This is a genomic window from Xanthomonas sp. 4461 (assembly GCF_024806475.1).
GTDB classification, from domain to species: Bacteria; Pseudomonadota; Gammaproteobacteria; order Xanthomonadales; family Xanthomonadaceae; genus Xanthomonas; species Xanthomonas arboricola_F.
Genome location: NZ_JANTYV010000005.1, coordinates 1 through 115343, shown reverse-complemented (window position 1 = coordinate 115343; position 115343 = coordinate 1). Strand labels below are relative to the sequence as shown.

The window sequence follows — 115343 nt, the reverse complement described above, 5'->3', positions numbered from 1 at the left end:
TGGCGCATGCGAGGCGACGACCACCGTCAGCACCAGGCGGTCATGCCCCCCTGGCCCGGCATCGCGATGCCGGGCCAGGGAAACTGGTCCCTCCAATCCACATTGTCCGCAGGAGCGGGGCCTTGTTGTTAATCGCGGGCCAGCCTCGCTTTGCACGACCCTGTTGTTGGCGCGGAGCGCGGTCCAGGCACGCATCGGACAGCGGTGCATCCGGCGCTTGCAAGTTACCCGGCGTACTACGCTCATCGGCGTGCGCACAGACGCCGTTCTAGAAGCCCGGCACGCCTGTTCGGCTCACAAAGACCTGGACAGCGCTACGCACGGCCCGCCGGCGGCGCCAATCCAGCGAAGTTGACGCCCTGTTCCGGAATGCGCAGTCGCTCCCCCCGCAGACAGGGGATTACACTGCCAGACCGAATGAATGCCTCTTCCCTCCATTTGTTGTTCAGCACCTGCCCGGATGCGGACAGCGCCGACCGTATTGCGCACGCCTTGCTCGACGAACGCCTGGCCGCCTGCGTCACCCAGTTGCCGGGCGCGCAATCGCTGTACCGCTGGAACGGGGCGATCGAGCGCAGCACCGAAGTGCAGCTGCTGATCAAGACCTGGGAGGATCGCCTGCCGGACGCCATCGCGCGGCTGCGGGCACTGCATCCCTATGAACTGCCGGAGGCGGTTGCGGTCCAAGCCAGCGCCGGGCTGCCGGCGTATCTCGATTGGGTCCGGGCCGATACCCGCTAAGGAATCCTGACGTCCATGAAGTTTCTGTCCCGCTGGATCGCCCGCTGCGCACGGTTGTCCGCCCCTGTCATCGCCGCCTCGCTCGCACTGGCGGCGCCCGCCGCGCAGGCGGTCAGCGAGGCCGACCTGCTGCCGGTGGACCAGGCCTTCGCGCTCAGCGCCCAGGCCGACAGCCGCGACAGCATCGGCCTGAGCTGGAAAATCGCGCCGGGCTATTACCTGTATCGGCACCGCATCAGCGTCAAATCCGGACAAGGCTTTGCTGCCGGCGAACTGGCGCTGCCGGAAGGCCAGAGCAAGCACGACGAGTTCTTCGGCCAGGTGCAGACCTACCGCAAACAACTGCAGGCCACCCTGGCCGGCAGGGCCGATCCGGCACTGAAAACCGCGGTGCTGCAGGTGCAATACCAGGGCTGCGCCGATGCCGGGGTGTGCTACCCGCCGCAGCGCCGCGAGATCCGGGTGAGCCTGCCCGGCGCACCGACGGCGGCGGCCACCACCGCCACGCCACGCGAAAACCTGGGCGCCCTGGTGCCGCGCGCCGCGCCCGGCCCGCGCCTGTTCGGGGCGCCCGGCCAGGGCGCCGGCGTGGATGCGCTACCGTTGCCGGCCGAGCAGGCCTTCACCTTCGAGGCCATCGTGGGCGATGGCAACAGCCTGCTGCTGCGCTTCACCCCGGCACCGGGCTACTACCTCTACCGCGACCGCACCTCGCTGGCGGTGGAAGGCAGCGGCGGCGTGCGCACCGGGCTGCCGCGCTGGCCGCAGGGCAAGACCCATCGCGACGAACATTTCGGCGATGTGGTGGTGTATTTCGACCAGGCCGAAGTCACCCTGCCGCTGCTGCGCGAGCATCCCGACCCGGCGCGGGTGACCCTGGTGGCCACCTTCCAGGGCTGCCAGACCGACGGCATCTGCTACCCGCCGATGACCCGCCGCGTGGCGCTGGACCTGCCCACCGGCACGGTGTCGCCACAGAACCAGGCACAAGCCGCCCCATTGATGATCTCGCCGCTGGCCGCCGGGCAGGCGCCGCCCGAGCCCGCCCCGGCAACGGCGCCGAACGCCAAGACGCAACCCGCGCCTACAGCGGCAGCCGACAACCCGCAGCGCACCCAGCCGCCACACACCGACAAGGGCCTGCTGGCGATGCTGGCGCTGGCGCTGCTGGGTGGGCTGGTGTTGAACCTGATGCCGTGCGTGCTGCCGATCCTATCGCTGAAGGTGCTGGGCCTGGCCCATAGCGGCGAGAGCCGCAGCCACGCGCGCAGCCATGCCATCTGGTATTCGCTGGGCGTGCTGGTGTCCTTCGCCGCCATCGGCGGGCTGGTGATCGCCCTGCGTGCGGCCGGCCAGGCGGCCGGCTGGGGCTTCCAGCTGCAGCAGCCGTGGTTTGTGGCGGCACTGGCCTATCTGATGTTCGCGGTGGGCCTGAGCCTGTCGGGCGTGTTCACGCTGGGCAGCAACCTGGGTGGCATCGGCCAGTCGCTGGCCGCGCGCAACGGGCCGCTGGGCGACTTTTTCACCGGCGTGCTGGCCTGTGTGGTCGCCAGCCCCTGTATCGCCCCGTTCATGGGCACCGCCCTGGCCTATGCGTTCACCGCACCTGCGCTGCTGGCGATGCTGGTGTTCCTGGCACTGGGCCTGGGCCTGGCGCTGCCGTTCCTGCTGATCGGCTTCATCCCGTCGCTGGCGCGGCGCCTGCCCACGCCCGGCGCCTGGATGGAAACGCTCAAGCAGGTGCTGGCGTTCCCGATGTATCTCACCGCGATCTGGCTGCTGTGGGTGCTGGGCAAGCAGCGCGGCGTGGATGCGCTGGCCCTGATGCTGGTCGGCGCCACCCTGCTGGCGCTGGGCCTGTGGTGTTTCGAGCGCAGCCGCTGGACCAGCAACCGCGCCGGCCTGCGCCTGGCCGCAGCGATGCTGGTGCTGGCCATCGTGCCGGTGGTGGGCGTCACCCGCCTGCGCCTGCCGGCCGCCACCGCCGCCAGCGAAGGCGTGGTCGCGTTCTCGCCGCAGCTGCTGGACCGCCTGCGCGCCGACAACCGCGTGGTGTTCGTCAACATGACCGCCGACTGGTGCGTGACCTGTAAGGCCAACGAAAAGAACGTGCTGGGCAGCGCCGACTTCCGCGACGCGCTGCGCCGTGTCGATGCGGTCTACATGAAGGGCGACTGGACCAATGTCGACCCGGCCATCAGCACCTTCCTCGACCAGCACCAGGCGGTCGGCGTGCCGCTGTACGTGGTCTATGGCCCCGGCGCCCCGCCGGCGATCCTGCCCACGGTGCTGACCAGCGCGATCACCGAGGATGCATTGCTGCGCGCGGCGCGGTGAGCGGCTTCTTCGACGCCCCGATGCATGCGTCTGGCGAGCGCTGCACAAGCGTACAGATTGTGCCCGCAAGGTGATCTGAAGAACCTGCGCGTCTTGCTGTCGCCGGCAGCCTGCCCCGCTCACCGGCGCACGGCCGACGCCGCAAGATGCCGACGACCATCATCCGTCGCGATCGAGCCCGGAAACGATTAACTCGGCCGCATCCGGTTATTTTTATTTTTGTATAAAGTCGCCGCGGCGCGAACGGATGTTTCTCGGCGCGCATTTCTCAACATTACTCACTGCGCGGTCGCAGCGCGAGATTCGACTTTATGCTGTCGCCCCCTTTCGGCGATGGCAACATAATGGCCCCCACGTCCACCTTTTTCGGCGCAGCCTTGTTTCTTGCCGGCATTGCAGGTGTCGATGCAGCACCTGCGACACCCGGCATTGCGGCTACTCCACCCGCTGCGGCCAGCGCAGACCCGTATCTGTGGCTGGAAGATGTCACCGGCACAAGAGCGCTCGACTGGGTAAAGCAACAAGATGCACGCACCGAGAAACAACTGGCCGACACCGCCGAATTCAAGCAGCTGGAAACACGGATTCGTGAAGTCATGGACTCGGATGCGAAGATTCCCGACGTGCAGAAGATCGGTGACAGCTACTACAACTTCTGGCAGGACAGAGAGCACAAGCGCGGCATATGGCGACGGACTTCGCCGGCCGAATATCGCAAGCCCGCACCCAAGTGGGAAACCGTGCTGGATCTGGACGCCCTCAACCAGAGCGAGGGCAAGGATTGGGCATGGCAGCACGAGGACATCGACTGTCTGCGTCCGGCCTATCGCCGCTGCCTGATCACGCTGTCGCGCGGCGGTGCCGATGCCGACGTCACCCGCGAGTTCGACCTGGTCGACAAGCAGTGGGTGCAGGACGGCTTCGTCCGGCCCGAAGCCAAGGGCGAGCTCTCCTGGATCGACCAGGACACCGTCTATGTCAGTACCGATTTCGGTGCTGGCACCACGACCGACTCGGGCTACGCGCGCGTGGTCAAACAATGGAAACGCGGCACCGCCCTGGACACCGCCACGACCGTCTACGAGGGCAGCCCGCAGGATATGCGCGTGAGGGCCTTCCATGACGACACCCCGGGCTTCGAGCGGGACATCGTGATTCGCGAGCTGGGCATCCGCAACAAGCGCTGGTATCTGCGCGACAGTAGCGGACACCTGGCCCAGATCGAGGTGCCGGACTCGGCGACCAAGCAGTTGCATCGCCAATGGCTGACGCTGGAGCTGCGCGAGCCGTGGAGCGTCGGCGGCAAGACCTATGCAGCCGGCACGCTGCTGGCCACCCGTTTCGACGATTTCATGGCGGGCAAGCGCGCCTTCGAGGTGGTCTTCCAGCCCACCGACACCGCCTCGCTCAGCAGTGCCGTCTGGACCCGCTCGCACCTGGTGCTCAACATCCTGGATGACGTCAAAACGCGGCTGAGCGTGCTGACGCCCGGTGCGCAGGGCTGGAAGCGCAGCGCGTTCGTCGGTGCACCCAGTTTCGGCGCCGCAGAGATCAAGGCGTTGGACGACCTCGACAGCGATGCGGTGTGGCTCACCGTCGCCGACGACCTCACTCCGCCCACGCTGTCGCTGGCGCAGATCGGCAAGCAACCGCAGCGCCTGAAAGCGTTGCCGGCGTTCTTCGATGCCAGCCGGTTCCTCATCGAGCAACACTTCGTGACCAGCAAGGACGGCACCCGCGTCCCGTATTTCCTGGTCCGTCCGAAGGCGCTGGCATTCGATGGCAGCGCACCGACCCAACTCTATGGCTATGGCGGTTTCGAGATCCCGATGCTGCCGTACTACTCCGGCGTCATGGGACGAGCGTGGCTGGAGAAGGGCGGGATCTTCGCGCTGTCGAACATGCGTGGCGGCGGCGAGTACGGCCCGCGCTGGCACCAGGCCGCACTCAAGCAAAACCGGCACAAGGCCTACGAGGACATGGCCGCCATCGCGCAGGACCTGATCGCACGCAAGGTCACCTCGGCCAGGCATCTGGCCGTGCGCGGCGGCAGCAACGGCGGATTGATGGCCGGCAACATGCTGACCCAGTATCCGCAGCTGTTCGGGGCGGTAGTGATCGAAGCGCCGCTGCTGGACATGCGCCGCTATAACCACCTGCTGGCCGGCGCGTCATGGATGGACGAGTACGGCAACCCGGACACTGCGGACTGGTCGTTCATCCAGACCTTTTCCCCATATCACCTGTTCGATCCGAACAAGACCTATCCGCCCACGATCTTCCTGACCTCCACCCGCGACGATCGCGTCCACCCTGGGCACGCACGCAAGATGGCCGCCAAGATGCTGGATGCAGGCAAGGACGCGGTGTTCTACGAAAGCATGGAGGGCGGCCACGCCAACCCTGGCGACAATGCCCAGGCTGCGCACCGTGCTGCGCTGATGTACACCTTCCTGTGGCGACACCTCGGAGGCGACACCGCGGCAACCGAGGGCAGGTAGGCCATCGGCGGCGGGGCGCATCGCTGCACCGACGCTTGTCTGCGCGGGCATCCGGGGCGGCAACGGCGCCCATCGTGCGCGGTGGGTGCGCGCGGCCAGCGTGGGTGCCGCTCACTGCGGCAGGCCGCTCCGGCGGCGCAACCTGACCGATGGCGCCTCGCCCCCGCTGGCGGGAACGGCCGAACTTGCTGCCACGGGCACAGAACCACGACGCGCAGCAGTGGAAGATGCGCAGACCGGTCCCTGCGCCGCGCTGCACCACCACCGATGCCGGTGCCGGGGGGGCCACTGGCAGGACTGGTGGGCAGCAGCCGTGACGATGCGGCCTGGCACTGCAGGCTGCCGCAACAGGGCCGCCTGGGTAGATGCCCTCCGCACCTGACTGCGCCGACAATCGCCGCAAGAATTCAAACGATTGTTTAAAACAGCTATAACTTCTGCTATCTGGACAGCATCGCCCACATCGCGCAGACTTCCGGCCTTTCCGCTCCGCTGGATCCCATGGCCCACCTGCTGCTGTTGCACGGCCCCAACCTCAACCTGCTCGGCACCCGCGAGCCGGAGGTCTACGGGCGCACCACGCTGGCGCAGATCGATGCGGCCCTGGTGGATCGCGCGCAGGCAGCCGGGCACACGCTCAGCAGCCTGCAGTCCAATGCCGAGCACGTGCTGGTGGAGCGCATCCACGCCGCCCGCGAGGACGGCACCGCCTACATCCTGATCAACCCGGCGGCCTTCACCCATACCTCGGTGGCGCTGCGCGACGCGCTGCTGGGCGTGGGGCTGCCGTTCGTGGAGATCCACCTGTCCAACCCGCATGCGCGCGAGCCGTTCCGCCATCACAGCTATCTCAGCGACAAGGCCGACGGGGTGATCTGCGGCTTCGGCGCAGACAGCTACCGGCTGGCGCTGGAAGCGGCGATCGCGCGCCTGGAGCGCGACGCATGACAGGTGCCCTCCCCCCATCGGCCACCGCGCCGAGGGTCTGACCCCATTCCGTCGGCATCCGCCGGCACTCTCCACCGATTCACCACAAGAGGCCCTTATGGATCTCCGCAAAATCAAGAAGCTGATCGACCTGCTCGAAGAATCCAATCTCGCCGAAATCGAGATCAAGGAAGGCGAAGAAAGCGTGCGCCTGGCGCGCGTTCCCAAGGGCACCCAGGTGATGAGCGCGCCGGTGCAGCAGTACGCACCGGCCCCCGCCGCCGCGCCGCAAGCGGCCTCCATGCCGATGCAGTCGCCCACCGAGGCTTCCACCGGAGGCGCCAAGCAGGCCGCTGCGTTGCCGGAAGGCCATGTGCTACGCGCGCCGATGGTCGGCACGTTCTACACCTCGCCCTCCCCCGACAAGCCGGCATTCGTCGCCGTGGGCCAGGCGGTCAAGGCCGGCGACACCCTGGCGATCATCGAGGCGATGAAGATGTTCAACCCGATCGAAGCCGACGTTTCCGGCACCATCGTGGCCATCCTCGGCGAAACCGGCCAGCCGGTGGAATTCGATCAGCCATTGTTTGTGATTGGCTGAAGCGCCGGGGAATCGGGAGTGGAGAATCGGGAATCGGCAAAGCGGCCTCATGAACGTCTGGAGGCGTGGCGCGATTCCATGGAGCTTGTGGAAATGATCTATCGGTTCACCGAAATCTTTCCCGAGCAGGAGCGCTACGGCCTGACGGCGCAATTGCGCCGTGCAGCCGTCAGCGTCCCGTCGAACATCGCCGAAGGTGCGGCGCGGCGCTCAACTCCCGATTACGCGCGGTTTCTCTCGATTGCGCGCGGATCGCTCTCCGAACTGGATACACAGGTCCAGATCGCCGTCCGACTGGGCTACAGCAGCACCGAGGACGAAGACATCGTCAGCCAGCAGGTCGACCAGGTCTTCGCCAAGCTCACCGCATTGATGAATGCCTTACGCAGACGTGGAGCCGCACCATGATGCCCGCATCTACCCATTCCCCATTCCCGACTCCCTATTCCCATGCTCGATAAAGTCGTCATCGCCAACCGAGGCGAAATCGCGCTGCGCATCCTGCGCGCGTGTCATACGCTCGGCATCCGCACGGTCGCGGTGCATTCCACGGTCGACCGCAACCTCAAGCACGTGGCCATGGCCGACGAGTCGGTCTGTATCGGCCCGGCCGCCTCCAGCGACAGCTACCTCAATATCCCGGCGTTGATCGCCGCGGCCGAGGTGACCGATGCGCAGGCCATCCATCCCGGCTACGGTTTTCTCTCGGAAAACGCCGACTTCGCCGAGCGGGTGGAAGAATCCGGCTTCATCTTCATCGGCCCCAAGGCCGACACCATCCGCCTGATGGGCGACAAGGTCGAGGCGATCCGCGCAATGAAGGCCGCCGGCGTGCCGTGCGTGCCCGGTTCGGGCGGCCCGCTGGGCGATGACATCGTCGCCAACACCAAGGTGGCGCGCGAGATCGGCTACCCGGTGATCATCAAGGCCGCCGGCGGCGGCGGTGGGCGCGGCATGCGCGTGGTGCATTCGGAAGCGGCGTTGAAGGCTGCGATCGAAACCACCAAGTCCGAAGCCAAGGCCGCTTTCAGCAACGATCAGGTCTACATGGAGAAGTTCCTGGAAAATCCGCGCCACGTGGAAATCCAGGTGCTGGCCGACGGCCAGGGCGGTGCGATCCATCTGGGCGAACGCGATTGCTCGATGCAGCGCCGCCACCAGAAAGTGGTGGAAGAAGCGCCGGCCCCGGGCATCACCGAGGAGTTGCGCAACGAGATCGGCAAGGTCTGCGTGGATGCCTGCATCCGCATCGGCTACCGCGGCGCCGGCACCTTCGAGTTCCTGTTCGAAGGCGGGCGCTTCTACTTCATCGAAATGAACACCCGTATCCAGGTGGAGCACCCGGTGACCGAACGCATCACCGGCATCGACCTGGTGTGCGAACAGTTGCGCATCGCCGCCGGCCACAAGCTCAGCATCAAGCAGAGCGACATCGTGCTGCGCGGGCATGCGATCGAGTGCCGCATCAACGCCGAAGACCCGGAAACCTTCATGCCCAACCCGGGCCTGATCACCGCCTTCCATCCACCGGGCGGCCCGGGCGTGCGGGTGGATACGCACATCTATGCCGGCTACAAGGTGCCGCCGAACTACGACTCGATGATCGGCAAGCTGATCGTGCACGGCCCCGACCGCGAGACCGCGATCGCGCGCATGCGTGTGGCGCTGAGCGAGATGGTGGTGGACGGCATCAAGACCAATATCCCGCTGCAGCAGCGCATCATGCGCGACAAGGGCTTCCAGGCCGGTGGGCAGAACATCCATTACCTGGAAAAGCGCCTGGCCGAGCGCAAGAACAAGTCGATCGCGCTGACCTGATCGCACTGGCCATTGCACCACGCAACAAGCCCGGGAAACCGGGCTTTTTGCGTTGTTTCCCGGTGCATCGCGACGACACCCCCGCACCGGCACCCATGCGGCCAGCCGACCGATGCGTAGGAGCGCACCCGGGCGCGACCACGCCTTATCGGTGGAACCCCGTCGCGCCCAGGTGCGCTCCTACGCGAGCCGGGAGCCTACAGAATTAGGAGTGATCGCACTGGCTATTGCACCATGCGACGAGCACGGGACACCTGGCTTGTCGCATGACTTGCCGGTGCATCGCCTCGGCAGTGCGCCGCGCAGGCCAGGCACGCGGCTGGATCACAGCCGGCACCAGCAAACTATGCGGCCCGCCGACCGATGCGTAGGAGCGCACCCGGGCGCGACCGCGCTTTGTCGGTAGAATCCCGTCGCGCCCGGGTGCGCTCCTACCGGAGCCGGGGTGCTACCGGATCCGCTGCGCAGATCGTCAGTCGTGCGCGCGGATGCGCAGCACACCCGCATCAGGGCGCGATGCGCTGCATCGCTCAACGCCGCGGCGCAGGCGCCTGCTGGCTGCCCGGCACCGGCACGATGCCGCTGGACGAGGCCGGGTCGACCACCATCATGGTTTCGGTGGAGCCGTCCGGCCAGACCACCTGAAACATCGAGCCGGCCGACAAGGTGGAGAACGGCATCGCGCTGCTGGCGCGGTACACCGCGGCCACCTCGCTGGCGCCATGCCGTCGCTGCTGCTCGTCGGCACCGACCGTGGTCGATCTGATCGACAGCGGCTGGTAACGGTGATCGGCGGTATCGATCATCACGATGCCCACCGCCGCGGCCGAATACGCCACGAACAACGCCACCCAGAACCAGAACTTGGCGCCATGCGCCAACCGACGGTAATTCATGACTGCGCTCCCGGATCGGACACCAACCTATCGACCATCTCATCCACGCTGTCTGCTCCCTGCCGCGGCACCGCGGCGTCGAATACGAACGACACAAAATCCTGCGCGCCCTCGCGCGAGCAGATGCCCGCGTTGGCGCAATAACTGGTGACCAGCGTGCTGTCGGCGCTGCAGTCCAGGCCCAGGCGGCACGCCGCCACCTGCCAGGCGAGTTCGGCGAACTGATCGCCGGCCACATACCCGTCCAGACTGTCATCGCCGCTGGCGCGCGCGCCCATCGCCGGCGCCAGGGCCAGGTAAGCCTCCGGGTCGCGCGAAGCCAGCACACGGCGCACCAGCGCGCGCTTGTAAGTGGGCGTTGCCTGCAGCGGTTCGCCCAGGGCCAGCAACGCGGCCTCGGCAGCCAGGCTGCCGCCGCGCGCGGCGCTTAGCCGTTGTTGCGCGACCAGGCGCGGGCCCAGCCCATCGCTGGGGGCAAAGCCGGCGCAGCGCTGCGCCACCCGATCGCGTGCAGCGTGCATCGCCGCCACGCCCGGGGTCTGGTGCGTGGCGATCCACGCGCTGTCGGCGGCATAGCCGGCCGGGCTGGACGCATACGGCGCGCAGTAATCGTAGACCCGGCTCAGGCGCCAGCCAGCCTGCGCATCGCCGGCACGTACCTGCTGCTGCAGTTGCTGCGCATAGCGATACAGATCCTGCTGTGCATCCACCGCATCGCGATAGCTCAGTTGCAGCGCGTTGCCGCGTTCGGAAGATGGGTGCCGCGCTGGTGGTGCCGCAGGCTGGTGCACGGCGCCGATGCTGGCGGGTACGGCAGTGGCGCGCACTGCCGGCTGCGCACGCAGGTGCCACCACGCTGCCGTCGCGAGCGCGACGGGAGCGAGCAACAGCCAGAAATGGCGGGCACGGACAAGCGGCATCACAGCGGCAACCCAGCTGCGGAAGACGCCCGCAGCAACGGCGCGGAGTCTAGCACCCGGCCGTGCACGCGGCGGCCGGCAAGCGAACGCTGCCTTTACGCGCAGCGCGCCTGGGCGATGCCTGCAGTGCCGGCGCAGATCGGGCAATAGGCGACCGCGCGATCAGCAGACAGGCGCGACCTTTGCCGGGAGTGGGCATGTAGCGCGCGAATGCCGCTGGCCAGTGCAGTGCCATCGATCATTGTCGATACGGCGTTCGCCCCCGCCTGGCAATCGCTCGCTACGTCTTTTCAGCGCTGATGTGCGCAGCGCCCTTCGCCTGGGCGCTGCGTGTGCCTGATCGCATCGCATCGCATCGCGGGTGTGGGTGTGGGTGTGGGTGTGGGTGTGGGTGTGGGTGTGGGTGTGGGTGTGGGTGTGGGTGTGGGTGTGGGTGCGGGTGCGGGTGCGGGTGCGGGTGCGGGTGCGGGTGCGGGTGCGGGTGCGGGTGCGGGTGCGGGTGAAGCGTAGCCAGCACATGTGGGGACGTCGCACTGCCGGCAAGCTCGCGGACGTCTGCCTGACAGAAGCAATACACGGCAGTCTGCGCATGAGCACTCTTATCGCAATGCGCCTATCGCTTGTGCGAAAGGCGCCCGGTCGCATCGCGCTCTGGCTCCTGTATCCGGCGTAGGCCTTGCATGTGGAGACAGCGCGATGCCGGAACGCTCGCGGAGCTCTGCCTGACAGACAGAATGGGTGTGCGTCGACGCGCGAGCGCACCAGTGCGAGGCACCTGTTGCGTGCGTGTCTCGTGTGTCCGGCGGCTTCGCGCTCCGCGTCTGGATGCAACGCGCGTCTGTCGCGTAGACGCGTCTGGCGCATCGGCGCGTGATCCCGCCCCGGTATTCCACCGCGCCATGCACCCGGCAGGGCGCAATGCCTCAGCCCGCCGCCGCGAATGGTCTACGATGCACGCCTTGATGATTGCCGACTGCCACGATGCCGTTTCTTGAACTGACCCTGCCCTGCTCCGATACCACCCAGCCCCGCTTCCAGAACGCGCTGGAGGACGTCGGCGCGCTGGCGGTGACCCTGCTCGATGCCGATGCCGATACCAGCAACGAGCGCGCCATTCTGGAGCCTGGCGTGGGCGAAATGCCGTTATGGAATTCGCTGGTGCTGACTGCGCTGTTCGATGGCGAGAGCGACGCGCTGGCAGTGCTTGCGGCGCTGGAAGCGTTCGACCCAGAGCTGGACTGGAGCCAGGTGGCACTGCGCATGGTCGAGGACAGCAACTGGGAACGCGCCTGGATGGATCTGTTCAAGCCGATGCAGTTCGGCGCGCGCACCTTCATCGTGCCGTGGAATCACGACCTGCCCGAAGCGGCCGACACGCCGCAGGCCGCCGTGGTGCGGCTGGATCCGGGCCTGGCGTTCGGGTCGGGAACGCACCAGACCACCGCGCTGTGCCTGCGCTGGCTGGACAGCCTGGCCGGCAGCGGCGAGTTGCAGGGCCGCAGCGTGCTCGACTTCGGCTGCGGCTCGGGCATTCTGGCCGTCGCCGCGCTGAAGCTGGGCGCCGCCAGCGCCGTGGGGGTGGACAACGACCCGCAGGCGCTGCTGGCGACGGCCGACAATGCCGAGCGCAACGCCGTGGGCGCGCAGCTGGCGGTGTATCTGCCGCAGGACGAGCCGGTGCAGACCTATCCGGTGGTGGTCGCCAACATCCTGGCCTCGGCACTGGATGCGTTGGCCGACACCCTGGCCGCACGCGTGGCGCCGGGCGGCCGCATTGCCCTGTCGGGCATCCTGCACGGCCAGGAGGACGAGTTGCTGCAACGCTACGCGCCCTGGTTCGACCAGCTGCGTTGCGAGCGCGACGAAGACTGGATGCGCATCGACGGCGTCCGCCGCAGCTGATCGCCGGCTCGCTCACCGCTGCGGGCGGCTGGCGCGGATCCGCGCGGTGGTCACCGCATCGGCCACGCTGATCGCACGCAGGCGGGTCACCGCCTGCCAGCCGGCACGCTGTAACGCCACACTGCGCCAGCTCCCGGCCTGCCGGGCCGCACCCACACGCAAGCCCAGCTCGGCTAGCAACAGCGCCACCCAGGCGCCCGCCGACCACGCCTGCACGCCGGCCAGCGCCACGCCTGCAGCCAGAACTGCAAGCGTCGCCCCGATCCCCAGCAAGGACCAATGCCGATAGCGCAGCGCCCAGCCGCGCGGCGCCAGCGCGGCTGACCAATGCATGCCCTCGGCAATGGCATCCCACTCCTGATTGCGTCGCCAGACCTGGTAGCAGGGCGCTCCACGAAAGCGCGCGACCGCCGGATCCAGCGGCGAATCGGCCGGCCACGGTGCGTTCGGCGGCGGTGTCTGGCCAGGCCGCTGGCCGGGGTTTGGAGTGACAGGCTCGACCATGAACATCCTCCTTGAGTTCGCTGTGATCACATCCTCGACGCCATTGAGACAGTATCGCAAACATATGTCGATATGAAAGTTATACGAACTATCCCAAAGCGCTGCTAGGGCTATATCTCCCGGCCCTGTCCGCCTCCCGATCCGGTGCCGTGTGAGCAAGCTGTACGAACGAGTACGCGAAGCCCGCAGCTTCACCAAGCTGACCCAGGAAGCCCTGGCCGGCGAGCTGGGCGTCACCCGCAGCGCAGTGGCGCAGTGGGAAATGGCCGAGGGCACCGCGCCGTCGGTGGAGAACCTGATCGGTCTGGCCAAGCGCAGCGGCATGGCGTTCGAATACCTGGCCACTGGCCGCGGCGACCGCGTGTTCGGCCCGCCGGTGTCGACCATTGCCGAGGAACCGGCCCAGTACCGTCGCCTGGACGATCAGCAACGCGTGCTGCTGGCCCGCTTCGACACCCTGGCGCCACGTCAGCGCAGCGGGCTGCTGGATCTGCTGCTGGCCGAGGGCAAGACGCGGCGCAGGCGGTGAGCCCGGGATTCGGGATTCGGGAGTCGGGAGTCGGGAGTCGGGAGTCGGGAGTCGGGAGTCGGGAGTCGGGAGTCGGGAGTCGGGAGTCGAAACAGCGTGTTTGCTGCGGCGTCGTGTGAGCTGCGGTGGTGTTGGCGGTTGTCGTGGGCAAACCGCGACTTTCCGTGCACCTGCTCCTGGTTGGCGTCGCCGTATCGCCGCCAGGGCGCTGGGCCGGCGTGCGCGGGTGGAGCACGTCGCTGTCCCACGACGTTCGCCCATCGCTGTAGCCGTGGTTGAATAGCGGTCTTCCCGCTGCACGCCTGCCGATGTCAGAGACTCCGCCACCGCGCCGCCCCCTGGCCACCTTTCTGCGCGCAACGCCGTCGCCTGCACCGACGTTGATTCAACCGCCCGTGGTGCCGGCCACTGCGCCAGCGGAGCAGGTGGTGCCGATGCCCGCGGCCGGGCTGCCGGCTGCTCCCGTATCGCAACCGGTGCCTGCGCCCGAGGTCGCTGTAGCAGACGTGCCGGTCGTGCGTGCGCCGCTTACCGCGCCGGCACAGACCCCGTCGCCCGCTGATGCAGACGGCAGCGCCCATCCGGGCCACTCCGGGCTGCAGGAAACCGCCGCGCGTGCACGCGTGGCGCCGCAGCTGGCGCTCGAGCAGGACGCGGCAGGCGCGGCGCCAGACGACACCATGACCAGCACCGCGCCCGACGCCGCAGACCGGCAGGAGAGCGAGGCTGTCGATGCGGGCAACCTCGACGCGTCCACCGTCGCGCTCGCAGCCGACGCGCAGCACGACCACGCCGCCGGGCAGGCGCGCGCCCACGCGACGCCAGTGCATCCCTTGCCCGCGCCTGCCGTGGCAGCGCCCACCTTCGCGCGCCGAGGGCTCGGCCGCCCACGGCTGCGTGCCAGCGGGCGGCAGTGGGCGCTGTTGTTTGGCCTGGCCGGGTTGCTGGGCCTGCAGATCGTCATCGCCGACCGCGCGCATCTGGCCGGCGACGCGCGCTGGCGGCCGCTGGTGGCCAGCGCCTGCGCGGTGGTGCGCTGCACGCTGCCGGCGTGGCGCGAGCCGGCCACGCTGACCCTGCTCAATCGCGACGTGCGCCCGCTGCCCGGCGTGTCCGGCGTGCTGGAGATCCAGGCCAGCTTCCGCAACGATGCGCGCTGGGCGCAGGCCTGGCCCTGGTTGCAGCTGTCGCTGTCCGATGCCGATGGGCGGGTGATCGGCACCCGGGTGCTGTCGCCGCAGGAATATCTGGGCAAGGCGCCGGCCGAGCACGACACGCTGGCGCCGGGTCAGGCCGTGCAGGTGGCGTTTCGCGTCCGCGAACCGGCCGCCAGCACCGCCGCCTTCAGTTTCGACTTCCGCTAAGCGGACACAACATCGTCCGATCGCCACATGGGCGTGGCGAGCGATGAGGTCACGCGCTAGACTCACTCCCCCTCGCCGGCCACGCGCCCCGGCCTCGTGACACTGGGAACTTCCTTTGAACGCAGCCCCCTCTCGTCCTGACACCAGTCGTGGCGCCCCGAAGTCGCCGCTGCGCGAACACGTGGCGCAGTCCGTTCGCCGTTACCTGCGCGATCTGGACGGCAGCGACGCGGACGATGTCTACGAGATCGTGCTGCGCGAAATGGAGATCCCGTTGTTCGTCGAAGTGCTCAATCACTGCGAAGGCAACCAGAGCCGCGCTGCGGCGATGCTCGGCATTCACCGCGCCACCTTGCGCAAGAAATTGAAAGAGTACGGGCTGACGTAGGACGGGATTCGGGATTCGGGAATCGGGATTGGGGAATCGTTGGAGCGTGGGTGTGCTGCGGGCTGGTAGTGCGCTGGGCTGGCACGCTTGGTGAGGTGACGCGGCCGTTAGTCGATGCTTGCAGCGCATTGTGGAATGTTCTGCGTGTTGATGCCCGGTAGGGCTGCCTGATGCGCCCCCCGCTGCCACGCCTCTGGGCAGGACCTGCTTAGTCCCCAGCGTGGCCCGCATCGCGGGCCGACCTCATCTGATCGGGCCAACCGCCGCCTAGCCGGCGGTTGGCCGTAGCCTCGATCGGCAATGCCGACCGCCTGGGCGAGTTAATTGCTCAGTTCGGCAATTGCGTTATCGCTGCATGATCCGCTGCGAAGGCCGGGTCGCTGCCATGGTCCAGCACGATGGTGTCGAACGGGTCGTCGAATTTTTCCACCACGTTCCTGTCGTCGTCGACCTGATAGGCGGTGTCGGCCTCGACGCCCTCCTCGCCGGTCTTGGCGATGATGTTGGTATAGCGCTTGCCGTCCCAGCAGCGGAAGATCAGCACCGAGTCTTCGCCACCGGTGAGGGTGGATCCCAGGCTGCCGATCAACCGGCTGTTGGCGCCCGCGGTCAGGATGCTGTTCTTGCCGGCGGTCAACTTGCTGCGGTCGCCCGCCATCAGCGTGCAGTCGTCGCCGGCGGTGAGTTTGCTACGGTCGCCGGCCGTGAGGAAGCTGTTGCGACCTGCCAGCAACTTGCTGCGATCGCCAGCGGTCTGGGTGCTGTCGGCGCCGGCGATCAGCTTGCTGCGGTCGCCCGCTGTCTGGATGCTGCCCATGCCGGCGATCAACGTGCTGCGCGAACCGGCCGTCTGCGAACTGAGCTTGCCGGCAATCAGCATGCTGCGATGGCCGGCGATCTGGGTACTTTCGTGTCCGGCGATCAACGAGCTTCCATAGCTGGCGATCTGGTTGCTGCCGTAGCCGGCGGTCAGATAGCTGCGCACGCCGCTGGTCAGGGTGCTGCCATACCCGGCGATCAGCGAGCTGTCCTGCCCGGCGGTCTCGGTGCTGCCGTAGCCGGCGGTCAACGAGCTATTGTCCTGCGCGGTCAGGGTGCTGCCATAACCTGCCGTCAGCGTACTGTCGCCACCGGCAGTCTGGCTGCTGCCGTAGCCGGCGATCAGCGTGCTGGAAAATCCGGCGATTTCGGTGCTGCCGTAGCCGGCGGTGAGCGAGCTGTTTTCCAGTGCGGTCAGCGTACTGCCGTAGCCGGCGGTCAGGGTGCTTTCGTAACCGGCGGTCTGGGTACTGCCATAACCGGCGATCAGGGTGCTTTCGTAACCGGCGGTGGAATTGCTGCCGTAGCCGGCGGTCAGAATGCTGCCGTGTCCTGCGGTTTGGGTGCTGCCGTAGCCGGTGGTGAGCCAACTGATTTCCTGCGCCGTCTGGGTGCTGCCATAACCGGCCGTCAGGGTGCTTTCGTAGCCGGCGGTCTGCGTGCTGCCATAGCCGGCAATCAACGAACTCTGGAAGCTGGCGGTGGAGGTACTGCCGTAGCCGGTGATCAGCCAGCTGCTGCTTTGCGCGGTCTGGGTACTGCCGTAACCGGCCGTCAGGAAGCTGTCGTAACCGGCCGTCTGAGTGCTGCCATAACCGGCGATCAGCGAGCTGTCCGGGCCGGCCATGGAGGAACTGCCGTAGCCTGCGATCAGCGAGCTTCCCTCTTGCGCGGTCTGGGTGCTGCCATAGCCGGTGGTGAGAATGCTCTTGTAGCCAGCCGTCTGCGTACTGCCGTAACCGGCGATCAGCGAGCTGTCGTGCCCGGCGGTGGAGGTGCTGCCGTAGCCGGTGGTGAGCGTGCTGCGTTCCTGTGCGGTCTGTGTGCTGCCGTAGCCGGCGGTCAGGATGCTCTTGAAGCCGGCCGTCTGCGTACTGCCATAGCCGGCGATCAACGAACTGTCCGAGCCGGCCGTTGAGGAACTGCCGTAGCCGGCCGTGAGCAGGCTGCCCTCTTGCGCGGTCTGGGTACTGCCGTAGCCGGTGGTGAGGATGCTCTTGAAGCCGGCCGTCTGCGTGCTGCCGTAGCCGGCGATCAGCGAACTGTCCGAGCCGGCGGTGGAGGTACTGCCGTAGCCGGCGGTGAGATCGCTGCCTTTGCGCGCCGTCTGCGTGCTGCCGTAACCCGCCGTGAGCGAACTGTCGCCGCCGGAGGTCTGGGTGCTGCCGTAGCCGGCGATCAACGTGCTCTCGGCACCCGCCGTCGACGTGCTGCCATAGCCGGTAGTGAGATCGCTGCCCTTGCGCGCCGTCTGCGTGCTGCCATAGCCCGCCGTCAGCGAACTGTCGCCGCCGGAGGTCTGGGTGCTGCCGTAGCCGGCGATCAACGTGCTATCGGCACCCGCCGTCGAGGTGCTGCCGTAGCCGGTGGTCAGATCGCTGCCCTTGCGCGCGGTCTGCGTGCTGCCATAACCGGCCGTGAGCGAACTCTCTCCACCGGACGTCTGCGTGCTGCCATAGCCGGCGATCAGCGTGCTGTCGGCGCCGGCCGTAGAGGTGCTGCCATAGCCGGTGGTGAGATCGCTGCCTTTGCGTGCGGTCTGCGTACTGCCGTACCCGGCGGTCAGCGAGCTGTCGCCACCGGAGGTCTGCGTGCTGCCATAGCCAGCGATCAAGGTGCTGTCGGCACCGGCGGTGGAGGTACTGCCGTAGCCGGTGGTCAGATCGCTGCCGCTGCGCGCGGTCTGGGTGCTGCCGTAGCCGGCCGTCAACGAACTGGCGTTGCCCGAGGTCTGCGTGCTGCCGTAGCCGGCGATCAGCGTGCTCTCGCCACCGGCGGTCGAGGTGCTGCCGTAGCCGGTGGTCAGGTCGCTGCCGCTGCGTGCGGTCTGCGTGCTGCCATAACCGGCGGTCAGCGAGCTGTCGCCACCGGAGGTCTGCGTACTGCCGTAACCGGCGATCAGGGTGCTGTCGGCACCGGCGGTGGAGGTACTGCCGTAGCCGGTGGTCAGATCGCTGCCGCTGCGTGCAGTCTGCGTGCTGCCATAGCCGGCAGTGAGCGAACTGGCGTTGCCCGACGTCTGCGTACTGCCGTAGCCGGCGATCAATGAACTCTCCGCGCCTGCGGTTGCGGTGCTGCCATAACCAGCGGTCAGATCGCTGCCCTTGCGCGCGGTTTGGGTGCTGCCATAGCCGGCCGTGAGCGAACTGTCGCCTCCGGAGGTCTGCGTGCTGCCATAGCCGGCGATCAAGGTGCTGTCGGCACCGGCGGTGGAGGTACTGCCGTAGCCGGCGGTCAAATCGCTACCGGTGCGCGCGGTTTGCGTGCTGCCATAACCGGCGGTGAGCGAGCTGGCATTGCCCGATGTCTGCGTGCTGCCATAGCCGGCGATCAACGAGCTGTCGGCGCCGGCGGTTCCCGTGCTGCCATAACCGGCGGTCAGGTCACTGCCGTCCTGCGCGGTTTGCGTGCTGCCATAGCCGGCAGTGAGCGAGCTTTCGCCACCGGACGTTTGCGTGCTGCCATAGCCGGCGATCAGCGAGCTGTCCGTGCCCGCGGTGCCGGTGCTGCCGTAACCGGCGGTGAGGTCGCTACCGCCTTGCGCCGTCTGGGTACTGCCGTAACCGGCGGTCAGCGAACTGTCGCCGCCGGACGTCTGGGTGCTGCCATACCCGGCGATCAGCGAGCTGTCAGCCCCGGCGGTTTCGGTACTGCCATAGCCGGCGGTCAGATCGCTGCCGCTGCGCGCGGTCTGCGTGCTGCCGTAACCGGCCGTCAGCGTGCTTCCGCCGCCGGCGGTCTGCGAGCTGCCATAACCGGCCACGATGGTGCTGTCCGATCCGGCCACCCCGGTGCTGCCATAGCCGGCGATCAACTCGCTGCGGTTACCCGCCGTCTCGGTGCTTCCATAGCCTGCAATCAGCTGACTTTGATCGGCACCGGTGAGCGTGCTGCCATAGGTGGCGATCTCTCGCGTGCGCAGCGTGTCGTCTGGATGCGGCGGCATCTGCGCACCGCCGGCGGCGACCAACGGCGGCACGGGTGCGCCGGCATGGCCGCCCTGCTCCACTGCCGGCGCAATGAACTGCGCCTGCGCTGCCTTGGGAATGAATTCCGCGGCAATCATCGTCTCTGCAGGCAGCTCGGGCTGGGGCGGGGCATGCTGCGCGATGCCGGCGGCGATGCACTGCAAGGCGCCGGCACGGCTGCCGGCGTAGACCACCTCGGCCCTGGGGAACTTGATCATTCCCTCTTCGCCCAGCCAGATGATGTCGGCGGTATCCACAATGCAGACGACCCAATGCGCGTCGGCATGCATGTTCAGATGCGCATTGGTGCCCTGTCCCCACAACAGGCCGGTCAAGCCGTTTTCCTGTTTGATGCTGGGTTGCCAATGCCGGCATTCGACGATGCCTGCCTGTGGCCAGATCAGTCCGCAATGATCGGACATGTTGTTCGTGCAGGTGCGTAATGCCAGGACTTTTTCACGATTCATAAGGGTGATCTCATCTGGATATTCCAAACAGCTGCGCAAACCGGCGTGCATGTCCTGGCCGATGGAAAGGGTGCGAGGTCATCCAGCCGTCATGGCGAGACTGATCCACCCGTTGGCAAGGGCAGCGCCGGTAATGCAATGGAGTCATCGACGAACGCATTGAGGCGCACGCGCACTGCGGTGTCTTGCTTGAATCGCAGGGTCATGGACGGCCGTGACTGCAAGACGCAGCTGGCATGGATGGCAAGGCTGGCTCCTGCGCGGCAGCCGTTGCAGCAAGTAGCAACTGGACGCCTCGCCGAGAGCGTCGTTGCTGTTGAATCGGTTGAGCGAACACATCAGCGATGTCCAGATCGTCGGTCAGCCCCGCTGGACAACTTCCCCCGCAGCAGAAGACATGTTCGCATTACCGAAGACCAGGAGCAGGCCATGCATGCGGCTATCGGATTTTTTTATCAATCTGCGACCGGCTACGGATTATGTTCGTCAGTGCACCAGACGAGATTCAAAAATTTTTGCGTGCCCATCAAATACCGCAGCGAAAGAACACCCGGGTAAACGCGAATCGCCATCACCGCATGCAACTAAGACTCCCCCGCCTCTGGCAAGGCCAGGCGAGGATTTATAATGAGAAGTGGGTGATTGAATGTCCGTGATCCGTCGTCGCCTTCAGCTAGTGCACTGTCCGCAGTTTCTAACTTGAGGATCATGGTCCGGAGCAGTAACTGCTGTCCGCCAACCCATGCGGCAGGTCGCAGGCCACTGATCGGCTGCCTGCACCTTGCTGCCAGCAACCAGAACCTCTTGCGACTGACTAACCGGCGACTGTTCCAACGCAGCGTCGAATGAATCGATCGTTGCGACGACTCAGGTGACGCTCCAAGCCCTGGCGGCAGCTCCGCCGACCGTGTCGTCTTTACCAAACCGATGCGCCGCGCCGCTGCCAGCCCTGCGCCGAGGTTCGTCACACGCTTACGCCCAGCCGTAGCGGATCAGGTGGAAGAACACCGGGGCGGCGAAGCACACCGAGTCCAGCCGGTCCAGCACGCCGCCGTGGCCTTCGATCATGTGGCCCCAGTCCTTGATGCCGCGATCGCGCTTGATCGCCGACATCACCAGGCCGCCGAAGAACCCCATCAGGTTGGCCACCAGCGCCAGCCCGAAGGCATGCCATGGCGCGAACGGGGTGATCCACCACAGCGCCATGCCCAGCAGGCTGGCCGACAGCACGCCGCCGACGAAGCCTTCCACCGTTTTGGACGGCGACAGTTTCGGCGCGATCAGATGGCGGCCGGCCAATTTGCCCCAGACGTACTGCAAAACATCCGAGGACTGCACCACGATCACCAGGAAGGCGATCAACAACAGGTTGCGCCCGGCATACCCGGGGATTTCCAGATTCAGCAATGCGGGCACGTGCGAGATGCAGAACACGCTGATCATCAAGCCCCACTGCACCTTGGCAGTGCGCTCCAGATAACGCGTGGTATCGCCGCCGATGGTGGCCAGGATCGGCAACACCAAAAATGCATAGACCGGAATCAGCAGCGTGTACATGCCATACCAGCCGGTCCACACCAGCCCGTATTGCCACGGCAGCACGATGTAGAAGGCGGCCAACAAGGCGTAGTAATCGCCGCGCCGCGTCGGGGCGAGCGTGATGAACTCGCGCAGCGCAAACAACGACACCAAGGCGAACAGGCCGATCACCCCGGCGCGCCCGAACACGAATGCGATGCCGACCACCGCCGCCATCACCCACCAGGCGCGAATGCGCGCCACCAGGTTGTCCAGCACCGTGCTCGGGCGCGCGCGCGCGCGCCAACGCAGCGTTTCGGAAATCAGCGTGGCAATGATCAAGACCAGTGCGATGCCGCTGAACAACCACAACGTCTGCTGATGCATCGAAGACTGCTGCAACTGGCCACTGAAGACATAGGGATTCATGCGCGCGCCTCCAGTTGATCCGGCGACAACGCCAGCAGCGCCTCGCGCGCACGCGCCAGAAACGCGTCCTTGTCTTCGTCGGCATCCAGCCGCAACGGCGCGCCGAAGGTAGTGGTGCACAGCAACGGCAGCGGCAACCACTTGCCCTTGGGCATCACGCGTTTGAGGTTGTCGATCCACACCGGCACGAATTCCAGCTCCGGCCGTTGCCGCGCCAGGTGATACAGCCCGCTCTTGAACGGCAGCACGCCTTCGTCCGGGTTGCGCGTGCCCTCGGGAAACAGGATCAGCGAATCGCCGGCATCGATCGCATCGCACAGGCATTGGATCGGGTCGCGGGTGCGTTGCGCCGGGTTGCGTTCGATCAGCACGCCATTGAACACCGCGTGGATCAGATAGCGCCGCAGCGCGGTGCGTTGCCAGTAATCGGCTGCGGCCACCGGGCGCACTTCGTGTCGCAGGCTGGCCGGCAACGACGACCAGATCAGCACGAAATCGCCGTGGCTGGCGTGGTTGCCGTAATACACGCGGCGCTCGTTGGACGGCGCACAGCCGCGCCACAACGCGCGCGCGCCGGTCAAGGTACGGATGGCGCCGCTGCAGGCACGCGCAATCAAACGGGCAATCATGTCCACTCCAATGTGCGCACGATCATGCGCAGCCGCAGCACCACCGTCAGTAGCGCACCGGCGATCAACACCGCCAGCGCGCCGATCAATACCCATGCCGCGATGCGCGGCTGGCCCACCCACTGCCACGGCATCGCCAGCACGGTCGTCAGCGACAACCAGTGCATGCGCTGCACGCGTGCCATCGGCCCCTGCCGTGGCTCGGCGGTGCCACAGGCCAGGCCGAGCATGCGCACGTAGGCGGTGGCCACGCAGCACAACGCCGCTGCCCAACCCAGTTGCGCGGCCCACGGGATGCTGGCCTGCAGGCCGTAACCCAGCCCGACGCAGACCAGCACGTCCGACAGGCGGTCCGGCGCATCGTTGTAGACCTCGCCGGCGCGCGATACCAGCCGCGCCTGTCGCGCCAGCACGCCATCCAGGCGGTTGCACCACAGCCGCCCCTGCAGGCCGAGCAAGGCCAGCAGCAGCGGCGCGACGCCTTCGCGCGCCGGTGCGCTCAAGGCGATGTAGAACATCACCCCGGCCAGCGCCGCGAAGGCGATGCCGGCCCACGACACGCCGTTGGGCGTGGCGCCGCGTCCGCGCAAGGCGCGTGCCCAGCGCTGGCGTCGTTGCAACAGGGTCTGTCTGGGTTGCATCAGTCGCCTCCTCCACCGCAGCCACCACATCCACCGCCACCGTCTCCGCCGCTATCCCCACCGCCACTGTCGCCGCCACCGCCGCAACTGCTGCCGCTGCTGTCGGTATTGCCGGGCGTGGGCGCGCGCAGCGTGTGATAGCTCACCCATGGCGTGCCCACCAACGCGACGGTGCCGTACAGCGCCACCGCTTCGCCGGGATCGTTGCCGGTGCGCGCCGCGTCGGGCCTGACCGTCGATCTGCGCTCGCGCAGGTGCGCATCGCCGGCCCCGCTGCGGCGTACCGGCACCAGCAAGAATCCCAGCACCAGCATGCTGACCAGCACCATCAAGGCCAGCAGATAGCCCACCGGATAGCCCCCCTGCAGCCCGATCACCAGCTTGCAGGCGCCCAGGCCCCACAGCGCGGCCACGGGAAGGGCGCTCACCCCGCGCACCAGCAGCGCCGTGCGCCGATCCAGCAGCAACCCCTTGTCGATCAGGCGCTGCTGCACCGGTGCGGCCAGCGTGCGCAGCGACTGCCATGCCAGCACCGGATCCTCCCCATCGCGCACGCGTTGCAGTGCCGGCTGCAGCGCCACCGGCACTGCAACGCTGGGATCGCAACGTACCCACTTGCGCGCCTGCGCCTCCTCATCGCGCTGCAGATGCACCGCATCGCAGGCCAGCAAGCGGGCGAACAGCAGATCGGCCACACGCCCGGCGCCACCGCTCAGACAGGCCAGTTCCAACGCATCGACCGCATCCACCGGCCGCAGATGCACGCTGCCGCGCAGGCGGCGCCGCAACCACGCCGATGCCGACCAGGCCAGGCCGATCCCCACCGCAAACAGCGCCAGGAAGCTGCTGCCGCGCCAGTGCAGCGGCGAGGCGACCTCACCGTTGCCGGCAACCACGCCAATCACCAGCGTCGCAACGGCCCAGACCAGCACCGTGCCGATGCGTGCGCCGCGCTGCGCGTGCATCGGCTCGCCGCGCAGGGCACGCAGGCTGGCCTCGGCAGCGTGCTGCTGCGCAGGCGTGGCTGCAGGCTGCGGCGATGGTGCAGGCCAGACCTGCACCGGCGGCGGCCCGAAGTGTGTGCGGTAGCGCTCCAGGGTCTGTCGATACTGCGCCTGGAAACGCGCAGCGTCGTCGCTGCCACCGCGTCCGGGCTGATGATGCAGCGTGGTCTGCAACACCTGTGGGCAGAACTGCTGCCAATACTCGCGGGTGTCGGTGAGATGGGTGTGCCAGACCTGGTCGACCAAGGGGCTGGGCGTCACATCCCGGGTATCGGTGCACGCCAGAAAACAGAAGCGCCGGTATTCGTCTACCGCTTGCTGCGCCTGCCCCACACTGCAGCGGGCCTGCTTGGCGACGCGCCGCACGAAGGCCGGCAACGCATCGGCATCGCCGCCAAAACGATACGCCTGCAAGCGCTGCCACAACGCCTGCTGCGCCGCGGTGGCCTGCATGGGTTCGGGCTGACCGGGGCCATGCGCGTCGCTCATCCGGATACCCGCAGTGCCAGTGCCGCGACCAACCACAGCAGCTGCGCCGCCACGCTCGCCAGTTGCCAGCGCAGCAAGCGGCGCATGCCGGCCCAGCGCGTCGACCAATCGCGTGTAGGCGGTAGCGTGGCGCGCAGGCCAATGGCATGCAGCGCCGTGTCGAGCTGTTGCGCAGCGTGGGTTTCGTCGCTGCCGCGCGCCATCTGCGCAATCACGCCCTCCAGCAGGTCGACATCCAGGCCCACGCGCAATGCCCAATAGCGCTGCATCAGCCCGGCCGCTGCGCTGAGCGCAAAACTCAGTTGTATCAACGGCGGCGCCTCGGCAACACCCAACAAGGCGATGGCGGCCGCCAGCAGCAGCAACGAGAACCGGTCCAGTGGCGCGCCCTGGCGCAACACCGCACGCATGGCTGCCAAGGTCATCGGGGATGTGTTCATTGCAGACTCCGCTCGGCCGCGCTGTCGTTGTCTGGGTGAGTCATGCACGCAGCCACGATGGCGGCGCGATGCTGCGCACCCAGCACGATCCAGGCGCATGCGGTGCGCAGCCGCGCGATGGCCGCGTCCACATCGCTGCTGCGGCCACTGCGCACCAACCAGGTCGCGACGCTGGCGGCGCTGCGCGAGTAGCCCAGTGCGCAGCACACCAGCACCGGGCCGTGCACGCGCGCCGCCTCGATCGCGGCGGCGGCGGCGCGCAGCTGCACAGGCGCAGGTGCCACCAGATCCAGCATCGGCAACGCGCGGTCCTGCGCGCGTGCCGCGTACAGGGACAGCTCCGCACTCACGTCGACCACCGCGGCGAAGGCTGCGCGCTGGCCGGGCAGCGGAATGCGCCCCAACCACACACCATCGCAGACCGCGCGCGGCAACGGGTCGCGCCGCGTCCATAGCCGCGAGTTGCACCAGGCCGCCAGCAGATACGGCGCATACAACCAGCGCGCAGCCAGACTCAGCCCGCCATCGCTGCGCTTCTGGAATCCGGGCGCGCCAAGCGCTGCATAGTTCAGCGCGACCAGCCCCAGCGACAGGCTCACCCACAGCACCCATAACCCGGCGCCGCCACTGCACAGCGCCGCCGCGGCGCTGGCGACTGCGCCGAGCAGATACAACGCGGCCAAACGCCAACGCCGCCGATCGCGCGCCAGTTGCGCCTGCGCAAACGGTGCGGCGATACGCTCCGGCCACAGCCACACGCACAGCCACCCCGCCGCAAGCCCGGTGGGGATATCCAGGAAATGGTGTTGATACGTGGTCAGCACCGACACGCCGATCAAGCCGAACCAACCGTGCAACAGCCAGCGCCACACACCGGACAGATGCTGCCCATAGCGCACCCACAGCACCACCAGCAACACGATATGCAGCGACGGTGCCTGATTGAACGGCTTGTCGAAGCCCAGCAGCACGGCAAACAGCCAGCCGAACACACCCTGCGTGTCCGGGCGCACAAAGCTGTACCGCAACGGCCACAGCACAAAACACGTTACGCAGAGCACTTGCGCGCTGAGCAGGCGTAGCGCATGCGTATCCAGTTCGCGGCGGGTACGGCAGACAAAGAACGAGGCGGCGTAGAACAGGTCGATCGTCCAGTACGGCACGATGGTCCACGGCCAGAACGGCATGCCGTGTTCCCAGCCGAACACCACCGACGGCACCTGCTCCGCGCGCCCGGCCAGCGTATTGGCCAGGCCATAACTGAGGAAGAAAAACGGCCCCAGCAACGCCAGCCAGAGCGCGGCACGACCGGTCGGGCGCGCGCCATGTGTCATGCGTCGATCCGCTGCGCCATCGACACGGTGAAGATGCCGAATGCATCGATCCGCTGCGCCACCTTGCGGAAACCTGCCGCCTCCACCAGCTCATCCATCTCCTGCTGGCTGCGCCTGCGCATCACCCAGGCCACGCCATCGCGGTGACTGGTGAGTGCGCGCGCGATGAATTCCAGCTGCGGATGCCACGGCTGGCCGGTGTAGAGCAGATACCCGCCCGGCTGCACCGCCGCCGCCAGGCCGGCCAGCGAGCGCGCCACCTGGTCGTTGTCGGCAAACAGTTCGTACAAGCCCGACACCACCGCCAGGGTGGGCGCCGGCTGCACCACAGCCAGGGCGGCCGGGTCGAACGCATCGCCTTGCTCGAAACGGGCGATGTCGCCGGCGCCGAGCGTGCGAATCAACTCGCCGCCCTGGGTGACGTTGAGCGGGCTGAAATCGCGCAGCACGATGGCATCGGCGCGTTGCGCACCGCTGCCGAGCGCCTGGAGCACATAACGGCCGTGGCCTGCGGCCACATCGAGCACGCGCACCGGCAGGCCCGCCTGGCGCAAGCGGCCTGCCGCATCGCGCAGCAGCTCGCCCAGATGCGCGCCACGGATGCGGATGCCACGCCAACCGATCGCATCGAGATAATTGCGGTCGATCATGCGCCCCAACGGGCCACGTCCACGCGCCTGATTGCGGTAGATGTAATCCAGCGTGCTGCCGGAATCGAAGCCGGTCTGCAGGCCCAATGCAATGCCTTCGGACAGCTTGCCGCCCAGACGCAAACCGGCACGCACGCCACGCCAGCGCAGGTCCTGCAGACTATTGCGTTGCGGCGGCCAGGCCAGACGTTCGGCTTCTTCAAAGCTGGGGCCGGCGCGATGCGCATCGCGTAATCGGGCGCGCAGCTGGGGCTGTGCGAAGCGCGCCTGGATAAAGGCGCGAATTGGCGCAATGGCCAGTGCGCGGTCGCGCTCGCCCAGGGTGTCGTGAAAAAACCCCGGCAGCCAATGCCGCTGCTTGATCGGCGAGCCCAGGTTCTCGTAGAACCGATCCTGCGGGCCGCGGTGCACCACGAAGTCCGAACCGGACACCAGCAACTGCGTCGGCACGGTGATCGCCTGTGCATCGGCCACCACGCGGTCGGCCGCCGCGTACAGGCCCAGCAGCACGCGGACCGAGATCGGACGGGTGATCAGCGGATCGGTGCGGTAGCTTTCCACGCGCTGCGCATCGTGGGTGAGCCACTGCGGCTTGACATAGCTGTTGACGAAAAAGTTGCCGCGCAGCGCATGCATCAGCGCCAGCCCGGCACGTGCGAACGGCACGTACAACTTGACCTTGAACGCCGGCGAGGCCAGCACCAGCGCGCGTAACGGCGGTGCGTAATCGTGCACCCAGGTAGCTGCAACCACCGCGCCCACGCTCTGCGCGACTAAGGCGATGTCCTGCACCGCGATGCCGTGCGTGGCGCATAGATGCGCGATGAAACTGTCCAGATCGCGCACCAGCGCCTCGAAGCCCGGTGCGTCGCCGCGCGCCCCTGGCGAGCGGCCGTTGCCGCGTGCGTCCCAGGCAAAGAATTGCGCATCGGGCAGGTCCAATTCTTCGGCCAGATGCATGACCCGGCCGGAGTGCTCATGCCCACGGTGCAGCAGCACCACCGCCTTGGGCACGGCGCCTGCCAGCTGCGTCGGCCAATGCCGATAGAACAGCTGCGTGCCATCGAAACTGGCGAATTCCCGCTCTACGACATCACGCATCGGATCATCCTGAAATCAGTGAGAAAATGAGAGGCGCCCAGCGTCCAGCGTCCAGCGTCCAGCGCCCAGCGTCCATGCGACGCGGCAGCGCATGCCGTTGCGCGATGTCGATCAGCGCGCCGCCGCCTTGGCCAGCCCGGCGCGTACCCGCCGCCACACCGTGGCGCCGCAGGCAAGGCTCAGGGCAATGGCGCCCCAGGTCAGCCCGCGCGCACCCAGCAGCCCGCAGGCCAGGCCAACGCCCACCACGCCGATCACGAAGGCGCGGTCGCTCTTGCCCATCGGCCCGTCGTAGCGCCGACCGGCACCGACCATCAGCCCGAGCACGCCGGCGTATTCGGTCAGCGCCGCCAGCAGCGCAAACAGCCACAGCCAGTGCGCGCCCACGCCGGGCACACCGAGCAGGCTCAGGTATAGCGCCGCATCGGCCACCACGTCGCACAGCTCGTTGAGGTAGGCACCCAGGCGCGATTGCTGGCCGAACTCGCGCGCCAACATGCCATCGACCGCATTGAGCGCCATGCGCAGCAGCATCCACACCGGCAGCAACAGATACAGCAGCGGCCAGTTGGCGCCGGCGCGGTAGACCACCGCAGCCACCATCAACGACACCGCTGCGGCGATGAGCGTCACCTGGTTGGCGGTGATGCCGCCGCGGTAGAGCGCGCCAACCATGGGCCGCAGCAGGTCCTGGAAGCGTCCCTTCAGAGCATAAATCGAGGCCATACCAGTGGTTGAGTCCATTCGAGCGCTGGCGCAGCCTACAATATCGGCTGCCCCGCAACGACTGTCCCCTCACTCATGGCCTCCGATTTCCTGCCCGTGCGCCGGGCCCTGCTCTCCGTTTCCGACAAGACCGGCCTGATCGACCTGGCCCGCGCGCTGGTGGCGCGCAAGGTCGAGCTGCTGTCCACCGGCGGCACCGCCAAGGCGATCCGCGACGCCGGCGTGCCGGTCAACGACGTCGCCGACCTGACCGGTTTCCCGGAAATGATGGACGGCCGCGTCAAGACCCTGCACCCGCTGGTGCACGGCGGCCTGCTCGGCCGCGCCGGTGTCGATGAGGCGGTGATGGCCGAACACGGCATCGCGCCGATCGATCTGCTGGTGCTCAACCTGTATCCGTTCGAGTCGGTCACCGTCAAGGCCGATTGCACGCTGGCCGATGCGGTGGAAAACATCGACATCGGTGGGCCGGCAATGCTGCGCAGCGCAGCCAAGAACTTCGCGCGCGTGGCGGTGGCCACCGACCCGTCGCAATACGCCGACCTGCTCGCAGAGCTGGAAGCCAACGACGGCCAGCTGTCGGCCGCCAAGCGCTTTGCGCTGTCGGTGGCTGCGTTCAACCGCGTGGCGCAATACGATGCGGCGATCAGCAACTATCTGTCGGCAGTGGCCGACAGCACGGAAACCGTGCCCACGCGCAGCCCGTTTCCGGCGCAGATCAATTCCAACTTCATCAAGGTCATGGACCTGCGCTACGGCGAGAATCCGCACCAGGCCGGCGCGTTCTACCGCGACCTGTACCCGGTGCCGGGCACCCTGGCCACCTTTCAGCAGCTGCAGGGCAAGGAACTGAGCTACAACAACCTGGCCGATGCCGATGCGGCATGGGAATGCGTGCGTCAGTTCGATGCACCGGCCTGCGTGATCGTCAAGCACGCCAACCCCTGCGGCGTGGCGGTGGGCGCGGCCTGCGGCGATGCCTACGAGCTGGCCTATGCCACCGACCCCACCAGCGCGTTCGGCGGCATCCTGGCCTTCAACAAGACGCTGGATGCGGCCACCGCAAAAGCCATTCTGGATCGCCAGTTCGTCGAGGTATTGATCGCCCCCGACTACGAAGCCGGCGCGCTGGAGTACGCCACCAAGAAGGCCAATGTACGCGTGCTCAAGATTCCGCACGGCAATGGCTTGAACAACTACGACACCAAGCGCATTGGCTCTGGCCTGCTGATGCAGTCGGCCGACAACCGCGGCATGTCGCTGGGCGAATTGAGCGTGGTCACCCAGCGCGCGCCCAGCGACGCGGAACTGGGCGATCTGCTGTTCGCCTGGCGCGTAGCCAAGTACGTCAAATCCAACGCGATTGTCTACGCCAAGGACAGCCGCACCATTGGCGTGGGCGCCGGGCAGATGAGCCGCGTGGTCAGCGCCAAGATCGCCGCGCTCAAGGCCGAAGAAGCCAGGCTCACGGTGGCCGGCTCGGTGATGGCATCGGATGCGTTCTTCCCGTTCCGCGACGGCATCGACGCCGCCGCCGCTGCCGGCATCAAGGCGGTGATCCAGCCGGGCGGCTCGATGCGCGACGGCGAAGTGATCGCCGCCGCCGACGAACACGGTATCGCCATGGTGTTCACCGGCGTGCGGCATTTCCGCCACTGAGCCAAACGACAAGGACAGGTCCATGGACCGATTGCGCCCTCTCGCCGCGATGGTGGCGGCTGCCGGCCTGCTTGGCGGATGCAAGCAGGATCCCGCGCCTGCTGCAGCGTCTGCCGCCGCGGCACCCGCTGCTGCGGCGGCCGTCACCACGCAACTGAGCCGCACCGAGCGCCTGGAGGGTTTCCTGCGCACGCGCTATGGCGCCAAGGCCGGCCTGGCGGCGAAGTGGAGCGGGCAGGCCGACGGCTTCCAGGCCGACAGCCAGGTCTGCGCCGAGCAACCGGTGGTGGTCGGCGAGCAGGTACAGCAGCTGCTGGCGGTGTGCCACAGCCTCAGCGACGGCGGCCACGGCAATCCCGGGCTGATCGACTTTTTCGTGCTGCGCAGCGATGGCGGCAACTTCAAGGTGGTAGCCGAAAAACTGTCCGACACCTTCGGCAGCGATGGCAATCCCGGTAGCGTCGACGTGCTGCGGCTGGGCAGCGATTTTTACGGTTTCATCGTGCACAGCTTCTGGATGGGCCAGGGCCTGATCCTGGAATCGCAGGATCTGGTGGTGCCCGGCCCCAAGGGGCTGGTGGGCGCCGGCTCGCTGCGCGCACATATCGACAACAGCGGCGCGCTGGCCTGCGACGACGAGGCGCGCGAGCCGGATCAAACCCAGGCGCAATGCTTGGCCGAAGCGTTCGATATGGACTTCACCCTGGACGTGGACAGCAGCAACGCCCAGGCGCGCACTTGGCCGCTGCGCGTCCACGAGCACGGCAGCGATTGCGGGCAGACGCTGGACACCACGCATGTGTTCGCACTCGACCCCAAGACCTGGACCTACCCCTTCCCCAACGCTCTGCAGCGCGAAGGCTGCAAGTAGCGCGTCCTTTCCCCCGTCCTAGCGAGCAGCTCTCTTGAAAATCCTTGTCATCGGCTCCGGCGGCCGCGAACACGCCCTGGCCTGGAAGATCGCGCAGTCAGCGCGCGTGAGCGAGGTACTGGTGGCGCCGGGCAATGCCGGCACCGCCAGCGAGGCCAAGTGCCGCAATGTCGCGATCAAGGTCGACGATCTGGACGGCCTGCTTGCGCTGGCGCAGCGCGAAGCCGTTGCGCTGACCGTGGTCGGCCCGGAAGTGCCGCTGGTGCTGGGCGTGGTCGACCGTTTCCACGCGCTGGGCCTGCGCATCTTCGGGCCCACCGCCAAGGCCGCGCAGCTGGAAGGCAGCAAGGCCTTCGCCAAGGATTTTCTCGCGCGTCATGGCATCCCGACCGCGTATTACGCGGTGCACACCGAGGTGGACGCCGCGCTCGCGTATGTGCGCGAGAAAGGCGCGCCGATCGTGGTCAAGGCCGATGGCCTGGCCGCCGGCAAGGGCGTGATCGTGGCGATGACGCTGCATGAGGCCGAAGACGCGGTGCGCGACATGCTCTCGGGTAATGCGTTTGGCGATGCTGGCGCACGCGTGGTGATCGAGGAGTTTCTCGATGGCGAAGAAGCCAGCTTCATCTCGATGGTGGACGGCAAACACGCCTTGCCGATGGCCACCAGCCAGGACCACAAGCGCGTCGGCGATGGCGACACCGGCCCCAATACCGGTGGCATGGGCGCGTACTCGCCGGCCCCGGTGGTGACGCCGGAAGTGCATGCACGCGTCATGCGCGAAGTGGTCGAGCCGACCGTGCAGGGCATGATCGCCGACGGCGTGCCGTTCACCGGATTTCTGTATGCCGGACTGATGATCGACGCGCACGGCGCACCGAAGGTGATCGAGTTCAACGTGCGCTTCGGCGACCCGGAAACCCAGCCGGTGATGCTGCGCCTGCAGTCGGATCTGGTGGATCTGGTCGAAGCGGCCATCGACGGCACGCTGGACCGCGCGCAAGCGCACTGGGACCCGCGCCCGTCGCTGGGTGTGGTGATCGCGGCCAAACCGTATCCGGAGACGCCGGTCACCGGCGAGGTCATCCATGGCCTGGACGCGGTGCCCGCCAGCGCCAAGGTCTTCCACGCCGGGACCGCATTGAATGCCGACGGCCAGGTGCTCAGCGCCGGGGGCCGCGTGCTGTGCGTGGCCGCGCTCGGCGACAGCGTGCAGGACGCACAGCGCGCCGCCTATGCCGGCCTGCAACCGATCCATTGGCCCAACGCCTTTCAGCGCAGCGACATCGGCTGGCGTGCGATTGCGCGCGAACGGCAGGCGCAGGGCTAAGCAGCGTCCTTCCCCCGCTTGCGGGGGAAGGTGCCCGAAGGGCGGATGGGGGCAAGCACGGACATCTGCTGGTTGTCGGCCGAACAGAGCAACAGCTCGCTGGTGGTCGTCGAGAAGGCGGTGTTCAACAGGTTGCAAGGTCACCAAGCGCGGTAAGCGGCCGTGCAGCGGGGCTGTGGCGCAATCGCGCACACCGCTCCAGTGCGCATACCTGCCGGCTACTGACAAAGGACTAGCCCCTGTCCACACCGGCGGCGCGTGCCTGCGGCAATAATGTCCGGGCACGCTTGCCCATCAGAGACCGTGGCCACCACTTCCTTCGAAACCCGCCTCAGCCGCCTGTGGGCCCATGAAAAGGCCAGCTATGGCCTGCGCGTGTTCATCGCGCTGGCGGTGGCGATGGGCGTGTGCTGGCATTGGCAGCAGCTCACCGCGGTGCCGGCGCTGTTCCTGGGCGCGATCGCCAGCGCCATCGCCGAGACCGACGACAACTGGCTGGGCCGCATCAAGTCGGTGCTGCTGTCCTTGCTGTGTTTCGCCGCCGCTGCCGCGTCGGTGGTGGTGCTGTTTCCGTATCCGCTGGCGTTCGTGACCGGCATGGCGGTGGCAACCTTCTCGCTGACCCTGCTCGGCGCGCTGGGCGAGCGCTACGCCTCGATCGCGCAGGCCACCGTGGCCTTGTCGATCTACGCCATGATCGGCATGGACCAGCACGGCAGCCACGATCCGCTGGTGGCCTGGCACGGCGCGGCGTTGCTGCTGATCGGCGCCACCTGGTACGGCGTGCTGTCGATCCTGTGGACCATCCTGTTCGCCAATCGCCCGGTGCGCGAGCGGCTGTCGCGGCTGTTCTTCGAACTGGGCCGCTATCTCAAGCTCAAGGCCGACCTGTTCGAACCGGTACGGCAAAGCGACCTGCATGCGCGCCGGCTGGCGCTGGCCGAACAGAACGCCAAGGTGGTCGGCGCACTCAATGCCGCCAAGACCGCGATCATCAGCCGCTTCGGCCGCTCGGGGCGGCCGGGCGTGCAATCGGGCCTGTATTTCCGGCTGTACTACATGGCGCAGGAATTCCACGAGCGCGCCAGTTCTTCGCACTACCCCTACGAAGCGCTGACCGATGCGTTCTTCCACAGCGATGTGCTGTATCGCTGCCAGCGCCTGCTCGCTTTGCAGGGCAAGGCCTGCGCCGCATTGGGCGAGGCGATCCGGCTGCGCCAGCCGTTCGACTATGGCGACAACAGCCGCCTGGCCACCGAAGACCTGCGCCAGTCGCTGGACTATCTGCACGCGCGTGCCGACCCCGCCCTGGCCCGCCTGCTCGGCGCGCTGGAATTGCTGGTGACCAACCTGCAGAGCATCGAACGCAAGCTGTCGGAAGCCGCGCAATCCGACTCCACCAGCGACAACCTCGACACCCGCCTGCGCGACTCCTCGCCGCACACCTTGCGCGAAATGGCCGCCCGGCTTGGCCAGCAACTCACGCCCGGCTCGGTGCTGTTCCGCCATGGCCTGCGCATGGCCATCGCACTGGTGGCCGGCTACGCCATCATGCAGTCCATCCATGCCGACAACGGCTACTGGATCCTGCTCACTACCGCCTTCGTGTGCCGGCCCAATTACGGCGCCACCCGCCTGCGGCTGGTACAGCGCATCGCCGGCACCTTGATCGGCCTGGTCGCCACCTGGGCGCTGATGCAGCTGTTCCCCGGCACCGAAGTGCAACTGCTGCTGGCGCTGGCCGCTGCGCTGATCTTCTTCATCACCCGCACCGATCGCTACATGCTGGCCACCGCCGGCATCACCGTGATGGCGCTGTTCTGCTTCAACCTGCTCGGCGATGGCTTCGTGCTGATCTGGCCGCGCCTGATCGACACGCTGATCGGTTGCGCGATCGCCGCAGCCGCCTCGTTCCTGATCCTGCCGGACTGGCAGGGTCGCCGCCTCAACCAGGTGATGGCCACGGTGCTGGCCAGCTGCGCGCGCTACCTGACCCAGGTGCTGGAGCAATACGCCAGCGGCATGCGCGACGACCTGCCCTACCGCATCGCGCGCCGCGACATGCATAACGCCGACGCCGCCTTATCGGTGGCGCTATCCAACATGCTGCGCGAACCGGGCCGCTATCGGCGCAACCTGGATGCGGGCTTCCGCTTCCTGGCGCTGTCCAACACCTTGCTCGGCTATCTGTCCGCGCTCGGCGCGCATCGCGCCGCGCTCGATGGCGAACACGATTCCCGCATTGCGCAGGCCGGCGACTATCTGCAGCGCGCGCTGGGCGACCTCGCCGCCGCACTGAGCCAACGTCAGCCACTGCCGGCGCATGAAGAAAGCGAAGAGCTGGCCATGGCCGAGGCGCTGGAGCAGCATGCCGTGCAGCTGCCGCCCAAGCAGCGTCTGGTGCGCGACCAGCTCGCACTCACCCTGCGCCTGCTGCCCAAGCTACGCGCCGCTGCGCTTGCGGTGACCGACGCGCCGGCCGAGAGTGCGGCGCGCCTGGCGGTGGGCACGCGCTAGCAGGCCCTTGCAGGCAGCGCGCCCCTGCCGGTCATCGGCAACGCCGCGCAGCGCGGCCGCGCCGGCTCGCCAGAACCACTGAAACGAGCTTCCGGGCGAAGGCGGCAATGCACAATGCAGCCTGCAACCGCGTCATTCTGTCTCCGCAGCGCTTACTTCCAGGTATGACGCGACACGCTCCACCCCACCCAGCCCAATGCGGCCACCGCCAGCACCGCCCCACCCATCACCACGCCGTTCCAGCCGGCCTGCGCATACGCCGCAGTGCCCAGTGTCGAGCCCACCGCACCACCGATGAAGTAGCAGGTGATGTAGGCCGAGGTAATGCGATTGCGCGCGTTGGGATTGCGCTGATAGATCACGCTCTGGTTGGCGATATGTACGCCTTGCACCGCGATATCCAGCAGCAGCACGCCGACGATCAGCAGCGCGATCGACTGCGGCGCAAATGCCAGCAATCCCCACGACAGCAGCAGCATCGCCAACCCGCCCCAGCTGACCCGATCGCCATGCCCGTGATCGGACCAGTGACCGGAGCGATTGGCCGCCAGCGCGCCGGCCGCACCGATCAGGCCGAACAGCCCGATCACCGCCGTGCCATAGCCATACGCAGGCCCGGACAACAGGAACGCCAGCGTGGTCCAGAACATGCTGAAGCCGGCAAAGATCAGCCCACCCAGCACCGCGCGCGACCGCAGCACCGCATCGTCGCGCATCAGCGTCAGCACCGAGCCCACCAGCTGCGGATACGACAGCTGCGCATTGCCCGGATGCCGCGGCAGCCCGCGCCACAACAGCCAGGCCGTGACCAGCAATAAACCTGATGCGATCCAGTACACCGTATGCCAGCCGCCAACACCGGCCAGCACCCCGGCGGCGGTGCGTGCCAGCAGGATGCCCAGCAGCAAACCGCTCATCACCGTGCCGATCACCCGCCCGCGTTCGTGCGGGGCGGCCAGGGTCGCGGCGAACGGCACCAGGATCTGCGCCGCCACCGAACTGGCGCCAGTGACAATGGTGCCCACCAGCAACACCGCGAAGCTGTGCGAGCTCGCGCTGATCAGCAGGCCCAGCGCGCTGAGCACGAACAGCCCCACGATCAGGCTGCGCCGCTCCAGCCGGTCGCCCAGCGGCACCAGCAACAGCAAACCGGCCGCATAGGCCAGCTGCGCCGCGGTCACCACCGCCCCGGCGCTGCGCACCGGGATCGTGAAGGCCTGCGCCAGCGTTTCCAGCAGGGGCTGGGCATAGTAATTGCTCGCTACCGCCAGCCCGGTGGCGGCCGCCATCAGCAGCACCAGACGGCGCGGCAAGGGCGGGTGGGAGGCGGAGTCGACAGTCATGGCAGGTGCCTGGTCAAGGAAGGGGCGCAGTGTGGCCAACGGCAAGGCATCTTTCCAATGTATTGTTTTCACTGTCGCCATCGTGTTTCGAGATCGCATGCTGACCCTGCGCCAACTGGAATTCGCCGTGGCCGTGGCCGACGAAGGCGGCTTCACCGCCGCCGCCCGTCGCTGCAACACCGTGCAATCGGCGCTCAGCCACCAGGTTGCCAAGATCGAGGAAACCCTCGGTGCGCGCCTGTTCGAACGCGGCACCCGCCGGGTACGGCCTACCGCAGCCGGCGACGTCTTCCTGCACAACGCCCGCCAGACCCTGCGCGCAGCCGAGCGCCTGCACGAGGAAATGGCCCAGGCACTGGGTACCGTGCGCGGCCGGCTCACGCTGGGGCAGATTTCCTCACTGAGCACGGTGCAAGTGCCGACGCTGCTGCGCGCGTTTCGCAGTGCGCATGCGCGGGTGGATGTGCACCTGCGCACCGCCATGAGCGAGGCCTTGCTGCACGACCTGGGCGAAGGCCGCCTGGATGTGGCCCTGGTCGGCGTCGGCCCGCAGGTCGCGCTGCCGGAGCAGCGCCTGCTCCTGCACGAAGAACCGCTCGCCCTGATCGTCGCCCCCGGCCATCGCTTTGCCGCGCGCAAGCGGGTGGCGCTGGCCGAGCTGGACGATGAGCCCATGGCCGGGTTGATTGCCGGTGCCGGGGTGCGCGGCATCGTCGACGCGGCCTTCGACCAGGCCGGGCTGCGACAGCGCCGGCAATACGAAGTCACCCACGCCGATCTGATGCGCGAGCTGGTGGCCGCCGACCTGGGCGTGGGCATCGTGCCGCAGACCATGGCCGCGGCCATGCGCGAGGTGGTGACGGTTGCGCTGAAGGAGCGCTTCGGTTTCTTGACCTACGCGGTATGGCGCCCCGACCCCACCCCGGCCGCACGCGCGTTCGTGGCACTGCTGCGTGCCCAGGCAGCGCAGCGTGCGCCATCGCCTGGCCGGTCGCGCTAGGCGCACGGGCCATCCACCAGCACGCCGTGGAAGCCTGCTAGGCTGCGCGCGTTCGCAAAGGAAACTGCATGTCCGGTCACAGTCAGTTCGCCCTGCTCAGGCAGCGCCGCTTCTTGCCGTTCTTCGCTGTCCAGGCACTGGGCGCGTTCAACGACAACGTCTATCGGCAGGCCATCATCGGCCTGTTGTTCTATCTCGGCATCGATGCGGCGCAGCGCACGCTGTACACCAATCTGGCGCCGGCATTGTTCATCCTGCCGTACTTCCTGTTCTCCGCGCTGGCCGGCCAGATCGCCGAGAAGCTGGAGAAGCAGAAGCTCATCGTGATCACCACCACGATGGAGATCGCCATCATGTCGCTGGCCGCGGTAGGCTTTGTCACCGAAAACATGGCGATCCTGCTGATTGCGCTGTTCTGCACCGGCCTGCAGTCCACGCTGTTCGGGCCGGTGAAGTATTCGATCCTGCCTTCGGTGCTCAAGTCCGAGGAACTCACCGGCGGCAACGGCCTGGTCGAGATGGGTACCTCGATCTCGATCCTGTGCGGCATGATCTTCGGCGGGCTGATCTTCCAGATCGCCGGCAGCCACGGCCCGGAGGCCGCCGCCACCGCGGTCATTGCCATTGCCATCACCGGCAACCTGGTGGCGCGGCTGGTGCCCAGGGTCGATGCCGGCGCACCCGAGCTAAAGATCAACTGGAATCCCATCCCCGAATCGCGCGCCATCATGCGCCTGACCCGGCGCACGCCGGCGGTGCGCAACTCGGTGCTGGGCGTGTCGTGGTTCTGGTTCGTCGGCACCGTGCTCACCGCGCAGCTGCCCACCTACGCGCAGCTCAACCTCGGCGGCCGGCAGGACCTGTACGTGTTCGCGCTGGCGCTGTTTTCGATCGGCACCGGCGTCGGCTCGCTGCTGTGCGAACGGCTGTCCGGACGCACCGTGGAAATCGGCCTGGTGCCGCTGGGCGCGTTCGGCATCAGCGCCTTCCTGCTGGACCTGTATTTCGCCCGCCCCGGTGCCGCGCCGGCGAGCGGCCTGTCGATCGGCCAGTTCGTGCAGCAGGCCGGCAGCCTGCGGCTGATCATCGATCTGGTCGGCATCGGCCTGTTCACCGGTCTGTTCGTGGTGCCGTTGTTCGCGCTGATCCAGAGCCGCACGCCCAAGGCCGAACTCTCGCGCGTCATCGCCGGGCTCAACATCCAGAACTCGCTGTTCATCGTGGCCGCCGCCATCATCGGCATCGCACTGCAGCTGCCGCAGGTGGTGCTGTTCGGGCACCGCATTCCGATGCCGGGGCTGAGCATTCCGCAGGTGTTCCTGGCGCTGGCCATCGCCAACACGTTGGTGGCGCTGTGGATCTTCACCCTGGTGCCCGAGTTTTTGATGCGCTTTCTCAGCTGGGTGCTGGTGAGCGTGCTGTATCGCCTGCGCGCGCGCGATATCGACACCCACGTGCCCGACGACGGCGCCGCGTTGCTGGTGTGCAACCACGTCAGCTACATGGACGCGCTGATCCTGTCGGCAGTGATCCCGCGCCCGGTGCGCTTTGTCATGTACTACAAGATCTTCCGCATCCCGGTGATGCGCTGGATCTTCCGCACCGCCAAGGCGATCCCGATCGCCGGCGCGCGCGAAGACCCGGCACTGATGCAGCAGGCCTTCGACCGCATCGATGCCGCGCTGGCCGATGGCGAGCTGGTCTGCATCTTCCCCGAAGGTGCGTTGACCAAGGATGGCGAGATTGCCGCGTTCAAATCCGGTGTCGAAAAGATCCTGCAGCGGCGCAAGGTGCCGGTGATTCCGATGGCGCTGCGTGGCATGTGGTCGAGCATGTGGAGCCGGCGCGACACACGCCTGGGACGCATGCGGGTGCCGCGCCGGATGCGCGCGCAGATCGAAGTGGTGGCCGGCCCCGCCATTGCCGGCGACCAGGCCACTGCCGCATTGCTCGAACAGCAGGTCCGCGCACTGCGCCAGGACCGACCATGAGCCGCATGGGCGCGGGCTTTGCGTCCGTCGCGCACCGCGAGTAGCCTGTGCGCCACTGCACGCTTTGCCGCCGCGTTCGCCAAGCGGACGCGGCCAGTCGTACCGGGGGACGTCGTCGTGCTCAATCTGGTGTCTGAGACATCTGCCGCAACCGGCAGCCGTCGCGCCTGTCGGCAGCGCGCGGTGGCAGCGCTGCAGCGCGGTCCTGCAGGCACGACGCACGCTGCCATCGCTCGCGCTGCGGCCGCCCTTCCCATCCCCACGCACCCGATCCGTTCGTTGTCGTTTACCACCCAAGGAGCTTCACCATGAGTGCCATCCCACCGCCGATCCATCCCTCGTCCAGCGCCGCACCCGGCCCGGTGCCCAATCACCTGATCTGGGCGATCGTCTCCACCGTGCTCGGCTTCTGCCTGTGCTGCCCGGCCCTGATCACCGGCATCGTGGCGATCGTGTTCTCCAGCAAGGTCAACGGCCTGCTCAACCAGGGCGACATCGATGGCGCGCGTCGCGCCTCCAACACCGCCAAGACCTGGTGCATCGTGACCAGCGTACTGGCCGCGATCGGCCTGCTGATCAACATCGGCATGGTCGCCACCGGCGGCATGCAGGGCTACATGGATTACATGCAGCAGCTGCAACACATGCAGTAATGGAGCTGCGTCCACGCCATTGGCTTGGACTGGGGGCGGCCACCAGCGTGGCCGCCTTTGGCGTGTCGCTGCTGTACCGCTTCGACCCGAACGCGAGCAACAGCCCGTTCCCGCCGTGCGTGTTCCGCGCCGTCACCGGCTGCTACTGCCCCGGTTGCGGCATGACCCGCGCGTTGTACGCGCTGGTGCATTTCGATCTTCCCGGCGCCTTCGCCATGAATCCGGCCGCCGTGCTCGGCCTGTTCACCCTGCCCGGCCTGATCGCCTGGAAAGCCGGCTGGCGTGCGCGCTGGTTCGCCCCGGTGGTGACCGTGATGTCCGAACCCAAGTTCTGGTTGTGGGCACTTCCCACGTACTGGATTGCACGGAATCTGCCGTGGTTTCCGTTTACCTTGCTGGCACCGGGTTAAATCGAAGAAAGACGTTGCGAAGCAATGCTTGATCGACAATTTCTGCTGACGAACCAGTCAAGGCGACGCCACTCAACGACGCGGCGCGATGTTGCACCAACCATTAGCCTTTACATGAGCAGGTTATGGAAAATGGCCAATTTTGGCAGCTAATGAAACTTGTTGATCGTGCTGCACTGGAGGACGGAGACGAGGATCGCGCACTGGCCGCTCTTACATCGGCTTTAACGGCCATGGAGGCTGCAAGCATCGAAGCCTTCCATGAGCATCTTTCGCAGCATCTTTTCGCGATCGACGGAGAGAAATACGCAGAAAATGCCGGCGACTCCGGGCAGTCTGATGATGGCTTCCTCTATGCCAGATGCTATGTGGTCGCCCGTGGCGAGGAATACTATTCCCGCGTAAAAAGAAATCCGATTGAAATGCAAGGCTCGGCTGATCAATGGTGCGAGTCGCTGCTTTACGTCGCTCCAAACGCCTGGGCAGCAGCCAGCGGCAGCGACCCATCAGAGTGGAAATTCGAGTCAACTGTTAGCTATGAATCGGGCAGCAACCCCGATCTATGGGCTTAGGCCAGCGGCACATAACGTGCTACCGAAACCGACACGTCTCACAAGCCGATTTACTTCAGACGTTGAACCGTAGCGGACAATTCAACGGGCACGGGTTCAACGTGTAAAGCCACGCAAGCAGTACTATTAACCGCCGGACCTAGATTCAAACACTTGCGCTGAAATGATGGAAGCCTGGTGCCAGGACGGCAAACAATGCAGCGCTTGTCACTATTTTAGTTTGGCGCGCAACATCACCGCACCCACCCGGCAATCACCAACAACGCCAGCACCACCATCCACAGCAGCAGCACGCGCCAGACCAGGCTCATTGCATCGCGCACTTCCGGCAGCCGGCGCCAGACCGGCACCAGTCCCGAATCGGTGTAGTCGTGCGCTTCTTCGCGTAGCTCGGCACTGACGCTGGCACGCGCAACCGCACCGAGAAAATGCGGCTCCAACGTCCAGCGATTGCCGTGCGCCTGCCGCCAGGCGCGAAACACCGTCTCGAAATTGCCCACCAGCGCCATCGACACCGTCATCAACTGCGCCACCGGCCATTCCAATGCGGCCAGCAGCCAGCGCGCGCCGGCAAGGTTGCGTGGAGGTAGCAGCACGGCCAGCGGGCTTTCCACCGCCAGCGCAGTCAGGCGATACAACACCGCGCCGAACGGGCCCAGCAACAGAAACCACCACAGCACCGCAAACCAGCGCCGCAGGCCGTTGACCACCACCGCTTCGACCAGCGATGGCGCATCCTCGTGCACGCTGCCGCCGGCGGCCTGCAACTGCGAGATCGCGTCGCGTCGCGCACCCGGCGTGTCGGCATCGATCACCGCCTCGACATCGCGGTCCAGATCGCGCGGGCCCCAGGTCCAGGCCAGCACCGCTACGCCGAACAGCAGCGACAGGAATCCGTGCCAGACATCGTCCAGCAACCACTGCAGCACGATCGCCACCAGCAGCACCGGCAACAGCGCAAGCAGGAATCCGTAGCGGCCCTGCCAGGCGCCACGCCCGGCAGCATGACTGTCCAGCCGGCGCAGCCAATGGCCAAACCATTCAAAACGGCGCAGCCTGGCCACCTGCGCCGGGACCAGATGGCCCAGCGTGAGTGCGACGACGACGGCAACCAGGGTGGTGAACATGGGTGTCCCTCCTCAGCCGAGTCTAGCCGAGCGGGCACAACCGCCCTGTAACGCGTTTCGCCTGCCGGCACCGCACGCAACCGCCAGCGGCGCCAGAGCGCTTGCCCACGGCATGCGCTTGCAGCCGGCGCCGTCAGCCATGGGTGCGATACCAGTGCTCGATCAGCGCGCGCGCAATCGAAATCGCAGGCGGCAGCCCGATCCCGTCGTCACCACCTTGTCCAGCCAGCGCTGCGCCGACCTCGGCATGGCTCACCCAGCGCGCATCTTCCAGTTCACCGGTCACCTGCGGCACTTCGGTTGCGGCCGCATGCGCGATAAAGCCCAGCATCAGCGCCCCCGGGAACGGCCACGGCTGCGCACCGACATAGCTGCAGTGCTGGATCCGCACGCGGGTTTCTTCATGCACCTCGCGCGCCACCGTCTGTTCCAGCGACTCACCCGGCTCCACGAATCCGGCGATCACCGAATAACGCCGCGGCGCCCAGCTGGCCTGGCGGCCCAACAGCAACCGTTGCCCGTCGCTGACCGCAACGATGATCGCCGGGTCCACGCGTGGGTAGTGCTCGGTCTGGCACTGCGTGCAATGCGCGATGAAGCCGGCGCGGCGGAACACGATCGCCCCGCCGCACACGCCGCAAAAGCGCGTGCGCGACTGCCAGTGCAGCATGGCCCGCGCATACGACGCCGTCGTGGCGATCTCCGCCGGCCATTCGGCCGCTGCCTGGCGCAGATCCACCCGCTGCGGCGCCTTGATGTCGAGCGGGTCGGCCGACAGGCAGAACCAGCCCTGGCCATCGCGCACGCCCAGGAAGATCGCCGCCTCCGGACTATCGGCAAGCGCTGCGCCCTGCAGCAACAACGGCTGCCCCTGCGCATCGGCCAGGGCGGTGCCCTTGGCGTCGATCAACAGCACCTGGCCTTGTGGCCACAATTGCGCCAACGCGGCGGGATCGTCGCGCAAGGCATCGCCACGATCGAGCGGCGCGTGGGTGAAGGCAAAACCGGACAACGGAAGAGTAGATGCTGACATCGGCGCAAGCCTGCCGATAATTGGCGACACCCGCAACCGGCAGCGCATGATGATCGGCCCAGGCGCGCAGTGGGCGCTCGCACTTGTTGCAGGTCGCCGGTGAAGACAAGCGGTTGACAATGCCGGCGCCGTGCGCCCGCAGCGCCGATCTATCGAAAGGCGCTTGCGTGCCCTGCTGCGTCGATCTTCGCAGCGGTGCTGAGCAATTGCGCTGGATCTTCGCAGCGGTGCTGAGCAATTGCGCTGGATCAGCGCACCTCGGCCAGCCGTGCTGCAGACACCCGTCGACGCGCCAACGCGCCGACAAACGATCGCAAGCACGCGACCGAAACCGGCCGAACAGCCTCAGACGCTGAAGCTGCTACCGCACCCGCAGGTGGTCTTGGCGTTGGGATTGCGGATCACGAACTGCGCGCCGGTCAGGCTCTCGGTGTAGTCCACCTCGGCGCCCATCAGGTATTGCAGGCTGAGTGGGTCGACCAGCAGCGTCACGCCATCGGTGGCCACGGCCAGATCGTCTTCGGAGCGGTTCTCGTCGAATTCGAAACCGTACTGGAAGCCGGAACACCCGCCTCCCTGGATATACACGCGCAACGCCAGCTCGGCGTTGCCCTCTTCCTGGATCAGCTCGCGCACCTTGGCGGCGGCGGCTCCAGAAAAGTTCAGCGGCCGGTCGATGGACTGATAGTCCGGGGCCGGGGCGGCAGTGGGAAGCGAAACGAGCGTACTCATGGCGTCAGCATGGGGGCCAGGCGGCCCCACTTCAAGCAGGCCGTGCCGGCCAGACGCTCCGGCTTCAGCCGCGCGCCCGCTCAGGCCTCTGCGGTTTCGGCCTGCAGGGCCTTGGCCGGCTCGGTGCGGCTGGCTTCCGGGGCCGGCAAAGCGGCGGTCGCGCCTGCGGTGGCGGCATGGATCAACCGCCCGGTGAGCTGCGCGCCGGCGCTCATTTCCACCACCTGGTAGTGCACGTTGCCCTGCACCCGCGCATTGGCTGCCAGTTCGACCCGCTCGGCCGCATGCACGTCGCCGGTCAGCTGACCATTGATGATCACGATCGGCGCACGCACTTCGCCCTCGATGCTGCCTTGCTCGGCCACCGTCAAGGTGGCGCTGGCGCCTTCTTCGGCAATCACCTTGCCCAGGATGCGGCCTTCCACATACAGCCCGCCACTGAACATCAGGTCGCCGCGGATCACCACCTGCGGCCCGATCAAGGTATCGACCACGGTCTGCGCACCACGGTTGGATTTGTTTCCGAACATGAGCTACTCCCCCGCGCCATTGCCGGCGACTTTCCAATCGAATGTCTGATTGACCGGCGCCCCATCGCCGCTCAGGGAGATTTTGACACGTTGCGGGGTGAAATCCTTCGGCAGGATCACGCTGCCGTCCAACTGCTGGAAATAGCGGAACGAATACGGCTGAGCGGCGGCCTCGGGCTTCTGGTGCAGCTCGTTCCAGCTCACCGTCACCAGCTTGCCGGAACGCACGCCCTCCACCGCAAAGCGCAGCTGCCCCTGACTGATCGCGCCGCGGTTGAGGTTCTGGGTCAGCACGACGCTGTAGTTCCAGGTACCGCCGGCCTCGGCGGTAAACTGCACCGAGTGCGCGTTCAGCCCCTTGCGCTGCGCAGTGGAACCCACCAGCCGCTCATAAAAGGCCACATCGGCGCGCAAGGCGGCGATCTGTTCGTCGCGCTCGGCCAGCGAGGCCTGCACTTCGGTATTGGCCGCGCGGCTGATCTTGTCGGACATCGCCAGATTGACCTGGCGCTGCTGCAATTGTTCGATCAGCTTGCGCTGCTGGGCCTGGCTGCGCTGGGCCTGCTGCAACGCCGTCTCGGCCTCGACCAGGCGCGGCGCCGCAGTGCGGCTGGCCATCCACCACACCCCGCCCAGGGAGGCCAGCCACAGCAGGACGATCACGATCCACAGCCAGCGGCCGCTGGAAGGGCCACCGCCCGGCTCCCGTTGGACGATCTGAACGCGTGCGGCTGGTCTCATGGGCATCGGGTCCGGACGGGCCGGCGCTGTGGGCGGCGACGTAGTGTGCCAGAGCCTCAGCGGCGGTCACGCTGGCGCTCGGCCGGCGGTTATCCGATAGTTCCGTATTGTTCGCAGGAAGCAACGCCATGAGCGAAGCCCATCTGTTCGTGATCGGCATCCTGCTGGCCTGGCTGGCCGGCATCCGCGTCTATCTCACCGTGTTTGGCGTCGGCCTGGCCGGCCTGCTCGGCTGGATCGAGCTGCCGCCGGCGCTGCATCCAGCGCAATCATGGTGGGTGCTGGGCACGTCCGGTGCGCTGGCGGTGGCCGAATTCTTCGCCGACAAGATCCCCGGCGTGGATTCGGGCTGGGACCTGCTGCAGACGCTGGCACGGGTGCCGGCCGGCGCATTTCTGGCCGCAGCCACGCTGTCGCCGGACGGTGATCTGAGCACGGGCGTGCTGGCCGCCGGCGCCGGCGTGGCACTGACCAGCCACACCCTCAAGGCCGGCACCCGCGCCTTGCTCAACACCTCGCCGGAACCGGCCAGCAACTGGGTCGCCTCGCTGGCCGAAGACACCATCGCTACCACCGCGTTGGCGCTGGCCCTGGCGCATCCATGGTTGGCATTGGGTCTGGCGGTGGGGTCCAGCGTGTTGGTCGCGCTGGTGGTGTGGTGGGTCTGGCGCTTGCTGTGGCGTGGCATGCGCCGGCTGGTCGCGCCGATGCGCCCGGCAAGCACGCCGGCTGCACGCCGCTCACCGCTATCGTGAAGTTCATCGCATAATCATCGCGACTGCAGGGAGTATCGATGGCCGCCCGAGATCCGGTTCCTTTCACCACCCGTGACGACACCGCCACGCGTAATCGCCCGCTGCGCGCGGAGACGCCGCCGGCCGATTACTGGCGCCGCTGGGCCGACGAGTCTGCCGGCGCGCCCGACGACAGCGCGCCGGTGAGTGCGGCGATCATTCCCGCGCCCGCCGCGACCAACATTCCCAGCCACGCCGCGCCCATCGCACCGGCGCGTGCCGCGGCCAATGCTGGCGCAACGCGTGTTGCGGCAGCACCGTCGCCGTCCTCCGCAGTGCCCGCGGTCAGAGCCGATGGCGGCGACAACGTCGCGGCCGATGCGCCGTATCGCGTCCTGATCGTCGAAGACGACCGCTCGCAGGCCTTGTTCGCACAAAGCGTGCTGCATGGCGCCGGCATGCACGCGCAGGTCGAAATGACCGCCGCCAGCGTGCCGCAGGCAATCCAGGACTATCACCCGGATCTGATCCTGATGGATCTGCACATGCCCGAGCTGGACGGCATCCGCCTGACCACCTTGATCCGCCAGCAGCCGGGGCAGCAGCTGCTGCCGATCGTCTTCCTCACCGGCGACCCGGACCCGGAGCGTCAATTCGAAGTGCTCGACAGTGGCGCCGACGATTTCCTCACCAAACCGATCCGCCCGCGCCACCTGATCGCCGCAGTGTCCAATCGCATCCGCCGCGCGCGCCAACAGGCGCTGCAACTGGCCGGCGAGCAGGTCAGCGCGCGCAGCAACCCGGAAACCGGCCTGCCCACGCGCGGCCACGTGATGGAACTGCTGGCCACTGCGCTGGAGCGCAAGCAGTCCGGCGGCCTGTTCTTCATCGAGATCGCCAGCGCACTCGGCCTGCGCGAACGCTACGGCTACGCCGCCTACGAACGCCTGATGACCCAGGCCGGGCATCGCCTGGCCAGTGCCGCCCAGCCGTATCCGCTGGCACGTCTGAACGACAACAGCTTCCTGCTGCTGGCCGTGGATATGGACGAGGCGGGTCTGGAACAACGCGCGCTGGACATCCGCGAGCGGCTGTCCGCCAACGCCTTCCCGGTGCGCGAGGAAGAATCGGTGCATGTGCGCTGCGCGATCGGCGCCGCGCCGCTGGGCCTGGGCTTCGACGACACCGGCAGCGCGCTGGAAGCGGTCGAGCGCACTGCGCTGCAGGCACGCCTGCGCAGCGACGGCGTGCAGACCTATCTGGCGCCCAGCCAGGCCGAGCAACAGGAACAACTGCGCCTGGTCGAAGGCCAGCTCGAACTGGCCTACCAGCCGATCGTGGCCGTGGCCGGCGGCGACACCGCGCAATACCAGGTGCTGCTGCGGCTGCGCCAGGCCGACGGTACCCTGCTCTCGGCCGGCCAGGTGATTCCCGCCGCCGAAGCGGCCGGACGCATCGCCGACCTGGACCAGCAGGTTATGGATCACGCACTGGGCCTGCTGCATCTGTACCAGCACGCCAGCCCGCCGCTGCGCCTGTTCGTCTCGCAATCGCCGCGTACGCTGGCGCGCGATGCGTTCGCCGACTGGCTGCTCAAGGCATTGGTCGAACGCGGCGTGGCCGGGCAATCGCTGATCGTGGACCTGCGCCTGGACGATGCCCTGATCCACGCGGTGACCGTGCAGCAGTTCTGCGCCAAGCTGATGCCGGCCGGCGTGCAGTTCTGCCTGAGCCAGTTCGAGCCCGGCGACGAAGCCAACGCACTGCTGAGCCAGTTGCCACTGAGTTTCGTGCGCATGGCCAACCGTTTCGCCGATGCGCACGGCAATGCCGCCGTGCGCGACGAACTGCGCGGGGTGATCGACATCGCCCATCAGCGCGGCCTGCTGATCATCGGCCAGCGCATCGAAGACCCGCAGGCGGCCGCCGCGATGTGGATGAGCGGCGTGGACTTCATCCAGGGCAACCTGGTGCAGACGGTCGGCAAGGAACTGGATTTCGACTTCACGAACGCGGTGCTCTAAATGACGCCGCAGGCAGGAGGCCTTCGCGCCTGGAGTCCCCTGGCCACGGTTGCCGCTCTCACCGCTGCGGTGGGCGCAGGCCTGCAATGGAGCGACATCCGCGGACCCTGGCACGCACTCACGGCCGTCGCTGCGGCGCTGGCCGTGATGTTCGCCCTGTGCGCGGCAGTGGCTGCCCAGCGCAGCGCCCGCGCCCAGCAAGGCTTGTCCAAGCGCCTGGACGAGGCGGAACTTGCCCGCGAACGCCTGCAACAGGAACTGCAACGCCACGGCGAACTGGAACAGGAACTGTTGCGCGCCAAACAGGCGGCCGAAGCCGCCACGCTGGCCAAGGGCGAATTTCTGGCCACCATGAGCCACGAGATCCGCACCCCGCTCAACGGCATCATTCCGATGCTGGAACTCATCTCCAGCGGCCAGCTCAGCCTGGACCAGCGCGACATGCTGCAGACCGCCACCGGCAGCTCGCTGCAGCTGCTGCGCATCGTCGACGACATCCTCGACTACTCCAAGCTCGAAGCGAACAAGCTCGAACTGGAGATCACCACCTTCAACCTGCGCGAGTTGCTCGACGGTGTGGTGCAGCTGTTGCAACGCACCGCCGAAAGCCGCCAGCTGCGCCTGGGCCTGGACATCGAACCGTCGGTGCGCCTGCTGGTGCGCGGCGACCCGATCCGCCTGCGTCAGGTGCTGGGCAACCTGATCGGCAATGCGATCAAGTTCACCGAGCGTGGCAGCATCGATATCCAGCTGCGCCGCCTGGGCGAGACCCGCGCCCAACACCTGCTGCGTTTCCAGGTGCGCGACACCGGCATCGGCATCGCCCCCGACCAGCAGGCCCGCCTGTTCCGCTCCTTCGCCCAGGCCGATGCCTCCACCACCCGCCTGTACGGCGGCACCGGGCTGGGGCTGGCGATCTGCAAGCGCATCATCGACCTGATGGGCGGGCGCATTGGCGTGGAATCCGAACCCGGGCGCGGTGCCACGTTCTGGTTCGAGATCCCGCTGCTCAAGGTGATCGGCGACCTGCAGCAGAGCACCGGCGCCGATGCCGCGCGGGTGATGGTGATCAGCTCCGACGCACGCCTGTCGCAGCGGCTCAAGCGCCTGCTCGACAGCTGGGGCGTGGCGCACGTGCTGATGGAAACCACCCAGGAAGCGCTGGAACGCGTGCGCCGCCATAGCGATGGAGAAGGCTTCCGCTGCGTCATCGCCGACCACGACACGCTGCGCTACAGCGCGCGCGCCGTGCATCGCGCGCTGGCCCGCCCGGAAGACCTCAGCGGCTCCAAGCTGATCTGGCTGTACGGCGACGAGCCGGTGCCGGCCGAACTGCAGGACAACGCCACCCTGGTGCCGCGCCAGAGCCCGGACGAGGTGCTGCGCACGCTGGTGCTGCCGCCGGACACCAAGCCGGTCCATGCGCTGGCTCCAGCGATGATCCCCGAGCCGCTGCCGCCACCGATGGCCAACGCGCGCGAGGTGCGCATCCTGCTGGTCGAGGACAACCCGGTGAACCTGCTTGTCGCGCAGAAGCTGCTGGCGGTGCTGGGTTTCGAAGCCGACACCGCCACCGACGGCGAAGCCGCGCTGAGCAGCATGGAATCCACCCGCTACGACATGGTCTTCATGGATTGCCAGATGCCGGTGCTGGACGGCTACGCCGCCACCCGCCGCTGGCGCGCGATGGAAACCGAAAGCGGCGGCCGCCCGATCCCGATTGTGGCGATGACCGCCAATGCCATGGCTGGCGACCGCGAACGCTGCCTGGCCGCCGGCATGGACGATTACCTTTCCAAGCCCGTCGCCCGAGAGCAACTCGACGCCTGCCTGCAGCGCTGGCTGCCACGTCAGCCGCTGGCGCCTGGCCCGACCAGCGGCACCGCACCGGTGGATCCCGAGAGCGCCAGCGCAGCTGCCCAGGCGCGCGCGCTCCCGATCCTGGACAGCAGCGTGATCGACGAGCTGTACGAAGTCGCCGGCGCCGACACCATCACCATCCTGCAGCTGTTCCTGGACGATGCCCCAGGCATCATCGAACAGCTGGAAGCGGCGGCCGCCAATCGCGACAGCATGCAGCTGCGCGACCTGGCCCACACGCTCAAATCGTCCAGCGCCAACGTCGGCGCCCAGGCCGTGTCCAATGCCGCGCGACGCATCGAACTGGCCGCCCGCACCGGCACCATCGAACGTCCCTCGGTAATGGTCGCCCTGGTCATCGCCGAGTACGCCCGCGCCCGCCTGGCCCTGCTGGGCCAGGTGGCCCGCCTGCAGGCCGCCACCCGCGCAACCGGCTGAGCGATCACCGACCACGACCGCACTCAGCCTGCATGGCAATCCAGTCAGACTCACTCGCACGTCCAGCTGGATAGCCACGGCCACACCAAGCACCCGCGGCCCATCGCCCTTCCCTTCCCAACCTGCCATCACCAACCTACCCCACTGCACCGACAGCAGCGCAGCACTTACCGGGCTCAGTCGTCCAGCTTGGTCAGCAGGTAATTGGGCTCGCCGATACGCGCGACCAGATCCAGCTGGGTTTCCAGCCAGTCGATGTGCTCTTCTTCCGACTCCAGGATGTCCACCAGCAACTGGCGGCTCACGTAGTCGTTGACGGTTTCCGCATACGCGACGGCTTCACGCAACACCGCGACCGCTTCGCGCTCCAGCGCCAGGTCGCAGCGGAACATCTCGGTCGGGTTCTCGCCGATCCGCAGCTTGCCCAGCGCCTGAAAATTGGGAAGCCCTTCGAGAAAGAGGATGCGGTCGGACAACTTGTCCGCATGCTTCATCTCGTCGATGGACTCCTTGTACTCATGCTCGGCCAGTTCTTTCAGGCCCCAGTTCTTCAGCATCTTGGCGTGCAGAAAATACTGGTTGATCGCAGTGAGTTCGTTGTAGAGCACCTTGTTGAGGTACTCGATGACTTTGGTATCGCCCTTCATGCGATGTCTCCGAGACAGTGAGCCGGCCGCACTCTAACGCGTTGGCGCGGCGCATGAAGGAACGCGAATCGTGATCAGTTGCGTGCTGCCGAGGGCATGCGGCAAAGCCATGCGTGCCGCATCGAGGTGACCGCAGCAAGCCAGGAGAGCCAGGCGACTGCCCAAGCACTACTCAATGCCAAACCGGCATGCCAGCAGCCGCTGGAACCACCGCAGGAGTCAGAGACGTGCCACCCGTTGCATCACCCGGCGCGTGACGGGCGCGCCGCACCGCTAGGCGGCGCTTGCCAGACCCAGCAAAGGCAGCGGCAGCGCGCGGGTCGCGTGCGCCTTGCTCAGTAAATCGCCAGCCATTTCGAGGCATGAACCGCAATTGGACCCACAGCCGGTGCGCATGGTCAGCTCGGCCAAACTGGCGCAGCCGTTTTCGGCCGCTTCGCGGATCTGGTGGTCGGTGACCCCATTACAGATGCAGACGTACACGGTATCCGTCGGTGCTGGCGATCCGGAGAGGACCGGTGCTGATTGCACCGCAAACGAGAATAGGTGTCAATTCCAAACGTTAATCATTATTAATCCGCACCCGCGACGCCCCGCCACGCTTGCGTGGCCGCTTGCGCGGACTGTCATGGCCGGCCGCACTGCTACCTGGCAACCACGCTTCCAGCGCACGCTCGGGCATCACACCGACCGCTGCCGGGCCTGCCAGGTTCTGCGCAAGCGGCGCCAGATGGCGCAGCGCACGCGCATACACACCACGCTTGAAGATCACCACGTGCTCGACCGGGTACCAGAAGTCCACCCAGCGCCAGTGGTCGAACTCGGGGGTATCGGTGTGGTCGAGCTTGAGATGCGACTCGTCGCCAGTGAACTGCAGCAGGAACCACACCTGCTTCTGGCCGATACACACCTGCCGCTCATTGCGGCGGACCGCCCGGCTCGGCAGGCGATAGCGTAGCCAGCCAGGCGTGGCGCCGAGCAATTCCACATGCTCGGGCAACAACCCGGTTTCTTCGCGCAACTCGCGGTACATGGCTTCGACGGGTGTCTCATCGGTGTTCATGCCACCTTGCGGGAACTGCCAGCCGTCCCTGCGCACACGTCGTGCCCAGAACACCTGACCGTCCTTTCGCATCAGCACGATGCCGACGTTTGGCCGGAAACCGTCCGGATCGATCACGATGCGGACTCCTGAAAATCTACTGTCACCGACTCTGCCACGGCGACGGCCGGCTCACAAGCTGAAAACGAAATACTTGACAACACCCAGGCGCATCGCGAGAATTGCCGGCTCCCTAGGCTATGTAGCTCAGCCGGTTAGAGCACAGCACTCATAATGCTGGGGTCGGTGGTTCGAGTCCACCCATAGCCACCATGGTATTCAGGCCTGCACAGGCATGCGATACTCTGGGACAACACGTTTTTATTGCCCCGTCGCCAAGCGGTAAGGCACCTGACTCTGACTCAGGCATTCGGTGGTTCGAATCCATCCGGGGCAGCCAAACACAGAAGGTCCGATCGAACGATCGGGCCTTTTTTGTTGCCTGCGCCACATCCGAATCCGCACAGCAACTGGCCCGGCTGCAGATGCCGCGCACTGCATTCGGCCACTGCCTGCCCGGAGAATGCGCAAGTTCCAAGACACTCGATACCTGAGTGAGGTCGGGCACGACCGCGCACCGAAACCCGCCATGGACACGCCGGGCCAGGACGACTTGGCGTCGCCAGCGCGCACGCGCGTGGATACACAACCATTCGAGCGGCCGGAAACGTGCCGGCCGGGACGTCGGCAACGCCACACGCCCCAGCCACACCGAACCGGCGCACCGAGGCCAGCAGCAAATCGGTCGCCCGACTACCCTCAAGTAGTCCGGCCCACGCACCACCCCAAAAACGACAAAAGCCCGGCAATACCGGGCTTTTGAAGCACGCGCCCCGGCGAACCGGGACGCAGCAAACGCGATGGATCAGCGCTTGGAGAACTGGGTCGCGCGACGGGCCTTGTGCAGACCGACCTTCTTACGCTCGACTTCACGGGCGTCGCGGGTCATGAAGCCAGCCTTGCGCAGCTCGGACTTCAGGGTTTCGTCGTACTCGACCAGTGCACGGGCGATGCCCAGACGGATCGCACCGGCCTGACCGGTGGTGCCGCCGCCGGAAGCGGTGACCAGGATGTCGAAGCTTTCGGTGTTCTTGGTCAGCTCGAGCGGCTGGCGCACGATCATGCGCGCCGTCTCACGGCCAAAGAACTCGTCCAGCGGACGGTCGTTGACGGTGATCTTGCCAGTGCCCTTGCGCAGGAACACGCGAGCGGTGGAGGACTTGCGGCGGCCAGTGCCGTAGTTTTGCGTGATAGCCATGATTAGATATCCAGAACTTGCGGCTGCTGGGCGGCGTGCGGATGCTCGGCACCCGAATACACCTTGAGCTTGCGGTACATGGTGCGGCCCAGGGGGCCCTTCGGCAGCATGCCCTTGACGGCGATTTCGATCACGCGCTCCGGGTGGCGCTGCAGCGCCTGCTCCAGGCTCTCGGTCTTCAAGTTACCGATGTAGCCGGTGAAGCGGTGATACTTCTTGTCTTTCAGCTTGTTGCCCGTGACGACGATCTTCTCGGCATTGATCACCACGAGGTAATCGCCGGTATCGACGTGAGGGGTGTAAACCGGCTTGTGCTTGCCGCGCAGGCGGCGGGCCAGTTCGGTGGACAGACGGCCGAGCGTCTTGCCGGCGGCGTCGACGAGATACCAGTCGCGCTGGACGGTCTCGGACTTGGCGGTGAACGTAGTCATGAGAAAACTCTTGAGTGGTCGGGCGGATTGCAGCGGCAATGACCGCTGGAACTTTGCCACGCGTTGTGAAGGCGAAACATAAGAGGCGGGATTGTACGCGGCAGCCCGTAGCGGCGCAAGTCGTACCGCTACCGGGGCCAAGATGGTTGGCAGCGGATCGGCCGGGCGCCAGAATCGAGACATGACCCAGACCTCCCCCACCCGACTGCACAGCCCGCTCGATCGACTCCTGGTCGAAGCCCAGCGCGCGCTGGAGACCGTCTTCGGCAACCCGCCCGCCGAGCGCCCCAACCCCGCCGCCGACACCCCCGATGTCGCGTTGCAGCCAGACCAGCGGCGCCATGCCGCCGGGCTGATGCGCATCAACCATGTCGGCGAGGTCTGTGCGCAAGGCCTGTACTTTGGCCAGGCGGCCGTCGCCCGCGACGCGCACACCCAGCATCACCTGCTGGAAGCCGCGCAGGAAGAGACCGACCACCTGGCCTGGTGCGCGGATCGCCTGCACGAACTGGACAGCCGCCCCAGCCTGCTCAACCCGGTGTGGTATGCCGGCAGCTACGCGCTGGGCGCCCTGGCCGGCCTGCGCGGCGACGACTGGAGCCTGGGCTTCGTGGTCGAGACCGAGCGCCAGGTGGAAGCCCACCTGGACGAGCACCTGGAGACCCTGCCGGAGATCGACCAACGCAGCCGCGCGATCCTGCGGGTGATGAAAATCGACGAAGCCCGCCACGCCGACCAGGCCGAACAAGCCGGCGCCCGCATCCTGCCGCCGCCCATCCCCACCGCCATGGCCCTGGCCTCCAAGCTGATGAAGACCCTCGCCTACAGGCTCTAGGGATTGGGGGATGGGAGGCCGCCGGCACCTGCAAACCATGCGCCGCACTTTGCAGCACCCACCCGGAGCAAAGCCCCCTTTGTTAAGGGGGCGCGCCGAAGGCGCGGGGATAGGTAGCCACGAAGTCGGGGCCCAAGATTTGCAAAGCAAATCTTGGGGGTCAGAACCGCCAAGCGGAGCTACAGGCTCTAGCGATGGGGACTGTCGGCCGCCGGCAGCTGCAAACCATGCGCCGCACCTTGCAGCACCCACCCGGAGCCAAAGCCCCCTTTGTTAAGGGGGCGCGCCGAAGGCGCGGGGATAGGTAGCCACGAAGTCGGGGCCCAAGATTTGCAAAGCAAATCTTGGGGGTCAGAACCGCGAAGCGGAGCTGACTACGACACCAACTTCAATCCAATCACCCCGGCGACGATCAGCCCGATGCAGGCCAGACGCGACCACGATGCGCTGTCGCCAAACAGGGCGATGCCGGCAATGGTCACGCCCAGTGCGCCGATGCCGGTCCAGATCGCGTAGCCGGTACCGACCGGAATCGTCTTCAGCGCCTGGGTCAAGAACCACAGGCTGATGCCGGCCAGGCCGATCGTCAGCACGGTTGGCCACAGCCGCGTAAACCCGTCGCTGTATTTCAGGCCCATGGCGAAGCCGATTTCGAACAGGCCGGCCAGTACAAGATAGATCCAGGGCATTGCAGTACTCCTCACAGAAAAAAACGGACAAAAAAAAAGCGACCCAGTGTCTGCACACTGGGCCGCCGTCGGCTGTGGAACGCGAGGTCATCGCGTGGCGGGCCGTCCCGCCTTGAGTCGTTGACGCACCTGAAACAAGGGCGCAACCGGTGATTCTTTACGATTACTCGCTCAGGTTACGCCCATGGAAAAGCTCTTCGATCTCGCGCTTGAGCAGCGTCTCGATCTTCATGCGCTCCTTGAACGACAGGTTCTTGGCACGCTCCTCGAACAGGTACTGGTCCAGGTCGAAATCCTTCAGGTGCATCTTGGTGTGGAAGATGTTTTCCTGATAGACGTTCACATCGAACATCTCGTAGCGCGACTTCACGTTCTTGGCGAGGAAGTGCTGGATCGAGTTGATCTTGTGGTCGATGTAGTGCTTCTTGCCCTTCACATCGCGGGTGAAGCCACGGACGCGGTAGTCCATGATCACGATGTCCGATTCCAGACTTTCGATCAGGTAGTTCAGGGCCTTCAGCGGCGAGATGACGCCACAGGTGGCGACATCGATGTCGGCGCGGAACGTGGCGATGCCTTCCTGCGGATGCGTCTCCGGGTATGTATGGACAGTTATATGGCTCTTGTCCATATGAGCGACCACGGCATCGGAGATCAGCTCCTTGCCGGCCTGCTTCTTGTCGATCACCGGTTCTTCGGAGATCAGGATCGTCACCGATGCGCCCTGCGGATCGTAGTCCTGACGTGCGATATTGAGGATGTTGGCGCCAATGATCTCGGCCACATCGGTCAGGATCTGCGTCAGACGATCGGCGTCGTACTGCTCATCGATATACTCGATGTAGCGCTGACGCTCTTCTTCGGTACGCGCATAACAGACGTCGTAGATGTTGAAGCTCAACGCCTTGGTGAGGTTGTTGAACCCCTGTAGCCTCAGGCGAGGCAACGGCTTGACCACGTCGGTCTGTCCTTATGGAAAGCGGGAAAGGAGTCAATTATGAGCCAAAGATCCCAGCAACGAAATGCCGATGTTGAGAATGGTTTACCTTGCATGACTCATGCCGTTAAGCTTCAGGAATTACACGCGGAACTACCATGAGCCCAGGAAACACGACGGTTGTCACTACGACGGTACGTAACGCTACCCCTTCACTGGCGCTGGACGCGGGCACCATCGAGCGTTTTCTGGCGCACAGCCACCGCAGGCGCTATCCGACCCGGACCGATGTGTTCCGGCCAGGAGACCCGGCCGGCACCCTCTACTACGTGATCAGCGGCTCGGTGAGCATCATTGCCGAGGAAGATGACGATCGTGAGTTGGTGCTGGGCTACTTCGGTAGCGGCGAGTTCGTCGGCGAGATGGGGTTGTTCATCGAATCCGATACGCGCGAGGTGATCCTGCGCACCCGTACCCAGTGCGAATTGGCGGAAATCAGCTACGAGCGCCTGCAGCAGCTGTTTCAGACCAGCCTGTCGCCGGATGCCCCCCGCATCCTGTACGCGCTGGGTGTTCAGCTTTCGAAACGGCTGCTCGATACCACAAGGAAAGCCAGCCGCCTGGCGTTCCTGGATGTGACCGACCGCATCGTGCGCACCTTGCACGATCTGTCCAAGGAACCGGAAGCGATGAGCCATCCACAGGGCACGCAGCTGCGTGTTTCGCGGCAGGAGCTCGCACGCCTGGTCGGTTGCTCGCGCGAAATGGCCGGACGGGTGCTCAAGAAGCTGCAGGCCGATGGCTTGCTGCATGCACGCGGCAAGACCGTCGTGCTGTACGGCACGCGCTAAGCGCACGGCGCAGCCGGTGCCCAGTGCACTGGCTGCCTGCCGATGTCACAACCAAGGCAGTTCCGCTCTGTGCTTTAGCGCTCGCTTGGCACCACTCAATGGCGCGGTTTTGCGCGATACCTCTTATAAGAGCGTTTGCAACCGATCAGGCCGCACGGTCTGTACCGCGATTGCATCACAGTCCTGACGATCCGTTGATCGCAGCAGCCTCAGGCGTCTGCCGACCAATCACCTGCGAGACGGGCGGCCTGTCGGTGCGACTGGGCAGTGTCTTGGCCAGACGCTTGCGCCTGTCTCAGAGCGCCTTGCCGCCACGGTCGCGGCAACCCCAGTTGAGGATCGGCGTGCCGGCGGGCAGCACCTGCCGGAACAGCTCTTCGCGATTGGCCTTGGGATTGACCACCACCGGCGCGCGTGCAGCCTTCAACAGCGGCAGGTCTGCGGTGCTGTCCGAATACGCGATGGCGATGTCGGCGTAACCGCGCTCGCGCAGCATGCGCATCTTTTCTTCGTTGTGGCAGTGGCGCCGCGCGGTGACCGCGCCCAGACGCGGCCCGACCAGGCTGCCGATCACCGGCACGTCCTGATGGGCCACGAACCCGAGAATCGCGCGCGCCAGCTCGGGCGGCGCGCCGGTGGCCACCACCACGCGATCGCCGGCAGCGCGGTGGTCGGTGAAGACCTTCAGTGCGTGCGGGAGCAGGCGCTGCCGGATCTGCGCTTCATGCTTGAGCACGTAAGCGTCGATGAAACGATTGAACTCGCGCGCACGGTGCAGGCCGAAGGTCGCGATCCAGACGTAACCGGATACGCCGCGGCGGCGGGTGGGCAGCATCGCCACCATGGGTCCGAGAATCGGCGAGGCCAGCAGCGCAACCAGCAGACGCAGCGGGTTGCGCTTGATCAACCAGGCGAACAGATGGCTGCCCGAATCGCCATCGTACAAGGTGTGGTCGAAATCGAAGACCACCAGCGGCGCATCGTCGCGCGGTGCGGGAAACGACTCAGTCATGCGCGAAGAATAGCTGACGCAGCGACTCGCCGGGTTCGGGCGCACGCATGAAGGTCTCGCCGACCAGAAACGCGTTCACGCCATGGCTGCGCATCAGCTGGACGTCGGCATGGGTGACGATGCCGCTTTCGGTGACCAGGATGCGGTCGCGCGGCACTGCAGCGCGCATGTCCAGCGTGGTCTGCAGCGACACTTCGAAGGTGCGCAGATTGCGGTTGTTGATGCCGATCAGTGGCACCGGCACCTGCACCGCGCGCTCGAGCTCGTCGATGTCGTGCACTTCCACCAGCACGTCCAGCCCCAGTTGCATCGCCAGACCGGAGAGATCGGCCAGCTGCGCGTCTTCCAGCGCCGAGACGATCAGCAGGATGCAATCGGCACCCAGCACGCGCGCTTCGTAGACCTGGTACGGGTCGACGGTGAAATCCTTGCGCAGCACCGGCAGCGTGCAGGCGTCGCGCGCCTGGCGCAGATAGGCATCCGAACCCTGGAAGAAATCCACATCGGTCAGTACTGACAGGCAGCTGGCGCCGCCGAATTCGTAGCTGACCGCAATGTCGGCCGGATGGAAATCCGGGCGGATCACGCCCTTGGACGGGCTGGCCTTCTTCACTTCGGCGATCACGGCAGGCTCGCCAGCGGCGATGCTGGCCTGCATGGCGGCGGCGAACCCGCGCGTGAGCGGCAGGTCTGCGCTGCGTGCGACCAGTTCGGCCAGCGGCACGCGCGCACTGCGCTCGGCGATTTCTTCGGCCTTGCGGGCAAGGATGGTGTTGAGGATATCGCTCATGGTATCGGGTCCTGGCGGGCAGGCATTATCGGTCAAGACGACCACAACGGGCCGTTGCTGCACGCGAACATGCGCAGCATGCCCGTTGGAAGGGTAAGGAGCGGCCGCGCGATTGCCGCAACGTTGCGGCCGGATGCATGGTCAGCGCGATGCACCGAGCTGACGCGTAAAGGCGACATACGCGTCCAGACGGGCGCGCGCCGAACCATCGGCCAGCACCGCACGCGCACGCACCACGCCGGCAGCGATGCTGTCGGAGATGCCTGCCACATACAAGGCCGCGCCCGCGTTGAGCGCGACGATGTCCAGTGCCGGGCCGGGCACGTTGTCCAGCACCCGCAACAGCATCGTGCGCGATTCGGCCGCATCGGCCACCTTGAGGTTGCGGCTGGCCGACATGGCGATGCCGAAATCTTCCGGATGCACTTCGTATTCGCGCACCTGGCCATCGCGCAATTCACCGACCAGGGTGCCGGCGCCGAGCGAGAGTTCGTCCATGCCGTCGCGCCCCCACACCACCAGCGCGCGTTCGGCGCCAAGTTCCTGCAGCACGCGCGCCTGGATACCGACCAGATCCGGATGGAACACGCCCATCAGGATGTTGGGCGAACCGGCCGGGTTGGTCAGCGGGCCCAGGATGTTGAAGATGGTGCGCACGCCCATTTCGCGGCGGACCGGCGCTACCACCTTCATGGCCGGGTGATGCACCGGCGCGTACATGAAGCCGATACCGGTCTGTGCCAGCGATGCGGCCACCTGCTCGGGCTGCAGTTCGATCACCGCGCCCAATGCTTCCAGCGCGTCGGCGCTGCCGGATTTGGAGGACACGCTGCGGTTGCCATGCTTGGCGACCTTGGCGCCGCCGGCCGCAGCCACGAACATCGCGCAGGTGGAGATGTTGAAGGTATGCGAGCCATCGCCGCCGGTGCCGACGATGTCGACCATGTGCTGGCGATCGCCCACCTCCACGCGGCGCGAGAATTCGCGCATCACCGTGGCGGCGCCGGCGATCTCGCCGATGGTTTCCTTCTTGACCCGTAACCCGGTGAGGATGGCGGCGACCATCATGTCCGAGACCTCGCCACGCATGATCTGGCGCATCAGCTCGACCATCTCGTCGTGGAAGATTTCGCGGTGTTCGATGGTGCGTTGCAGGGCTTCTTGGGGCGTGATGGGCATGGAAACGGCCATAGACAGGTGGAAAACGGCTGCAGGCGAGGCCTGCAGTGTGTCGCGCAAGGGTGACCGCACAGGGCTGGCACAGGCAGCCAGGTGCGCAGGACCGAATCGACGCGGTCAGTCGGTCATTGCCCGGGCCGATGCATGCGGAAGCGCGCCTGCGGCTGCACTTCGAAATAATCGGCCGGACCACCGGCCCGCAGAATGGTCTGCACCCTGGCCGGGTCGTAGATGCCGTCATCGAGCGCGGCATGCGCAAGATGCACACCGACCACTTCGCCGAGCACCAACCAGGTTTCTACGGCCTGACCGCTTGCGCTGTGCAGCTGCAGCAGCTGACTCAACCGGCACTCGAAACTGACCGGGCTTGCGGCCACACGCGGCGCATCGATCACACGCGACGGCGCCATCTGCAACCCCGCAAGCGCGAACTCGTCGACCTCCGACGGCACCATCGCGGCGCTTGCGTTCATCGCCTCGGCAAGCGGGCGTGTGGCCAGATTCCAGGTGAACTGGCCGGTGGCTTCGATGTTACGCAGGCTGTCCTTGCGCCCGATGCTGGCAAAACCGACGATCGGCGGGGTGTAATTGAAGGCGTTGAAGAAGCTATACGGCGCCAGATTGGCGATGCCCTCGGCGCTGCGCGAGCCGATCCAGCCGATCGGGCGCGGGCCGACGATGGCATTGAACGGGTCATGCGGCAGCCCGTGGCCTTGCGCCGGTTCGTAGAAATGCATGCTGTCGTTGGACGTGTTCATCGCGAAATGACCTTGGGTAATTGCGAGGCATGCAGGCCTTGCTCGGCGATGCAGCGAGGTCTGCGTGCGGCAGTGAAGCCGTCAGCGAACCACTGCGCCTTGTGCTGGCGGCAGCCATGCCGGCGCCGTTGCCGCGCCGGTGCATGGATGCCGATGCAAGCCGCGCCGCCGGCGGCAACATGCGTGGCGAGCATCGCGATCAACGCTCCAGAAAGTTTTTCAGCAGGGCATGACCATGCTGGGTCAGGATCGACTCGGGATGGAACTGCACGCCTTCCACCGGGAACTGACGGTGGCGCAGCCCCATGATCTCTTCCACCGAACCATCCGGATTCTCGGTCCAGGCAGTGACCTCCAGTGCATCCGGCAGGGTGGTCTTGTCCACCACCAGCGAGTGATAGCGCGTGGCCTCGTAACTGTCCGGCAGGCCGGCGAATACGCCCTTGCCTTCGTGGCGGATCGGCGAGGTCTTGCCATGCATGATGTTGCCGGCACGGATCACATCGCCGCCGTAGACCTGGCCGATGCTTTGGTGGCCCAGGCATACGCCCAGGATCGGCGTGGTCTGGCCCAGCTGTTCGATCAGCTGCAGCGAAATGCCTGCCTCGTTGGGCGTGCACGGGCCGGGCGAGATCACGATGCGCTCAGGCTTGAGCGCGGCGATCGCATCGACGCTCATCGCATCGTTGCGCACTACCGTGACCTCGGCGCCCAGCGCCTGCAGGTACTGCACGAGGTTGTAGGTGAAGCTGTCGTAGTTATCGAGCATCAGCAGCATGGCAAGGGACTCATTGCGCGATCAGGAAGACCGCATAGATGTTTTCGGTGAGGGTGATGCTGCCGGCTTCGAGTGACTCGACGGTTGCACCGCTATCAGCAACAGGCGCGGGCGGTGCCGGTGATTCGACGACAAGGGAGGCTTGTGTCGGCCAACTCCCCGCCTGAATGCCATAGGCGAAATTCGGTGCGACATCAGAGATCGTATACAGCCCCTGAATCCTGACGCCATAAGCCTTGGCAAGTTCAGCGGCAGAACTGCGTGATTGGTCAGCAGCTGCGCGCTTGAGCTGCGCACGCACCTCGGCTTCCTTGCTGTAGGACGTCTTGATGCCGGATAGCTGGATCTCGTTGCTCGTCTTCATTTCACCAAGAAACTGCCGCGCGTCGTCAAGCGACCGGAATGACGCACCGATTCCGCGCTTGACTTCGGTACCTTCGAACTTTTGCGTTCCGTTCGGTACGTAGGAATAGGAGGGCTGTATCTGCAGCGACGATGCTTCGATGCTGTCCTTGAGCACGCGGTGCATCTTCAAGGCACTGAGGATCTGTTCGGCAGCCACTTGAACGCGCTTGCGTGCAAGTTCCGGTTGCAGATCCACTGCGCGAAAATTAATCGTCACAAAAAACCGATCAGGCATGACCGTTTTTTCTGCCTGTCCCTTCACCAATAAATGCGGCTGCGACGGCAGGCTGTTGACCTGCGCTATAGCCAATATCGGCAATGCAACCAGTGCCACGAGCACCCAACGCATTAATTGCTTCATCTGCCTTCTCCCTGGTGAATGATGCGCATGCTTATGGCACGCCGCGCTGCAGTGCCGCCACATCCGCACACAGGCGATCGACGGCCCCGGGCATGGTTGCCCACGAAGTGACGAAGCGGATCACTTGGCTGCCGTCGGTGCGGACTTCCCAACGTTCGAAGTCGTAGCGTTGGGCGATCTGCTCGGCCTGCTGCACGGTGACGGCGACGAATTGCTGATTGGTTGGCGAGTCGCTGGTGAATTCCACGCCCGCTGCCAGCAGGCCGGCGCGCAGGCGCTGCGCCATGGCGTTGGCGTGCGCGGCAAGCTCGAAGAACAAGCCATCTTCGAACAAGGTGGCGAATTGCGCGCCGAGCACCATGCCCTTGGCCAACAGCGCGCCGCGTTGCTTGATCAGATAGCGCAGATCGGCCTGCAGGGCGGGATGGATCACGACCAAGGCTTCGCCGAGCAGCGCACCGTTCTTGGTGCCACCGATGTAGAACGCATCGGTGAGCGCGGCAATGGTCGGCAGATCCAGATCGTTATCGTTGGCAGTCAGCGCTGCGCCCAGCCGCGCGCCATCCAGATACAGCAGCAGATTGCGTTCGCGACAGAAGCGCGACAGCGCTTCGAGTTCGGCACGCGTGTAGATGGTGCCGCTTTCGGTGCTGTTGGAGAGATAGACCAACCGCGGCTGCACCATGTGCTCGTTGCTGTGCACCGCAAGCACCGGCGCGATCAATGCAGGCGTCAGCTTGTCGTGCAGCGCCGGTACCGTGAGCACCTTGTGGCCGGTGGCTTCGATGGCGCCGGTTTCGTGCGTTGCGATGTGTCCAGCTTCGACCGCAATCACCGCCTGGTGCGGGCGCAGGAATGCGCTGATCGCAATCAGGTTGGTCTGCGTGCCGCCCACCAGCAGCTGCACGGCGGCCTGCGGCTGCGCGATGGCATCGCGAATCAATGCCGCCGCACGCTCGCTATGCCGATCGGTGCCATAGCCGCCGTTCTGCTCGACACTGGCCTGCACGATCGCCTGCAGCACACGCGGATGCGCGCCTTCGCTGTAATCGTTGCGAAAACTGATGCGCGCAGCGCTGCCCTGCCCGTCCATCACAGCCCCTTGGCGGCCTGGGCGACGGCGCGGAACAGCGCGCGTCCCTTGTTCATGGTCTCCTGCCATTCCAGGTCCGGGTCGGAGTCGTAGACCACGCCGCCGCCGGCTTGCACGTACAGATAACCGTCCTGGATCACCGCGGTGCGGATCGCAATCGCAGTGTCGGCATCGCCGTGCCAGCCGATATAACCGACCGCACCGGAATAGACGTTGCGCTTGACCGGCTCCAGCTCACGGATGATTTCCAGCGCGCGGATCTTCGGTGCGCCGCTGACGGTGCCGGCCGGGAAGGTGGCGCGCAGCACGTCGCTGTAATTGAGGCCGGCCTTGAGCGTGCCGGTGACCTCGCTGACGATATGCATGACGTGGCTATAGCGTTCGATGACGAACTGCTCGCCCACCTTGACCGTGCCCGGTTCGGCGACGCGACCGACATCGTTGCGGCCCAGATCGATCAGCATCACGTGCTCGGCGCGCTCTTTCGGGTCGGCCAGCAATTCTTCTTCCAGCGCCTTGTCCAGCTCCGGCGTGGCACCACGCGGACGGGTACCGGCGATCGGCCGCACGGTGACCACCCCATCGCGCAGGCGCGCCAGGATTTCCGGCGACGAGCCGACCACCTGCGTACCGCCGACATCGAGAAAATACATGTACGGCGAGGGATTGAGAGCGCGCAGCGCGCGATACACATCCACCGGGCGCGCCCGAAACGGCACGCGCAACCGCTGCGATGGCACTACCTGGAAGATATCGCCGGCGCGCACGTATTCCTGCGCCTTGCGCACCACCGCGTGGTACTCCTCGCGGGTAAACGAGGAATGGAAATCCGATTCGTCGATGGCATCGGAAATCTGCGCCTGCGGATACCCGGCGCCGCCCTGCCGCAGGCGGTGCGCCAACTCGTCCAGTCGACGGTTGGCGCGCACATAGGCCTGCGGCTGGCGCGGGTCGGCATGCACGATCAGGTACAGCCGGCCCTTGAGGTTGTCGAACACCGCCAGCTCTTCGGAGAGCATCAGCAGGATGTCGGGCGTGCCCAGCTCATCGGGTTTGTCGCCCGTGCCCAGGCGAGGTTCGATGTACTGGATGCACTCGAAGCCGAACCAGCCCACCAGCCCGCCGGTGAAGCCGGGCAAGCCGTCGAGTTGCGGCACCGAATGTTCGGCGCGCAGCGCGTCGACTTCGGCCAGCGGGTCGGCGACCTGCCGGGTGTCGATGACCTCGCCGTGCTCGCTGACTTCCAGCGTGTGGCCGCGGAAGCTGTACACACGCCGCGCCGGCAGGCCGATGATGGAATAGCGCCCGAAGCGCTCACCGCCTTCGACCGATTCGAACAGATAGGTGTAAGCGCCGTCGGCGAGCTTCAGATAGACCGACAGCGGCGTGTCCAGGTCGGACAGCACTTCGCGGACAACGGGGATACGGGTGTGACCTTCAGCGGCCTGGCGCTGGAACTGCTCTGCAGTGATCAAGACGACTTTCCTTCCGGGACTCTGTGGCGGGGCGGACGACGGCAACGGGCCACCATCGCCACCAGCGGCGAGCGGAAGAGAAGGAGCGTGGAGTCGTCAGGCGGGACACGCCACTACTGTAGCGCAAGTGCCGCTCCAGGGCAGCAGGCGCACAGGCAACTGCGGTGCACATTGCGAAGCTGGGTTGGGTTGGGTGTTGTCGGGCAGGCCGTCCGATGCGGACTGGCAGCGCTGCGGGCAGCGCGCGCCGTTGGTCATGCGTCTGTGCGCCGCAGGTCAGGCGTTGTTGGTCGCCGGTGCAGGGCAAGGTGCGCCTGGTGTCGGCATGGGTGTTGGCGCAGGAACCCTCACCCCAGCCGCTCTCCCGCAGCGGGAGGGGCTTCAAGCAGCGCGCACCGCATGGTCAGGTTTTATCAATCCCCACTCCTGGCTCACCAATCACGGCACCCAGGCGCTCACTCGCTGAGCAACGGGCAGTCCACCGGTAAATGCATCCGCAGCCGTGCCGGCACGCAGTCGATATGAAAATGCAGCGAGGTTTCCGGTTCGCCATCCAGGTTCAGCGTGAGCGGTTGCTGCGAGACGATTTCCAGCCAGGGCAGCCGCGCGCGCACGGCGACGCGTTCCAACGCCGCCTGCTTGCCGCCGGTGACCAGGGTGCCAAGCGTGGCGGCCACCTCGCCGTTGAGCGCTGGCACGATGGTGACGTCGAGCAGTCCATCGTCGATCAAGGCCTCCGGGCACAACGCCTGACCGCCGCCGGCCTGGCGCCCGTTGCCCAGGCCCAAGGCGATGAACTCGCCTTCCCAGCTGAAATCCGGACCTGAAAAACGGGCACTGATCGGGTCGATCCGGCCCAGCCGCGACATGCCGGTAATCAGGTAGGCCAGGCCGCCAAGCATTTTTTTCAGGCCTTCGTCGGTTTCCACCGTGACCTGGGTCCCGAAGCCGCCGCTGGCGACATTGGCGCACCAGTGGGGGCCATGTGCGGTGTCGATGCGCAGCAGGTCGATCGCGTGCGCGGGGCGCTCGGCAATCAGGTTCAGCGCATGGAGCGGTTCGATCGGCACGTTGGCGGCCGTGGCGAAATCATTGGCGGTGCCCAACGGGACCAGGCCCAGCGATGGCAGGCTGTCGGCATCGCCGTGGTGGTGCGCGAGCGCGGCGGCCACCTCGCTCAAGGTGCCGTCGCCGCCGGCGGCCACCACCGTCTGCACGCCATCGGTGACCGCTTCGGCAACGTAACGTTCGGCGTCACCCTCTTCCCAGGTGACGCGCACTTCGAGCTGCACGCCGCGGTTGCGCAACTCCCCCACCGCCTCACGCAGGTCCAGATTATCGGTGGACTTGCCGTTGAGGATCAGACGCCAGTGGGACGGGGCCATGCGCGCTGCCGATGCTGTGAGGGTGGTGGCCGCAGGCTAGCAGCGCGCCAATGGGTGGATCGTGAATACGTAATGCCATCGGGCTGTCATGGGCATGTCATCGACGACCCGGAGAGTAGAAGTCCATAGCAGGGACGACGGGCGGAGGCAGGATCAGCCTCCAATTTTCTTGAAGGCCGCTCCGGGTGGAGCGGCCTTCCTTTTGTGCGCGCTGCCCTTTGTGCGCGCTGCGGGGCGCGCAGCGACCAACAACGACTGCGCTCAGCGTCAGGCGGACTGGCGGTGCTCGTGACGGCATGGACCACGGGCAGATTCCGGCGCTGAGTGCGCCGCCCGTGTCCAGCTTTCGACTGCTCGCCCGGGTCTGCCGGCCGCTGTCAACCGCCCGCGGCAAATGCGGCCAGGCGCTCGCCATCGAGCCGGTACACCGTCCAACCGTCCATCGGGCGGGCGCCGACCGCCTGATAAAAGTCGATGGCCGGCTGATTCCAGTCCAGCACCGACCATTCGAAGCGTCCGCAGCCACGCTGCACCGCCAACCGGGCCAGATACCGCAGCAGCATCAGGCCGGCGCCCTTGCCGCGCGCTTCCGGGCGTACGAACAGGTCTTCCAGGTACAGGCCGTTGCGGCCCAGCCAGGTCGAGTAGTTGAAGAAATACACCGCAAAGCCCAATGCCTGGCCGTCTTGCTCGCAGATCAGCGCATGCGCGGTGGCGCGCTCGCCGAACAGGCTGGCGTGCAGGTCGTCGGGGGTGGCCTTGACCGCGTCGGGCTCGCGTTCGTAGATGGCCAACGCGGTGATCAGCTCATGCAACAGCGGCACATCGTCGGGTGTGGCGGGACGGATCTGCGGCGCCGGCTGACTCATCGCACCGCATCCACCGCCGCGCGCATCTGCGCGATCACCTGCGCATAGTCGGGCGCATTGAAGATCGCCGAGCCAGCCACGAAGGTATCGGCGCCGGCGGCAGCAATTGCGCCGATATTGTCGGCCTTGACCCCGCCATCGATCTCCAGCCGGATCGGCTTGCCCAGCGCATCGATTTTGCTGCGGATGGCGCGCAACTTATCCAGTGCCGACGGGATGAACGCCTGCCCGCCGAAACCGGGGTTGACCGACATCACCAGCACCAGATCCAGCTCCGGCAGCACCCAATCGAGAATATCCACCGGGGTGGCCGGATTGAGCACCAGCCCGGCCTGGCAGCCGTGCGACTTGATCAGCTGGATCGTGCGATGCACATGGCGGCTGGCTTCGGGATGGAAGCTGATGGTCGTGGCGCCGGCCTCGGCGAAATCCGGCACGATGCGATCCACCGGCTCGACCATCAGGTGCACGTCGATCGGCGCGGTGATGCCGTGCTTGCGCAGGGCCTGGCACACCATAGGGCCGATGGTCAGATTGGGCACGTAATGGTTGTCCATCACGTCGAAGTGCACCCAGTCGGCGCCGGCCTTGAGGACGTTGTTCACCTCTTCGCCAAGGCGGGCGAAATCGGCGGACAGGATGGACGGGGCGATTGCCGTCGGTTGCATGGGCAGCTCGGGAAAATGCAGGAGCCCCATTGTCGCAACCAGGGACCGGCGAGGAAAGCCGAGCCCGGCAGGAGGTTTGACCCAACCATCGCATGGATGGCAGGGGACCGGCCTTGCCTGGCATCCAGGCGAGCATCGGTAGAGGCGCAGGGGGCGCCTCCCCCCAGTCCGCATCGTCCGGATAGCATCCTGGCGTGCGCCAGGCGGCGCCGCACGGACGAGCGCGTCGCAAAACGCAGGCGCCGGTGCATCCGTAGCGGACGCGAGCGCGTACGTACCAGACCGGCGCGCCGCGCCAGATGTAAGGAGACCGCATGAAAACCACCCCGCTCGCTTCCGCCGCTCTCGTCCTGCTGGCCCTGGCCCCTTCGGCCTGGGCACAAACCGGCCCGGCCGACTGGTCCGGCTTTTCCCTAGGCGCCAATGTGGGCGGTGCCGATCCTGCCGGGGTGTCCGGCGGCCGTTTCGGCTTCGACACCAACCTGGATGGCCGCGACGGCGACCAGGTCAGCACCGCCACCGGTGCCGATGCGTTCTCGCCCGGCTTCTGCGGCGGCGCGGCGGCCGGGCGCACGCCGGCCAGCGGCTGCAGCAAGGACAAGGGCGGCGCCGAATACGGGGCGCGGCTGGGCTACGACTGGCAGGCCGGCAACTGGGTCTATGGCGTCGTGGCCGAGTACACCCGCAACGACATCCGCGACAGCGTCAGCGCCTTCAGCACCACGCCTGCGCTGTACACCTTCACCCGCCAGCTCAACCGTACCGCTGCGTTGCGCGGCCGGATCGGCTATGCCTTCGGCCAGCAGGGCGATTACTTGGCGTACTTCACCGCCGGCGTGGCGCGCGGCGAGTTCGACCACAGCTTTGCCAGCAGCAACTCCGCCAACAGCTTCACCGGCAGCGGCGGCGACAGCGCCGACGGCTATCAGGCCGGCGTCGGCCTGCAGCGTCGTTTGAGCGACCATGTCTCGGTGGGCGTGGAATACCTGTTCACCCGCCTGCAGGACGAAGACACCCGCGTGCGCGTGGGGCCGGGCACCGCGCCGGCCACCAACCCCTTCCTGCGCGTCAATCCGGCCGGCACCGACCTGCGCCGCACCGACACCGACTTTTCGACCAATGCGGTACGGCTGACGGCGACGTATCGCTTCTGATGCCTGCCTGATGGCAGCGCCACCCGGGCTGGGTCTGGGTGGCGCTGTTTTTTTGGGGATGCGCGGCGACCTGGCGTGCTGCCAACTTTAGAACGCGCTAGAACAGTCACTTCATCCAGTCAGCGCTTGCGTAGCCGCTGGATCCGGTCGTAGGCGGCGTTGATCTGGCTGGCTTTTTTTTCGGCTTGGCGACGGGCTTCCGGGTCGGCGTTGGCCACCTTGTCCGGGTGGTAGCGCGACATCAGCCGGCGATAGGCCAGATCGATCTCGGCCGTGGTGGCGTCCGGCTCCAGTCCAAGGGCTTCGTAGGGGTTTTCCGCGCGCCGCTTGAACCAGCCGGCATCCACCGCGTGCCCGATGGCCAGGCCGATCATCAGCCCCACGAAGGGCGCGCCGCGGAACAGCAGGGCGCCGGCCAATGCGCCGAGCAGTTTTCCGTACCAGGACATGAGCAATCGGGGCGGCAAGGCGGGCTGGCGATCTTACCCGAACGCCCGCCCGGCCTGGCTGACGGGCCGTCGACACCGGGTGTGCGGCGGCGGCCAATAAATCCAGCGGGGCGCGCCGAAGCGCCGTACACTACGCGGCCCGCTGCACACCCGCGGGCCCGCCGGGTCCCGGGGACAGCGTCATAGCGACGTCCTTAGGAGTGCCTGTGTCGACCACGCTGTTGCAATCCGATCTGCCCGGCCTGCCGTTGCGTCATCGTGGCAAGGTCCGCGATGTCTTCGATATTCCCCGCGAGCGCCTGCCCGCTGATGCGCCGCCCGGCGACTACCTGCTGATGGTGGCCACCGACCGCCTGTCCGCGTTCGATGTGGTGTTGCCGGACCCGATCCCCGGCAAGGGCGAGATGCTGTGCCAGGTCTCCAATTTCTGGTTCCACAAGACCGACCACCTGATGCCCAATCACCTGGTCAACATCGCGGTGGAGCAAGTGCTGCCCGACGGTGTGGACCCGACGCTCTATGCCAAACGTGCAGTGGTCACGCGCAAGCTCAAGCCGGTGCCGGTGGAGGCGATCGCGCGCGGCTATCTGATCGGCAGCGGCTGGAAGGACTATCAGCGCACCGGCAAGGTCAGCGGCATCGAATTGCCCGACGGCCTGCGCCAGGCCGAGAAACTGCCCGAGCCGATCTTTACCCCATCGACCAAGGCCGCCGTCGGCGACCATGACGAAAACATCGACTTCGACGCGATGGTCAAGACCGTGGGCGCAGAACTGGCCGAGCGCGTGCGCGATGCCACCTTGCGCATTTACCGCTTCGCCGCGGATTTTGCCGCCGAACGCGGCATTTTACTGGCCGACACCAAGTTCGAATTCGGCACCGACGCCGATGGCCGCCTGTACATCATGGACGAGATGCTGACCCCGGACTCGTCGCGCTACTGGCCGGCCGATCAATATGAAGTGGGCACGAGCCCGCCAAGCTACGACAAGCAGTTCGTGCGCGATTATCTGGAGACGCTGGACTGGGGCAAGACCGCACCGGGCCCGAGCCTGCCGGCAGAAGTGATCGAACGCACGCGCGCGAAATACGCCGAGGCACTGCAGCGGTTGGCGGGTATTTCGGTCGATTGATCTTCAAGGCCCCGCTCCAGAGGCTTTGAGGCTGTACTAAAGCAGCAATGGCGGGCAGCGCTCTTTTTGAGCGCTGAAGGACGCACCTGAGCAGGAACTCAATCGTCTTGATGTGCGCGATGCACAGGGCAATCGGCTTGCCGAGGATGGTCGCTTGGGCGACAGAGAGATTGCGCGCACGCACGCCGGACGATGCGCTGCGTGCACTGGGACGGGCAGATCTCTGCGATGCGCTGCGCAGCGCAAAGTGGCCGGGCGCACAGAACGCGATACATCTGTAACTTTTACTACTGTCCAGTTCGGGACTGTGCAAGCGTAGCTGCCGGCACCCGAGGTGCCATCGGCGACCGGCTGTCGGGGGGGTGCCGCCGGTCTTTGCATCGCACGTTTTCTGGAGAGAGTCGTCATGCATTTTCATCGCCTGGGCGCGGCCATCTGCTGCGCGCTATCGTTTTCTGCTGTCGCTACTGCGGCTGATCTATCTACCACTGCAGCGGTATCGCGCGCGCAGTCGCTGCTGGGGAACAACGCCGCAGCGCTGGCCAATCGTGCGCCAGCCGATGCCTTCATCGCGCGCGACAGCATCGTCGATGCCGATGGCACCGAGCATGTGCGCTTCGATCGTACCTATCAGGGATTGCCGGTCATCGGCGGCGATGTGGTGGTGCATTCGCGGCGCGGCGTGATGCGCCAGTTGAGTCAGACCATGGAGACCAGCGTCCGTCCCAGCCTGCTGCCTGGCATCGATGCGGCCACCGCCTTGCGCGTGGCAGGTGGGCAGTTCGACGTACCGCAAGCCGCCGCACCACGCGCAAGCCTTGCGCTGTACGCGCGCCAAGGCACGCCGCGACTGGTATATGAGGTGATCTATAGCGGCATCAAACCCGATCAGACGCCCACCGAAATGCATTACATCGTCGATGCAGTGGATCAACGCATCCTCGAATCCTGGGACACGGTGCATACCGCGTGCGCAGGCGGCACCAGCGCGGCCGGCACCGGGCGCTCGCTGTATGCCGGTAGCGTGGCGTTGGCCACGACGCGTTGCAGCAGCGGTTACGAATTGACCGATCTGAGCCGCGGCAGCGGTGCCACGTACAACATGCGCAACAGCACCTCCGGCAACGGCACCTTGGTCACCGATGCCGATAATGCATGGGGTAGCGGCGCCAACAGCGATACGGTGACCGCAGCGGTGGATGCGCATTACGGCGTGGCGTTGACCTGGGACTACTACCGCACCGCGCATGCACGCAGCGGCATCGCCAACGATGGCGCCGGTGCGCGCAGCCGCGTGCATTACGGCAGTCGTTACAACAACGCCTTCTGGCAGGACAGCTGCTTCTGCATGACCTTCGGCGATGGCGACGGCAGCACCTTCACGCCACTGGTGTCGGTGGATGTGGCCGGCCACGAGATGACCCATGGCGTGACCAGCCGCACTGCGCGATTGGTGTACTCGGGCGAATCGGGAGGCTTGAACGAAGCCACGTCCGACATCATGGGCGCGATGGTGGAGTACTCCGCCAACAACAGTGCGCAGCCGGGTAACTATCTGATCGGCGAAAAGATCATCCCCGGCAACAGCAGCGGCACGCTGGCATTGCGCTACATGTTCAAGCCGAGCCTGGATGGCGACTCGCCCGATTGCTACAGCAGCAGCCTGGGCTCGCTCAACGTGCATTACAGCTCTGGCGTGGCCAACCATTTCTACTATCTGCTGGCCGAAGGCGCGGTGGTGCCGAGCGGCTTCGGTGCCGGCACCAGCTGGAACGTAACCCCGGCCGGGCTGGTCTGCAACGGCAATACCGCGTTGACGGCGATCGGCCGGACCGCGGCCAGCCGCATCTGGTATCGCGCGCTCACCGTCTACATGACCTCCTCCAGCAACTACGCGGCCGCACGCAGGGCCACGTTGAGCGCGGCCACCGATCTGTATGGCGGCACCTCCACCCAGTACCGCGCAGTGGCAGCCGCCTGGAGCGCGGTGTCGGTCAACTGATGCTGTCCGGGCCTCGCCATGCCAGTGTTGCGTGGCGGGGCCCGGTTACCGGTGCAGCGCCACCGCAGCCGTTCGCACGCGTATGCTTGGGGTCATTCCTGGGAGGGAACATGACCGAACGCACCACGACCGCGCGACCGATCGAGCGCTATTTCGCCAGCTATTCCGACGATCACCGCAACGACACCAATCAGCTGATCCATGTGGTCGCGGTGCCGGCCATCCTGTGGTCGGTGGTGGGCCTGCTCTGGTGCATTCCGGTGGGCGGCACCTGGTTCAGCAGCGGGGTGTGGGCAGCGCTGTCGATGTTTGCGGCGTGGTCGTATTACAACCGGCTGTCGCGCCCGCTCGGGCTGGGCATGCTGGGCATCTTCTTTTTCTTCGGCTGCCTGTGCCGGTTGATCGAAGGCCGCATCGGGCTGACCGGATTGTTTGCCACCGCACTGTCGGTGTTCGTGCTGGCATGGATTGCGCAATTTGTGGGCCACAAGATCGAAGGCCGCAAGCCGAGCTTTCTGACCGATCTGACCTATCTGCTGATCGGGCCGATCTGGGTGCTGGCCAAGGTGTATCGCCAGTTGGGGTGGCGCTACTGAGTCCGGCGGCGACGTGCCTGGCATGCCTCGCAGGAATGTAGGCGTGGTCTGATGTCATTGCACACTGCACTGCGGCTGCGCACATCGATCGCACCACGCGCCACGCGCGCACCGCATTACTCGCCGATACCGAGCTCTTCCGGCAGCGGGCGAAATGCGCGCGGGGCATAGCCGAAATCGCGACGTGCCGGTTCCAGGTCGAATACCAGGTCGTCGCGCATGCGTTGCAGCGCCGCCGCGTTCATGCCACGCAGGCGGCCCAGGCGTTGCGCGGCAGTGAGCGCAAGCCCGAACAGGCTGGGCGGCACCTGATAGAGCCGCGCCGGCCGTGGCAGCGCCTGCAGCACCCGTTCCACCATCTGTGTGTAGGCCAGCACTTCGCCGCCGCCCACCGCATAGCTGCGTTGCTGGGTCGCCGGTTGGCCGATCACCGCCAGCGCCGCGCTGGCCAGATCGTCCACATGTACCGGCTGACGCAGACCGGTGGCATTGGCCGGCAGCATGAAGGCGCCGGTGCGCTGGGCCAGGCCGGCAATCTGGGTGAGCGTCTTGTCGCGTCCGGCACCGTAGACCAGGGTCGGGCGCAGCACGGTGGCGGTGGCGCCGCGCGCCATGGCCGCAGAAAACAGCGCCTGTTCGGCATGCGCCAGCCGTCGCGCCACGTCGCGCTCGGCCGCATCGATCGAATGCTCCTTGACCTCCACGCTGGTGGAACCGAACGCCACGATGCGCGATGCGACCACCGGATTTTCGGCATACCAGCGGGCGAAGTGATCCAGCGGCCCGCAGCTGAAGATCACCTCGAAGGCATCGCCTGCGGCGGCCGGCACAGCCAGATCGCCTTGCCGCCAGATCAACCCGGAACGCGCCGCACGCGGCTGCCGCGACCATGCCGTCACCTGCCACCCTCGGCTCAGCAGCCGGGTCAACAGACGCTCGCCAATCTGCCCGCTGCCGCCAAAAACCAGGGCGCGCGGCGCAGACACAGCGGTGGACGGAGCGGGATGGGTGGCGGTCACGGGGCAACGACATGGTCCTGAATGACAGCAGCATACCCAGTCCCCGACGTCGATGCGCGCGCCGTTTGGCCGGCAATTGCGCCTGTGCGCGGCGCCGGCGTTGACACTGACGTCAGTCAACGGTTTGTTAAGCTCTCTGGCCTGCTCGCGAATCCTGTGTTCCCTGCATGCCTTTTCCGCTGGAAATTATGCTGGCGCTGCCGTTCCTGATGGCCGCCGCCGTCGCGCTGTTCTCGCGCACGCCACGTTCGATCACTGCGTGGTTGGCTGCGGCTGCGCCACTGGCCGGCCTGCTGGTGCTTGCCGCGTTGACGCCGGCAGTGCTGCGTGGCGAGGTGATTGGCAGCGAGCATGCGTGGTTGCCGCAGATCGGTTTGATGTTCTCGCTGCGGCTCGATGGGCTGGCCTGGATGTTCGCGCTGCTGGTGCTGGGAATCGGCGCATTGGTGGTGATGTATGCGCATTACTACCTGAGCGCACGCGATAGCGCTTCGCGCTTTTTTGCCTATCTGTTGCTGTTCATGGGCGCGATGCTCGGCATGGTGCTGTCGGGCAATCTGCTGTTGCTGATGGTGTTCTGGGAGCTCACCAGCATCAGCTCGTTCCTGCTGATCGGGTTCTGGTCGCACCGCAAGGATGCACGCGAAGGCGCACGCATGGCGTTCGTGCTGACTGCTGGCGGTGGTCTGGCGCTGCTGGGCGGGGTGCTGATGCTCGGCCGCATCGTCGGCAGTTTTCAGCTGGATGCCGTGCTGGCCGCCGGCGATGTGATCCGCGCCAGCCCGCTGTATCCGTATGCACTGGGATTGGTGCTGTTGGGCATCTTTACCAAGAGCGCGCAGTTTCCGTTTCACTTCTGGTTGCCGCAGGCGATGGCCGCGCCGACGCCGGTGTCGGCGTACCTGCACTCGGCCACGATGGTGAAGGCCGGGGTGTTTTTGCTGGCGCGCCTGCATCCCGCACTGGCCGGCACCGATCTGTTTTTTTACACCGTCACCAGTATCGGCGCGATCACGCTGTTGCTGGGCGCGTGGCATGCGATCTTCCAGCACGACCTCAAGGGCGTACTGGCGTACTCCACCATCTCGCATCTTGGCCTGATCACGATGCTGTTCGGCCTGTCGACGCCGATGGCGGTGGTGGCCGGCGTATTCCACATCCTCAACCACGCCGTGTTCAAGGCGTCGTTGTTCATGGCTGCGGGCATCATCGACCACGAGACCGGTACGCGCGACATGCGCAGGCTGGGCAATCTGCGCCGGCTGATGCCGTTTACCAGCGCATTGGCGATCATCGCATCGTTGGCGATGGCCGGCATTCCGCTGCTCAATGGCTTCCTGTCCAAGGAAATGTTCTTTGCGGTGGCGCTGGAGACCCAGGCGCCGGAACTGATGCGCATCCTGGCGAGCATCGCCGCGTTGCTGGCCGGCCTGCTCGGGGTGGCTTACAGCCTGCGGTTTGTACACGACACCTTCTTCGGCGACGGCCCACGCGATCTGGAAACCATGCCGCACGAGCCGCCGCGCTGGATGAAGATCCCGGTGGAAGTGCTGGTGCTGATCTGCCTGGCGGTCGGCATCGTGCCGGCATGGACGGTGGCGCCGGTGCTGCGCGCCGGAGCCGGCGCGATTCTTGGCGATCGATTGCCCGACTACAGTCTGGCGCTGTGGCACGGCTTGAACTGGCCGTTGGCAATGAGCGTGGCCGGCATGATCGGCGGCACGCTGCTGTACATGGCGATCCGTCGCCTGCTGGATCTGTATGCGGTGCAGAACCGCTCGCCCGGCAAGGCCATGTTCCACTGGAACCTGCGTGCGCTGTTTAGCGCCACCACGCACATGACCGACGCGATCACCAACGGCAATCTGCAGCGCATGCTGATGTTGCTGGTGCTGAGCGCGGTGGTGGTGGCGCTGGTGCCGTTCCTGCAGGGCGGCGCGCTGCCGGCCTGGCCGGCACCCACGCCGATGCCGCTGCTGGGCTGGACGGTCTGGCTGCTGATGATCGCCTGTGCGCTGGGCAGCCTGTTCCTGTACAGGCAGCGCCTGCTGGCGGTGCTGGTGCTCGGCGGCACCGGGCTGGCGGTCAGCTTGACCTTCGTGTTCCTGTCGGCGCCGGACCTGGCGCTGACGCAGCTGCTGGTGGAGATGGTGACACTGGTGCTGATGCTGCTGGCGATGAACTACCTGCCCGAACGCTCGCTGCCCGAGCGCGCGCGGCTGCACAAGATCCGCGACGCCTGCCTTGCGATCGCCGGTGGCGCCGGACTGGCCGCGCTGTCGTACACCTTGATGACGCAGTCCAGCCATACCGTTGCCGGCGAACTGCTGCAGCGCGCGTTGCCCGAGGCGTATGGGCGCAACGTGGTCAACGTGATCCTGGTGGATTTCCGCGGTTTCGATACGTTTGGCGAGATCACGGTGTTCGCGATTGCCGGGTTGGTGGTGCATGCGCTGTTGCGACGCTCGCGCATGGCACCGGAACGCAGCATGCCCGGGCCGCCGATCCGGTTGCCGGTGCCGGCGGATCTGGCGCAGATCATGTTCCCGCTGACGCTGACCGTGTCCCTGTTCCTGTTCCTGCGCGGTCACAACGCGCCCGGCGGCGGCTTCATCGCCGGGCTGGTGCTGGCGGTGCCGTTGCTGATGCAGTACGTGATCCAGGGCACCGCGTCGGTGGAATCGCGCTTTGGCTTCGACTACATCCGGCTGATCGGCATCGGCCTGTTGTGCGCGCTGCTCAGCGGTGCAGGCTCGCTGCTGTTCGGGTTGCCGTTCCTGAGCAGCGGGCATGTGGAGATTCCGCTGCCGCTGCTGGGCGATCTGGAACTGGCCAGCGCATTGGGGTTCGATATCGGGGTGTATCTGGTGGTGTTCGGTGCGGCGATGTTGATGCTGTCGATGATGGGCACGATCAAGCCCTCGCGTACGCGCAGTTCGCAGCGCGGCGAGATCGACCCCACCCAACGTTCGACACGCACCGCGGAGCAGCATTGATGGAACTGGCAGTGGCAAGCGCCATCGGCGTCCTCACCGCATTGGCGATCTATCTGTTGCTGCGCGCGCGCAGCTTCGATGTGATCCTGGGAATGACCTTCCTGTCGTACGCGACCAACCTGCTGATCTTCGCCGGCGGACGGCTGCGCAGCGGCCAGCCGCCGGTGTTGCGCGAGGGCGTGCCGGTGGACCTGCTGCACTACACCGACCCGTTGCCGCAAGCGCTGGTGCTGACGGCGATCGTGATTGCCTTTGCGATGACGGCGGTGAGCCTGGTGCTGGCGATCCGCAGCCGCAGCGACAACGGCAGCGATCACGTGGATGCGCATGAAGATGCCGCCACCGGCGCAGATACGCGGCAGGCGCGGCGATGAATCATCTGCTGATCCTGCCGATTCTGATCCCGATGCTAGGCGCGTCCGCATCGCTGTTTGTCGAGCACCGCCGCTACGGGCCGCGCGTGCAGCGCAGTGTGGCGTGGGCGAGCATGGCCTTGCTGGCAGCGGCGGTGGTTGCGTTGTTCGCACGTGCCGCGGAGGGCGGCGTGCTGGTGTATCTGCTCGGCGACTGGCCGGCGCGGTTGGGCATCGTACTGATGGGCGACCGGCTGTCGGCATGGATGCTGTTGACCACCCTGGTCCTGGGCTCGGCCTGCCTGCTGCATGCCTGCGCCGGCTGGGATCGGCGCGCGCCGCACTTCCATGCCTTGTTCCAGTTCCAGCTGATGGGCTTGAACGGGGCATTCCTGACCGGCGACATCTTCAACCTGTTCGTGTTCTTCGAGGTGATGCTGATCGCCTCCTACGGGTTGCTGCTCAGTGGCGGGCGCGGCCTGCAGATGCGCGTCGGCCTGCATTACGTGGTGTTCAACGTGTGTGCGTCGACGCTGTTTCTGATTGCGCTGGGCCTGCTGTTTGGCGTCTTCGGCACGCTCAACATGGCCGAATTGTCGCAACGCATTGCCGACCTGCCGGCGCAGGACGTGCCGCTGGCCAAGGCATCGTTGGGCTTGTTGCTGCTGGTGTTCTGCAGCAAGGCTGCGTTGCTGCCGCTGTACCTGTGGTTGCCGGAGACTTATTCGCGCGCGCCGGCAGCGGTAGCGGCATTGTTCGCGATCATGACCAAGGTCGGGCTGTACGCAACGTTGCGTGTGTCCTCGCTGTGGTTTGGCGTCGGTGCCGGCGCGCTGCATGGGTTTGGCCGGCATGCGCTGCTGTGGCTGGGCATTGCGACGCTGCTGATGGCCGCCTTCGGGGTGATGGCCGCATCGCGGTTGCGGGTGATGGTGTCGTATCTGGTGGTGTTTTCGGCTGCGACCTTGTTCATCGCCTTCTCGCTCGACGATGCCGGCGCGTTGGGTGCGGGCCTGTACTACCTGCCGCACAGCAGCTTTGTGGCCGCGGCCCTGTTCATGGTGTCGGACCTGATCCGGCGCCGCCGCGGCAGCGCCAGCGATCGCAAGGAAGTGGTCGCACCGCTGCCGCGGCGTGGGATACCCGGCGCGATGTTCATGATCGCTGCGGTCGCGGTCGCCGGCCTGCCGCCGCTGTCCGGATTCCTCGCCAAGGCGGCCTTGCTGCAGCATGTGCCCGACGGCCTGGTCGGACCGGTCTGGGGCGCGATTCTCGGCAGCAGCCTGTTGGTGGTGATCGGCTTGACCCGCGCCGGCGTGCGACTGTTCTGGCGCGTGCCGGAGGCAGTGGAAGACACGCCCGAACTCCAGCCGCAACGCCGTGGCCGCATGCGACCGGTGGAAACCGCCGCAACGGTTCTGCTGCTGAGCGGCCTGGTGGCGATGACGGTCGGTGCCGAACCGCTGATGCGCTACACCGATGCCGCCGCTGCGCAGTTGCGCGACCCCGGTGCGTATGTGGATCAGGTGCGCGCCACCACGCCACAACGGAGGCAGCCATGAGCGCGCGCATGCCCTTGCGGCGCCGGTTGCTGCCCTCGCCGTCGTTGACTGTCACCGTGTTCGTGTTCTGGCTGCTGCTCAGCGACAGCTTCGGGCCGCAGCAATGGGTGCTGGGCGCACTGCTGGGCGTGGTTGTGCCGATCTTCGCCGCGCGGCTGGACCGCGAATTCGCCCGCATCGGCTCGCTGCGCTCGGTCCCGCGCATGTTGCTGGTGGCGGCCGGCGACATCGTGCGCTCCAACATCAAGGTCGCCATCCAGGTACTCGGGCCGGAATCGCGCATCCACCCCGGCTTTATCTGGGTGCCGCTGGACATCGCCAATATCCACGGCATTGCGGCGCTGACGAGCATGATCACGCTGACGCCTGGCACGGTGTCAGCGGCGTTGTCGGACGACCGCAAATACCTGTTGGTGCATGTGCTGCATCTGGACGACCCGGACGCGTTGATCGCCGAGATCAAGACCCGCTACGAAAAACCTCTGATGGAGATCTTTCCATGACCGGTCACATGTTCATCGAATCGACCATCGTCATCTGCATGCACGCGGTGGGCCTGGCCATCCTGATGGCATTGTGGCGGCTGCTGCGCGGCCCGACGGTGCCGGACCGCATCCTGGCGCTGGATACGCTCTCGGTCACCGCCATCGCCGAACTGATGTTGCTGGGCATGTATCTGGATTCGCCGATCTATTTCGAGGCGGCGCTGGTGATTGCGATGCTGGGCTTCGGCAGCACCGTGGTGTTGAGCAAATTCGTGCTGCGCCGGGATATCGTCGAATGATCGCGCTCACAGAATACCTGCTGAGCGCACTGTTGCTGGTCGGCACGTTTTTTATCCTGATCGGCGCATTCGGGCTGGTGAAGCTGTCTGACTTTTTCAAGCGCCTGCATGCGCCGACCAAGGCGAGCACGCTGGGCGTGGGCTGCGTGCTGTTGGGCTCGGTGGGGTATCACCTGTTCCTGGGCGTGGACCCGCAGCCGCGCGAGTTGCTGATCACCGTGTTCCTGTTCATCACCGCGCCAATCAGCGCGCACATGATGGCCAAGGCCGCGCTGTCGCTGATGATGGAAAACCGCCCGGAAGTGCCCAACCACGGCGACATGGAAAAGGAAGGCCTGCCCTCGCCGACGGCCGAAGGCGATGTCGGCGAGAACGCAGAGACCGCCAAGCAACATGAGCGACCTGCAGCGGAGCGCTGATCTCGCGCGGCACCGCTGATGCGAGTGCGTGACGCGGCCTTGTTAGGCGTAACGCAGTTCCCCGGCAATACTGCTTCAGTCGCAATGGATGCAACGGTGCTTCGGGGGGTGCGATACGGCATCTGTACGCATTGCACAAACCCCTGCGTCCGAGCGTGCATCGATAGCACTTCTGCAGACCTCGACCGCTGCCTTTGCATCGGCGCCGCCCGCAGGCGGGCGAACCAGCACGCGCTGCCTATCCATGGGCTGCAGCGCCGCAGCGACGCTACGCTAGCAGCGCTATGCAAGCCAGCGTGGATCATCCATCTACCTAGCGCTGCAGCGTCAGCATCTGCGTGTGTGCCTGCGGCGACAGGCCGACACCGACATGCCACGCGACGCGACGCGCAGCTCAGCCGCAGCCTTCCACATAATCCACCTGCGGCGGCCGCCCTACCCGCCAGCTGCTGACCCTACCGTCGGCATCGGTCTCGAAGACCACCGCAGACTGCGTCGCGGCGTTGGCGTGGCGCAGCGTCTGCGCGCCGGGCAGGTACTTGTGTGGCTGTGCATCCAACCCGTCCGGATACAGCGCGCGCAGCTGCGCGAGCGTCATGCCGACCCTGCCGCCACCGGGCGCGACTTCCTTCGCCTCGTTGGTCTGATAGCGCAGCAGACGATCGCCTTCGAACATGAAACCGAACCGACGCGCGTCATCGGCCCACTGCGGGCGCAAGAAGTAGCACCCGCCGTCGCTGGCGGCATCGCCGCGTAGTTCGCCACCCCAGGCCTTGCGTGCCTGTGCGGCATCCATGCCCAACCGCAGGTCGCCGTAGCCGTCCATCCGTGCAAGCGTGGTCGGCTGCTGACGCAGATGCGGCGGAAACGTGCCAGGCGGGGCGGTCGCCGGCGGCACTGCATCTGCGGGCTGATCGTTGGCAGACGCGACCGGTGCATGCGCGGCCTCGGCCGGCGCTTGCGCAGCCGGCGCGTCGTCGCCGCGATGACAGCCGGCCATCACCAGCACCATCCCTATCAAGCCCAGCAGTCTGCATGTCATCGCTGCACTCCCTTATGTCCTGGCCCAGCGTACACAGCCGGCATCGCGGCAATGTGCAGGGCGCGGTCGCATCCCGTCGCGGCGATGTCATCGGCGCTTCATTGACAGCGATCACGCTGTCGGCTTCGCAGGACTGCCGCCATGACCCCACGCAAGACCGAGCTCGCCCTGACCGCGCTGCAATCGCACCGCAGCCCGCTGACGTTATTGCAGCGTCGCGCGTTGATCCTGGCCGACGGTCAACGCGACCTGACATCGCTGGCGCTGCTGCTGGGGGATCACGGCGCCGCCCTGGTGCAGACGCTGTGCGCAATGGGATATCTGACCGACACCGACGATGCGCAAGCCAGCGCATCGCGCTCGACTGCGCCCATGGCCGCGATGGCGCCGACTGCCACGGCGCCTGCCACCTTGCAGACACCGCCGGCCACCAAGCCCACCGAAGAGGATCTGCAACGTCAGCGCCGTCGCGCTGCCACCAACGCGCGCCTGTACCTGCTCGACATCCTGCAGTTGCAGCGCAATCCGGTTGCGGTGGTACTGCACCGGCAGTTGCAGGCCGCACGCGCGGAAGACGCGATCGGTATCGCCATCCATACGGCGTTGCGCGAGCTACCGCAGTTCACCTCGGCCTCGTATGCGCTGCGTGTGCGCATGCGGATTGAAGAGCTGCTGCCGGATGCAGAGCAGCCTGCGTAATGCCGACGGCATAGGGTGTCGCAGGTCCGTCGCTGCGATGATGCAAAGCCGCTGGCCAGGGGCGCGCCACTGCGCGATTGCGCTGGGCGCGCGTGCGGTCGATGCCGGTAACGCGACGGAACGGTCGTGTCCGTCCGGGAAACGCTGAGCTTGCCCGCCGATTGAGCGCCAATGCCGGTAGCGCAAACCGGTTTGATCGGCTCGCTTGAAGCGGCCAGGAAAACGTGGCGGGCAGTCATGTGGACAGCGCACCCGGGACCGGATCGCCTGGGCGGGACATGTCGCAGCGCGCACCTAGCGCGTCCGCCTGACGGTCAGCCAGGACTCGTGTTGCAGGCGCTTAGTCAGCCGGGCCAGAAGTCGGCGCCTTGAACCCTGCACGCAATCCGGACCAGCATTGCTGATAGTCGCCTTGCCGCTGGCTGGCCTTTAGCGCCTGCTGGGTGGGCCGCAATACCGCTCGGGTTTCGAACATGAAGGCCATGGTCTCGGCGATCACGTCGGGACGCGACAGGTCCGCCTGCGAGGCCTTGTCGAAGGTCGCCGCATCCGGGCCGTGCCCGCTCATGCAGTTGTGCAGCGACGCCCCGCCCGGCGCGAAGCCTTCGGCCTTTGCGTCGTAGACGCCATGCACCAGGCCCATGAACTCGCTGGCCACATTGCGGTGGAACCACGGCGGGCGAAAGGTGTGCTGCGCCACCAGCCAGCGTGGCGGAAAGATCGCAAAATCCATGTTGGCCGTGCCGTGCGTGTCGCTGGGCGAGGTCAGCACGGTGAAGATGCTCGGATCGGGATGATCGAAACTGATCGAGCCGATGGTGTTGAAGCGGCGCAGGTCGTAGCGATACGGTGCGTAATTGCCGTGCCAGGCCACCACATCCAGCGGCGAATGACCGATGTCCGCACGCCATAGATGACCCTGGAATTTCGCCACCAGTTCGAACGCGCCTTCGCGCTGTTCGAAGGCGGCATGTGGCGTTTCGAAATCACGCGCATTGGCCAGCCCGTTGGAGCCGATCGGCCCCAGGTCGGGCAGGCGCAACAAGCCACCGAAGTTCTCGCAGACATAGCCGCGGGCCGTGTCATCGAGCAGCTCGACGCGCAAGCGCACGCCGCGCGGAATCACCCCAATCTGCTGCGGCTCCAGCTCCAGCACGCCGAGCTCGGTGTGTACCCGCAGACGGCCCTGCTGCGGCACCAGCAACAACTCGCCATCGGCGTCATAGAAGAAGCGATCGTGCATGGAGGCATTGGCCGCATACAGATGCACGGCCACGCCGGTCATCGCCTCCGGGCTGCCATTGCCGGCCATGGTGTATAGACCATCGACGAAATCAGTGGGCTTAGCCGGCAACGGCAGTGGACTCCAGCGCATCTGGTCTGGCGGTACCGGGCCGCTGCCGAAGTCGTTGTGGAACTGCGACTGCTCGATCAAGGAGAAGCTGCCATGCACGGCGGCCGGGCGAATGCGGTATAGCCAACTGCGCCGGTTCTCGCCGCGTGGCGCGGTGAAGGCGGTGCCCGACAGCTGCTCGGCATATAGCCCGTGCGCCACACGCTGCGGCGAGTTCTGCCCGACCGGCAAGGTGCCGGCCACCGCCTCGGTCGCGAACGCGTTGCCGAAGCCGGTCATGTAGTGCTCGTTGTTATGCATGGCATGCGTCCGGATTTTGGCCCTCCCTCCCCGGATGCAGAAGGTTGGGATTGAGTTGAATCAGGCCGCTTTCCTACCGAAGAAGAAGAGATGAGGCCTGGCGGATTAAGCCCCTCTCCCCGCGGGAGAGGGGTTGGGGTGAGGGTACGGCGTAGCGACCACCTTGAAGATCATCTCGACCATCGCATCCAGCGAAAGCAACCCATCGTTGTTCCAGAACCGCAGCACTCTCCAACCCTTCGATTGCAGCCACCGCGTTCTTGCCTGATCGCTGGATGTCTGATGCTGCGAGCCATCCAGTTCAACAATCAACACCGCATCAATACAACAAAAATCTGCGATGTAAGGCGGAATCGGATGCTGACGCCTGAACTTGAAACCTTGCAGCTGATTGCTGCGGAGACAGCGCCAAAGTGCGCGCTCTGCTTCTGTCATCCCTGTCCGTGACGCACGCGCGTTGGTGAGCGCAACCGTGGGTAATGGCGGTCTGATTTTCATCGCTCCACCGTACCCTCACCCCAACCCCCGCTCCGCGCCCCGGCCCGCGCTTGCGGCGCGGGCGCTCCAAGGCACGCGCCCGGGGCGCGCAAGGTGTGCCTTCTCGCCCCGTGGGGAGAGGGGCTTTAACTGCGTGAGCTCTTACTGGTTCGTCTTGTCAGACAACCGTGTCCTGATGATGAGGCGCTTGAACGTATTGCCTTCGGCAAATCCCGAACAGCGAATTCCCAATCCCCGCCCTCAAAGCACCCCACGCTTGATCTGATCGCGCTCGATGCTCTCGAACAGCGCCTGGAAATTGCCTTCGCCAAAGCCTTCGTTGCCCTTGCGCTGAATGATCTCGAAGAAGATCGGGCCGATGCAGTTGGTGGTGAAGATCTGCAGCAGCTTGCGTTGCTTGGTGTCCACATCCGCATCGATCAGGATCTTGTTGCGGCGCAGGCGCTCGACATCCTCGCCGTGGTCGGGAATGCGCAGATCCACCACATCGAAGTAGGTGTCCGGCGTATCCAGGAACGTCACCCCGGCCTCGCGCATCTTTTCCACGCTGGCGTAGATGTCGTCGGTGAAACAGGCGATGTGCTGGATGCCTTCGCCCTGATAGGCGTCCAGATACTCGTTGATCTGGCTCTTGGGGTCGGAGGACTCGTTGAGCGGAATGCGCACGATGCCGTCCGGCGCGGTCATCGCCTTGGACACCAGGCCGGTCTTGGCGCCCTTGATGTCGAAGTAGCGGATCTCGCGGAAGTTGAACAGGCGTTCGTAATAGTCCGACCAGCGCTGCATGTTGCCGAAATACAGGTTGTGCGTGAGGTGGTCGATGAAGGTCAGGCCGAAGCCGCTCGGCTGTTGGTCGGCGCCTTCGATCGGTTCGAAGTCGGCGTCGTAGATGCTGCCGGCATCGCCGTAGCGGTCCACCAGATACAGCATGCAATCGCCGATGCCCTTGACCACCGGTGCGGGCACCGCGCGCGTCTGGGGCTTGTTCTGCACCGCTTCGCCGCCATTGCCCAGCACCGTCTGCAGCACGGTGTCGGCCGGGGTACGGAAGCGGATCGCAAACCCGCAGGCGCAGGGGCCGTGCGCGGCGGCAAAGTCGGCGGCGAACGAATCGGGCTCTTCGTTGAGCAGGAAATTGACCCCACCCTGGCGATAGACGGTAATGGCGCGGCTACGGTGGCGCAGCACCGCGCTGAAGCCCATCTTGCGGAAATAGTCGTGAAGTTGCGCGGCCTGGCCGGCGGGTGCGGCGAATTCGACGAACTCGAAGCCGTCGATTCCCATCGGATTGTCGAAGGTGGTGACCTGCATCCCCGGGTCGGGGCGGGCTACAGTGCTGTTCGGTTGTGCGCTCATCGTCGTTTCTCCACGCTAGGCGGCCCGCAGGGCTATGCGGGGTGGCAGAAGACCCGCGAGAATGCGCAGGCCACCCCTCGTTTGTAGTTGCAAATGAAACCAAAATCAAGACACAGTGCAACATGAGCGATCACGACACCTCCAATGCGCCGCAACATCCCGTGCTGCTCAACCTCGAGCAGTTCCTGCCGTATCGCCTCAGCGTGCTGTCCAACCGCATCAGCGCCAACATCGCCAAGGTCTACGGCGACCGCTACGGCATGGCCATTCCCGAGTGGCGGGTGATCACCATCCTGGCGCTGTATCCGGGTTCTTCGGCCAGTGAGGTCTCCGACCGCACCGCGATGGACAAAGTTGCAGTGAGTCGCGCGGTGGCGCGCCTGCTGGAACGTGGCTTCATCCGCCGCGAGACCCATGGCGACGACCGCCGCCGCTCGATGCTGGCGCTGTCGCCGGCCGGACGCCAGGTGTACGAAACCGTCGCACCGCTGGTCAACGAAATGGAACAACGGCTGATGTCGGTGTTCAGTGACGAGGAACAGCAATTGCTGGAACGGTTGATCGACCGGCTGGCCAAGGATGGGCTACCGCGCATGGCGGGCAAGGACTGAGCTTGGCTCTGCAGTGCGATCCGATGGCGCTCGTGCGGCACTGCGCTGGCTGATGTCGACGCCGCTGGGGGTTACGCAATCGCTGCGGGCACTGTGTTGTTGCAGGCAGCACTGCCAAAGCCGCTCACATCGCCCGGCATCGCATGCAGTGCCCATGTGCGTCTGCGCGCCCGTCAGACACCGCACCTGGACTGACGCATACAAAAAACCCCGCAGCAATGCGGGGTTTTTTGTACAACGCGCTCGCAGCGCATCAGGCTTCCGGCGGCGCCCATTGCTTGAGGAAATCGAACAGCTTCTTGCGATCGAAGCCTTCGCCCTTGCGCAGCTCCGGGCTGGTCTGGGTGGTCAGCAGCTTGCCGTCGTTGTCCAGCACCAGCAGCGACGGGTAGTCGTTGAGCTGGGCGAACTGCGACAGGAACGTGGCGTTTTCGTTGGCCGCATCGCGATTGACCTTGACCACCACAAAGTGCGCATCGCGGAAGCTGCGCAGCTCGGCGTCGCCGCCCATCAGCTCGTCCAGCGCCTTGCACGGCTCGCAGGCGGCATTGCCAACATTGAGCACGATGCGCTTGCCACCGCGCTTGGCCTCCACCTTGGCCGTTTCCAGATCGGCAGCCGGATCGCGCGACGGGTCGTACTGCGCATTGAGCGCGGCCGCTGCCGCGATATCGGCAGCAGTCGGCGTATTGCCCGAGGACACCGGCTGGCTGGGGTCGGCACTGGGTGGCTTCTGCATCGACGTATCCAGCGGCCGTGGCGCCTCCTGTTGCTCGGCGTGTTGCCCGCAGGCGCTCAACAGGCCGGCCAGCAGCAGGCCACAGACAATGGGGTTGCTCGGCATCGCTTTTCTCCTCACTTCACACCATGCATCAGTTTGTTGATCAGCGGCGCGATCAGGAACAGCAGCGCACCGGCGCCCACCAGCGCCCAAAACCCGAAGGTATACCCGCCCAGCGCCGAGGACACGCTCATGCCTTCGCTTCCGCTGACATGGCCGGCAAAGATACCCGACAGGTTGTTACCGATGCCGGTGGACAAGAACCAGCCACCCATGCCGAAACCGACCAGGCGCACCGGTGCCAGCTTGGTCACCATCGACAACCCGATCGGCGACAGGCACAGCTCGCCCACCGACTGGATGACGTAGACCATGAACAAGGTCCAGAACGGGATCTTGCCGGCGTCGTTGACCAGGCTGGACAAGGCAAACATCAGCAGCAGGAAGGCCAGGCCGTTGAACAGCAGGCCCAGGCCGAACTTGCGCGGAATCGACGGATTGAAGCGGCCGGACTTGACCCAGATCCAGGCGATGACCGGCGCCAGCGCAATGATGGCGATCGAGTTGACCGACTGGAACCACGCGGTCGGGAAGGTCCACTCGCCGAAATTGCGGTTGACGATGTTGTCGGCCAGGAAGGTGAACGAGCTGCCGGCCTGTTCGAAGAACATCCAGAACAACACGTTGAAGGCGAAGATGATCAGCATCGCGATCACCTTGTCGCGCTGCACCTTGCCCTCGCGGATGCCTTCGACCAGCAGCATCACCGACAGGCCGATGAACAGCACCGTCAGCACGATCTGCAGCACATCGGCACCGACGGCCAGCAGGAAATACACCACCGGAATCGCCAGTACGCAGCCGGCCAGCACCATCAGCACGCGGCCGATGCCCTGCGCGTTCGGTGCCGGCGCGCCAATGCCCTTGAGCTGGGCACGGCCGATCCAGAACCACACCAGGCTGATCAGCATGCCCGCGCCGGAGGCCATGAACACCATCTTGTACGACGGCATGGCCTGGGTGCCGAACACCTTCTCGGCCAGCAGCTGGGTCAACACCGGCGAAATCATCGCGCCCAGGTTGATGCCCATGTAGAAGATGGTGAAGCCGCTGTCGCGGCGCGGATCGGCCACCGAATACAGCTTGCCGACCATGGTGGAGATGTTTGGCTTGAACAAGCCGTTACCCACCACCACGGTCGCCAGGCCGATCTCGAACATGGTGTGGTCGGGGATGGCGATCAGGAACAGGCCGGTCGCCATCACTGCTGCGCCCACCAGGATCGAGCGCTGGTAACCGAGCACGCGGTCGGCCACATAACCGCCGAAGATCGCCGCCGCATACACCAGCGCCAGATACGCGCCGTAGGTACGTCCGGCCGGTGCCTGGCCGGTGGCGTCGCCGCCAAAGAACTGCGCCACGATGTACAGCACCAGCGCCCAGCGAATGCCGTAGAACGCAAAGCGTTCCCAGAACTCGGTCATGAACAGCATCCACAGCGGCCGGGGGTGGCCAAGCAGCGTGGGGAACTCGGGAGGCGCAGGCGGCTGCGGCGGAGTGGAAGCGGATGTCGGCGCAGTTGCGTCAACGCTCATGTGGTGTCCCTTGCGTATTCAGTAATGGCTGGGTGCCCCAGGGCGGAACCCTGGGCGACGCGCGAGGATCACTTAGACGTCATGTACGCGTCAAATTCGCCGGAGTCGACGACCTGATGACGGTGGGCGGGAAGTGACGATTTTGTCGGGATTCGGGATTCGGGATTGGTTGAGTCTTGGCTGTATTAACGGCAGACCAAGGATGAAGCTGCCGCACACGATCGAACGTCTGCACTTTCTCCCTTCTCCCGTCGGGAGAAGGTGCCCGAAGGGCGGATGAGGGTGCGAAGTCGCCGGGCGGTGCCGGTTGCCGATATCCCAGCATTGGCACGGTGGCTGGTCCCTGGGAATAACGCCCTTACCCGTACCCTCACCCCCAAGCTGCGCGCCGCGCCCCGACCCGCACTCGCTCCAAGCCACGCGCGCCATTAGCGCGCAAGCCGTGCCTTTCGTCCCAGGGGAGAGGGGCTTGAGCGCGCTACGACTCACTGCATTGCCTGGCTTTCGTCGCGCTCAGCGTTGCCCTGCCCGGCTTGCCCCTCCCTAGCATGTCCCTGCTCAGCTTGGCGCCCTGCTCGGCGTGTCGCCCTGATCAGTCCTTGGCAGCGTCCGCATTGCCCTGCGGCGTCCGGCCTTCCACACCCACCGACGTGCGCACATCGAACAGTTCCGGGAAGAACGTCAGCGCCAGCGCCTGCTGCAAAAATCCCACGCCGCTGGAGCCGCCGGTGCCGCGCTTGAAGCCGATGACCCGCATCACCGTGCGCATGTGGCGGAAGCGCCAGAGCTGGAACTGGGTTTCCACATCCACCAGGTCCTCGCACAGCGCATATTCGCGCCAGTAGCGGTCGGTGTTTTCATAGATGCGCTCGAACACCGGGCGCAAGGCGTCGTCGGCGACATGCGCGGCGGTCCAGTCGCGGGTTTGATACTGCTGCGGAATCGCGTGGCCGAAGCGCGCCAGGTAGCGCAGGAATTCTTCGTACAGGCTCGGCGCTTCGAGCACTTCGCGCAGGCGCTCCTGGCCCTGCCGGTCGTAGGCGAACACCTGCAGCATCTGCGGATTCTTATTGCCGAGCAGGAACTCGATGTAGCGGTATTGCAGCGACTGGAACCCCGACGAGGGGCCGAGCACATCGCGAAAGCCCATGTACTCGCTGGGCGTCAGCGTCTCCAGCACCGACCATTGCTCGGTGAGCTGGCGCAGCACCTGCTTGCTGCGCGCCAGCACCTTGCGGCACTGCCAGACCTCGTCGCGCTGCAGATGCACGATGGCCGCGCGCAGCTCGTGCGCCAGCAGCTTCAGCCATAGCTCGGAGGTCTGGTGCTGGATGATGAACAGCATCTCGTCGTGGTGCGCCGGCGCGGACAGCGGCTGCTGTGCGGACAACAACTGGTCCAGCCGCAGATAGCCGCCGTAGGTCAGCCGCCCCTCCAGGTCGGTGTGGATGCCGGGTTCCAGGTCACGCAGGTTCTTGTCGACGGGCATGGCAGTGCAGGTGGATCGGGCCGGTCAGGGTAGCTCAGTGGCGGGGATCGGGGATTGGGGAATCGGGAATCGGGAATCGGGAATTGGGAATCGGGAATTGGGAATCGGGAATTGGGAATTGGGAATTGGGAATTGGGAATTGGGAATGGGAGGCGGGAGGCGGGAGGCGGAGGCGGAGATCGAATGTCTGGCTGCCGAGAGCGGCGCTGGAGCTGGGTCTCCGCAACGCCATCTCCAGTGTTTGCCGTAGCGTCCTGCCGTGCAGACATGTCGGCTGACTGGCGCAGTTCGGGACTTGCCTGGTGGCTGCAGCGCGGTCACCCGGGTATGCCGCTGCATCGCGCCATTGCCGCAGCGCCCGGTTGGCTCGGTGGCCTGTTTGCTCGGATGACCTCGCAAGGCCGTGGCGTACCCGACCGGTGCTTCACTCCTGAAAAAGCCAACCGCTTTCGACCGCGCGGTCGCAGCCGCTGCGCCGGTGTCACCGTATCGTCAACCAAGGTCTGCAAATTCATGCAGAATCGAACGGCGCTGCCGGCCAGGGACGTGGCCGGACCAGGGGAGCGTTTCACGTCTCAAGGATCAGGGGACTCTCATCTCATGCATGTGTTGCAGCGTCGTGCAGCCGTATTTCTCTGTGCGCTGGCAGTTGCCGGCCACGCCAATGCCCAGGTCGTCATCAGCCAGGTCTACGGCGGTGGCGGCAATAGCGGCGCCACCCTCCGCAGCGATTTCATCGAGCTGCACAACATCAGCAGCACCACGGTCAGCCTGGACGGCTGGTCGGTGCAGTACGCCTCTGCTGCCGGTAGCAGCTGGCAGCTCACCCCGCTAACAGGCAGCGTGCCGGCCGGCGGGTATTACCTGGTCAAGCAGGCCGATGGCAGCGGCGGCAGCGTTGCGCTGCCCACCCCCGATGCCACCGGAACCCTGGCCCTGAGCGGCACGGCCGGCAAGGTGGCGCTGAGCACCACTGCGGCCGCACTGAGCGGCGCCTGCCCCACCGGCAACGCCGACCTGGTCGGCTACGGCAGCAATGCCAGCTGTGCCGAAGGCAACGCGCCCACGCCGGCCCCCAGCAACACGCTGGCGGTGCTGCGCGCAGGCGATGGTTGCACCGATACCGACAACAACGCAGCCGATTTTTCCACCGGCGCGCCGGCACCGCGCAACAGCGCCAGCACCGCGCGCCTGTGCAGCGGCGGCGGACAGCCGATCGCCACGCTGGCCGATGTCAGCCAGGCCGAAGGCAACAGCGGCAGCCGCAGCTTCGTGTTCTCGCTGGGCCTGAGCCAGCCGGCCGGTGCGGGGGGAGTGAGCTTCACCGCTGCCACCGTCAATGGCACCGCGGTGGCGGGCAGCGACTACGTGGCCTTGCCGGCAACCAGCCTGCAGATTGCCGCTGGCGAGCGCAGTGCCACCATCGCGGTGGAGGTGCTGGGCGATACCACGCCCGAGCCCGACGAGACCTTCGCGCTGCAGATCAGCGGCCTCACCGGCGCGTTGCCGGCCACGCTGAGCGCCACCGGCACCCTCCTCAACGACGACTTCAGCCTGCTGCCGATCCACGCCATCCAGGGCAAGGGCGCACGCTCGCCGCTGGAAGGCCAGGTGGTCGCCACCTCGGGCATCGTGACCGCACGCCGCAGCGCCGGCTTCTTCCTGCAGGCACCCACTGCCGAAACCGATGCGGACCCTGCCACCTCCGAAGGCGTCTACGTCTACACCGGCAGCGCACCGCCGGACGCCGCTGCCATCGGCAACCGGGTGCGCGTGCAGGGCACGGTGATCGAATACGTGCCCACCGCCGACCCGACCCAGCCGCCGCTGACCGAGATCGGCGGCACGTTGACCGTGCTGCTGGATTCGACCGGCAACCCGTTGCCCGATCCGATGCTGCTGAGTCCGTTTTTCCCCAACCCGAACGGTGCCTACGACCAGCTCGAAGCGCTGGAAGGCATGCGCGTCACCGCTCCGAGCCTCACCGTCAATGCGCCCACCGGTGGCAACGTCAACGAGGTCAACGCCACAGCAACCAGCAATGGCGTGTTCCATGCCGTGGTCACCGGGGTACCGCGTGCCTTTCGCGAGCCCGGCGTGCAGTTGCCCGACCCGCTGCCGGCCGGCTCCCCTGCCGGTGTGCCGCGCTGGAATACCAACCCGGAAGTGATCGCCGTCGGCAGTGCCGGCGTGGGTGCCGAGCGGCTGGATCTGGCATCGGGTTGTGTGGTGATCGGTGCCACCGGCCCGTTGGATTACAGCTTCCGCCGTTACACGCTGTACCCGGAACGCACCCCGCAGGTCTACTGCAACGGTGCCGACCTGCCGCGCCCGGCGCCGCGGCCGCAGGCCGACGATGTGGCCGTGGCCACCTACAACATGGAGCGCTTCTTCGACGACCAGAACGACCCGGCGATCGGCGAACCGGTACTTACGCCGGCCGCGTTCCAGGCCCGCCTCAACAAGGCCTCGCAGGCGATCCGCGGCTACCTGCATCTACCCGACATCCTGGGCACGGTGGAAGTGGAAAACCTCAGCGTGCTGCAGACCCTGGCCGCGCGCATCAATGCCGATGCAGTGGCCGGCGGGCAGCCCAATCCGCAGTACGTGGCCTATCTGCAGGAAGGCAACGACGTCGGCGGCATCGACGTCGGCTTCCTGGTCAAGACCGCCGAGGTGGCCAGCCGTGTGCCGCGCGTGGAAGTGGTGTCCATCGCCCAGGAAGGCAAGACCACCACCTGGACAGAACCGGGCGGCGGCGTCAGCCTGCTCAACGACCGCCCGCCGCTGGTGCTCACTGCCAACGTGCATCAGGCCGATGGCCGCGTGCTGCCGCTGACTGCCATCGTGGTGCATCAGCGCTCGCTCAACGGCGCCGAGACCGACGATGCGGCCGGTACCCGCATCCGCGCCAAACGCCAGGCCCAGGCCGAGTACCTGGCGCGTCTGCTACAGACGCGTCAGCAGCTCGATCCCAACGAACGGGTACTGGTGATGGGCGACTTCAACGCCTTCGAGTTCAACGACGGCTATGTCGATGCGATGGGCACCGTCACCGGCAGGCCGGCGCCGGATGCGCAGACCGTGGTGAACGGCGATGGCGTGGATCTGGTCAATCCGGACTACACCGATCTGACCTGGTTCAACACGCCCGACCAGAGCTATTCGTATGCCTTCGACGGCAACGTGCAGTCGCTGGATCACATCATCGCCAACGAGGCGCTGATGCGCGCACCCAACATCGCCTCGTTGTCGGTGGGCCATGCGCGCATCAATGCCGACTTCCCCGGCACTGCGCGTAACGATGCCAACACGCCCACGCGCTTGTCCGATCACGATCCCACCGTGGTGCTGTTGCGCATGACCAAGCAGGTGAACGCGGACTTGCAGGTGGCTGTCACCGCCGCGCGCGACCAGGTGGTCGAAGGCGAGCGCATCGACTACACCGTGGATGTAGAGAACCGAGGGCCGGACCGCGCGCCGTTCACCGCGCTGGCGTTGGTGTTCGACCTGCCGGCACGGGCGCGTCTGACTGCCCCGACGGGCTGGATCTGCCAGAACCAGACCAATGCCACGCAGACCACGTTTACCTGCAATATCCCGGTGCTTGCGGCAGGATCTGCGCAGAGTTTTGCAGTGCAACTGGATGCCGGCCCGGACCTGGCCGGACGCACCCTGACCCTGGCCGCTTCGGTGGCCTCGCAGTCGCCCGACCCGCAGCCGGACAACAACACCGACACCGCGGCCGTCGTGGTGCAGGCACGGCCGCAGCCGCGCAGCGACCTGGCGGTGCGGTTCGAAGGCCCCGCCAGCCTGCCGACCATCGCGTTCAACGCCAGCTACCGCGTGCTGCTGGACAACGTCGGGGCCGCGCCGGCACAGCGTCCCGGCCTGGTGATCGAAGGCAATACAGTGTCTGCGTTGTCGCAGTTGGTGCCGCCGCAGGGCTGGCGCTGCGACAAGCAGGTGCAATCGCTGCGTAATGCCCGCTTCTTGTGCAGCAGTGCGGCCGTCGTGCTGCCGGGCGCGCAGCTGGCGTTCCAGCTGACCGTGGCAGCCAAGCCCATCCCGTCCGATGGTGCGATCCGCGTGCAGGCCAGGGCCACATCGGCCTCACCGGATGCGAACCCGGCCAACGATTCGGCGCTGATCGTCACCCCGATCGGAGGCGGTGCCGGGCGCCGCTGATCGCAGTGCACCACGTCGCAGTTTCTTACTGCGACAAAGGGCGCGGCCTGGTCCGCGCCCTTTTTTTTGTGCAACCCAGCATCATTGTGTGCTGCGGTGCAGGACAGCGTTTTGCTTCGCCGTCCTTAACATGGCAACTCATATCATTTGAAACTTCTTGATGAAGGTGTCGCCGCAATGAGCGTAGCCGCGCAGTTCCAGATCGACTATCTGCAGTACATGGACGCGGGCGGCAACTTCGTCCGCGACGACCTGCCGGCCGACGCCGCCAACCCGCAGACCCTGCTTGCCCTGTTCAAGCGCATGCTGTTCGTGCGCACCTTCGACAGCAAGTCGGTGGCCCTGCAGCGCACCGGCAAGCTGGGCACCTACGCCGCCTGCCTGGGCCATGAGGCCACGCATGTGGGCATCGGTGCGTCGATGCGCAGCGGCGACGTGTTCGCGCCCAGCTACCGCGAGTACGGCACCATGTTCGAACGCGGCGTGCGTCCGCGCGACGTGCTGCTGTATTGGGGCGGCGACGAGCGCGGCAGCGATTATCCCCGCGATGCCGATGCGGCCATCGACTTCCCGATCTGCGTGCCGATCTCCACCCAGTGCCTGCATGCGGCCGGCTCGGCGCTGTCATTCAAGCTGCAGAACAAGCCGCAGGTAGCGGTGGCCTGCTGCGGCGATGGCGGCAGTTCCAAGACCGACTTCTATGCCGCGCTCAATTCGGCCGGCGCCTACAAGCTGCCGCTGATCCTGTGCGTGATCAACAACGGCTGGGCGATTTCGGTGCCGCGCTCGGCGCAGACCGGGGCGCAGACGCTGGCGCAGAAGGGCCTGGCCGGCGGCCTGCATTGCCTGCAGGTGGACGGCAACGACCTGATCGCGGTGCTCGAAGCGATGCGGCAGGCGCGCGGGCGTGCGCTGGCTGGCGACGGCGGCACGGTGATCGAGTTCATGACCTATCGCCTCACCGACCACACCACAGCCGACGATGCGCGCCGCTATCGCGGCGAAGACGAGGTCAAGCAGGCGTGGACGCGCGAACCGCTGCTGCGTCTGAGGACTTATCTCACCGCGCAAGGTCTGTGGGACCAGGAGCAGGAAGACGCGTGGAAGGCCGAATGCGGCGCGCGTATCGACGAAGAGGTCAACGCCTATCTCAATACCCCGGTGCAGCCGGTGGAAGCCATGTTCGATTATCTCTACGGCGACCCGCCGGCCCAGTTGCTGGCCCAGCGCGCCGAAGTGATGGCCCTGGAGGCGCGTCATGGATGAGCTCAAGCATGTGCACGCGGAAACCTCGCACCACGCCAGTGCCCCCTACAACGCCGCTGCCGCGCGCGGAGACAGTGCCATGAGCTCGCCCATCACCTTGATCGAAGCCATCACCCAGGCACTGGCCTGGGAGCTGGAACACGACCCCGCGGTGCTGGTGCTGGGCGAGGATGTCGGTGTCAACGGCGGCGTGTTCCGCGCCACCGCCGGCCTGCAGCAGCGCTTCGGCAGCGAGCGCGTGCTGGACACGCCGCTGGATGAAACCACCATCGCCGGCCTGAGCGTCGGCCTGGCTGCGCAGGGCATGAAGCCGGTGGCCGAAGCGCAGTTCGACGGCTTCGTGTACCCCATGGTCGATCACCTGATCTGCCACGCCGCACGCCTGCGCAACCGCACCCGCGGGCGCCTGCATTGCCCGATGGTGCTGCGCGTGCCGTGGGGCGGCGGTATCCGCGCACCGGAACACCACAGCGAAGCCAATGAGGCCATCTTCACCAACGTGCCCGGCCTGCGTGTGGTGTTGCCGTCCTCGCCGCAGCGCGCGTATGGCCTGTTGCTGGCCGCGATCCGCGACCCGGACCCGGTGATCTACATGGAGCCCAAGCGCATCTACCGCCAGTACAAGGAAGTGGTCGCCAACGATGGCGAAGCGCTGCCGCTGGACGTGTGCTTCGTGCTGCGCGACGGCACCGACGTCACCCTGGTCACCTGGGGCGCACAGGTCAAGGAAGCGCTGGAAGCGGCCGACAAACTCGCCGGCGAGGGCATCAGCGCCGAAGTCATCGACGTGGCTACGCTGCGCCCGCTGGACTTCGACACCATCGCCGAGTCGGTGGCCAAGACCGGCCGCTGCGTGATCGTGCAGGAAGCCCCGCGCACTGCTGGCTTCGGTGCCGAGATCGCCGCGCAGCTGGCGGAAAAATCGATGTACGACCTGCTCGCACCGGTCGAACGCGTCACCGGTTACGACACGCATATCCCGCTATTCCGGCTGGAAATGAAGTACCTGCCGAGCGTGGAGCGCATCGTCACGGCCGCCCGTCGCGCGGTGGCTGCCGGCTGACATGCGCGCCCGTCTGCTTTGCGAACATCGCGCCGCCTACGCCAACCCGGTCCGCTTTCAGGCGGGCCGGCAGGTAAGCGTGGGCGTACGCGATGAAGAATGGCCCGCGTTTGCCTGGGTCACTACCGACGACGGCCGTGCCGGCTGGGCGCCGCTGGCCTGGCTGCGCCCGCTTGGCGACGGCATGGCCGAAGCGCTGCGCGACTACGACGCACGCGAACTCGATGCCCGCCAGGGCGAGGACGTGTTGCTGCATCACGAACACGGCGGTTGGTGGTGGTCCGAGCGTGCCGATGGCGCGCAGGGCTGGCTGCCGGCAGCCGACCTGGAACTCCTCGACGACACCACGCCGCAGTTGCCTGCGGTGCAAGAGAATCTGCCATGAGCGAAGCCAAGAATTTTCATTTGCCCGACCTGGGCGAAGGCCTGCCCGATGCCACCATCGTCGAGTGGTTCGTCAAGGAAGGCGACAGCGTGCGCCTGGACGACCCGCTGGTCTCCATGGAGACCGCCAAGGCGGTGGTCGAGGTGCCGTCGCCGTTCTCAGGCACCGTGGTCAAGCTGGCCGGTGCAGCCGGCGATGTGATCGTGACCGGCTCCATGCTGGCGCAGTTCGCGCTGGACGCCTCGCAGCCGCAGCGCGCCGATGGCCAGGACACCGGGCATGGGCATGGGCACGGCGGCAACGCGCAGGCCGCAACCCCGAGTACCGGACAGAGCGCGGCTGGCCCCACCGAACGCGTCGTTGCCTCCGACAACGGTGGCGAAATCGCCGATGCCGACACAGACGCAAATGCAGCGTCCGACGCCGCAGGCGAGCGCGATGACGCCGGCACCGTGGTGGGTGCGATGCAGAGCTCCAACACCGTGCAGAGCGAACAGGCCATTGCGGTCGGCGGTGTCCGCGCCATGCCGGTCGTGCGCGCGCTCGCACGCAAGTTACGCGTGGACCTGGCCCAGGTACGCGCCACCGGCGCGGACGGCACGGTGACGCTGGCCGATGTAAAGCAGGCCGCAGCTGCGGGCACCGCGCAGCCCTCACCCGGCGCGCGTGGCGCGCCGACCTCTCCCGCAAGCGGGAGAGGTGGTCCGTTCAATGATCCCGCAAGCGGGAGAACTGGTCCATTCGCCGATCCGGCAAGCGGGAGAACTGGTCCATTCGCCGATCCGGCAAGCGGGAGAGGTGGTCCGTTCGCTGAAGGTGACAGAGCCAACGGGATCGCTGACCACGGCAGGGATCGAGCGGGAACGGCGACCCTTCTCCCGCCTGCGGGAGAAGGTGCCCGCAGGGCGGATGAGGGCACCACTGCCCGCTCGCCGCTGTCGGCCAGCGGCAAGCCGATGCGCACCCAATCGCCCGGCACCAACGTCAAGGGCCAGCCCGAACAGCTCAAGGGCGTGCGTCGCAACATGGCGCGGGTCATGGCCGATGCGCATAGCAAGGTGGTGCCGACCACGCTCAACGACGATGCCGACCTGCACGCCTGGCAACCCGGCAACGATGTCACCGTGCGTCTGGTGCGCGCCATTGTGCGTGCGTGCCAGGCCGTGCCCGCGCTCAACGCCTGGTTCGACGGCGATGCGCTCAGCCGCACCCTGCACAACCAGGTCGATATCGGCATTGCGGTGGATACCGAAGAGGGCCTGTTCGTGCCCGCACTGCGGAATGCCGACATGCTGGACGCGCACGGCATCCGCGAGAGCGTCAACCGGCTGCGTCAGCAGGTGGAAAACCGCAGCATCGCCGCCTCGGAACTCAGCGGCTACACCATCTCGCTGTCCAACTTCGGCATGTTCGCCGGCCGTTACGCCACTCCGGTGGTGGTGCCGCCGTGCGTGGCCATCGTCGCCGCCGGCCGCGCGCGTTACCAGCTCACTCCGGTGATGGGCGGGGTGGAAACCCACAAGGTGATGCCGCTGTCGCTGACGTTCGATCACCGCGCCGCCACCGGCGGCGAAGCCGCACGCTTCCTGCGCGCACTGCTGGACGATCTGGCGCTGGCCAACTAACGCGCGGACAGCAGGACCATCGCGCCCACCGCCAGGTGGGCCCGGCCGGTCTTGAGGATCTCATCCGCACGCGACCGGGTCGGCGCTTGCAGTGCACGCGCTGCTTGGGAACCGTTGGCGGCAGGCCACCATGTCGCCCTCCATGGATAAAGTTGCGACGTGTGACACGATCGGTAAGTGCGCCGCTCGGTAAGGGCACCGCGCAGTCGACCCACCGTTTTTTTGTTTCAAGCATCTGACCGCGGCGGAATAACGCCTTGGTTGAAGTATTGGTCGCTTTGCGTTGTGCCCCGATGAGGCTTGAACACTGCGGGTGGATCAGTTGCAGAGCAGCCGATCTGCGGGTTTTCTGTAGGCCCCCTGCCCGCCCACCATCGCGGGACACGCTGCAAGTACGTCCTTGTAAGCTCTTACGCGGCATCCATGCCGCGTAAGGTCCCGCGACGGTGAGCGGGCAAGGACCTGTCGAGATGGTCGGTGTACGGGTGCAAGCAATGCATGACGTGCACTGTTTGGATCACGGGGCGTTCGCTCGACCTTCCACCATTTTCCATTGCAAGCCAGGCGACAGACCGACCTCCAACACGTAACCTGCAAACGTCTCGTCTGCCACGCAAGCCGAGCACGCTTTCAGGAAAGCAGCCGACCAACTGTCTGGTGCGGTGGCCTCGCCGCTTGCGGGACCGTGTGGCGGCATGGATGCCGCCACCGAGCCCCCAGGGATGGGTTCACGGCGTGTCCCGCAAGCGGTGAGGACACCGCGCACTCGACGCTGCGAGTTTGCTGCAGGGCCCTTGCCCGCCCACCGACGCAGTACCCAGCGGCAACCCAGCATGACGTCCCACCGACCATTGCAGTGCAAATGCCTGGATAATCGGTCCATGTCATTTGCCCATCTCTCGCTGTCGCCACAGCTGCAGCCATTTTTCGACACGGCGCTGGCACGCGCCGGTCACCGCACGCCCACACCGATCCAGCAGCAGGCAATTCCGGCCATGCTGCAGGGGCGCGATCTGATTGCGTTGGCGCAGACCGGCTCGGGCAAGACGCTGGCCTACGTACTGCCGCTGCTGCAGCAATGCTGTCTCGCCCCGGACACCGCGCCGCGCGTGCTCGGTGCGCTGGTGCTGGTGCCCACGCGCGAACTCGCCGCGCAGGTCGAAGACACCCTGCACCAGCTGGCCGCGCATCTGCCGCGGCGGCTCAAGATCGTGGCGGCCACCGGCGGCAGTTCGATCAATCCGCAGTTGCTTGCCCTGCGCGGTGGTGCCGATATCGTGGTCGCCACGCCCGGCCGCTTGCTGGACCTGGTGGATCACAATGCGCTGCGCCTGGGTGAAGTCGCCACGCTGGTGCTGGACGAGGCCGACCGCCTGCTCGAACTGGGCTTCGGCGCCGAGCTCGATCGCATCCTGGCCCTGCTGCCGGCGCAACGGCAGAGCGTGCTGTTCTCGGCCACGTTTCCGCCCGCCATCGCCTCGCTGGCCAAGCGTCGCCTGCGCGACCCGCTGCGCATCACCGTTGCCGCCACGCCAAAGGCTGCGCCAGCGATCGAACAACGCGCGATCTCCGTCGATGCCGGCCAGCGTACGCAGCTGCTGCGCCACCTGCTGCAGGAACACGGCTGGTCGCATGTGCTGGTGTTCGTCGCCAGCCGGCACACCGCCGACAAGGTCGCCGAAAAACTCACCAAGACCGGCATCAACGCGCAACCGCTGCATGGCGAGCTGAGCCAGGGCCGCCGCGAGCGTACGTTGTACGCCTTCAAGCAGCGCGAGCTGCAGGTACTGGTGGCCACCGATCTGGCCGGGCGCGGCATCGATATCGACGCGCTGCCGGCGGTGGTCAATTACGACCTGCCGCGCTCGACGGTGGACTACACCCACCGCATCGGCCGCACCGCGCGCGCAGGTGCCAGCGGCCTTGCGATCAGCTTCATCACCGCAGAGAGCCAGCCGCAATGGCGTTTGATCGAAAAACGCCAGGGCCTGCGCATACCGATCAGCGTTGTCGCCGGTTTCGAGCCGACCCCGGCGGCAGTGACGCCTGCGCCACAAGCGCCGTACAACGGCACGCGCGTTCCGGACGACAACGGCGGCATCAAGGGCAGGCGGCCGAGCAAGAAGGACAAATTGCGTGCGGCGGCGTCACAGGCAGGCAAGCGGGACTGAGCGTGGTCAATCACGCGTAACGCGCTGTCGGCGCGCGGATCTGGAGGGAACAGGAGCCACGCTTGAACATGCGGCACATGCGCAGGCCGGACAGCGTCAGGATGCGTCGATGCCGGTCTTGCGCACTCTTGTTACGTTGCGGCTGCGCAGATGACGGACATCGACTGCCGATGCCTGCCGCGTGCACACCATGCGATCTGATTTAGAGCCGCTTAGGCCACCCGCGGTGACGGCAAGGCGCATTGCCGAAGACGGCCATGCAAGGGTGCCAACGTAGCGGCAATCCACTGCCACGCCGGTGCAGCGCCTCAGTCCTGCTCGAAATCCAGCTCGCCGCCCGGGGCGCTGTCGCCATCGGCACGCGGGGTACGCTTGCCGGGCTTGCGCAGGATTTCCACGAAGAACTGCTCGCCGCCTTCGCTGGTCAGCGCATTGATCGCCCGGATCAGCTCGGCCGGCGGCAGCGGCGCGGCACTGGCCTCGTCCACCCCGAAACGCATGTCGAAGTCCCAGTAGTCCGCGCCCTCGGGCAGGTCCTTGCGGCGCTCGCGACGGATGTACTTGCGGATATCGTTCTTGCTGGCTTCCAGCAGACGGTCGCGGTTCTTGCCTTCGAGGTTGAGCTGGTAGGTCTTGCGCATGGGGACATCGGTTGGGGAACTGGCCGCCTATTGTGGGGCCACACGGCCCATCTGGGTGAATCATCGGCCGTTGGCCATGGACCGAGCGGGCGCCTGCGTGTACATGCGCACGATGGCGTGGTCGCCTTCGTGCCGGGGGAGCACACCGGTTCCGGCACGCCGATCGCGCATCGCTTCGAGCTCGCTGCGATCAGCGCAACGCAGCGCCGGCGTGGTGCATCGCGCGCGCTTGCCCTTGGCGCCGCCTTGGCCGCCGAGGCGCCTGTCCATGAGCGATCCGCCGTCTCCTTCGACGCGCCGACCCGATTCGCTCCCGGCCGATGCCAGGCAACGCCACATGCAAGCCTCTGCCACGTCAACTCGGCATGGCGCACGTGTGCATCAACCGCAGTCCCTCACCCTACCGTTGCCGTTTCCGGCACCACCGCTTGCGTGCCCGCGACGAACGCCTGCTCGGCGGCAATCACTTCATCGGCGTGATCCTGGCACCAGTGCAGCAGCGCCATCAGCGGCGCTTCAAGGGTGTCGCCCAACGGCGTGCGCCGGTATTGCACGGCCACCGGGGACGAGGAAATCACTTCCCTGCTGATCAAGCCGATCCGCTCCAGCCGCCGCAGCGCTTCGGTCAACGACTTGTGCGTCACCCCGTCCAGTTGCCGCTTGATCTGATTGAAGCGCGTCGGCCCGTTGCACAGCACCGTCATGATCATGACCGACCACTTGTTGGCGATCGGTTCCAGCACGGTGCGGATATCCGAGATGCGATAGAGGTCGCAGGGCGCAGTGGTTTCCTCGGCCATATCTAGTTACCTACAGGTGCGTAATTGAAACTAAGTATAGGATGGATATCATCTCGCCGGTACTGAAAATCGATTGGACGCGGTATCGCCGCGTCCAATCCCGCATCGACAACCAGCGAAGAGACTGTCCATGTCAACGAATGAGCTCCACGGCAAAGTGGCCCTGATTACCGGCGCCTCCAGCGGCATCGGTAACGCAACGGCCAAGAAACTCGCAGCGGCAGGAATGAAGGTGGGCCTTGCCGCACGCCGCATCGACCGGCTGCAGGCATTGAAGTCAGACATCGAGCAGGCGGGCGGCCAGGCCGTGGTGCTGGAAATGGATGTCGCCAGCAAGGACTCGGTCGCTGCCGGCGTCGCAGCCCTGATCGCCGCTTATGGCGCCATCGATGTGCTGGTCAACAACGCCGGCATCATGCCGCTGTCCAGCATCGATGACTTCCATACCGACGAATGGGACCAGATGATCGATGTCAATGTGAAAGGCGTGCTCAACGTGGCTGCAGCGGTGCTGCCACAGATGATCAAGCAGCATTCCGGCCACGTCTTCAATACCTCCTCGATCGCCGGGCGCAAGGTCTTCGGCCAGGGATTTGCGGTGTACTCGGCAAGCAAGTTTGCGGTGACCGCATTCACCGAAGGCCTGCGGATGGAAGTCGGCAAGAAGCACAACATCCGCGTCACCAGCATTCAACCCGGCATCGTCGCCACCGAACTTCCGGCACAGACCACCAGCGCGGAATATCAGGCAATGATGGCCGGTTATGCCGGCACGGTGCGGATGCTGGATCCGATGGATATTGCCGACACGATCCTGTTCGCAGCGCAGGCACCGGCGAACGTCAACATTGCCGAAGTGTATGTGGTGCCCACCGACCAGGTGTAACGGCTACCCGACCACTCCATGCAGCCGCCCCCGGCTGGGTGGGGCACGCGACGCTTTGGAGCCGCAGACAACACCACTGTGCGCACCGCCACCCGGGTGTGGTCGATGCTCGGAATCGGCATGCAGCATGCGCATTGACCAGTCGCCGCACGTGGATGCGGTGGTGGCCACGTCCTGCGGTTCCGGCGCGTTGTCGATGTAGCCGGTGACCGCACGGCTGGCCACCCCACGTTCGCGGTCATACTCGGCAAGGACTACACGCCTGGGCGGCGGCATCGCTGCCGCCGCCCAGGCGCCTTACGCGTGCTGTGCCACCGCCGGCGTGCTGCCGGTATCGGGGCGGATCTTGAACCAGATCGAATACATCGCCGGCAGGAACACCAGCGTCAGGATCGTGCCGGCCAGGGTGCCGCCGATCAGCGTGTAGGCCAGCGTGCCCCAGAACACCGAGTGCGTGAGCGGGATGAACGCCAGGATCGCCGCCAGCGCGGTCAGGATCACCGGCCTTGCACGCTGCACGGTGGCTTCCACCAGGGCATGGAACGGGTCCAGACCTTCGGCCTCGTTGTGATGGATCTGCCCGATCAGGATCAGCGTGTTGCGCATCAGGATGCCCGACAACGCGATCAGGCCCACCAGTGCGTTGATGCCGAAGGGTTGCTGGAACAGGATCAAGGTCGGGACCACGCCGATCAGGCCCAGCGGGCTGGTCAGGAACACCATCACCATCGCCGAGATCGAACGCACCTGCAGGATGATGATGAGCAAGGTGGCCGCCAGCATGATCGGGAACAGCGGCAGCATCGCCGTGGTTGCCTTGCCGGATTCCTCGATGGAACCAGCCTCCTTGATCTGATACCCGCTGGGCAGTTTTTCGATGATCGGCTGCAGTTGCCTGGTGATCGCCGCCGAGACATCCGGCGGCTGCAACTCCTCGCCGACATCGCCACCGACGGTGATGGTCGGCACGCGATCGCGACGCCGCATGACCGGCTCTTCCATCCGCACATCCACCTTGCCCACCTGCGACAACGGCACGCGCTGGCCATTGGCACCGGCCAGGGTGAAGTCGGCGATGCGTGCCGGATCGAAGCGCGTCTCGCCGGCAGAACGCGCCATTACCTGCACGCTGCGGATATCTTCGCGCACCAGCGTGACCGGCACGCCACTGAGCAGGAACTGCAGTTGCTGGGCGACGGCGGTCGAGGTCAGCCCCACCGCCTGCAGGCGGTCCTGGTCCAGGGTGAAATGCAGCGTGGGCGTGCGGGTGCCCCAGTCGGTGTTGACGGTGCGCAGCATCGGGCTGTCCTGCATCACCTGCCTGACCTGCGCGGCGATGCCCCGCAACACCTGCGGGTCCGGCCCGCTGACCCGGTACGCCACCGGGAACTGCGAGTACGGGCCGAAGGTGAGCTGGGTGACACGCACGCGTGCTTCGGATGCGAGGCCTTCGGAAATGGCCTTGCGCAAACGCAGCTTCAATGCATCGCGCTGGTGCTGGTCATCGGTACGGATCACGATCTTGGCAAACGAGGGGTCCGGCAACTCCGGGCCCATGGCCAGGAAGAAGCGCGGCGCGCCCTGCCCGATGTAGGCGGTGACGATCTTGGCTTCGTCCTGCCTGGCGAGCCAGGCTTCGACCTTGGCGGTGGCCGCGCTGGTCTGGTTGATCGAGGTTCCGTACGGCAGCTGCACTTCGACCAGGACCTCGGGGCGATCGGAGATCGGGAAGAACTGCTTCTTGACGATGCCCATGCCAACGATTGCGAGCACGAACAAGCCCACCACCGAGCCGGCCACCAGCCACTTGCGCGCAATCACGCGTGCCAAGGCAGTGCGAAAGCGGTTGTAGCGCGGCGTGTCATACATCGCGGCGTGGCCGCCTTCGACCTTCTTCAGATCCGGCAGCATCTTGACGCCCAGATATGGCGTGAACACCACCGCCACCACCCACGACACGATCAACGCAATGCCCACGATCCAGAACATGTTGCTGGTGTATTCGCCGGCGGTGGAGGCGGCAAAGCCGTTCGGCATGAAGCCGACGGCGGTCACCAGCGTGCCGGACAGCATCGGCGCGGCGGTATGGCTCCACGCATAGGCCGATGCGGCGACGCGGCTGTAGCCTTCCTCCATCTTCACCACCATCATCTCGATGGCGATGATGGCATCGTCCACCAACAGGCCCAGCGCCAGGATCAACGACCCCAGTGTGATGCGGTCGAAGTTCTTGCCGGTTGCCAGCATCACCACGAACACCGCCGCCAGCGTCAGCGGCACCGCCGCCGCCACCACGATGCCCACGCGCCAGCCCATGCTGACGAAGCACACCAGCATCACCACCAGCAAGGCGACGAAGAACTTGGTCATGAACTCGCCGACCGATGCGTCGATGTTGACCGCCTGGTCGGTGACCTTGCTCAGCGTCATGCCCAGCGGCAGCTCGGCATTGATCGCGCCCACTTCGCTGTCCAGCGACTTGCCCAACTCCAGCCCGTTCCAGCCATCGCGCATGATGATGCCCAGCAACAACGCCGGCTCGCCGCCGCTGCGGATCATGAAGGTGGACGGATCTTCATAGCCACGTTTGACCGTGGCGATATCCGACAGTTTCAGGGTGCGGCCCTGCACCACCAGCGGGGTGTCGCGAATCTTCTGCAGGCTGTCGAGCGCACCGTCCAGGCGAATGAACACCTGCGGACCGCGCGTCTCCACCGAACCCGCCGCATTCAAGGCGTTGCGCGCATTGAGTGCGGCAAACACGTCCTGCGGACTGATGCCCAGCGTAGCCAGGCGCTCGTGCGAGAACTCCACGAAGATGCGCTCGGGCTGCTCGCCGATGATGTTGACCTTCTTGACGCCCGGCACGTGCAACATGCGCTGGCGCAGGGTCTCGGCATCGCGCGCGAGCAGGCGTTGCGGTTCGCCCTTGGCCTTGAGGGCGAACAGCGCGAAGGTGACGTCGGCATATTCGTCGTTGACCATCGGCCCGATCACGCCGGCCGGCAGGTTGCCGACTTCGTCGCCCACCTTCTTGCGTGCCTGGTAGAACTGCTCCTGCACCTGGCTGGGCGGCGTGCTGTCCAGCAAGGTCAAGGTGGTGAACGCCAGCCCGGGGCGCGTATAGGTTTCGCTGCGGTCGTACCAGCGCAGTTCCTGCAGGCGCTTTTCGAGTTTCTCGGCCACCTGGTCCTGCATTTCCTGCGGCGTGGCACCCGGCCAGGCGGTCACGATGGTCATTACCTTGACGGTGAAGGCCGGGTCTTCGGCGCGACCGAGCTTGAGGAATGCGACCAGGCCGGCCAGCGAAATCAGGAAGATCAGGAACAGCGTGATCGAGCGCTCGCGCACCGCCAGCGCGGAGAGATTGAACCGGCCCTCGCTCACGGCTGCGCTCCTGCCGCGGTCGCGGTCCTGGCGCCGGTCGCACTGCCATTGGCGGGCGCGATCGTGGTGGCGACGCGCACCTGCTCGCCGTCGCGCAACAGGTGCGCACCCAGCGCCACGATGCGCTCGCCCCGCGCCAGCTTGCCGGCGACATTGGCGTGGTCGTCATCCAGGCCCAGCACCGTCACCGGCCGCCAGCGCACCTTGGCCGGATTGCCGGCAATCACCCACACGCCCGGCCCCTTGCCGGCGTCGAACAGCGCGGCCAGCGGCACCTGCAGCCCGGCCTGCGTGCCGGCAGCGGTGCCATCGGGAATGCGGATGCTCACCGTCGTTCCCAACGGCGCCTGCGCGAGCGCACCGTCGAGCACGTAGCGCGCCTCGAAGGTGCGGGTCAGCCGGTCGGCGCTTTCGGACAGCTGGCGCAAGGTGGCCGGCACGCTGACCGCGGCGTTGCCGAACAAGATGGCCTGGGCCACCGAGCCGACCTGCGGGCGCAGGGTTTCCGGCAACTGGATCACCGCCTCGCGCGGCCCGGCATGCGCCAGGCGTACCACCGGCTGGCCAGCTGCGACGACCTGGCCCGGCTCGACCAGAGTTTCCATCACCACGCCGTCGGCATCGGCCAGCAGGTCGGTATAGCGATTGGCATTGCGCGCGACATCGGCCTGCGCCTGGGCGGCGCTCAGCTGCGCCTTGGCCGCATCGGCCGCCGCCTTGATCTGGTCGTAGGCCGAGGCGGAGATGGCGCCAGTGCCGCGCAGGTCGCGATAACGGGCTTCATCGTCGGCGGTCTGCAGGGCACGGGCGCGGGCAGCGGCCACCGCGTCCTGCTGCGCACGCGCGGCCAGTTGCAGATCCACCGGGTCGATGCGCAGCAACGGCTGGCCACGTTTGACGCGCTGGCCGGCGTCGACCAGCCGCTCGGACACCTTGCCGGCGACGCGGAAGCCCAGGTCGCTCTGCACCCGCGCCGCGACGGTGCCGGAGAAACTGCGCGCCGCCGAGCTGGCATCGCCCACCGTGGCCACCCGGACCAGCGGGGTGGCGGTGCGTGGATCAGGCTGCGCCTTTCCGCCGCAGGCAACCAGTGCCAGCGGCAGGACAGACAGGACGAGGGGGGTAACGACGCGGCGCCGAAGCATGGGAATCCCGAAGCGATCTGATGAAGGCTCGCATCCTGGGACTTGTGACCAAATCAGTCAACAGTCACAAACAACTTTTAGGGTGACAGGCTGCGCAGGACCAAGCCCGACAACAGCGCAGGCATCTCTTCGATGTGCTCCAGGCTGTATTGCAGCATTGCCGGATTCATGTACGGGCGCAGTACCGCGTAGACGGCCTGGGCGGCCTCGTCCAGCGGCGTCTTGCGCTCGAAATCGCCATTGAGGCGGCCCTGCTGCAGCACATCGTGCACCAGTTTCTGCATGCGGACCTCGTAGGCGATGACCGATTGCCAGCGCTCGCTTGCTGCCGATGCGGCAATTTCGTAGAGCTTGCGATCCTGGAAGCACAAGCGCAGGCTGGCTTCGGTCATCACCTTGAAAAGTCTACGGATTTTCTCAGGCGCCTGGTCGGTTTCGTCCATCGCGGCGCAGACCTCGGTCTCGATCTGGCGCATGCAGTTGGTACAGATCGACTCGCCGATGGCCTGCTTGGACTCGAAGAACTTGTAGATGTAGGCCTTGGAGAACCCGATCGCCTTGGCCAGGTCCGAAACGGATGTCTTCTCATAGCCATAGCGGCTGAAGTGGTCGGTGGCGGCAACGACAATCTGGTCGCGCACGTCATGATCGACCGGACCTCGGCCTGAAACGGGGTAGCTGGATGCGTTATTCATTTCGACAGCTTAGCGCCGTCGCCCCCGACTTACAAAAGTGACCATTTCGTATTAAAGTCACTCAACATCTCCGCCACTCTGGTTTCGTCATGCCGTCACTCCGCACCCTTGCAGCGCTCATTGCCTCCAGCCTGGCCGCAGGCTGCGCGGTCGGCCCCAACTACGCCCGCCCGGACGCGCCGTTGCCGGACCACTACATCGGCCAGGCGGAAGTCACTGAACGGCAGGCAACCGCGCAGGCGGACCTGGCCACCTGGTGGAACGGCTTCAACGACCCGGACCTGAGCCGCTATGTCACCGCCGCACTGGCGCAGAATCTCGACCTGGCCCAGGCCACCGCACGCGTCACCCAGGCCCGCGCCGGGCTGACCGCCGCCACCGCCGCGCTGCTGCCTTCGGGCAACATCAGCGGCAACGCGACCCGCGCCTACCAGTCGCTGGAAACGCCGCTCGGCCAGGTGATCAGCAGCACGCCCAACTTCGACCGCTACGCGACGCTCTACGAGGCCAACCTGGGCGCGAGCTGGGAACTTGACCTGTTCGGCGGCCTGCGTCGCGGGCGCCAGGCCGCGCTGGCCGATTACCAGGCCAGCGAAGCCGGTGCCGCCGCCACCCGCCTGGCGGTGGCGGCGCAGACCGCCGATATCTACATCAGCATCCGCGGCCTGCAGGGGCGGCTGGAGGTGGCGCAGCGCCAGGTCGCCAACCAGCAGGGGCTGGTGTCGATGGTGACGCTGCTGCATGGCAAGGGACTGGCGCCCGAGCTGCAACTCCACCAGGCGCAAGGCGCGCTTGCGCAGGCGCAGGCGTCGGTGCCTGGCATCGAAAGTGGCCTAGTCGCGGCGATGAACGCCCTGGACGTGATGTTCGGTATGCCGCCCGGCACGCACCGAGCGGAACTGGCCGCCAGCAAGCCGATTCCGCTTGCACCGCAGATCGCCGACAGCGGCTCGCCGGCCGACCTGCTGCGCCGACGTCCCGACCTGATCGTGGCCGAGCGCCGCCTGGCTGCGTCCAATGCGCGCATCGGCGTGGCGATGTCCGAGTACTACCCCAAGTTCTCGCTCAGCGGCCTGCTCGGCAGCGCCACGGCCATCTCCGGCGGCAACCTGTTCACCGGCAATGCCGCGCAGTCGTCCGGTGTGCTGGGGCTGCGCTGGCGGCTGTTCGACTTCGGCCGCATCAATGCGCAGATCGCCCAGGCCAAGGGTCAGGAGGCCGAACAACTGGCGGCGTATCGCCTGGCCGTGTTGCGCGCCACCGAGGATGTCGAAAATGCGTTCACCGCGCTGGTCAAGCGTGAGCAGCAGGCAGCGGTGCTGTCACAGGGAGTGGATGCACTCGGCAAGGCGCGTGGCGCATCGGCCCTGGCCTATGAGAAAGGCACGGTGAGCCTGATCGAAGTGTTGAATGCCGACGACACGCTGCTGCGCGCGTCCGATGCACAGGTGCAGGCGCGCACGGACGCGGCGCGCAGTGCGGTGGCCGCCTTCAAGGCGCTGGGCGGTGGCTGGCAATCCAATGCCGCGGCGGTTGCGGTGCAACAGTCGTCACCGCGGTAACGTCGACACAGAGAAGATGCGGCCATGCAATCGCCGACCGCGGCCATTGCATGACATCGGCACGCGCGGTTCGCTCGCGTTAGACGCACCCCATGCGCTTCCCCGGTGAGAACTCCGTGTGCTCGGCGCAGCATTGGTGCTGATGGTGACTATGCATCGCCTGCATTCTGAGAATGTGCGCCCCTGGCCAGGCCGCATCGGTGTTGACGCTGTCGCGTGAGCGATGCGATGCGATGCGATGCCAACGCTAGCGTGGCATCGCGCACCGTATCGGCGCTCTAGTGCGCGTGGAATCGAATGCCTTGATCGATCGCGCATTGATACGCCAGCAATGGCCCGCGTTGCTGCAGGCTCGGCAGGTCGTACATGTAGGTGGTCAACCGCACCCGATTGTCCGGCCCCACTTGATAGCGCTGAAATTGCTGAAACGGCCGGCCATCGCTGCTGGCGGCAATGAACTGCGTATCGGAAAACGCCAGCGTCCCATCGGCGGTCAACCGGTACGCACCGATGCGCACACCGCCGCGGCTCTGGCTGGATGCGGTCCCCGGCTCGGCCGTGCAGCGTGAAAGATCCACCGACACCGCAACCGCGCGCCCCGCTTCCAGCGCATCGATCAAGCTGGCCTGGCTGCTCAACGATTCGGTGGCGAACGCAGGCAGCGCCGCGCTGCATAGCGCGGCGACAACGAGTGAAAAGCCTGGATGTGACGGCATGCGGGTTTCCTCGACAAGTCAGTGGCGGGATATGTGAATTGCAGCATTCGCGAGTTGAAACAGTTGCAACCACTGCAGGCTGCAGTGCACGCGATGGCGCTGCTGCAGCCCGCAGTCGTCACGGTGTAATGCACTCAATCGGCGTGGAAGCGGATGCCTTGATTGATCGTGCATTGATACGCCAGCACCGGCCCGCGTTGCTGCAGTCCCGGCAGGTCGTACATGTAGGTGGTGAAACGCACGCTGCCATCCGGGCGCAGCTGATAACGCATGAACTGCTGGATCGGCTTGCCATCGTTGGCCACGGTGAAATGCGAGCCGGAGAACGCGGCGGTGCCGTCCTCGGTGATGCGGTACGCGTCGATATGGCGGCCGCCACGGGTCTGCGTGACCGGCGTGCCTTGTTCGGGTGTGCAGCGGCCAAGGTCGGTGGTCAGGCTGACGTCGTAACCGGATTCCAGGGCTGCAAGCACTTCAGCGCGGGTATTGAGCGATTCGCTGGCCCAGGCGGGCAGCGTGCAAGCGCACAGCGTGGCGAGCAAGGCAGCGGGAGCAAGACGGGGCATGGCAGACTCCAGGCGGACGAGGGAATGAAGCGGTCTGGACTGTAGTCAGCCCAGGCCGATCAACATGACCTAGTCCTGTCTGCACCGGTGCAGTGCGCTACGCATCACGCTGCATGATTGCGCTGCTTGGCGAAGTCGAGGCGAGATTGCGGGATGCGGGCTATGCCTGCGCGCGCAGAGGCTGCTGATGGGCGATCGAACATGCTTGTTGCTAACGGCAGACGTTGGGAGCATCACGCAAGGAGCTTACTTCTGCACAGCACAGTGAGTAGCTCGCACCAACCAAACTCGGGTTCCCGATGGAAGGCGCGACAAGGTCCCTCTCCCGTCGGCAGAGGAATTGGGATGACGGCAAGAAGCGCAGCTGTTCGCCTCGTCCAGCTGCACGAGGCTGCGCGCGTCCCCTCATCCGGCGCTGACGCGCCACCTTGTCCCGATGGGAGAGGGATTCAGAGCCGCTCTCCCGTCGGGAAAGGAATCAGGGTGAGGGTAATGCCACCTACAAGCGCGCATTTACCTCCCTCGGCAGTGGCTCCGGCTCTGGCTGTAACGCCGGCATCGCGCCCAACAACAAGCGCTCGGCCAATGCACGCGTGGCCACGCGCAACTCCGGCACCGCGGTGATTTCCCAATAGCGCCCACGCAATAACGGACCCACGCAATACAGCCCCTGCACGATCTGCCCCGCGCCATCGCGCACGCGCAGTTGCGCATCGGTGTCCACCCCCAGGCCCAGCGGATCGGCGCGCAACAGGCCGGCTTCGCGCATACCGGCAATCAGCGGGTCGCTGGTACGGTCGATATCGGTGTCCAGACCGGTAGCGCGGATCACCGCATCGAAGCGTTGCGTCTGCGCATCGGCAGCCGCACGCGGACGGATCACTGCCTCCACGCCATCGGGTACCCAGCGCGCACGCAGCAGCCGCGCCGCGACGATCTGCAATTGGCCGGAAGCCTGCAACTGCTGCAAGTGCTCGGCCGCACCCGGCGCGACGCGATGCCGCGCCACTTCCCAATAGGGGCGCAGATGCCGCAGGAAGCGTGCACGCTGCGCCAGCACCAGCCGCTGCCACAGCGGCTGCAGATGCGGGCGCAGTGCATCCACCACGCGACGCCAATCGTCCACCACCGCGCTGAGCTGTCGTACACCGCGCAGCAGCCCGCGCAGATCCGCATCCTTGAGCGCGCGCTGCAGATGCGGCGGCAATTCCAGCGGCGCGCCGGGCTGACGCAGATGCGCCTGCGGGGCCAATCCACGGCGCGAAATCGCCAGCATGCGGCCGCGGTGCCCGCGTGCGTGCAGGGTCAACGCCACATCCACCATGGTCAACCCGGTGCCCACGATCAGCACGTCATCGTCCGGCCCCAGCCGCGACAATGCATCGCCCTGCCATGGCCAGCCGATGTACCGCGCATGCACGCTCAGACGCGGGCCGATACCGGCCAGCGCCTGCGGCTGCAGCGCACCGACCGCCAGCACCACGCGGTCGCTATGGAAGGCATCGCCGTTTGCAAGAAACACACGAAAACCGCGACGCGCGCGCTCCACCGCCACCGCTTCCTGCGACAGCCGCATCACCGATGCCTGCGCACCGCTGACGGCCGCGTCCAGCTCGCTGCGGAGATAGTCGCCGTAGGCAAGCCGCGGCAGGAATTCCAGCCGCCCGCTCTCGCCCAGATGCAGGGTATCGGCGAAGGCCCCGGGTGCCTGCGCGTCGATGCCCAGATCCTTGGCACGCACGTTGAGCAGATGTTCCGGTCGCGCAGCGCCATAGGCGATGCCGCTGCCGAAGGTCTCGGTGACGCCGACCAGGGTGATGCGCACCTGCGCGTCGGCCGTCTGCGCCAGTGCACGGACCAGCGCGGTGCCGCAGAAGCCGGCGCCGATGACGGTGATATGGGTTTCCATGTGCAACTCCCCACTGAATGACCCGCACGTTGTGCCCTCAGCGCGGCGTGGTTGTGTAAACAAACTGTTAGCGGCGAGCGGCCGGAAAGGCATGAGCTCATCGCCAGCAGTGATGAGGCTTGTGGCGCAGGCCACGCGTGTTGCAGATGGCAGTGAGATGACAGCGGCCGCCACTGCAATCGGCGCTGCGATGCGGGCTGCAGACGATGGGTTTGGCCTGCGCTGCGCAGTGCTCGGGGTAGCCGGCGAGGCCGCAGTTTGCTGCGTGGCGGTGCAGCTGCACGGAAGAGTGTCGGGTGTTGCTGCTGTTGCTGTTGCTGTTGCTGTTGCTGTTGCTGTTGCTGTTGCTGTTGCTGTTGCTGTTGCTGTTGCTGTTGCTGTTGCTGTTGCTGTTGCTGGTGCTGGTGCTGGTGCTGGTGCTGGTGCTGTTGCTGTTGCTGGTGCTGGTGCTGGTAGATTTGGAGTGATCTCGATTCTGTGCTGGCGCTGGTAATGCACCGGCGCCATTCTTGTTGGGTGCTTGGGTCAACAAGAAGCCAAGCACCTTGTGGTGTCGGGCGCATGACCCTCCAACGACGTGGACAGCGCCTTGCAGTCTGCTGCGTGCCTGACCCACTGAAGCCTCGCGTGTCCGAATATCCGATGACAGGCACACGCGTCGACCATGTCGCTACCCAGCTGTTCGATAATTGGGGTTTTACGAACTGAGGAACGCCATGTCTCTTTCTGCACACCGTGCGCAACGCGTGTTGATCGCCGGTGGTAGCCGCGGCATCGGCCTGGCGATCGCCGAGGCGTTCGTGCACAGCGGCGCCCGGGTGTCGATCTGCGCGCGCAACGCAGATGGCTTGGCGCAGGCGGCTAAGACCTTGGCAGCCCACGGCGCGCCGGTGCATACCCTGCCCTGCGATCTCGCCGACGCTGCACAGATCCAGACGTACGTGCAGACAGCGGCGCAGGCGCTGGGTGGCCTGGACGTGGTGATCAACAACGCATCCGGCTACGGGCACGGCAACGACGACGCCAGCTGGCAGGCGGGGCTGGAGGTCGACCTGATGGCGGCAGTGCGCTGCAATCGCGCCGCAATACCGTATCTGCGCAGCAGCGATGCAGCGGTGATCCTCAACATCAGCTCGATCAACGCCCAGCGCCCGACACCGCGAGCCATCGCCTATTCCACCGCAAAGGCGGCGCTCAATTACTACACCACCACGCTCGCCGCCGAACTTGCGCGCGAACGCATCCGCGTCAATGCAATCGCACCGGGTTCCATCGAATTCCCCGAAGGCTTGTGGGCACGCCGCCGCGATGAAGAGCCGGAACTGTATGCACGCATTCGCGACAGCATCCCATTCGGCGGTTTCGGGCAGGTGCAGCACATTGCCGATGCCGCGTTGTTTCTGGCATCGCCACAAGCGTGCTGGATCACCGGGCAGGTGCTGGCGGTGGATGGCGGGCAGGCGCTGGGCGTGTAGGCCGGGCTGCCCCGGCGAAGGTGCCGCTGCCCATACACCCGTAGGAGCGTGCCTGCGCGCGACGAGGCTCTACCGGTAACGCCTCGTCGCGCTCGGGCGCGCTCCTACGAACGGCAGGCACCTGCGCTCCATGCGACGCGCAGTGACAACCTGCAGCTACGGACGGTGGATCGCAGACAGGCTCTGGGCCTGTAGGCCGGGCTGCGCCGGCAAAGATGCCGCTGCCCATACACCTGTAGGAGCGTGCCTGCGCGCGACGAGGCTCTACCGGTAACGCCTCGTCGCGCTCGGGCGCGCTCCTACGAACGGCAGGCACCTGCGCTCCATGCGACGCACAGTGGCAACCTGCAGCTACGGACGGTGGATCGCAGTCAGGCGTTGGGCGTGTAGGCCGGGCTGCGCCGGCGAAGATGCCGCTGCCCGTACACCTGTAGGAGCGTGCCTGCGCGCGACGAGGCTCTACCGGTAACGCCTCGTCGCGCTCGGGCGCGCTCCTACGAACGGCAGGCACCTGCACTCCATGCGACGCACAGTGGCAACCTGCAGCTACGGACGGTGGATCGCAGACAGGCTCTGGGCGTGTAGGCCGGGCTGCGCCGGCAAAGATGCCGCTGCCCATACACCTGTAGGAGCGTGCCTGCGCGCGACGAGGCTCTACCGGTAACGCCTCGTCGCGCTCGGGCGCGCTCCTACGAACAGCAGGCGCCTGCGCTCCATGCG

The 115343-nt window shown here is 66.2% G+C and carries 100 protein-coding genes, 2 tRNA genes and 2 pseudogenes; 49 read left to right on the top strand and 55 right to left on the bottom strand.

Annotated elements, in window-relative coordinates; translation table 11 throughout:
• The first annotated feature begins 417 nt into the window (after positions 1–417).
• From cutA to accC, 7 genes and pseudogenes are all read left to right on the top strand, one after another.
• Complete coding sequence (gene cutA, locus FHY19_RS17395; RefSeq protein WP_259155714.1) at positions 418–741, top strand: divalent-cation tolerance protein CutA; 324 nt, start codon at positions 418–420, stop codon at positions 739–741.
• A gap of 15 nt (positions 742–756) precedes the next feature.
• On the top strand, positions 757–3078 hold the full coding sequence (locus FHY19_RS17390) for a protein-disulfide reductase DsbD (RefSeq protein ID WP_259167455.1): 2322 nt from the start codon (positions 757–759) through the stop codon (positions 3076–3078).
• Positions 3079–3527: 449 nt separating this feature from the next.
• Positions 3528–5579 (top strand): annotated as a pseudogene (locus FHY19_RS17385) (prolyl oligopeptidase family serine peptidase); the annotation flags it as partial.
• Between the two features lie 501 nt (positions 5580–6080).
• Positions 6081–6527 carry a type II 3-dehydroquinate dehydratase gene (gene aroQ / locus FHY19_RS17380; RefSeq protein ID WP_046964208.1) on the top strand — a complete coding sequence of 149 codons (447 nt, stop codon included), beginning with the start codon at positions 6081–6083 and terminating at the stop codon, positions 6525–6527.
• Between the two features lie 97 nt (positions 6528–6624).
• Positions 6625–7107, top strand: a complete 483-nt coding sequence (accB, locus tag FHY19_RS17375; protein WP_259155718.1) for an acetyl-CoA carboxylase biotin carboxyl carrier protein — start codon at positions 6625–6627, stop codon at positions 7105–7107.
• A gap of 78 nt (positions 7108–7185) precedes the next feature.
• Positions 7186–7515 (top strand): four helix bundle protein, encoded by a 330-nt coding sequence (locus FHY19_RS17370; protein WP_259167706.1) that lies wholly within the window; start codon positions 7186–7188, stop codon positions 7513–7515.
• 42 nt (positions 7516–7557) lie between these two features.
• Positions 7558–8925: an acetyl-CoA carboxylase biotin carboxylase subunit gene (gene accC / locus FHY19_RS17365; RefSeq protein WP_046964211.1), complete on the top strand. Its 1368-nt coding sequence runs from the start codon at positions 7558–7560 to the stop codon at positions 8923–8925.
• 530 nt (positions 8926–9455) lie between these two features.
• Here accC and FHY19_RS17360 read toward each other — a convergent pair.
• Both FHY19_RS17360 and FHY19_RS17355 read right to left on the bottom strand, forming a co-directional pair.
• Positions 9456–9821 carry a hypothetical protein gene (locus tag FHY19_RS17360; protein ID WP_259167451.1) on the bottom strand — a complete coding sequence of 122 codons (366 nt, stop codon included), beginning with the start codon at positions 9819–9821 and terminating at the stop codon, positions 9456–9458.
• Complete coding sequence (locus FHY19_RS17355; protein WP_259167448.1) at positions 9818–10741, bottom strand: hypothetical protein; 924 nt, start codon at positions 10739–10741, stop codon at positions 9818–9820. Before FHY19_RS17355 ends, FHY19_RS17360 begins: the two co-directional genes overlap by 4 nt.
• 981 nt (positions 10742–11722) lie before the next feature.
• Between FHY19_RS17355 and prmA the strand changes: the two genes are divergently transcribed.
• Entirely contained in the window at positions 11723–12643 is a 921-nt protein-coding gene (prmA, locus tag FHY19_RS17350; protein ID WP_259167446.1) for a 50S ribosomal protein L11 methyltransferase, read from the top strand.
• 12 nt (positions 12644–12655) lie between these two features.
• Here the strand turns inward: prmA and FHY19_RS17345 are convergent, their stop codons facing one another.
• Positions 12656–13153 carry a hypothetical protein gene (locus FHY19_RS17345; RefSeq protein ID WP_259167444.1) on the bottom strand — a complete coding sequence of 166 codons (498 nt, stop codon included), beginning with the start codon at positions 13151–13153 and terminating at the stop codon, positions 12656–12658.
• 145 nt (positions 13154–13298) lie between these two features.
• Here FHY19_RS17345 and FHY19_RS17340 point away from each other — a divergent pair, with 145 nt between their 5' ends.
• The 3 genes from FHY19_RS17340 to fis all read left to right on the top strand — a co-directional run bounded on the left by FHY19_RS17340 (position 13299) and on the right by fis (position 15428).
• Complete coding sequence (locus tag FHY19_RS17340) at positions 13299–13676, top strand: helix-turn-helix domain-containing protein (protein ID WP_046964217.1); 378 nt, start codon at positions 13299–13301, stop codon at positions 13674–13676.
• Between the two features lie 308 nt (positions 13677–13984).
• A complete protein-coding gene (locus tag FHY19_RS17335) occupies positions 13985–15040 on the top strand; it encodes a DUF3426 domain-containing protein (RefSeq protein ID WP_259167443.1) in 1056 nt (351 codons plus the stop codon).
• Between the two features lie 115 nt (positions 15041–15155).
• The gene (gene fis / locus FHY19_RS17330; RefSeq protein WP_002804983.1) at positions 15156–15428 is read left to right on the top strand and encodes a DNA-binding transcriptional regulator Fis; all 273 of its coding nucleotides are present in this window, start codon (positions 15156–15158) and stop codon (positions 15426–15428) included.
• A 328-nt stretch (positions 15429–15756) separates the two neighbouring features.
• Here fis and FHY19_RS17325 read toward each other — a convergent pair whose 3' ends face one another.
• The 9 genes from FHY19_RS17325 to FHY19_RS17285 all read right to left on the bottom strand — a co-directional run bounded on the left by FHY19_RS17325 (position 15757) and on the right by FHY19_RS17285 (position 28863).
• On the bottom strand, positions 15757–19902 hold the full coding sequence (locus tag FHY19_RS17325) for an Ice nucleation protein (protein ID WP_259167442.1): 4146 nt from the start codon (positions 19900–19902) through the stop codon (positions 15757–15759).
• A 972-nt stretch (positions 19903–20874) separates the two neighbouring features.
• Positions 20875–21849, bottom strand: coding sequence for a phosphatidate cytidylyltransferase (locus tag FHY19_RS17320; RefSeq protein WP_259167441.1), 975 nt, complete (start codon positions 21847–21849; stop codon positions 20875–20877).
• Positions 21846–22478 carry a lysophospholipid acyltransferase family protein gene (locus FHY19_RS17315; protein ID WP_259155743.1) on the bottom strand — a complete coding sequence of 211 codons (633 nt, stop codon included), beginning with the start codon at positions 22476–22478 and terminating at the stop codon, positions 21846–21848. The genes FHY19_RS17320 and FHY19_RS17315 overlap by 4 nt, the downstream gene beginning before the upstream one ends.
• Positions 22475–23119 carry a CDP-alcohol phosphatidyltransferase family protein gene (locus FHY19_RS17310; RefSeq protein WP_259155746.1) on the bottom strand — a complete coding sequence of 215 codons (645 nt, stop codon included), beginning with the start codon at positions 23117–23119 and terminating at the stop codon, positions 22475–22477. Before FHY19_RS17310 ends, FHY19_RS17315 begins: the two co-directional genes overlap by 4 nt.
• Positions 23119–24612 (bottom strand): TIGR04222 domain-containing membrane protein, encoded by a 1494-nt coding sequence (locus FHY19_RS17305; RefSeq protein WP_259167439.1) that lies wholly within the window; start codon positions 24610–24612, stop codon positions 23119–23121. Before FHY19_RS17305 ends, FHY19_RS17310 begins: the two co-directional genes overlap by 1 nt.
• Positions 24609–25052, bottom strand: coding sequence for a hypothetical protein (locus FHY19_RS17300; protein WP_259155749.1), 444 nt, complete (start codon positions 25050–25052; stop codon positions 24609–24611). Before FHY19_RS17300 ends, FHY19_RS17305 begins: the two co-directional genes overlap by 4 nt.
• Positions 25049–26386 (bottom strand): phosphatase PAP2/dual specificity phosphatase family protein, encoded by a 1338-nt coding sequence (locus FHY19_RS17295; RefSeq protein WP_259167438.1) that lies wholly within the window; start codon positions 26384–26386, stop codon positions 25049–25051. Before FHY19_RS17295 ends, FHY19_RS17300 begins: the two co-directional genes overlap by 4 nt.
• A complete protein-coding gene (locus tag FHY19_RS17290) occupies positions 26383–28137 on the bottom strand; it encodes a bifunctional alpha/beta hydrolase/class I SAM-dependent methyltransferase (protein ID WP_259167437.1) in 1755 nt (584 codons plus the stop codon). Before FHY19_RS17290 ends, FHY19_RS17295 begins: the two co-directional genes overlap by 4 nt.
• 111 nt (positions 28138–28248) lie before the next feature.
• Complete coding sequence (locus FHY19_RS17285) at positions 28249–28863, bottom strand: CDP-alcohol phosphatidyltransferase family protein (RefSeq protein ID WP_259167436.1); 615 nt, start codon at positions 28861–28863, stop codon at positions 28249–28251.
• 75 nt (positions 28864–28938) lie between these two features.
• Between FHY19_RS17285 and purH the strand changes: the two genes are divergently transcribed.
• From purH to yccS, 4 genes are all read left to right on the top strand, one after another.
• Positions 28939–30522 carry a bifunctional phosphoribosylaminoimidazolecarboxamide formyltransferase/IMP cyclohydrolase gene (gene purH / locus FHY19_RS17280; protein WP_259167435.1) on the top strand — a complete coding sequence of 528 codons (1584 nt, stop codon included), beginning with the start codon at positions 28939–28941 and terminating at the stop codon, positions 30520–30522.
• Between the two features lie 22 nt (positions 30523–30544).
• Entirely contained in the window at positions 30545–31393 is an 849-nt protein-coding gene (locus FHY19_RS17275) for a hypothetical protein (protein WP_259167434.1), read from the top strand.
• Between the two features lie 34 nt (positions 31394–31427).
• Positions 31428–32723, top strand: coding sequence for a phosphoribosylamine--glycine ligase (purD, locus tag FHY19_RS17270; RefSeq protein ID WP_259167432.1), 1296 nt, complete (start codon positions 31428–31430; stop codon positions 32721–32723).
• Positions 32724–33026: 303 nt separating this feature from the next.
• On the top strand, positions 33027–35240 hold the full coding sequence (yccS, locus tag FHY19_RS17265; RefSeq protein WP_259167430.1) for a YccS family putative transporter: 2214 nt from the start codon (positions 33027–33029) through the stop codon (positions 35238–35240).
• Positions 35241–35392: 152 nt separating this feature from the next.
• Here yccS and FHY19_RS17260 read toward each other — a convergent pair whose 3' ends face one another.
• A complete protein-coding gene (locus FHY19_RS17260) occupies positions 35393–36583 on the bottom strand; it encodes an MFS transporter (RefSeq protein WP_259167429.1) in 1191 nt (396 codons plus the stop codon).
• 97 nt (positions 36584–36680) lie between these two features.
• On the opposite strand from FHY19_RS17260, the gene FHY19_RS17255 reads away from it, so the two are divergent.
• The 5 genes from FHY19_RS17255 (at position 36681) to FHY19_RS17235 (ending at position 41209) form a co-directional block, all read left to right on the top strand.
• Positions 36681–37583 (top strand): LysR family transcriptional regulator, encoded by a 903-nt coding sequence (locus tag FHY19_RS17255; protein ID WP_259155775.1) that lies wholly within the window; start codon positions 36681–36683, stop codon positions 37581–37583.
• Between the two features lie 68 nt (positions 37584–37651).
• The gene (locus tag FHY19_RS17250) at positions 37652–39574 is read left to right on the top strand and encodes an MFS transporter (protein WP_259167427.1); all 1923 of its coding nucleotides are present in this window, start codon (positions 37652–37654) and stop codon (positions 39572–39574) included.
• 308 nt (positions 39575–39882) lie between these two features.
• Positions 39883–40227: a CD225/dispanin family protein gene (locus FHY19_RS17245; protein ID WP_259167426.1), complete on the top strand. Its 345-nt coding sequence runs from the start codon at positions 39883–39885 to the stop codon at positions 40225–40227.
• Positions 40227–40637, top strand: a complete 411-nt coding sequence (locus tag FHY19_RS17240) for a DUF2752 domain-containing protein (protein WP_228999456.1) — start codon at positions 40227–40229, stop codon at positions 40635–40637. Before FHY19_RS17245 ends, FHY19_RS17240 begins: the two co-directional genes overlap by 1 nt.
• Before the next feature lie 125 nt (positions 40638–40762).
• Positions 40763–41209: a DUF4240 domain-containing protein gene (locus tag FHY19_RS17235; protein ID WP_259167425.1), complete on the top strand. Its 447-nt coding sequence runs from the start codon at positions 40763–40765 to the stop codon at positions 41207–41209.
• A 233-nt stretch (positions 41210–41442) separates the two neighbouring features.
• Here FHY19_RS17235 and FHY19_RS17230 read toward each other — a convergent pair whose 3' ends face one another.
• The 5 genes from FHY19_RS17230 to FHY19_RS17210 form a co-directional block, all read right to left on the bottom strand.
• Positions 41443–42336 carry a cobalamin biosynthesis protein gene (locus tag FHY19_RS17230; RefSeq protein ID WP_259167424.1) on the bottom strand — a complete coding sequence of 298 codons (894 nt, stop codon included), beginning with the start codon at positions 42334–42336 and terminating at the stop codon, positions 41443–41445.
• 133 nt (positions 42337–42469) lie between these two features.
• A complete protein-coding gene (gene nudC, locus FHY19_RS17225; RefSeq protein ID WP_259167423.1) occupies positions 42470–43369 on the bottom strand; it encodes an NAD(+) diphosphatase in 900 nt (299 codons plus the stop codon).
• Positions 43370–43714: 345 nt separating this feature from the next.
• Complete coding sequence (gene erpA / locus FHY19_RS17220; protein ID WP_259167421.1) at positions 43715–44101, bottom strand: iron-sulfur cluster insertion protein ErpA; 387 nt, start codon at positions 44099–44101, stop codon at positions 43715–43717.
• Positions 44102–44181: 80 nt separating this feature from the next.
• The gene (locus FHY19_RS17215; RefSeq protein WP_104611740.1) at positions 44182–44631 is read right to left on the bottom strand and encodes a polymer-forming cytoskeletal protein; all 450 of its coding nucleotides are present in this window, start codon (positions 44629–44631) and stop codon (positions 44182–44184) included.
• Positions 44632–44634: 3 nt separating this feature from the next.
• On the bottom strand, positions 44635–45372 hold the full coding sequence (locus FHY19_RS17210; protein WP_259155787.1) for a DUF6776 family protein: 738 nt from the start codon (positions 45370–45372) through the stop codon (positions 44635–44637).
• A gap of 128 nt (positions 45373–45500) precedes the next feature.
• Between FHY19_RS17210 and FHY19_RS17205 the strand changes: the two genes are divergently transcribed.
• The 3 genes from FHY19_RS17205 to FHY19_RS17195 are packed head-to-tail and all read left to right on the top strand — an operon-like array spanning position 45501 to position 50428.
• Positions 45501–46127: a DUF4126 domain-containing protein gene (locus FHY19_RS17205; RefSeq protein WP_259167420.1), complete on the top strand. Its 627-nt coding sequence runs from the start codon at positions 45501–45503 to the stop codon at positions 46125–46127.
• A 38-nt stretch (positions 46128–46165) separates the two neighbouring features.
• Positions 46166–48130 carry an EAL domain-containing response regulator gene (locus tag FHY19_RS17200; RefSeq protein ID WP_259167419.1) on the top strand — a complete coding sequence of 655 codons (1965 nt, stop codon included), beginning with the start codon at positions 46166–46168 and terminating at the stop codon, positions 48128–48130.
• A gap of 39 nt (positions 48131–48169) precedes the next feature.
• Positions 48170–50428: an ATP-binding protein gene (locus FHY19_RS17195; RefSeq protein ID WP_259167703.1), complete on the top strand. Its 2259-nt coding sequence runs from the start codon at positions 48170–48172 to the stop codon at positions 50426–50428.
• Positions 50429–50604: 176 nt separating this feature from the next.
• Here the strand turns inward: FHY19_RS17195 and bfr are convergent, their stop codons facing one another.
• From bfr to FHY19_RS17180, 3 genes are all read right to left on the bottom strand, one after another.
• Positions 50605–51075: a bacterioferritin gene (gene bfr, locus FHY19_RS17190; protein WP_005990707.1), complete on the bottom strand. Its 471-nt coding sequence runs from the start codon at positions 51073–51075 to the stop codon at positions 50605–50607.
• Between the two features lie 273 nt (positions 51076–51348).
• Positions 51349–51558 (bottom strand): (2Fe-2S)-binding protein, encoded by a 210-nt coding sequence (locus FHY19_RS17185; protein WP_104614370.1) that lies wholly within the window; start codon positions 51556–51558, stop codon positions 51349–51351.
• 79 nt (positions 51559–51637) lie between these two features.
• A complete protein-coding gene (locus tag FHY19_RS17180) occupies positions 51638–52255 on the bottom strand; it encodes an RNA pyrophosphohydrolase (RefSeq protein ID WP_104611746.1) in 618 nt (205 codons plus the stop codon).
• Between the two features lie 118 nt (positions 52256–52373).
• Between FHY19_RS17180 and FHY19_RS17175 the strand changes: the two genes are divergently transcribed.
• Positions 52374–52450 (top strand) — tRNA-Met (locus FHY19_RS17175).
• Between the two features lie 52 nt (positions 52451–52502).
• Positions 52503–52577 (top strand) — tRNA-Gln (locus FHY19_RS17170).
• 465 nt (positions 52578–53042) lie between these two features.
• On the opposite strand, the gene rpsI is transcribed toward FHY19_RS17170, so the two are convergent.
• Both rpsI and rplM read right to left on the bottom strand, forming a co-directional pair.
• Positions 53043–53435 (bottom strand): 30S ribosomal protein S9, encoded by a 393-nt coding sequence (rpsI, locus tag FHY19_RS17165; RefSeq protein WP_005990700.1) that lies wholly within the window; start codon positions 53433–53435, stop codon positions 53043–53045.
• Between the two features lie 2 nt (positions 53436–53437).
• Positions 53438–53866 (bottom strand): 50S ribosomal protein L13, encoded by a 429-nt coding sequence (rplM, locus tag FHY19_RS17160; protein ID WP_003483082.1) that lies wholly within the window; start codon positions 53864–53866, stop codon positions 53438–53440.
• Positions 53867–54047: 181 nt separating this feature from the next.
• Here rplM and coq7 point away from each other — a divergent pair, with 181 nt between their 5' ends.
• Positions 54048–54701 (top strand): 2-polyprenyl-3-methyl-6-methoxy-1,4-benzoquinone monooxygenase, encoded by a 654-nt coding sequence (gene coq7, locus FHY19_RS17155; RefSeq protein WP_259155797.1) that lies wholly within the window; start codon positions 54048–54050, stop codon positions 54699–54701.
• A gap of 374 nt (positions 54702–55075) precedes the next feature.
• On the opposite strand, the gene FHY19_RS17150 is transcribed toward coq7, so the two are convergent.
• Positions 55076–55390 carry a multidrug efflux SMR transporter gene (locus FHY19_RS17150; protein WP_005990694.1) on the bottom strand — a complete coding sequence of 105 codons (315 nt, stop codon included), beginning with the start codon at positions 55388–55390 and terminating at the stop codon, positions 55076–55078.
• A 163-nt stretch (positions 55391–55553) separates the two neighbouring features.
• Positions 55554–56348: an adenosylmethionine decarboxylase gene (gene speD / locus FHY19_RS17145; protein ID WP_005990692.1), complete on the bottom strand. Its 795-nt coding sequence runs from the start codon at positions 56346–56348 to the stop codon at positions 55554–55556.
• Positions 56349–56485: 137 nt separating this feature from the next.
• Between speD and crp the strand changes: the two genes are divergently transcribed.
• Positions 56486–57178, top strand: coding sequence for a cAMP-activated global transcriptional regulator CRP (gene crp, locus FHY19_RS17140; RefSeq protein WP_029218612.1), 693 nt, complete (start codon positions 56486–56488; stop codon positions 57176–57178).
• 295 nt (positions 57179–57473) lie between these two features.
• On the opposite strand, the gene FHY19_RS17135 is transcribed toward crp, so the two are convergent.
• From FHY19_RS17135 to rpe, 11 genes are all read right to left on the bottom strand, one after another.
• Positions 57474–58190 carry a haloacid dehalogenase-like hydrolase gene (locus FHY19_RS17135; RefSeq protein ID WP_259167418.1) on the bottom strand — a complete coding sequence of 239 codons (717 nt, stop codon included), beginning with the start codon at positions 58188–58190 and terminating at the stop codon, positions 57474–57476.
• Positions 58183–58980 carry an indole-3-glycerol phosphate synthase TrpC gene (gene trpC, locus FHY19_RS17130; protein ID WP_259167416.1) on the bottom strand — a complete coding sequence of 266 codons (798 nt, stop codon included), beginning with the start codon at positions 58978–58980 and terminating at the stop codon, positions 58183–58185. Before trpC ends, FHY19_RS17135 begins: the two co-directional genes overlap by 8 nt.
• A gap of 141 nt (positions 58981–59121) precedes the next feature.
• Positions 59122–60159, bottom strand: a complete 1038-nt coding sequence (gene trpD / locus FHY19_RS17125; RefSeq protein ID WP_259167415.1) for an anthranilate phosphoribosyltransferase — start codon at positions 60157–60159, stop codon at positions 59122–59124.
• A 125-nt stretch (positions 60160–60284) separates the two neighbouring features.
• Positions 60285–60917, bottom strand: coding sequence for a flavin reductase family protein (locus FHY19_RS17120; protein WP_259167414.1), 633 nt, complete (start codon positions 60915–60917; stop codon positions 60285–60287).
• 199 nt (positions 60918–61116) lie between these two features.
• On the bottom strand, positions 61117–61695 hold the full coding sequence (locus FHY19_RS17115) for an aminodeoxychorismate/anthranilate synthase component II (RefSeq protein WP_259167413.1): 579 nt from the start codon (positions 61693–61695) through the stop codon (positions 61117–61119).
• A gap of 10 nt (positions 61696–61705) precedes the next feature.
• Entirely contained in the window at positions 61706–62461 is a 756-nt protein-coding gene (locus FHY19_RS17110) for an SIMPL domain-containing protein (RefSeq protein WP_259167412.1), read from the bottom strand.
• A gap of 31 nt (positions 62462–62492) precedes the next feature.
• The gene (locus FHY19_RS17105; protein WP_259167411.1) at positions 62493–63554 is read right to left on the bottom strand and encodes an aminotransferase class I/II-fold pyridoxal phosphate-dependent enzyme; all 1062 of its coding nucleotides are present in this window, start codon (positions 63552–63554) and stop codon (positions 62493–62495) included.
• Positions 63554–65029 (bottom strand): anthranilate synthase component I, encoded by a 1476-nt coding sequence (trpE, locus tag FHY19_RS17100; RefSeq protein WP_259167410.1) that lies wholly within the window; start codon positions 65027–65029, stop codon positions 63554–63556. The genes FHY19_RS17105 and trpE overlap by 1 nt, the downstream gene beginning before the upstream one ends.
• Before the next feature lie 455 nt (positions 65030–65484).
• Positions 65485–66414 (bottom strand): lipid kinase YegS, encoded by a 930-nt coding sequence (yegS, locus tag FHY19_RS17095; protein ID WP_259167409.1) that lies wholly within the window; start codon positions 66412–66414, stop codon positions 65485–65487.
• 377 nt (positions 66415–66791) lie between these two features.
• A complete protein-coding gene (locus FHY19_RS17090; protein ID WP_259167408.1) occupies positions 66792–67283 on the bottom strand; it encodes a GNAT family N-acetyltransferase in 492 nt (163 codons plus the stop codon).
• On the bottom strand, positions 67280–67981 hold the full coding sequence (gene rpe / locus FHY19_RS17085) for a ribulose-phosphate 3-epimerase (protein WP_259167407.1): 702 nt from the start codon (positions 67979–67981) through the stop codon (positions 67280–67282). Before rpe ends, FHY19_RS17090 begins: the two co-directional genes overlap by 4 nt.
• A 284-nt stretch (positions 67982–68265) precedes the next feature.
• Between rpe and FHY19_RS17080 the strand changes: the two genes are divergently transcribed.
• On the top strand, positions 68266–69105 hold the full coding sequence (locus FHY19_RS17080) for an outer membrane beta-barrel protein (RefSeq protein ID WP_259167405.1): 840 nt from the start codon (positions 68266–68268) through the stop codon (positions 69103–69105).
• Positions 69106–69224: 119 nt separating this feature from the next.
• Here the strand turns inward: FHY19_RS17080 and FHY19_RS17075 are convergent, their stop codons facing one another.
• The gene (locus tag FHY19_RS17075; RefSeq protein ID WP_046963407.1) at positions 69225–69554 is read right to left on the bottom strand and encodes a J domain-containing protein; all 330 of its coding nucleotides are present in this window, start codon (positions 69552–69554) and stop codon (positions 69225–69227) included.
• Positions 69555–69760: 206 nt separating this feature from the next.
• Here FHY19_RS17075 and FHY19_RS17070 point away from each other — a divergent pair, with 206 nt between their 5' ends.
• The 3 genes from FHY19_RS17070 to FHY19_RS17060 all read left to right on the top strand — a co-directional run bounded on the left by FHY19_RS17070 (position 69761) and on the right by FHY19_RS17060 (position 73285).
• On the top strand, positions 69761–70687 hold the full coding sequence (locus FHY19_RS17070) for a phosphoribosylaminoimidazolesuccinocarboxamide synthase (protein ID WP_259155811.1): 927 nt from the start codon (positions 69761–69763) through the stop codon (positions 70685–70687).
• Positions 70688–71093: 406 nt separating this feature from the next.
• Positions 71094–72689 (top strand): M4 family metallopeptidase, encoded by a 1596-nt coding sequence (locus tag FHY19_RS17065; protein WP_259167404.1) that lies wholly within the window; start codon positions 71094–71096, stop codon positions 72687–72689.
• A gap of 110 nt (positions 72690–72799) precedes the next feature.
• Positions 72800–73285 carry an Mpo1-like protein gene (locus FHY19_RS17060; RefSeq protein ID WP_259155815.1) on the top strand — a complete coding sequence of 162 codons (486 nt, stop codon included), beginning with the start codon at positions 72800–72802 and terminating at the stop codon, positions 73283–73285.
• A 116-nt stretch (positions 73286–73401) separates the two neighbouring features.
• On the opposite strand, the gene FHY19_RS17055 is transcribed toward FHY19_RS17060, so the two are convergent.
• The gene (locus tag FHY19_RS17055) at positions 73402–74304 is read right to left on the bottom strand and encodes an NAD-dependent epimerase/dehydratase family protein (RefSeq protein ID WP_259167402.1); all 903 of its coding nucleotides are present in this window, start codon (positions 74302–74304) and stop codon (positions 73402–73404) included.
• Positions 74305–74471: 167 nt separating this feature from the next.
• Here FHY19_RS17055 and FHY19_RS17050 point away from each other — a divergent pair, with 167 nt between their 5' ends.
• From FHY19_RS17050 to FHY19_RS17025, 6 genes are read left to right on the top strand one after another with little or no spacing between them, the layout of a single operon-like run.
• On the top strand, positions 74472–77300 hold the full coding sequence (locus tag FHY19_RS17050) for a monovalent cation/H+ antiporter subunit A (RefSeq protein ID WP_259167400.1): 2829 nt from the start codon (positions 74472–74474) through the stop codon (positions 77298–77300).
• Complete coding sequence (locus FHY19_RS17045; protein ID WP_259167399.1) at positions 77300–77674, top strand: Na+/H+ antiporter subunit C; 375 nt, start codon at positions 77300–77302, stop codon at positions 77672–77674. Before FHY19_RS17050 ends, FHY19_RS17045 begins: the two co-directional genes overlap by 1 nt.
• A complete protein-coding gene (locus FHY19_RS17040; RefSeq protein WP_259167398.1) occupies positions 77671–79215 on the top strand; it encodes a monovalent cation/H+ antiporter subunit D in 1545 nt (514 codons plus the stop codon). The genes FHY19_RS17045 and FHY19_RS17040 overlap by 4 nt, the downstream gene beginning before the upstream one ends.
• Positions 79212–79718 carry a Na+/H+ antiporter subunit E gene (locus tag FHY19_RS17035; RefSeq protein WP_259155820.1) on the top strand — a complete coding sequence of 169 codons (507 nt, stop codon included), beginning with the start codon at positions 79212–79214 and terminating at the stop codon, positions 79716–79718. The genes FHY19_RS17040 and FHY19_RS17035 overlap by 4 nt, the downstream gene beginning before the upstream one ends.
• Positions 79715–79999, top strand: a complete 285-nt coding sequence (locus FHY19_RS17030; protein WP_029218577.1) for a K+/H+ antiporter subunit F — start codon at positions 79715–79717, stop codon at positions 79997–79999. The genes FHY19_RS17035 and FHY19_RS17030 overlap by 4 nt, the downstream gene beginning before the upstream one ends.
• Positions 79996–80418 (top strand): Na+/H+ antiporter subunit G, encoded by a 423-nt coding sequence (locus tag FHY19_RS17025; protein WP_259155822.1) that lies wholly within the window; start codon positions 79996–79998, stop codon positions 80416–80418. Before FHY19_RS17030 ends, FHY19_RS17025 begins: the two co-directional genes overlap by 4 nt.
• Positions 80419–80812: 394 nt before the next feature.
• Here the strand turns inward: FHY19_RS17025 and FHY19_RS17020 are convergent, their stop codons facing one another.
• Positions 80813–81436, bottom strand: a complete 624-nt coding sequence (locus FHY19_RS17020) for a lectin (protein ID WP_259167702.1) — start codon at positions 81434–81436, stop codon at positions 80813–80815.
• Positions 81437–81601: 165 nt separating this feature from the next.
• Between FHY19_RS17020 and FHY19_RS17015 the strand changes: the two genes are divergently transcribed.
• Positions 81602–82159, top strand: a complete 558-nt coding sequence (locus FHY19_RS17015; RefSeq protein ID WP_259167397.1) for a hypothetical protein — start codon at positions 81602–81604, stop codon at positions 82157–82159.
• A 340-nt stretch (positions 82160–82499) separates the two neighbouring features.
• Here FHY19_RS17015 and hmgA read toward each other — a convergent pair whose 3' ends face one another.
• From hmgA to hppD, 3 genes are all read right to left on the bottom strand, one after another.
• The gene (gene hmgA / locus FHY19_RS17010) at positions 82500–83813 is read right to left on the bottom strand and encodes a homogentisate 1,2-dioxygenase (RefSeq protein WP_259167396.1); all 1314 of its coding nucleotides are present in this window, start codon (positions 83811–83813) and stop codon (positions 82500–82502) included.
• 105 nt (positions 83814–83918) lie between these two features.
• Positions 83919–84311 carry a DUF559 domain-containing protein gene (locus FHY19_RS17005; RefSeq protein ID WP_259167395.1) on the bottom strand — a complete coding sequence of 131 codons (393 nt, stop codon included), beginning with the start codon at positions 84309–84311 and terminating at the stop codon, positions 83919–83921.
• Positions 84312–84551: 240 nt separating this feature from the next.
• The gene (gene hppD, locus FHY19_RS17000; RefSeq protein WP_259155828.1) at positions 84552–85667 is read right to left on the bottom strand and encodes a 4-hydroxyphenylpyruvate dioxygenase; all 1116 of its coding nucleotides are present in this window, start codon (positions 85665–85667) and stop codon (positions 84552–84554) included.
• 122 nt (positions 85668–85789) lie between these two features.
• Between hppD and FHY19_RS16995 the strand changes: the two genes are divergently transcribed.
• On the top strand, positions 85790–86278 hold the full coding sequence (locus FHY19_RS16995) for a MarR family transcriptional regulator (protein WP_005990619.1): 489 nt from the start codon (positions 85790–85792) through the stop codon (positions 86276–86278).
• A 253-nt stretch (positions 86279–86531) separates the two neighbouring features.
• Here the strand turns inward: FHY19_RS16995 and FHY19_RS16990 are convergent, their stop codons facing one another.
• From FHY19_RS16990 to FHY19_RS16980, 3 genes are all read right to left on the bottom strand, one after another.
• Positions 86532–87122: a thioredoxin family protein gene (locus FHY19_RS16990; protein WP_259155829.1), complete on the bottom strand. Its 591-nt coding sequence runs from the start codon at positions 87120–87122 to the stop codon at positions 86532–86534.
• A gap of 11 nt (positions 87123–87133) precedes the next feature.
• The gene (locus FHY19_RS16985) at positions 87134–88654 is read right to left on the bottom strand and encodes an oligopeptide:H+ symporter (RefSeq protein ID WP_046962817.1); all 1521 of its coding nucleotides are present in this window, start codon (positions 88652–88654) and stop codon (positions 87134–87136) included.
• 592 nt (positions 88655–89246) lie between these two features.
• Positions 89247–90143: a tryptophan 2,3-dioxygenase family protein gene (locus tag FHY19_RS16980; protein WP_259167394.1), complete on the bottom strand. Its 897-nt coding sequence runs from the start codon at positions 90141–90143 to the stop codon at positions 89247–89249.
• A gap of 600 nt (positions 90144–90743) precedes the next feature.
• On the opposite strand from FHY19_RS16980, the gene FHY19_RS16975 reads away from it, so the two are divergent.
• The 6 genes from FHY19_RS16975 (at position 90744) to FHY19_RS16950 (ending at position 100841) form a co-directional block, all read left to right on the top strand.
• The gene (locus tag FHY19_RS16975; protein ID WP_259167392.1) at positions 90744–94331 is read left to right on the top strand and encodes a lamin tail domain-containing protein; all 3588 of its coding nucleotides are present in this window, start codon (positions 90744–90746) and stop codon (positions 94329–94331) included.
• Positions 94332–94508: 177 nt separating this feature from the next.
• Positions 94509–95597 (top strand): pyruvate dehydrogenase (acetyl-transferring) E1 component subunit alpha, encoded by a 1089-nt coding sequence (pdhA, locus tag FHY19_RS16970; RefSeq protein ID WP_259167390.1) that lies wholly within the window; start codon positions 94509–94511, stop codon positions 95595–95597.
• Positions 95590–96660, top strand: coding sequence for an alpha-ketoacid dehydrogenase subunit beta (locus FHY19_RS16965; protein WP_259167389.1), 1071 nt, complete (start codon positions 95590–95592; stop codon positions 96658–96660). The genes pdhA and FHY19_RS16965 overlap by 8 nt, the downstream gene beginning before the upstream one ends.
• 1 nt (position 96661) lies before the next feature.
• A complete protein-coding gene (locus FHY19_RS16960) occupies positions 96662–97045 on the top strand; it encodes an SH3 domain-containing protein (protein WP_259155847.1) in 384 nt (127 codons plus the stop codon).
• A complete protein-coding gene (locus FHY19_RS16955) occupies positions 97042–98670 on the top strand; it encodes a dihydrolipoamide acetyltransferase family protein (RefSeq protein ID WP_259167388.1) in 1629 nt (542 codons plus the stop codon). The genes FHY19_RS16960 and FHY19_RS16955 overlap by 4 nt, the downstream gene beginning before the upstream one ends.
• An 881-nt stretch (positions 98671–99551) precedes the next feature.
• Positions 99552–100841, top strand: a complete 1290-nt coding sequence (locus tag FHY19_RS16950; protein ID WP_259167387.1) for a DEAD/DEAH box helicase — start codon at positions 99552–99554, stop codon at positions 100839–100841.
• Positions 100842–101149: 308 nt separating this feature from the next.
• Here FHY19_RS16950 and FHY19_RS16945 read toward each other — a convergent pair whose 3' ends face one another.
• The 3 genes from FHY19_RS16945 to FHY19_RS16935 form a co-directional block, all read right to left on the bottom strand.
• Positions 101150–101482 carry a DUF6172 family protein gene (locus FHY19_RS16945; protein WP_115045272.1) on the bottom strand — a complete coding sequence of 111 codons (333 nt, stop codon included), beginning with the start codon at positions 101480–101482 and terminating at the stop codon, positions 101150–101152.
• A gap of 60 nt (positions 101483–101542) precedes the next feature.
• Complete coding sequence (locus FHY19_RS16940) at positions 101543–101752, bottom strand: hypothetical protein (protein WP_259167386.1); 210 nt, start codon at positions 101750–101752, stop codon at positions 101543–101545.
• A gap of 125 nt (positions 101753–101877) precedes the next feature.
• Positions 101878–102282: a helix-turn-helix domain-containing protein gene (locus FHY19_RS16935; protein WP_259167385.1), complete on the bottom strand. Its 405-nt coding sequence runs from the start codon at positions 102280–102282 to the stop codon at positions 101878–101880.
• 130 nt (positions 102283–102412) lie between these two features.
• Here FHY19_RS16935 and FHY19_RS16930 point away from each other — a divergent pair, with 130 nt between their 5' ends.
• Positions 102413–103168, top strand: a complete 756-nt coding sequence (locus tag FHY19_RS16930) for an SDR family oxidoreductase (RefSeq protein ID WP_259167384.1) — start codon at positions 102413–102415, stop codon at positions 103166–103168.
• A 159-nt stretch (positions 103169–103327) separates the two neighbouring features.
• Here the strand turns inward: FHY19_RS16930 and FHY19_RS16925 are convergent.
• From FHY19_RS16925 to FHY19_RS16910, 4 genes and pseudogenes are all read right to left on the bottom strand, one after another.
• Positions 103328–103420 (bottom strand): annotated as a pseudogene (locus tag FHY19_RS16925) (short-chain dehydrogenase/reductase); the annotation flags it as partial.
• 45 nt (positions 103421–103465) lie between these two features.
• Positions 103466–106555: an efflux RND transporter permease subunit gene (locus FHY19_RS16920; protein ID WP_259167383.1), complete on the bottom strand. Its 3090-nt coding sequence runs from the start codon at positions 106553–106555 to the stop codon at positions 103466–103468.
• A complete protein-coding gene (locus FHY19_RS16915; protein ID WP_259167382.1) occupies positions 106552–107700 on the bottom strand; it encodes an efflux RND transporter periplasmic adaptor subunit in 1149 nt (382 codons plus the stop codon). The genes FHY19_RS16920 and FHY19_RS16915 overlap by 4 nt, the downstream gene beginning before the upstream one ends.
• A gap of 77 nt (positions 107701–107777) precedes the next feature.
• The gene (locus FHY19_RS16910; RefSeq protein ID WP_259155858.1) at positions 107778–108395 is read right to left on the bottom strand and encodes a TetR/AcrR family transcriptional regulator; all 618 of its coding nucleotides are present in this window, start codon (positions 108393–108395) and stop codon (positions 107778–107780) included.
• An 89-nt stretch (positions 108396–108484) separates the two neighbouring features.
• Here FHY19_RS16910 and FHY19_RS16905 point away from each other — a divergent pair, with 89 nt between their 5' ends.
• On the top strand, positions 108485–109957 hold the full coding sequence (locus tag FHY19_RS16905; RefSeq protein ID WP_259167381.1) for an efflux transporter outer membrane subunit: 1473 nt from the start codon (positions 108485–108487) through the stop codon (positions 109955–109957).
• Positions 109958–110235: 278 nt separating this feature from the next.
• On the opposite strand, the gene FHY19_RS16900 is transcribed toward FHY19_RS16905, so the two are convergent.
• The 3 genes from FHY19_RS16900 to FHY19_RS16890 form a co-directional block, all read right to left on the bottom strand.
• Positions 110236–110673, bottom strand: a complete 438-nt coding sequence (locus tag FHY19_RS16900) for a VirK family protein (RefSeq protein ID WP_259167379.1) — start codon at positions 110671–110673, stop codon at positions 110236–110238.
• 134 nt (positions 110674–110807) lie between these two features.
• On the bottom strand, positions 110808–111239 hold the full coding sequence (locus FHY19_RS16895) for a VirK family protein (RefSeq protein WP_167708303.1): 432 nt from the start codon (positions 111237–111239) through the stop codon (positions 110808–110810).
• Between the two features lie 499 nt (positions 111240–111738).
• Positions 111739–113148: an FAD/NAD(P)-binding protein gene (locus tag FHY19_RS16890; RefSeq protein ID WP_259167378.1), complete on the bottom strand. Its 1410-nt coding sequence runs from the start codon at positions 113146–113148 to the stop codon at positions 111739–111741.
• A gap of 296 nt (positions 113149–113444) precedes the next feature.
• Between FHY19_RS16890 and FHY19_RS16885 the strand changes: the two genes are divergently transcribed.
• Together FHY19_RS16885 and FHY19_RS16880 are read left to right on the top strand one after the other, a co-directional pair.
• Entirely contained in the window at positions 113445–113615 is a 171-nt protein-coding gene (locus FHY19_RS16885; protein ID WP_259167377.1) for a hypothetical protein, read from the top strand.
• 249 nt (positions 113616–113864) lie between these two features.
• Positions 113865–114623, top strand: a complete 759-nt coding sequence (locus FHY19_RS16880; protein ID WP_259167376.1) for an SDR family NAD(P)-dependent oxidoreductase — start codon at positions 113865–113867, stop codon at positions 114621–114623.
• Positions 114624–115343 lie beyond the last annotated feature (720 nt).

Coding starts and splice junctions, on each gene's coding strand:
- cutA (WP_259155714.1), top strand. CDS start 418: ATGAATGCCTCTTCCCTCCATTTGTTGTTCAGCACCTGCCCGGATGCG.
- FHY19_RS17390 (WP_259167455.1), top strand. CDS start 757: ATGAAGTTTCTGTCCCGCTGGATCGCCCGCTGCGCACGGTTGTCCGCC.
- aroQ (WP_046964208.1), top strand. CDS start 6,081: ATGGCCCACCTGCTGCTGTTGCACGGCCCCAACCTCAACCTGCTCGGC.
- accB (WP_259155718.1), top strand. CDS start 6,625: ATGGATCTCCGCAAAATCAAGAAGCTGATCGACCTGCTCGAAGAATCC.
- FHY19_RS17370 (WP_259167706.1), top strand. CDS start 7,186: ATGGAGCTTGTGGAAATGATCTATCGGTTCACCGAAATCTTTCCCGAG.
- accC (WP_046964211.1), top strand. CDS start 7,558: ATGCTCGATAAAGTCGTCATCGCCAACCGAGGCGAAATCGCGCTGCGC.
- FHY19_RS17360 (WP_259167451.1), bottom strand. CDS start 9,821: ATGAATTACCGTCGGTTGGCGCATGGCGCCAAGTTCTGGTTCTGGGTG.
- FHY19_RS17355 (WP_259167448.1), bottom strand. CDS start 10,741: ATGCCGCTTGTCCGTGCCCGCCATTTCTGGCTGTTGCTCGCTCCCGTC.
- prmA (WP_259167446.1), top strand. CDS start 11,723: ATGCCGTTTCTTGAACTGACCCTGCCCTGCTCCGATACCACCCAGCCC.
- FHY19_RS17345 (WP_259167444.1), bottom strand. CDS start 13,153: ATGTTCATGGTCGAGCCTGTCACTCCAAACCCCGGCCAGCGGCCTGGC.
- FHY19_RS17335 (WP_259167443.1), top strand. CDS start 13,985: ATGTCAGAGACTCCGCCACCGCGCCGCCCCCTGGCCACCTTTCTGCGC.
- FHY19_RS17325 (WP_259167442.1), bottom strand. CDS start 19,902: ATGAATCGTGAAAAAGTCCTGGCATTACGCACCTGCACGAACAACATG.
- FHY19_RS17320 (WP_259167441.1), bottom strand. CDS start 21,849: ATGAATCCCTATGTCTTCAGTGGCCAGTTGCAGCAGTCTTCGATGCAT.
- FHY19_RS17315 (WP_259155743.1), bottom strand. CDS start 22,478: ATGATTGCCCGTTTGATTGCGCGTGCCTGCAGCGGCGCCATCCGTACC.
- FHY19_RS17310 (WP_259155746.1), bottom strand. CDS start 23,119: ATGCAACCCAGACAGACCCTGTTGCAACGACGCCAGCGCTGGGCACGC.
- FHY19_RS17305 (WP_259167439.1), bottom strand. CDS start 24,612: ATGAGCGACGCGCATGGCCCCGGTCAGCCCGAACCCATGCAGGCCACC.
- FHY19_RS17300 (WP_259155749.1), bottom strand. CDS start 25,052: ATGAACACATCCCCGATGACCTTGGCAGCCATGCGTGCGGTGTTGCGC.
- FHY19_RS17295 (WP_259167438.1), bottom strand. CDS start 26,386: ATGACACATGGCGCGCGCCCGACCGGTCGTGCCGCGCTCTGGCTGGCG.
- FHY19_RS17290 (WP_259167437.1), bottom strand. CDS start 28,137: ATGCGTGATGTCGTAGAGCGGGAATTCGCCAGTTTCGATGGCACGCAG.
- FHY19_RS17285 (WP_259167436.1), bottom strand. CDS start 28,863: ATGGCCTCGATTTATGCTCTGAAGGGACGCTTCCAGGACCTGCTGCGG.
- purH (WP_259167435.1), top strand. CDS start 28,939: ATGGCCTCCGATTTCCTGCCCGTGCGCCGGGCCCTGCTCTCCGTTTCC.
- FHY19_RS17275 (WP_259167434.1), top strand. CDS start 30,545: ATGGACCGATTGCGCCCTCTCGCCGCGATGGTGGCGGCTGCCGGCCTG.
- FHY19_RS17260 (WP_259167429.1), bottom strand. CDS start 36,583: ATGACTGTCGACTCCGCCTCCCACCCGCCCTTGCCGCGCCGTCTGGTG.
- FHY19_RS17255 (WP_259155775.1), top strand. CDS start 36,681: ATGCTGACCCTGCGCCAACTGGAATTCGCCGTGGCCGTGGCCGACGAA.
- FHY19_RS17250 (WP_259167427.1), top strand. CDS start 37,652: ATGTCCGGTCACAGTCAGTTCGCCCTGCTCAGGCAGCGCCGCTTCTTG.
- FHY19_RS17245 (WP_259167426.1), top strand. CDS start 39,883: ATGAGTGCCATCCCACCGCCGATCCATCCCTCGTCCAGCGCCGCACCC.
- FHY19_RS17240 (WP_228999456.1), top strand. CDS start 40,227: ATGGAGCTGCGTCCACGCCATTGGCTTGGACTGGGGGCGGCCACCAGC.
- FHY19_RS17235 (WP_259167425.1), top strand. CDS start 40,763: ATGGAAAATGGCCAATTTTGGCAGCTAATGAAACTTGTTGATCGTGCT.
- FHY19_RS17230 (WP_259167424.1), bottom strand. CDS start 42,336: ATGTTCACCACCCTGGTTGCCGTCGTCGTCGCACTCACGCTGGGCCAT.
- nudC (WP_259167423.1), bottom strand. CDS start 43,369: ATGTCAGCATCTACTCTTCCGTTGTCCGGTTTTGCCTTCACCCACGCG.
- erpA (WP_259167421.1), bottom strand. CDS start 44,101: ATGAGTACGCTCGTTTCGCTTCCCACTGCCGCCCCGGCCCCGGACTAT.
- FHY19_RS17215 (WP_104611740.1), bottom strand. CDS start 44,631: ATGTTCGGAAACAAATCCAACCGTGGTGCGCAGACCGTGGTCGATACC.
- FHY19_RS17210 (WP_259155787.1), bottom strand. CDS start 45,372: ATGAGACCAGCCGCACGCGTTCAGATCGTCCAACGGGAGCCGGGCGGT.
- FHY19_RS17205 (WP_259167420.1), top strand. CDS start 45,501: ATGAGCGAAGCCCATCTGTTCGTGATCGGCATCCTGCTGGCCTGGCTG.
- FHY19_RS17200 (WP_259167419.1), top strand. CDS start 46,166: ATGGCCGCCCGAGATCCGGTTCCTTTCACCACCCGTGACGACACCGCC.
- bfr (WP_005990707.1), bottom strand. CDS start 51,075: ATGAAGGGCGATACCAAAGTCATCGAGTACCTCAACAAGGTGCTCTAC.
- rpsI (WP_005990700.1), bottom strand. CDS start 53,435: ATGGCTATCACGCAAAACTACGGCACTGGCCGCCGCAAGTCCTCCACC.
- rplM (WP_003483082.1), bottom strand. CDS start 53,866: ATGACTACGTTCACCGCCAAGTCCGAGACCGTCCAGCGCGACTGGTAT.
- coq7 (WP_259155797.1), top strand. CDS start 54,048: ATGACCCAGACCTCCCCCACCCGACTGCACAGCCCGCTCGATCGACTC.
- FHY19_RS17150 (WP_005990694.1), bottom strand. CDS start 55,390: ATGCCCTGGATCTATCTTGTACTGGCCGGCCTGTTCGAAATCGGCTTC.
- crp (WP_029218612.1), top strand. CDS start 56,486: ATGAGCCCAGGAAACACGACGGTTGTCACTACGACGGTACGTAACGCT.
- FHY19_RS17135 (WP_259167418.1), bottom strand. CDS start 58,190: ATGACTGAGTCGTTTCCCGCACCGCGCGACGATGCGCCGCTGGTGGTC.
- trpC (WP_259167416.1), bottom strand. CDS start 58,980: ATGAGCGATATCCTCAACACCATCCTTGCCCGCAAGGCCGAAGAAATC.
- trpD (WP_259167415.1), bottom strand. CDS start 60,159: ATGCCCATCACGCCCCAAGAAGCCCTGCAACGCACCATCGAACACCGC.
- FHY19_RS17120 (WP_259167414.1), bottom strand. CDS start 60,917: ATGAACACGTCCAACGACAGCATGCATTTCTACGAACCGGCGCAAGGC.
- FHY19_RS17115 (WP_259167413.1), bottom strand. CDS start 61,695: ATGCTGCTGATGCTCGATAACTACGACAGCTTCACCTACAACCTCGTG.
- FHY19_RS17110 (WP_259167412.1), bottom strand. CDS start 62,461: ATGAAGCAATTAATGCGTTGGGTGCTCGTGGCACTGGTTGCATTGCCG.
- FHY19_RS17105 (WP_259167411.1), bottom strand. CDS start 63,554: ATGGACGGGCAGGGCAGCGCTGCGCGCATCAGTTTTCGCAACGATTAC.
- yegS (WP_259167409.1), bottom strand. CDS start 66,414: ATGGCCCCGTCCCACTGGCGTCTGATCCTCAACGGCAAGTCCACCGAT.
- FHY19_RS17090 (WP_259167408.1), bottom strand. CDS start 67,283: ATGAGTCAGCCGGCGCCGCAGATCCGTCCCGCCACACCCGACGATGTG.
- rpe (WP_259167407.1), bottom strand. CDS start 67,981: ATGGGGCTCCTGCATTTTCCCGAGCTGCCCATGCAACCGACGGCAATC.
- FHY19_RS17080 (WP_259167405.1), top strand. CDS start 68,266: ATGAAAACCACCCCGCTCGCTTCCGCCGCTCTCGTCCTGCTGGCCCTG.
- FHY19_RS17075 (WP_046963407.1), bottom strand. CDS start 69,554: ATGTCCTGGTACGGAAAACTGCTCGGCGCATTGGCCGGCGCCCTGCTG.
- FHY19_RS17065 (WP_259167404.1), top strand. CDS start 71,094: ATGCATTTTCATCGCCTGGGCGCGGCCATCTGCTGCGCGCTATCGTTT.
- FHY19_RS17060 (WP_259155815.1), top strand. CDS start 72,800: ATGACCGAACGCACCACGACCGCGCGACCGATCGAGCGCTATTTCGCC.
- FHY19_RS17050 (WP_259167400.1), top strand. CDS start 74,472: ATGCCTTTTCCGCTGGAAATTATGCTGGCGCTGCCGTTCCTGATGGCC.
- FHY19_RS17045 (WP_259167399.1), top strand. CDS start 77,300: ATGGAACTGGCAGTGGCAAGCGCCATCGGCGTCCTCACCGCATTGGCG.
- FHY19_RS17040 (WP_259167398.1), top strand. CDS start 77,671: ATGAATCATCTGCTGATCCTGCCGATTCTGATCCCGATGCTAGGCGCG.
- FHY19_RS17035 (WP_259155820.1), top strand. CDS start 79,212: ATGAGCGCGCGCATGCCCTTGCGGCGCCGGTTGCTGCCCTCGCCGTCG.
- FHY19_RS17030 (WP_029218577.1), top strand. CDS start 79,715: ATGACCGGTCACATGTTCATCGAATCGACCATCGTCATCTGCATGCAC.
- FHY19_RS17025 (WP_259155822.1), top strand. CDS start 79,996: ATGATCGCGCTCACAGAATACCTGCTGAGCGCACTGTTGCTGGTCGGC.
- FHY19_RS17015 (WP_259167397.1), top strand. CDS start 81,602: ATGACCCCACGCAAGACCGAGCTCGCCCTGACCGCGCTGCAATCGCAC.
- hmgA (WP_259167396.1), bottom strand. CDS start 83,813: ATGCATAACAACGAGCACTACATGACCGGCTTCGGCAACGCGTTCGCG.
- FHY19_RS17005 (WP_259167395.1), bottom strand. CDS start 84,311: ATGAAAATCAGACCGCCATTACCCACGGTTGCGCTCACCAACGCGCGT.
- hppD (WP_259155828.1), bottom strand. CDS start 85,667: ATGAGCGCACAACCGAACAGCACTGTAGCCCGCCCCGACCCGGGGATG.
- FHY19_RS16995 (WP_005990619.1), top strand. CDS start 85,790: ATGAGCGATCACGACACCTCCAATGCGCCGCAACATCCCGTGCTGCTC.
- FHY19_RS16990 (WP_259155829.1), bottom strand. CDS start 87,122: ATGCCGAGCAACCCCATTGTCTGTGGCCTGCTGCTGGCCGGCCTGTTG.
- FHY19_RS16985 (WP_046962817.1), bottom strand. CDS start 88,654: ATGAGCGTTGACGCAACTGCGCCGACATCCGCTTCCACTCCGCCGCAG.
- FHY19_RS16980 (WP_259167394.1), bottom strand. CDS start 90,143: ATGCCCGTCGACAAGAACCTGCGTGACCTGGAACCCGGCATCCACACC.
- FHY19_RS16975 (WP_259167392.1), top strand. CDS start 90,744: ATGCATGTGTTGCAGCGTCGTGCAGCCGTATTTCTCTGTGCGCTGGCA.
- pdhA (WP_259167390.1), top strand. CDS start 94,509: ATGAGCGTAGCCGCGCAGTTCCAGATCGACTATCTGCAGTACATGGAC.
- FHY19_RS16965 (WP_259167389.1), top strand. CDS start 95,590: ATGGATGAGCTCAAGCATGTGCACGCGGAAACCTCGCACCACGCCAGT.
- FHY19_RS16960 (WP_259155847.1), top strand. CDS start 96,662: ATGCGCGCCCGTCTGCTTTGCGAACATCGCGCCGCCTACGCCAACCCG.
- FHY19_RS16955 (WP_259167388.1), top strand. CDS start 97,042: ATGAGCGAAGCCAAGAATTTTCATTTGCCCGACCTGGGCGAAGGCCTG.
- FHY19_RS16950 (WP_259167387.1), top strand. CDS start 99,552: ATGTCATTTGCCCATCTCTCGCTGTCGCCACAGCTGCAGCCATTTTTC.
- FHY19_RS16945 (WP_115045272.1), bottom strand. CDS start 101,482: ATGCGCAAGACCTACCAGCTCAACCTCGAAGGCAAGAACCGCGACCGT.
- FHY19_RS16940 (WP_259167386.1), bottom strand. CDS start 101,752: ATGGACAGGCGCCTCGGCGGCCAAGGCGGCGCCAAGGGCAAGCGCGCG.
- FHY19_RS16935 (WP_259167385.1), bottom strand. CDS start 102,282: ATGGCCGAGGAAACCACTGCGCCCTGCGACCTCTATCGCATCTCGGAT.
- FHY19_RS16930 (WP_259167384.1), top strand. CDS start 102,413: ATGTCAACGAATGAGCTCCACGGCAAAGTGGCCCTGATTACCGGCGCC.
- FHY19_RS16915 (WP_259167382.1), bottom strand. CDS start 107,700: ATGCTTCGGCGCCGCGTCGTTACCCCCCTCGTCCTGTCTGTCCTGCCG.
- FHY19_RS16910 (WP_259155858.1), bottom strand. CDS start 108,395: ATGAATAACGCATCCAGCTACCCCGTTTCAGGCCGAGGTCCGGTCGAT.
- FHY19_RS16905 (WP_259167381.1), top strand. CDS start 108,485: ATGCCGTCACTCCGCACCCTTGCAGCGCTCATTGCCTCCAGCCTGGCC.
- FHY19_RS16900 (WP_259167379.1), bottom strand. CDS start 110,673: ATGCCGTCACATCCAGGCTTTTCACTCGTTGTCGCCGCGCTATGCAGC.
- FHY19_RS16895 (WP_167708303.1), bottom strand. CDS start 111,239: ATGCCCCGTCTTGCTCCCGCTGCCTTGCTCGCCACGCTGTGCGCTTGC.
- FHY19_RS16890 (WP_259167378.1), bottom strand. CDS start 113,148: ATGGAAACCCATATCACCGTCATCGGCGCCGGCTTCTGCGGCACCGCG.
- FHY19_RS16880 (WP_259167376.1), top strand. CDS start 113,865: ATGTCTCTTTCTGCACACCGTGCGCAACGCGTGTTGATCGCCGGTGGT.